Raw genomic sequence first — 115,343 nt, 5'->3', positions numbered from 1 at the left:
AACAACCGAACGATCAACCTTTCGTTTCTATCTGTTAATTTCCTCATAACACGTTTATCTTTTTAATGAATTGTGCTCTAATAAGAAAGAGTTAAAAAAGCAGGTAGTTTTACGTGCACTATGGGTTAAATGAGCATTAGTGTATGTATCAAGAGTTTGCGAAATGAGGAATACCTATGAAAAGATTTAAGAAGTTTTATATAGAGATTACAAGCATCTGTAATTTGGCGTGTCATTTTTGTCCTCCCACGGAACGAGCTAAACAGTTCATCTCCATTGATGATTTTACGAAGCGTTTAGACCAGATCAAGCCGTATACCGATTTCATCTATTTGCATGTAAAAGGTGAGCCGCTGCTTCATCCTAAAATTGATCAGTTATTGGACTTGGCCCATGAAAGAGGATTTAAAGTTAACATCACGACGAATGGGACGCTCATTAAAAAGAATTGGGACAAGCTCATTAATAAGCCTGCGCTCAGACAGATGAATTTCTCCCTTCATAGCTTTGATGGCCACGTTGGCCAGAGTATGACGGATAAAGAAGAATACGTAAGAACGATCCTTGCATTTGTACAAGAAGCAACGAAGGAATCTCCGTTATTTGTTTCGTTGAGGCTTTGGAACCTGACGCAAGACAATGCGACGAACTTGGAGAAACAGCGTAACCGTCAGCTGCTTGAAATTATTGAGAACGAATTTAATCTCGCATTTAGAATTGAAGAAAAGCTCACGCCGGGTAAAGGTATCAAACTAGCGGATCAAATTTTCATCAATCAAGATTACGAGTTTAAATGGCCGGCACTGCATGAGGAAGAGGACGACGGAAAAGGATTCTGCTACGGCCTACGCAATCAAGCAGGTATTTTGGCGAACGGTACAGTCATTCCATGCTGCCTAGATGGAGAAGGGGTCATTAACTTAGGAAATATTAATGAAACAGACTTCTCAACTATTATTGAAGGTGACCGAGCTAACAATCTTGTAGATGGTTTTTCGCGAAGAGAAGCGGTTGAGGAACTTTGCAGAAAATGTGGTTATCGTAAGCGTTTCGGTAAATAGTACAAAAACATATGCAAGACATTTAAGACGGGGAGCTACCCTGTTTTTTTTGGGCAAAAAAACGCACCTAATCTCAAGAGCTTTGAAGCAGCAAATTCTGCATCAGCATTGTGATTAAGTGCGTTCATTATTTATTATTTTAATTTAACATCAAATCGATCTGCGTCCATCACTTTTACCCATGCTGCGATAAAGTCGCGTACGAATTTTTCTTGGTTGTCATTCTGCGCATACACTTCAGCGAGTGCACGAAGTTCTGAGTTGGATCCGAACACGAGATCAAAGCGGGAAGCCGTTCGCTTTACTTCTCCTGATTTACGGTCGCGACCTTCGTACTCGTTAAAGCCTGTTGATTTCCACTCTACACCCATGTCGAGCAGGTTTACGAAAAAGTCGTTCGTTAACGTGCCAACGCGGTCTGTGAATACGCCGTGTTTCGTATTCTTATAGTTTGTTCCAAGAACACGCAGACCTCCGACGAGTACAGTCATTTCAGGAGCAGACAGACCTAGTAGCTGCGCTTTGTCTACAAACATCTCTTCAGGGCTTGTACTATATTCTTTCTTTTGATAGTTTCGGAACCCGTCTGATACCGGCTCTAAGACATCAAACGAAACATCGTCTGTTTGTTCAGGCGTTGCATCACCGCGTCCAGGTGTAAATGGTACCGTTACATCAAAGCCTGCATCTTTTGCTGCTTTTTCAACGGCTGCGCTTCCGCCAAGAACGATTAAATCAGCTAAGCTCACCTTCGTGTCGAGCTGGTTTTGTAGATCTTGATAGATTCCTAACACTTTCTCCAGCTGTTGGGGTTCGTTCGCTTCCCAACTCTTTTGAGGAGCTAGGCGGATGCGTGAACCATTCGCACCTCCGCGCATATCAGAGACACGGTACGTGCTAGCTGAAGCCCATGCCGTTTTGACGAGCTCACTCACCGATAACCCTGTATTTAGAATCTTTTCTTTTAACTGAGCGATGTCAGATGGTGATAGATCATAATCTACACTTGGAACAGGGTCTTGCCAGATGAGCTCTTCGTCTGGTACCTCTGGACCGAGATAACGAACTTTCGGCCCCATGTCACGGTGAAGAAGCTTGAACCACGCTCGTGCAAAAGCATCAGCGAATTCATCTGGATTCTCGTAATAACGGCGAGAAATTTTTTCATACTCCGGATCCATACGCAATGCCATATCAGCGGTTGTCATCATCGTTTTCACTTTGATGGATGGATCTTCTGCATCAGGAGCCATATGCTCTTCCGTCATATCGACAGGTGTCCATTGGTAAGCGCCTGCTCTACTCTTCGTTAACTCCCACTCGTAACCGAACAAAAGATCAAAGTATCCGTTATCCCATTGTGTTGGGTTCGACGTCCATGCTCCATCAATACCACTCGAAATGGTGTCGCGGCCTTTTCCGCTGCCGTGACGGCTCAGCCAACCAAGTCCTTGTGTTTCAATGTCTGCTGCTTCAGGATCGTCACCTACAAGAGAAGGGTCCCCTGCGCCATGCGCTTTTCCGAACGTATGACCACCAGCGATAAGCGCAACCGTTTCTTCGTCATTCATCGCCATACGGCTGAACGTATCACGAATATCACGAGCACTTGCAAGTGGGTCAGGCTTTCCGTTCGGCCCTTCAGGATTCACATAGATCAGACCCATCTGAACAGCAGCAAGCGGGTCTTCAAGCTCACGGTCACCCGAATAACGGTTGTCCGCTAACCATTCTTTTTCCGTTCCCCAATAAACATCTTCTTCTGCATGCCAAATATCTTCACGTCCACCAGCAAAACCAAACGTTTTTAACCCCATGGATTCAATGGCTACGTTACCCGTGAAAACAAGGAGATCTGCCCATGAGATCTTGTTGCCGTATTTTTGTTTGATCGGCCATAACAGACGGCGAGCTTTATCAAGGTTTACGTTATCTGGCCAGCTGTTTAGAGGTGCGAAGCGCTGAGAACCTGATCCACCCCCACCGCGTCCATCAGCCGTACGGTATGTACCTGCAGCATGCCAAGACATACGGATGAAAAAAGGACCATAGTGACCATAATCCGCTGGCCACCAATCTTGGCTGTCGGTCATCAACGCATGAAGATCTTTTTTCAGTGCGTCGTAATCCAACTTAGAGAACTCTTCACGATAATTAAAATCGTCTCCCAACGGGTTCGATTTTTTGTCATGTTGACGAAGAACATTCAGGTTGAGTTGATTCGGCCACCAATCCTTATTCGTCGTACCATGTGGAGCTCTAGAAGTCGTAATTGCACTATCCTTGTGGTGTGTGACAGGACATTGACCTGCTGATGTGTGTTCTTTTTGATCGGGCTTGTTGTTGTTTTCCATTACAATTTCCCCTTCCTTTTTTGGAACTTAAAATTGCAAAACACGAAAAGCCATGATGTTAAATATTTGATAATTATGATAACTCAATTATAGAGGACAGGTATGTGTATTCAAAGCGTAATGCACTTTTGATGTTCACATAAAGGATTATGTATGAAACGACCGCTTTGAAAGCAATCTTGAGCTACAAATAAGTATGGTAGAATGAATAATAACTATAAGAAATGAGGAACACCGGAATGTCTAACCTACCAAACTGCCCAAAATGCAGCTCTGCTTATGTGTATGAGGACGGAGCTTTTCTCATTTGCCCTGAATGTGCTCATGAATGGTCTCCGGAAACAGAGAGTGAATCTGACGAAAAGGTTGTAAAAGATTTCAACGGAAACATCCTTCAAGATGGTGACTCTGTATCTGTTATTAAAGACCTTAAAGTCAAAGGTACATCTTCTGTTATTAAGATCGGCACGAAAGTAAAAGGCATTCGTCTCGTTGAAGGCGATCATGATATTGATTGTAAGATCGACGGATTTGGCGCGATGAAATTGAAGTCCGAATTTGTAAAAAAGATATAGAGATTCAGAATAACCACCATTCTCCGGTGGTTATTTTTTTCGTAAAATAATCCTACTCCTCAAGATCGTAATTAGTTAATCCTTGTCCTTCCAGTATTTAACGCTTATTTTCTCTCAAAAAAAGCTGAAGAAACATAAATAAAAAAAGGTTAACAATCGAATACTTAGGGTATTTAAAGAAAGTATGTGTGCATAAAAATTTTAAATACAAACCTTTATATTCTAATATAGTAATTATTTATAGATTGATCGCAAAAGGAGAGGCAGAATGAATATACATTTTGAACAAAAAAAGCAGCAATTAGGTATTCGGGAAATTTGGGGAAGCAAACAGCAAACCATTTCTTCTGTCTGCTTTGATTCCAGAAACGTAACCAATAACTCTTCCTTTGTCTGCATAACTGGAGAACAATTTGACGGTCACACCTTTATTGAAAGTGCTATCCAGAACGGTGCAATTGTGGTGGCCGGTGAAAATAAGAAGATTTTAAAAGAGGCGAGCGAAGTTTATAGAGATCTTACATTCTTACTCGTTGAGGATGCTCGCGTATTTATGGCTCAATTATCTATCCTATTTAACGAACGTATACATGAACAATTAATAACAGTTGGTATTACTGGTACGAATGGTAAAACGACGGTTGCAGCTTATGTTAGATCGTTGATGAACCTTTGTGATGTAAAATCCGGTTCGATCGGAACTACCGGTATGATTTCCTCTACAGGAAATCTGGACATAAAACAGTCAACGCCAACAACGCCTGAAGCGCCTGATCTTCATCACATTTTCAAACAGTTTGTAGAGAATGGTGATCAGCTCGCTGCGATGGAAGTTACTTCTGTTGGAATTGAACAAAAACGAACAGCAGGTATCCATTTTGATGTTGCCATTCACACAAACTTGTCACCAGAACATTTAGAGTTTCACCATACGTTTGAAAACTACAAACAAGCGAAGCTAAAGTTGTTCAAACAAGCCAAAAAAGCGGTTGTGAACATAGATGACGAAGGTATGGGTAAAGAAATCGTAGAGTTGTTTACAGGTCCTTTGCTAACGTACAGCATGAATGAAGAGAGCGATGCGGATGTGATCGCTACGGATGTTAAGCAGGTTTCGAACGGTACTTCATTTACCTTATCTGTTCACGGAAAACGTTATTCTGTCATAACACCTTTTTACGGATCTTATAATATCGCGAATCTGCTTTCTGCAATCTGTACAGGCATGCATATTGGAATACCACTAGAAAAAATGCTTCAAGTTCTACCTGAAATGACAGGACCAGAAGGAAGATTTGAAATCATCCATAAGCAAAAGCGAAAGATCATTTTGGATTACGCGCACACACCGGTTGCGTTACAAAACCTTGTAACAGAAGTGAAAAAGCTGCCATACAGTCGACTGATTGTGTTAGTCATGGGTATCGGAATAAGAGATAAAGAGAAGATGCCAAAAATGGCAGAAACGATTGAGAACCAAGCGGATGAAATCGTCGTGTCTGTCGATCATCCAGGATACAACGATCCGAGTGAGATTGTCGGCCACGTGATGAAAGGGTTCAAAAATCCAGACGCACCTAACATTCATTCAGAACTTACGCGTCATGATGCAGTGATTAAGGCATTGTCTCTGAGTGAAGAAGATGACATTGTTCTCCTCACGAGCGGCTGCATCAATGGGGCTCAAATTGTAAAAGGTGAGAAGATCCCTCACTCTGACAAAGACATCATTGCTGACTTTTTTAGAAGTAAAAAAGTGGCGAAGAGTGGGAGAATGTTTGCTTCTTCTAAGATAAGATGGGTGCAGACACAAAAAAAGAATGTACTATAAAAGCTATAAAACGAACCCCTGCTGTAGATTAGCAGGGGTTTTCAACTGGATTTTTTCTTTTTCTCGATTAAGGTCCAGCTTTCGTACGTCGTCCAGAAAAAAAGCGCAGTAAGTAATGAAAATGGTTTTAAATCTTTTGGTAGATAGAGTAGCAGCAAAAATCCGATGATTACAAATGGAGGAAAGAGAATCAAAAATTTTCGTTTCTTCATCAAATAACCACCTCTCTAATGTAATCTTATCATAATAATATATTCGGATATGAGTAAGTAAGACTATTTATTGAATACTTATACGTGCAAAATGCAGTTTGAACGCATAACCCCTGAACAACCCGGGTATTGGTTAATACTTACAAAATGTTGAGGGAGCTGACAGCGTGAATACACTTTTCTTAGTTTCTTTTTTAGTGAGTTCTATTGTGACAGGTGCGAACTCGAGCGAAATGGCTTTAAATCGGACGAGCAATGACGTAACCCAGAACGAAGAGGAAACACAGAGCTTTTCTGAGCCTATCAATACGGAAGAACAGCAAGAGGCTGTATTAAAATTCATCAATGTGGACGTGGCAGCAGTATCTACCTACGAAGTACAAGCCTTTGATTCTTTAGCTAGCGTTTCAGGTGCAAACTATACAGACGACGAAACGATGTATTTGGAGTTAGTGGAAACGACGATTCCTGCCTATGAAAAAGCAGTTTCCCAAGCAAAAACCATCGATGTTCAAGGAGAAGAATTAGTGGGTATGAAAAGGCAAATCGTAAAAGCTACCGAAACATTTTACGAAGGCTTAATTCTTCAAAGACAAGCGTTAGAACAACAAGATGAAAATCTGATGACACAGTCTAATCTGAAATTAAAAGAATACTTTCAGTTGGTAGATACTTATCATGCAGAGATGGAGTTGTTGAGTAAAAAATACGACATCGAGTATAAAGATGCTCCAAGTCAATCAGAGCAATTGGAGCAAACAGAAGAAGGCGATTTCTTGTAAAGGCTATGCTAATCTAACTAATTCGGTTATTGCGAGCACCTGAAACGGAAATCAACTCTCACCAAAACACCTGCAAATTTTACGAAAAGAAAGTAGCTACCCAATAAAAAAGGATAGCTACTTTTTCTTAATGTGACTGTGATTCACTCGCTTCTTCATCACGCACTGCAAAAACTTTCTTCGCAACCGTTAACGCATTCAACACACGAGGAAAACCTGTATATGGAATCAAGTGCGTGATGCTCTCCACGATCTCTTCTTTTGTCAGTCCCGCCGTCAGCCCCGTATTGATATGAAGCTCCAACTGAGGCTCCGTTCCTTGTGTCACTAGAGAAGAAATCGTTACAAGCGCTCTTTGTTTGTTCGTGAGTCCTACTCGTGAATAGATCTCGCCGTACGCAAATTCAATAATGTATTTCCCTACATCTGGCGCGATATCTTGCAGGTCATCTGAGATTTTTAAGTGCGTTGAAATGTCTTTGTTATCCGTTAACGTATACTCCATTAACTTATCTAATCCATTTTGAAAACGATCTTTTTCCATGAGTAGTGCCTCCTATAATCTGTATAGGAACTACTTTATCTCACTTCAAACTATTCGTAAAATACATATAATATATCTAAATTATGCATTTTAGTTATAATTTTAGATCTTATTCGCTAAATGGTGAAAGCATATTAATAAATTCTCGAGTCGCATACGTAACGTATTTATCTTTCTTTTTAATAATACCTAGCTTATAAGGCAGTGAAGGATCAACGATCGGAATGGCTTTAATCAAATTTTGATCTACCTTTTTTGCAATTGACTCTGGAAAGATCGAAACCCCCAAGTTCTCCCCAATCATACCGCTGATAAAGTCCCACTGTGAGCTTTCATAGGATATCTTCGGATGAAAACCAGCTGCAATACACTCTTCTATCACACGATCATGTAAGGTAAATCCTTCTTTGAAGATAATAAAAGATTCATTCTCCAATTCTTTCATCATTACTTTTTCTCTACCTGCGAGCGGATGTGAGTGATGAACAAACAACATGAGCTGCTCGGTTAAGAAAGAAACAATCTCAAGTTTATCTTCATTTAAGGGCATGACGACAACCCCGAGATCTAAGAGTCCGTCATTCACTTCTCGCTGCACACGATTGGCGCCATGCTCCACGAGCTGAATCTGTATTTCCGGATAAGAAGCTTTGAATTTCTTGATGATTTTAGGGAAAAATAAAAAGCCGATAAGCGGGGGAATTCCAATTTTGATTTTCCCTTTTTTTAAGTTCATTAAGTCGTAAAGGTTTGATGATAGGTTGTCCAAAGACTCTAGAATCATCTTGCTCTGTTCAAACACGATCTCGCCGGCTTCTGTTAGTTCGATCTGCCTGGAAGAACGATCGATCAGTTCCATCTCAAGTTCGTCTTCTAAACTTTTTACCATTTTACTAAGACTAGGCTGAGATAAATGCAGTACGGTAGAAGCTTTCGTGAAGCTTTTGTGCTTGGCCACAGCATGAAAATAGGTCAATTGTCGAATATCCATAGAGAGAGCTCCATTCTATAACTTTTGTGCATACTATCTATAGTTATAATTCATTTTACTTAATAAATACACAGGAGTAAAATGTCCTTCGTGCAAAGAAAACTTTTGAAAAGTAAGTGCTAATAGATGAAAGCGCACTCTTTCTATATAAAAAAGGAGGAAAGATTTTGATTAGTATCATAATAGGTCTAGCTCTACTCATGTTTTTTGCGTACCTCGGCTGGTCGATCATCTGGGTCGCTCCAATCGTAGCGGGTATTGTTGCTCTAATGAGTGGTTTAGACTTGATGGACGCGTATACCAATACGTATATGACCGGCTTTGTAGATTTCGCAAAAGCATGGTTTCCGATCTTCTTATTAGGAGCTGTACTCGGTAAGTTGATGGAAGATACGGGAGCTGCTAAATCGGTTGCGATTCAGTTCACGAAGTTTATTGGTGAAAAACGTGCGATTCTCGGAGTTTTGGTAGCATCAGCTGTCTTAACTTACGGTGGCGTGAGTCTGTTTGTCGTTGTGTTCGCTATCTATCCGATCGCATTGGCATTGTTTAAAAAAGCAGATATCTCTAGAAGATTGATCGCACCTACGATCGTTCTTGGGGCATTCACGTTTACGATGACTGCTGTACCAGGTACACCACAGATTCAAAACTTAATTCCGATGAATACGTTTAAGACAACCCCTATGGCGGGTACCATTATCGGTATTGTAGCTACGCTGATCATGGCAGTTGGCGGCTATTTCTGGCTGAAGTTCAGAGAGAACCGTTTAACAGCAGCTGGTGAAAAGTATACAGAACCAAATAAATCAAAAGAGAATGAAGATGAAAATGAGGAGAACCTTCCAAACTGGATTCTTTCATTAGTCCCTTTAATCGTTGTTGTTATTTTACTTAATTTCTTAAAAATCGCTCCAATTCCTTCGTTATTAGCTGGAATTCTAGCCATTCTTCTTATCAATATCAAGCAATACAAAACGTTCATTCCTTCTATGAATGAAGGTGCTAAAGGTTCTGTTATGGCCATCATCAATACGAGTGCTGCCGTTGGATTCGGTGCGGTTGTAACGAGTGTACCGGACTTCGACAAAATCACTGATATGCTTTTAGGAATCTCAAGCAACCCGCTCGTATCTGAATCCTTAGTCGTACAGCTTTTAGCGATGATCACAGGTTCAGCATCAGGTGGTATGGGAATCGCGTTACAAGCTCTTGGTGGAACGTATTATGATTTGTCTCAGTCAACAGGCATGAGTCCTGAAGCGTTCCATAGAATGGCATCCATTGCCTCTGGAGCATCGATCCTGCCTCATAACGGAGCATTGTTAACCCTTCTTGCGGTAACACAGTTAACGCATAAGGAAACGTACAAAGATGTATTTGTAGTCGCTTTAATTATCCCTACCATTGCCGTAATCGTAGGAATCATTATGGCAAGCATGGGTATTATATAAAAACTTTTTAGGAGTGAGTAGTATGGTAGAAAATAAAGTAGTCGTTATTACAGGTTCTGCAAGTGGTATCGGATTTGAAATCGGAAAAACATTCGCAGAGAACGGAAGCAAAGTAGTCTTAACAGACCTTAATGAAGAAGGCGTTAAAAAGGCTGCAGAAGAATTAAAAGGTCTTGGACTTGAAGCAATCGGTCTTAAAGCTGACGTTACAAGTGAAGAAGACATCAAGAGCATGATCGAAACAGCTCACAAAGAATATGGACGTGTTGACGTTCTGATCAACAACGCTGGTCTTCAGCACGTTTCACCAATCGAAGAGTTTCCAACAGCTAAATTCGAACTTATGATTAAAATCATGCTAACTGCACCATTCATCGCAACAAAGCATGTAATGCCGATCATGAAGCAACAAGGTTTCGGACGTATCATCAACATCTCATCTATCAATGGTTTGATCGGATTCGCTGGAAAAGCTGCCTACAATAGTGCAAAGCACGGTGTAATCGGTCTTACAAAGGTTGCTGCACTTGAATCAGCAGCAGAAGGTGTTACAGTTAACGCGCTTTGCCCAGGTTACGTGGACACACCACTTGTTCGCGGTCAGATGGAAGATTTAGCGAAAACAAGAAACGTATCATTAGATAAAGTACTTGAAGAAGTTATCTATCCATTAGTTCCTCAAAAACGTCTGATGGAAGTTAGCGAGATCGCAGACTATGCGATGTTCCTATCAAGCGACAAAGCGAAAAGTGTAACTGGACAAGCAATCGTAATCGATGGCGGTTATACTGCTCAATAATCTTAGTTTTAATAAACCTCAGACATTTAATTGGCTGGGGTTTTCTTTTTGGGTGTGGTAAGAGGCGGCCTTTGTTTATCAGGGTTGAGGGTATATGGATAGGGGATAGCAGTCGAATATTGTCGACTCGTCGATATATGAGCAAAACTTGTGGAATTATAGACGAAACTAGCGGAATTAATCCAAATATTTTACGAATCAGGACCGGATTTTCCGGAATGATCTTGCCATATACCCCTTATGGTATCAATTAAAATCACCTATGAGACACGAAATGAAGCTTAAGATTTGTATACCATAGAAAAAACCGACTAAAATCATCATGTTCTAGTCGGTTTTTGTTCTTTTTATTCTATTTATCACCTTTACAGCAAAGCGAGCATCAACCTAAAGTGCTTCTCTAACCACTTTCTTATAATAAAGAACAGAGAGCACGCCAAAGATCGAATAGAGGATCGTATACATGACCATGACGATAATCATAGGTGTCCAAAGTTCAGCTCCGAACAGAAACCAACCGGATTGTACGGCGAAATAACTGTGAAGCAAGCCGACCACTAGTGGAATCCCAAAGTTAAAGAGCTGCTTATACTGAATACCTTTTAACAGGTCACTCTGCGTGTAACCTAGTTTTCGCAGAATCATATAGTTTGGCTTCTCACTTTCTCCTTCATCCATCTGTTTGAAGTAGAGGATACATCCAGAGGTGACGAGGAAAGTCAGTCCTAGGAAACCTACGATAAACATCATGAGTCCCATGTTTTTCTTTTGGTTCGTGCTGATCTCATGACGAGATTCATTGTATAGCTTTTTATACGTTTCGGTTGATTTAAACAGTTTATCTGCCTCTTCCAGTTGTTCTTTATTTTTAATGTCGACCCCAATATAGAGGCTGGATTCTTTTTGTACCTTAGGATCGATATCTTTTTTCATCTTCTTAAAAATAGCATCATCAACGATTGCGGTTGGAACACCTCCAGCTGTGAAATACCAGGATACGGGATAAATATCTTCTAAGCCTACATAACGTTGAGTGAGCGTTTCGGTCTTTCCTTTTATTTTGATGGTTCCAGAATTCTTTAATGGCATAAACTTTTGAAGCAGATCGTCATAGCCAGTAAAGACCACTTCATCCCGTGAAACTTCCATGCCAGATACTGACTTTTCACTGATTAAAGGAAGTGGCATCGCTTTTGGATCGATCACGAGTTCTTCTAAGCTTCGATCAATAAGCTGTGAAGCATTCACCGTCACCTGGACCACTTCAATCGATTTTTCCGAATACGGAATATTGTTCTTCTTTAAAGCGGATTGGAACGTATCAGCGGACTCTCTATCAATGATTGAAAAGTCATGCGGAACATTTTTTTCAGCCGTTTTCTCTGCCGAATAATACGAGATATATGCAAGGCACAGCAAAGCAATCGAGAGCGCTGAAACGGTGGTGATGATCATAAGCAGAAGTGCGTTCGACTTCATGCGGAACATAACGGATGCGAGTGACATTACTTCGTTGATCGATAGGTAGCCACCTTTTCGTTTTCTTATTAGGTTAAGCAGAAAACTGACAGAGCCTTTGTAAAAGAAATACGTACCTAAAATGACGGCTGTCAAAATAAAGATCATTGCTCCAAATAATTGAGGCATCGTTGTAAAATCGCCGCCAAACAGTTTGGAAGATACGATATAACCTGTCGTGATTAGAACGAGACCCACGATTCCCATCACCATCTCAAAGCGAGATAGTTTTTTCACTGTGATTTCTGTAGAAGAAGTGACACGGAAAAGAGATAGTATGGTCTGCCTTTTAATGAACGTGTAGTTCATGATCATGATTAACAGATAGATCGCTGTAAAAACCAGAACGGTTTGCAGGAGTGCTTGTGGTGAAAACCTTAGAGATGCGATCGAATCTACACCAGTCGTCTTGAACAAAACGAGAATCATTAATTTTGAAAACGAAAATCCTGCAAAGATTCCGATCAAAAGAGAACCAAAGTAGAGGAATAAGTTTTCAATAGAAAGAATGCGAAAGATCTTACTTTTCGTCATCCCGATCAATTGGAACAGCCCGATTTCTTTGCTGCGCCGTTTGATGAAGATGTTGTTCGCGTAAAGCAGAAAGACGGATACGATTACAACAAGCAGGATAGAAGCGGCTCGAATCGCGGCTTCACCTTTTACTGAACCTTCAACAGCATCCATCGACGGATCATATTGAAGCGTTACAAATGCAAAATAAAGAGCAGAACTGAATACTAAAGCAAAAACATACAGGTAATAGTTTCTTAAGTTTTTCTTTAAATTGCGAAAGATGAGCTGATTAATGTTCATGTTGAACACCACCTAAAACACCTTGCGTTTTCATAATATCCTTAAAGAAACTCTGTCGATCTTGCTCTCCTTTCATAAGCTGCGTGTAGATCTGTCCGTCTTTTATAAACACCACACGGCTGCAATAGCTTGCTGCTACAGGATCATGGGTCACCATTAGGATCGTCGCTTGTCTGTTCTCGTTAAGACCGCTTAATTTGTTGAGAAGGTCAGACGCAGACTTGGAATCGAGAGCTCCGGTTGGTTCATCCGCGAAGATGATACTTGGCTCATGAATGAATGCACGCGCTGCAGATGTTCGCTGCTTCTGTCCACCTGAGATCTCGTTCGGATATTTATCTTTTATCTCAGAAATACCAAGCTCGGTTGCGACTTGCTCAAATTTCTTTTCAGCTTCCTTTTTCGGTGTTTTCGTTATCGAAAGCGGCAGCAGAATATTTTCTTTAACGGTCAATGTATCTAAAAGGTTGTAATCTTGGAAGATGAAACCAAGGTGGTTCTTTCTGAACTCTGCCAGCTGTTTTTCTTTCATGGCTGTCATCTCAAATGAGTTGATATGAATCGTACCTTCGCTCACTTGATCGATAGAGGATAGGACATTCAACAATGTCGTTTTACCAGAGCCAGATGCTCCCATAATACTGATGAACTCACCTTTTTCAACAGAAAGATCGATGCCTTTAAGGACGTGCTGTTTATTATTTTTATTTCCATAGCTCTTATGAAGCTTAACGGCTTTCAATATACTCATGATTTTATTTACCCCTCTCTGATAGTTTCATTATAGAAAGCATTTCAGCTCTTTTCCTTCTGTTCAACGAACAAAACAGAAAAGCATGTGACACTTTCGTCACATGCCCATCGTTTCATCAAATTCATTTCTTTTTGGGAAAGCGAGCGTGACCGTTGTTCCTTCATTCCGTTTTGACCCTACAGAGAGTTGAATATGTAAAGAGTCTGCCGCTTTTTTGGCTAAATATAAGCCCATGCCGGTGGAAGCTTGATCCTGATGGTCTGTCGTTGACGTGAACCCTTTATCAAAGATACGAGGCATATCCTTTGTATCAATTCCTCGACCAAAGTCTTGAATCGATAAATAGTTTCTGTCGTTCATCTTATAAGAGTTGATGATAATCTCTGATGAATGGCTGTATTTCACAGCATTCGTTAAGATCTGGCGAATGATAAATGCTAGCCATTTGGCATCACTTAAGACATGGGTGACTTCAAGGTTAAAATCAAAGCCGATCCCTTTTTGGATACACCACGACTGTAGCGTTTTAAGTTCGGAAAAAAGCAGCGTCTCAAGAGCAGTCACTTCCATATAAAGATCGTTCTTAATAAAAGGAATCCTTTTTTGATGAAGCTGTTGATCGAGTAGAAGGTGGATGCGAAGCCACTCGTAGGTCAGATCTCCTTTTAATGGCGTATCGTCCATTCGCTGTATCATAAGGTGCATCGCTGTCAGCGGCGTTTTCACCTCATGAATCCAGGCTAGGAGATCGTCCTTTTCCTGTTCGATCAGTAAACGGTTCTCAGAAGCTGTTTGTTTTAAATGCTTTGTTTGTTCGGTAATGCTGTTTTTAACGATTTTTTCAAAAGGTGTAGAAGGTGATGACATATTAGAAAGATCAAAATCATTTTCTCTTTCCTCAAGCTGTTGGAAGAAGTCTGTTTCCTTCTGATACCGATAAAAAAGAAAGAGGACAAAGACAATAAGTGAAATAAAAACGATATAGCCAACAGCAGAAAGGGGAATTGCTGGATCTAGATAGGCGATCAATAGAAGGATCAGCTGTTGTAATAAAAACAAAAATATCCAGCTGCTGCGTTCGATCAAATAGCGTTTGATCATATAGAATCCTCTTCTATTGCACGATAGCCTTGTCCGACTTTCGTCTCGATGAATTGTCCGAGTTCGATTTCCTCTAGACGTTTTCTTAAACGATTCACATTTACGGTGAGGGTATTATCACTAATGAACTTTTTATCATCCCATAAGCTGTTGATGAGATTATCACGACTTACAATCTTATTCTTTTGCTCGATTAAGAGTTTCAGAATGAACACTTCGTTCTTAGTCAGTTCGACGGAACCTTTTTCGTTCGTTACGATATTCTTTTCATAATCGATTTGAGCGCCACACCACGTTTTGAGACTAACGGTGTCTGTATTGTAATTATAAACACGCCGAAGAATCGCATGAATCTTGGCGATCAATACTTCAAAATGAAACGGTTTTTGGACAAAGTCGTCTGCTCCAAGCTGCATGGATAGGACCATATCGCTCGGATGATCACGTGAAGACAGAAAGATGATCGGTACATTTGAGTGCGATCGAATATTTCGGCACCAATGAAATCCGTCAAACTTTGGTAGCTGTATATCGATTACAACAAGGTCAGGTTTAACCTCTGTAAACTCCTGCATCACTCGTCCAAAGTCAGTAATGCCATACACTTCATACGACCATTGGGACAATCGTTCTTTTATCTCGCTGAACAGCGTCGAATCATCTTCAATGAGCAAAATCTTAAACATCATTTATCACCACATCATTACTTGATATGTTTTTTAGTCTATAGCAAAACTTGGATATTTTCTAGGATGTGCAATTTTTCAATTGGTTTTCATATGCTTCGGAGCTCTTGAAAGTGGTTGGTTTCCACTTCAGATCGCTCGCTTTCCGCGGGGTGTGCGTTGAGCCTCCTAGCGCTTTGCGCTGTTAGGAGTCTCAACTGTCCCACTTATCCCGCAGGAGTCTCGCATCTTACGCTCCAACCAACTTCACAATGATGAAAGGAAAAGTGATGCAAAGTTACAGCAGAAAAAAGATGCCTTCTGTATATAGGCATCTATTCTAGAAAACTTATGATGTTACAACCTCACTCATCAAAGCATGGGTATTTCCTTCTGAATCCTTATAAAATACCATCCATGTCTCCGTATGCTCCATCTTAGCGACAATATGAGGGGAGTCTAGGAATGTTACATCCTTCTGTTTAAGGGCTTCATAAGCTTCTGTGATGTTTCCTACTTGAAAGTATATTACGGAACTTGCTCCTGCAAATTCTTCTTTTTCAGGAAGGCTTAGTAGTATTCTTAGACCGTTACAATTGAAAAAAGCCATATTTTCTGTGCTGAAAAGAAGTTGTAAACCTAATACGTCCTTATAAAAGTGAATTGAGCGTTTGATATCTTGAACGGGTACAGCAACTTGTCCAACTCTTTGAATGACATTAGTCTGAATCGTCATGTGAATCTCTCCTTTATCATTTTCTTCATCATAAATGAAGGTTAAAGTAATTTCTTATCCAAAATCACCTTTTTACGATATTGAAGGGGGGAGATGCCCATATGTTGTTTAAATAATCTGCTGAATGAAACGGGGTTATTCAATCCGATTTCATAAGTAATATCAGTCATGGAGTATTCAGAAGTCTGGAGCAACGTTATGGCTTTTGCGATCCTTAACTCAGCAATATGCTGAAAGGGTGTTCTGTTGTAGATGGTTGAATAATTTCTCAACAGGTGATTAGGAGATAAACATGAGATTTCTGCAATTTTATCTAATGTAAGCTGTTTATCAAAAAAGGCTTTTATGTATTCATGTGCGATGCTGACTCGTTTATAAATTTCCTCGCGTGTTGATTTACGGACTAAATCTAACCGATCGATTTCTTTAAAAGTTTTTATTTGTTCTCTGAATAGAGTGGTCATTATGGAATGAAATTGTTCATCTAACATGTTGGAGTCAAGTGAGTATTGATTTGTCATATGTTTTAAGAGGTTCATTTGCTGAGTCAGAACCTGGCTTTGTTCATACGTTTTTTCAAAAAATGAAGCAGATGTATGATTACTAAAAGGGTTATCTAAAAGTTGGCGAGATGTATCTGACAAATTGCGGAATACATCGTTTGCAAAATCTTCTTGGAAAAAGACACAGAACGATTCTACATCTTTGTGTTCTTCTATGGTTAAGGTGTAAGGACCTTGATTGAGTAGCAGATAACTTCCTTCTTCAACAGCAAAATATCCTCTGTTCGTTTTGTAATGAGCCCTTCCGTTCGAAAAGGTTTTAATAGAGAGAAGTCCCGTGCCATCCCAATGAAATTGCGCGCTCTTTGCATGAAGGATGTAATTGGATTTGCGTACGTTTTTTTCAGTCATATGATTACTCCTAAAAGAGTTAGTAATAGGGAAATTATACCTTATCAATCAAGATCTACGAGAGGATTTTTAATCAATGTTCCACATGAAACAATAGCTTATGGTCCCATTTATGTTAAAGTAAATATATGGAATTAATGTGAGGGTGGGATAATTTATTGAGGAATAATACAATTACAATTTCAATTCTTATACTCCTATTATTAACAGGGTGTAGTAGAGTAACGCATAATACGGATTTGGAGAATTCCATTCAGTCTATTGTAAAAGACAAAAATAAAAGTCAGATAAACATAGACTCTTTAGCAAATTTTGAATGGGACAAGGGATATTTATTTCCACCATATACAGCAGAAGAAAGTATGGAGAAACAGATGGGCGTGAATTTTAAAGACCGAAGTAATATTTATAGCAGAGATGACATCTATCTATTAGTCTTTGTTAATAACGAAAAGGTTGTACAGTATGCGGAAATAAAACGTAACCAATCGGATTTTTCGATTGATGCTACGGAATATATTACTCCATCAAAAGCTTTAATAAAAATTAATAGACATTGATTAAATTTAGGCAAAATAAACCGCAACAAGGTTCGTTGCGGTTTATTTTGCCTGTCTGTATTTAAAACCTGCTTAGCCTATCTTCGCACCCTCAAAACGAGTGGCAATTGGATTTACTTCTATTTCTATCGTTGCGCCTGATGGACTCGAGGCGACTACTTGAACTTCATCGCCTCTTCTTAACTCGACGAGTGATGAAGTAGCTACAATCGCGTTTGGCGATGTAATCATTTCTTGATTTCCTGCAACAATCTCGCCGTTTACACGGATGCCAACGAATGCAGAATAGGGTGTTCCAGTATAAATCGGCAAAAAGATACTTGCTGTGAACGTATAGATGCCATGGCTCTTTGGAACAAACGTTGATGTATCTGGATTGTATTCATTGTTGCTATCAAAGACCTCTACCGGATATATCACTTGATTTGGTGTAGATCCTAAAATAAATTGAAACAGATCTTTAACCGCTTTAAAGGCAGAAACCTTTTGACAAGGCTGAACCTTTCTATGCTTGCACTCACAATCTCTTTTCATATGTGCGTACGGATTCTGATCATAATGGTAGTACATACAAACTTTCCCTCCTATTTTCACTCTAATCTAGAAAATAAATCAGAGAATAATCTAATAGATTATTACTAGTAGATTATGCGGACAAGTTGTAAGTGGTGTGTATGAATAGAGGTAGGGGAAGGTAATTTACTAGAAAGAATGAAAGAAAGCGATTAGAAAGTCCTAACCGCTGTTTAAAGGTGGCATCGCGTATTCTAGCTAATCATATTTCACAACTGGCCATTTTTCTTTGCGGAGGGAATTCATGAGTTCAGGGCTAGCATTTAAATTACTCTGCACGATTTCTTTAGGTGTTAAAGCCATCCATTGGTTCAATGAAACATCTGCAAAACGGTCACTTTTAAAAATCTCTAAAAACCATAAACTCTTATTTCCGGTATTCTGCACATAATGACCAAATGCGAACGGAACATATCCTACATCTCCCGCTCTTACGTCAAAAGTTCGTGCCGTTCCATTTCCAGCGAAAGCGGTCATCCGCCCTTGACCGGCTAAATAATATTGCCACTCATCATTATTCGGATGCCAATGCAACTCTCTCATTCCGCCAGGTTTTATTTCTACTAAAGCGGCAGCAATTCTCTGTGAGATCGGAAAATTAGTAGAGTCAACTATTCGTACGGTACCACCGGGTGTAACGAGTGGTTTTTGAGCCATTAAACGGTGCGTGAAGCTCAACGGTACAGTTCCAAATGGATCAGGTACGGCTTGTGTTTCAATCGGACCGGGAACAGTAGACTGGTAAATATAACGTTGTTCAGTCGGAATGTTTGCGAATGCGCTCTCCGGTATACCGAAGTTTGCTGAAAGAACCTCTTTCGGTGTATGTGCAAACCAATCTGAAATAGAGAATGTGCTCAGATCGGAGAAATTCCCATCATCGAATACGAGTAAAAACTCACAGCCTTCTTCAAGTCCTTGAATCGAATGAGGAATGCCGGGAGGGAAGTACCAAAGATCACCTTCACCAACATCGGCGATGAAATTTCTGCCGTTTTGATCAACCGAGGTAATACGAGCACGGCCTAATATCATATAAGCCCATTCCGCTTCTTGATGCCAATGAAGCTCCCTTACACCGCCTGGGGTCAGACGCATGTTTACTCCAGCAAGCGTCTTTGCGACAGGAAGCTCACGAACCGTAATCTCTCTCGACCAGCCTCCAAAGTTTAATTGCATATGTGTATCTGAATAGGAAAATCGTAAGTTTGGGACAGTTCCCGCATCTGTTGCAGGTGAAACTAACATATCGGGATTTTGTATGTCACGCATAACGTCGCGAGGCCCTAAGTCGGTCGCACCAGCACCATCACTGCGAATTGGCTGAGGAATCTGCATTGGTCTTCGTTGCTTGTGCTCTTTTTTGTCGTTATCCATGTGATGAGCTCCTCTCTATAAGAAGGTTCAATCGTCATCTTTGTATTCATATGGAGAGGACATCTTAAACATGCAGATTACTTGAGGAGGATTTTAACAAAGAAAAAACACCTAAAAAGCTTGCCGCAGCTTATAGGTGTTTCGTATGTGTGAAAATATCGTCTTGGTGGCTTTTAATGCGCTTTAATTGTGCCACGATAATGATGCTGATGATCACGAGCAAGAACCAAGAGCTGATCTTACCAATATGCACAAGTGACCAAGCCGCTTCTTGATTGGGATACTGCCAGGCTCCGAGAAACGTTGTAATGTTTTCAGCGATCCAGATAAAAAATCCGATCAACAAAAAGGAAAGAAGGATCGGCATTCTATAGATGCGTTCGTTGATTGTATAATGAACAACCGTCTTATAAAAGATAGGGAATAAAAGCAGAATTAGAATCCATCTGGCATCAAATAAGTAATGATGAGTAAAAAAGTTAAAATAAATCAGTACGCATATCCCAAAAGAAAAGAGGGGATTCGGCCAGCCCTTAATCTGAAGGTCTAGCCTTCTCCAGCTTTGGCAAATATAGCTCGCAACACTCGCATACATAAAACCGCTGTAAAGAGGTACACCGTAAATCTTAGAATAAGCCTCTTCAGGATAGCTCCAAGACCCCATGTGAACTTTAAATAGCTCTAGAGCAAGTCCAATCAAGTGAAAGACACAGATGACTTTAAGTTCATCTATCGTTTCAAGTTTCGTTACGATCATGGCAACTTGTGTAAGGAGACAAAGAAGGAGTATGAAATCGTATCGAGGGATGAACGGAATGCTGACGAATTTTGAAAGAGCTAACGCACCAAAGATGATGACTGGAAAGATACAAGAAAGTGCTTGTAAATAAGTGAATGTAAGAAGCGCTCTCAAATTAAACCACCCTTTTATGAGTTGATATGGAAATATATTGTATCCATAATAACCTATGGTGATCTAAATCTCATCATATAAAAAAATGTTTAGTTTAACATGAACCTGTCAGTTGACTTCTTTTACTTAAGCGCTGCATCCGCTAACGAATAGACAATCGCATCATCTGTTGGTGGATTATGAAGACCGGCTCTCACATCTCGGAAATGCCGCTGAAGCGGATTTTGTACAGAAAGACTCCGAGCCCCAACGATTCTCATCGCTAGATCAACGACCTTGTTCGCACTATTTGTTACAGAATGTTTAACGGCAGCGAGTTCTGTACCTAGATTTTGACGTTGTTCAGGGTGGTTTACCCATTTTTCAGCAACGGCATGAAGGATCGTTCTTGCTTGGAATAGCTCAAGTTCTATCTTACCAATCTTTCTTCTCACCTCTGGTACGTCTGAGATAGGTCCCGATAAAGTGTTAGGGCTATACTCTGACGCAAATTCAATCGCGTAATTCCGCGCTGCTCTTGCGAGACCTAGGTACACAGCAGGCACCTGAAGATACCAGCCTTTAGGTATGAGGTTCTTCCCATCCTCTACGACTAAAAGATTTTCCTCACGTACATAAACGTCTTTCAAAAGGAGGTCATCACTTTTTGTTCCTCTCATCGAGATGCTGTCCCATGTTTCTTTTACAAAAACCCCTTTTTCACGGTGATTCACTAAGAAAAATCCTTTATGATTGGTTTCTGAGATGGTAGCTGTAATGACTGAGTAATCAAGAGCTTCTGCCATAGAAGTAAAAGCTTTACTTCCGTTAATCAGCCATCCATCTGCTTTCTTGACTGCCGTTGTTGTAGGAATACCGCCTCGAGACGGACTTCCCGTCGCACGCTCTGTTTGTGCCAAGTTAATGAGTGCTTTTTGTTCAACAACTTTCCGGCTAAGATCAGCGAACGCACTACCACTCCAATGCCGGTTTTCCGCCGCTTCTAAAAGAGTACCCAGATGCCAGCCAAGAGAAAGAGCAGTAGGAGCATCCCCCTCAGCTAAATGCTCTTGAATGGTTAAGAATTCAACTAGATTTAATCCTTTACCACCAAACTCCTTTGGAATGGTAAGAGAAAGAAAGCCAGCATCCTTCAAATCTTGAAAGTTTTCATAAGGAAAAACCCCTTCTTGATCTACAAAATTTGCACGTTTCTTAAAAATTTCTTTTAGTCCTAGAGCGGTACTAACCGCTTCTTCAAAATGATCTATCTCAGTGGCTTTTCTCAAAGGTAAGCTCATAGTTCCCTCCTAAATTTTTTATCAGTAAATGGTTTTTTGTAATTAATCTTCAGGGATAAGTTGATTGGAGTGTAAGGTGCGAGACTCCTGCGGGACAGGTGGGCAGGTGAGACACTTAAGAGTGAAACGAACGAATGTGGCTCACCGCCTGCCTCGCGGAAAGCGAGCACCTGAAACGGAAATCAACAGCTATCATCTACTTTACTTTTAATCAAAACAATAAAAGTCCTCTTTCAAAGACGAAAGAGGACGTAAATTCCATATGCTTACACGCTCTCTCATCTATCAGACATTCAAAAAAACATCTGCTGGAATTAGCACCTTTCTTTATAAAAAGCGGTTGCTGCAGGATCGTAGGACCAGTTCCTCCCCTGACTCTTGATAAGATACATTATTTAATTATTAGTCATCACTATAGAGGATAAAGCAAACCACTGTCAACTAAAAACTGATTGTTAAGAAAATTATTTTATTTCTCTAAATTCCATTGACACGTGATTTTTATTCCTGTATATTTCGTTACTAAATTGAATAATATCGATTCCTTATCGAGAGAGGTGGAGGGACTGGCCCTTTGAAGCCTCGGCAACAACTATTTTTAGGATTGTGCCAATTCCAGCAGGCGAAAGCTTGAAAGATAAGAGGAGATCTATATACGTATGTTTTATTTCGCGTATTTTTTCAACCTCTTCTCATCGCTGAAGAGGTTTTTTTATTTTCTCTTGGAGCGGGTACAAAAAAATCGGATGGAGGAAATTATTTTGGGTAAAGAAATTTTGTTAAACGCGTTTGAGATGACAAGTGCCATGCACAATTCTCATGGTCTTTGGAAGCATCCGGAGAACAAGAGACATAGAAGCTATAAAGATCTGAATTACTGGATCGACTATGCGAAGCTTTTAGAAAGAGGAAAGTTTGACGCTGTATTTTTTGCGGATGTGTTAGGGATTTATGACGTTTATAAACAAAGTAAAGCTCCTTCTATTCGTGATGGGCTTCAAGTTCCATTAAACGATCCGGCACTTCTCGTGTCGGCCATGGCAAGCGTAACAGAGAACCTGTCTTTTGCTGTGACGGTGAGCACAACCTATGAGCAGCCATTTGGCAACGCACGTCGTTTTTCTACGCTAGATCACCTAACGAATGGGCGAATCGCATGGAATGTAGTCACTTCTTACTTGCCGAACGCAGCGAGGAATTTTGGATTGCAGAATATGATCAAGCACGATGAACGGTATAACATCGCGGATGAATATCTGGATGTTTCGTATAAGCTTTGGGAGAGCAGCTGGGAAGATGGAGCAGTTGTAGAAGATGTTGAAAACAATAAATTAGTGGATCCCGGTAAGGTACATGAGATCAATCATGAGGGGCAATACTTCAGCGTTGAAGGACCTCACTTGAGCGAGCCTTCTTTCCAGCGGACACCTGTGATCTACCAAGCGGGAACGTCTGAGCGTGGACGAGACTTTGCGGCCAAGCATGCTGAATGTATTTTTGTAGGTGGTCCAACGCCAGAGAGAATTCGATTTTATGCTGACGATATCCGTAAGCTCGCTGCAAAACACGGCCGAAATCCAGAAAACATTAAGATCTTTTCTTTTTTAAACGTGGTGGTAGGAAGAACGACAGAGGAAGCCGAGGAAAAATTCAATGAGTATGCAAGTGTTTGGAGTGCCGATGCTGCAAAAGCTCAATATGGAGCAAGTGGATATGATATCGCGGAATATGAAGATTTAGATCCGGAACTTCCATTCTCGTACAATAAATCAACAGAAGGCGGACATTATAAGGCCGCTACCCTCACTACGGATGCTCCTAAACCGTTAACAGTAGGAGAGGTATTGAATCGCTTCGAGTCACCTGACAAAGGTAGTTTTATAGTCGGCAATCCAGAAGAGGTAGCGGATGGGATACAAAAGCAGTTTGAAGAGTCTGGGGTGGATGGTTTCAACCTTAATCACCTCGTAACACCAGGAGACTTAGAAGCTTTCGTGGAGCTTGTTGTACCTGTTCTTCAAGAAAGAGGACTCTATAAAAAAGAGTACAACAGTGGCACGCTTCGTGAGAAACTATTCTCACCCGGACAGCCGCTGCTGCCAAACGATCATCCTGCAGCTAGATTTAGACCGGTGCTAACGGAAAGTAAATAAATAGAGAGTGAGTGAGGAGAGAAAACATATGAAACGATTTAACATATTTCTTACAGCAGCTTTATTAATCGGCGTTTTAGCGGGATGTGGCGCTTCGGGTGAAAAAGAAAGTAAAGAGATCACGCTCGGCGCAACCGTGCCTTACAGCGACATGCTTGAAAAAGGTGTGAAGCCATACCTAGAGAAAAAAGGATACAGCGTTGAAGTGAAAGAGTTTAATGATTATGTACAACCGAACATCTCTTTAAAGAGCGGTTCGCTAGATGCAAACCTGTTTCAGCATAAAGTGTACATGGACGCTTTTTCAGAAGAGAATGATATGAAACTAGTTTCAGTTGTTACCGTACCCACTGCACCAATCGGTATCTATTCAAAAAAATTCAAGTCTATAGACGAGATCAAGCCTGGAAGTACGGTTTCACTAGCCAATGATCCTACGAATTTAGCAAGAGGACTTACTGTTTTGAGAGACAATGGACTAATTGAGATCGATTCTTCAGCAAACCCGTTAAGAGTCTCAGAAAAAGATGTGACAAAAAATCCAAAGAACTTGAAGTTCCAGCCTGTTGAAGCTGCTCAAACTCCAAGAACGCTAGACTCGGTAGATCTAGCTGCGGTAAACGGAAACTTTGCAATATCGTCGGGTCTAGATCTCAAGGATGCGCTTGTAAAAGATAAACTTCCAGAGAAGATCATCAATCGAATCGTTGTGCTAGAAAAAGATAAGAATTCACAGCTGGCAAAAGATCTTAAAGCGGCGGTAGAGTCAGACTCGTTCAAAAAAGTCATACAAAGTGATTTTGGAGAGTTTCATAAGCCAGATTGGATGAACAAGTAACTCCATAAAAAATCAGCTTATTATTTCGTGGAAAAGCTGTACGAAAGCCGTTACCAACTCTCTTAAATGCTCATAGAATACGTTATGTTGACTCAAGGGGGGATTAATATGAGTAACTGCCCGCACTGTGGCCTTTTCCGATACGATTTAAGTGGCTGTATCTGTTCTGATAAGGATTTTAATAGTGATTGGAATCAAAGATACATTGAAGAAATCTTCAATCCAAACAACAATCAGGTGAATGGATCTAAAAAGACGAGACGCCAGAATCTCTTAGATCTGTAAGAACAAAAAAGACTTATTTATTCTTACTATAAACGTTAAAAAGCCGACTTAATGATCTGTTTTTCTGTAGATCTTGAGTTGGCTTATTTTATTTGAAATCAAACAAAACTTCACAAATTCAATTTTTTTACAATTTTAATTAAAATTTGTGTTAAAATCCAGAGTGTGAAAAAACAGATATATTTTAACCTTTATAGGGAGGATTACCATTGAATACATTAGAGTACAGATTAGAAAATATGCAAACAATAAAAACATTTGAAGAAATATCTAGTTTAGAAATCAGTATAAGATTCTTTGTTAACTATTGGGTAAACGAAGGAAAGGTTTATGAAAATAGGGGTAACTATTTCACACAAGGGAAATATATCATTGATATGTATGAATGCAAGGATGAACAGCCATATTCTGACACTATTGAAAAAGTACCGAACACAATTGAATACCGTTTGTTTCATTCAGATAGAAAGATAATTAAAGAATCTACCGAAACAAGCCTAGAGGGAATTATGTTAGCTTTATCCTTAGACAGCGTTACAATTGATAACAATACATACAAGCGTTTATCTCTCGAATTTGATGAGGATAGAGAAGTGTATGTATACTATTTAAACGGGTAAATTAGACTGTAATTATCTGCATTGCCATTGAATGGCGATGCTATTTTTTTTGTATTGTAAAAAGCAATAATCTATACAAAAATAGCTTTTAGAAAAGAGCGTTTCTAAAATATTGTTTTTAAGGATTTCTTTCCTCCTTCCATGCAAGTTGATTGGAGAGGAAGGTTGCCGACTCCTATGGGACGAGCGGTCAGGTGGAGACTCCTAATGGCGCGTAGTGGCAGGAGGCTCACCGTTCGCCCCATGGAAAGCGAGCAACCTGGAGCGTAAATCAACTACTGTCAACGAGCATCCAAGAATACGATAACAATACAAAAAGCAGACCTTACAAAGAAGATCTGCTTAATTATTATCCATTACTTAGCGAAGCGATGGAGGAGTAGCGAGCTTTCTAACACTCGAATTAGAATAAACTCCATTTGTTTGGTTAGAAGTAGGCATTGAAAGATCCTTTTGAATGACGATACTAGAACCAAGTTGACCTTGTACCTTAAAGCCCCAATGCTGGAAGGTTTTTAGTGCATCCGTGTTCTCTTCATCAACGGTACCAAAAACAGTACGAATCCCTTGTTTCATAAGGTGACTCTCAAATACGGGAAGAAATGAGGTAGCGATCCCTTTTCCTTGATGCTTAGTATCTAACACAACATAATCCACAAAAATCGTAGGGCCGATTCTGAATCGATAACATACAAAACCAATAATCGTGTCATTGCTATCACAGACAATCATGACCTCGTTGGCCATTTTTATAATCATTTCAATCACGTTTTTACGGACTTGAAAGTTACTTACTACCATATCAACTAAAAAAGGATCATCCTTACCAGGTACCCGTTTGCGAATATACAATTATATTCCCCCTTATATTACTTTACGAAGGGAAGATATAAAGAAATAAATAGAAGATGATTCACTTCAGAAACACATAGGTTACATTAGAACATAACTATTATTTATTAAAAATCCCCCTTGCTTGTACTATATGTGCTTGTCCTTGAAAGGGGTCTGGATACCGTCCTAATTCTGGTGAAAAAGGCTCTATGTACATAGTGTTCTTAAAACATATAAAAGCCGAAGAGAGTCTCCGGCTTTTTACTTACTTATGCTGCTTGTTTCTTACCTTTTTTTCTTTTCTTAAATCCTAATAGGCTACCGATTAAGCTCACTATAGACACCCCCTTCTATAAGCGAACTGTTGAGAAAAAGAACAATCAGTCATGTTTTCTTCTCTACTCTATCTTACGCAAGCTTGTCTCAATGGTTTGGACGATTCTAAAAAATGGATGCTAAAAAAAATACATTTACAAATACATACAGAGATTCGTTTATAATTTAAGAACTAGCATGAAAAAGGAGTACAGTTTATGAATGTTGAGCGCGAGCAACGAAAACAGATATTCAGAGTTTTGGAATATATTGAAGAGCATGTAGAGGATTCTTTATCTTTAGAAAAACTGGCTGGCATCTCTACTTATTCTCCTTTTCACTTTCAACGGATTTTTAAAAGTATCGTTGGTGAAACACCAGCTGCCTATGTGAAAAGATTTCGATTGGAGAACGCGGCACATCGATTGATCTATGAATCCTATATCCCCATCACGCAGATTGCGATGTTGTGTGGATTCTCTTCCTTATCGTATTTCACGTATTCTTTCCAATCTTATTTCAAAACGAGCCCTAAGAACTGGAGAGAAGGAGCTTATCTCCAGCAATTTCCTCGGGAATATGAAGATAGCAAGAAATCTAAACAAGTTCGCAACCCATCGAAAGAAAAAGAGGAGAATGCTCCTTATAATGAGTTTAAATGGCTAGATTTATCTAAAATAAGAATTGAAACTTTTCCAAACAGCGCTACGATTAAAGGTCACCACTTTGGGATGTACACGAGTGGGGTTTCTGAAGCTTGGGAAGAAGTTCATAAATGGTGTGAATCAAGAAATTTGATTAATTCACATACGTTGTTTCTCGGCGTACCGCGAAACAATCCATACATCACGCCTCCTGACAAATGCCGTTATGATTGTCATATTACGATCAGTGAATCTATAGCTGATTCGATCGCGTCTGATGATACATCTAAGTTTGTTGGTGGAAAGCATGTAGTATATGAATTTGATGAACCTGTCGATTATTCAGAACGCAATCTGATAATTGACTGCTACTCTGAACTGTATAGCTATTGGCTGCCAAGAAGCGGGTTTAAATATTTAAGTAATCCAGTAGAAGTCATAGAGATCCAACAGGACGGAGACACGTTAAAAAGGGAAAGTAAGATTAAAGCGATTGCCCTAGCCATTGAACCAAAATAACGAGGGGGCCATTATGGAACTAAACGGAGTGTTATTAAACACGACAGCGATTATCGCTGGGGGACTTTTATATATGATCTACGGAGGCATCTACTACTCAACGATACTCGGAAAGAAAAAGGAAAATGGTGAGACAGGACCTTTTAAATACATTTTTTCCGTAATCGTTGCCTTTATCAGTTCATTACTTATGTCTTATCTTATCGGAATATTTGGAGCTGAAAGTGCAGCAGAAGGACTCATGGTTGGGTTCATCATAGGGATCTTGATTACGATGGTCTATTATAAAAACACACTTTTCGGTTTACTGACAAGGAAGTCTTTTATCATTGCAATCGGAGACCACCTAGTGATTTTCACACTACTTGGATTGTTGCATGGATGGATGAATTAAGGATGAAGAAGCTTATTTGATAAGCTTCTTTTTTATGTTTGTCCAATCTAAAATTAAGTTAAGAAGGTATATAATTTCCACTCCAGGATGCTCGCTTTCCGGGGGGCGTGCGGTGAGCCTCTTAGCGCATAGCGCTATTAAGAGTCTCACCTGTCCCGCTGATCCCCCAGGAGTCTCGCACCTTGCGTTCCAATCATCTTTCAAGGATGCCTCTGGAAGTTTCTGCTTGCAACTATCTAAAAAGAGCGTTTTAAATATAAAAAAACCACTGACATAATGGAGGACCATCAAATCAGTGGTTTTACATTTAAGATTAACGGATACCTTTCATCTTCTCTTGAATCTTAGGTGAGATGACGAATAGGATAAGTGATAACACAATCGCAGCTCCACCGATCGTACCGAAGTACATCATTTCTGTTTCTGCAGAATAGAACTTAACGATTTGTGCGTTGATCGCTTGTGCAGCTGCACTTGCTAAGAACCATAAGCTCATTGTTTGTGCAGAGAACGCTGCTGGAGCAAGCTTCGTTGTTGCAGAAAGTCCTACTGGAGACAATAGAAGCTCACCAATAACAACAATAAAGTAACTAAGCACTAACCATAATGGACTTACTAGTGAATCTTCTCCACCAAAGTAAGCAGGAAGAAGAATGACTAAGAAAGATAATCCAGCAAATAACAAGCTAAGTGCAAATTTCTTAGGTACTGACGGTTGACGTGTCCCAAGCTTTACCCACATCCATGCGAAAAGTGGAGCAAGTGTAATGATGAATAGTGGATTTAGAGATTGGAACCAAGCTGGTGAAATCTCAAGTCCTGCAAATGTTAAATCTGTACGCTTGTCCGCATAAGCTGCAAGAATCGTCGAACCTTGTTCTTGGATCGCCCAGAACATAACAGCAGCGATGAATAGCGGGATGTAAGCAATAATACGTGAACGCTCGTCTGACGTTGTTTTTGGACTGCGATACATAACCACGAAATAGATAGTAGGAATCGCGATACCAAAAATACCAACTAGTGTAATGAATACTTCAAGTGTGAAAATACCTGCTGGGATGGTTGTACCTAAAATAACAGCTAGTACAACTGCAGAAATACCAACGATAATTGATACTTTCTTCTTCTCAGCTGGAGTTAATGGGTTAGGCACATACGTACCTGCAAGCCCAAGATTCTTTTTCTTTGTTACAGCAAATACAATTAGTCCTAATAACATACCAACAGCTGCGATACCGAAACCTAAGTGGAAACTCTTTTTAGCAACTTCCCCAACGATTAACGGAGATATGAAGGCACCAAGGTTGATTCCCATGTAGAAGATAGAGAAACCTGCATCGCGACGAGTATCGCCAGGAGCATAAATATCACCAACAACACTGGATACGTTAGGTTTAAGTAAACCTGTACCTAAAACGATGAAGACCATGGAAATAAACAGCATAGTCAGATCGCCTGGTAATACAGCTAGGACGATATGACCAATCATGATCAAAATACCACCATAGAATAACGCTCTAGAAGTACCAAAAACTCTGTCTGCTAACCAACCACCGATTACACCGGACATATATACAAGTGAACCATAAATGGACATGATTGCTAGTGCAGTGGACTCTTCAATCCCTAGACCACCTTTTGAAACTTCATAGTACATGTAGTAAATTAGGATTGCACGCATTCCGTAGTAAGAAAAGCGCTCCCAAAACTCTGTGAAGAAAAGAGTGAACAAACCTTTAGGGTGTCCAAAGAATCCTTTTTGCGGGACACTATCCACAATTTTCTGTCTATTGATGTCTGACATATGACAACCTCCTCTTAGTACATTAAATATAATACTTTGAAATATTTATTATTGTCAAAAGTTTTCGGCTTATCTATTATTACAGGTTCTTATGCATACGTAAATGGAAATTACACCCTATATGGGCATAATGGCTTATATCTATGCATAAATAGGGTATAAAAAGTGTATAAAAGTAGTGCGGAAATTTACTTACGTAGTATGCTCAAAAAAATAAAAAAATTGTAAGGTGCTGGGAAAGAGGCTCAACCATTGTGTACATAGTGAAATGTTTAGTACTATAGAAGAATAAGTTTACAGGTAGTGAAAAGAGGTCTTTTTACATGAACAAAAATTCCATTTATGGATTAACGATAGAACAACTAACTGAATGGCTCGGGCAACATGGCTATAAACCATATCGCGCTTCACAAGTATGGAACTATCTATATAGAGAGCGTATAACTACTTTTTCGGAAATGATCGATATTAAAGCTGACTGTATGGAATTATTAACCGAAAATTTTACCATTCAAACGCTTCAGGAGCATGTTAAGCAGGAAGCTTCAGATGGAACGGTGAAATTTCTCTTCAAATTGAATGATGGTAATCTAATTGAAACCGTACTGATGAGACATAAATACGGTTTATCGGTATGTGTAACGACTCAAGTCGGTTGCAACATCGGCTGCAGTTTTTGCGCAAGTGGTTTGTTAACCAAAACACGAGATCTATCAAGTGGGGAAATCGTTGAGCAAATCATGAACGTGCAGCATCATTTGGACGCTGCAGGTGAAGGAGAAAAGGTAAGTCATATCGTTGTAATGGGAATCGGTGAGCCTTTTGATAACTTCGAGAACATGATTGATTTTCTTAAAATTATGATCGACCAAAAAGGTTTAGCGATTGGATCGAGACATATTACAGTGTCTACGAGCGGGATCGTAAATAAAATGTACGAGTTTGCAGATGTGAACATCCCGGTAAATCTCGCATTATCCCTTCACGCACCGAACAATGAACTGCGTACAAAAATCATGAAGATCAACCGAGCTTTTCCTGTTGAAAAGCTGATGGATGCGATCAACTATTATATCGAGAAAACAAATCGCAGGATTACAATAGAATATATTTTATTAAAAGATGTAAATGATCATGTAGAAGAAGCCGTGGAACTCGCAGCTCTTTTCCAAGATAAAAAGAAAAAAACATATATCAATCTGATTCCATATAACCCAGTTGATGAACACAGCCAGTATCAGCGAAGTGACCAAGAATCGGTTCTCGCGTTTTACGATACGCTCAAGAAGAACGGCATCAATTGTAAGATTCGTCAAGAGCACGGTACAGACATCGATGCGGCTTGCGGTCAGTTGAGAAGTAAACAGATCAAGAAGGATAAAGATCGATCGATTACGTCGTAATGGAAGACTGTTTACTCCTAAAAGTGCGTGGTGAATGGAAGTGGACAGTAAAAATGGCCAAGTAGACAGTAAATGTGTAAAAGTGGACAGTATTTCATTGAAAGTGGACAGTAAAACTCAAAAAGTGGACAGTATTTTCTAAAAAGTCGACAGTAAGCACACTTTGAGGTGTTTGCGCGCTACCCACATGTCTGTCTACGCTTTAAAACTGCCCCTGTGTAGAGGTAGTTTTGTTGATGGTGACGGTAATCTGTCTGATTCGTAGATTAATCTGTCCGATTGGCCACATAATCTGTCCAATCTGCACCATAATCTGTCCATTTCACTCAATAATCTGTCCAATTATTTTTTCAAAAGCAGCATTGAATTCGAAAACAGCCTAATGGAAAGAGACCAGTTGAAAAACTGGTCTCTTTTTATTAAGTTGACAACTGTAAAACAATTACATATGATATTGGTAATTCAATGGAAGGGATGGTGTGTTTGTGAGCGTTGTCGTTCTTAACTAAAACAATTTGGATATCGGTCTACAAAAGAAAAAATGAAACGGCTTGTCCGGTTTATTTGCTATGTCTTTTGTTTGCCACCAATAGTTAAGAACAGCGGTCAGATACAAGCCATCATACTCAAACCCTTGATGCTGCGGACTCTTCTTATGAGCCGATTTTTTTATGCGTTTTTTAAGGGTGAAGTCTATCTATGAGGCAGAAATGACATGTTCATTTCTGTCTTTTTTTATTGGCACGTTTCCTGGCCTCTGTTAAGAGGAGGGGATAACAAACAGACTTATAAAGTAACTTGTTTTATGCTATTAAAAATTTTGGAGGTAGATCCATTGAATACACAAACAATGAACATGCTTGAATATATCAAAATTAAAGAACAACTTGCGTCTTTTGCATTAAATAGAGCTACAAAAGAACATATTGAAAAGCTTCAACCATCTTCAAACCTGTCTGTGATTCAATCATGGATGCTCGATACGACAGAGGCCAAACGTATTTTAGAGAAGAGTGCCAGTGTTCCTATCGCTAATCTCAACGGTTTGGAGCAAGTTCTAGAGATACCAAAGAAAGGATTGAACCTAACCCCTGAACAGCTCACATTAATTTTTGGACTTTTAGAAAACGTGAGCCGAATGCAGCGGTTCATGAGAGACAAAACTTCCGTAGGACCCAGCGTATCTTCTTATGCGTACTCTATGTTTGACCTAAGTGATTTAAAAGAGGAAATCTATCGATGTATTCGTAACGGTAGAGTCGATGACCATGCAAGTAAAGCATTATTGAAAGTAAGAAAAAAGATTACCGTTGTCGAAGAAAGAATTAAATCCAAACTTGATAACACGATGAAGTCCTCTGTTTACCGTGATATGCTGCAAGATCAGATCGTTTCCATGAGAGATGGTCGTTATGTTATTCCTGTTAAGAGCAAATACAAGCGTAATATTGAGGGTCAAGTACTTGATAGTTCTTCAAGCGGTGCTACAGTATTTATAGAACCACATGATATTCGTAAACTTCAAACCGAAATCAGTATGCTCAGAGCAGAAGAGGAGATCGAGATCTCTATGATTCTAGGCGTGCTGACAGGTATGGTTGCGAGTTACGAAAGGGAATTGCATATTACAATCGAAGCGATGATTCATTACGATTTTATATTTGCTAAAGCGAAGTACAGCAGGACATTAGATGCTAATGGAGTTCAGTTGAACCAAGAAAACGTGATAAGTATCATAAACGGCAAACATCCGTTGATCGGTGAAAAATGTGTTCCATTACATTTTAATTTAGGAAAAAGTTATCAGTCACTGGTGATCACAGGTCCTAATACAGGAGGAAAAACGGTAGCCATTAAAACAGTAGGTTTATTAACGTTAATGGTTCAAACAGGGCTCCATGTACCTGTTGATGAAGATAGTGAATTTGCCGTATTCAGAGACGTTTTTGTTGATATTGGAGACGGGCAAAGTATCGAACAATCCTTAAGTACGTTTTCTTCCCATATGACGACAATCATCTCCATTTTAAAAGATGCAGGACCACAGGATCTAGTCATCTTAGATGAACTAGGTGCTGGAACGGATCCTTCTGAAGGAATGGGGCTTGCCGTTGCTATCCTTGAAAGATTGTACAGCAAAGGAAGTATGATCTTAGCCACCACTCATTATAGTGAAATAAAAGAATTTGCTGCCGTTACACCTGGATTTGAAAATGGATCGATGGAATTTAATCTTGAGACGCTTCAGCCTACCTATTCTCTAATTATCGGTAAAGCTGGTAAGAGTCAGGCCTTCTCGATCGCAAAGAAGTTGGGGATGGACGATGAAATTATCCACCGTGCACAACAGGTGACCCAAAATAATAGTTATCCACATGTGGACAAAGATAGAGATGTTAAGTTTTCCACAGCACAATATGGAGAGCTAGCTAGTTTGAGAGAAAAGGCAAAAGCAAATGTTAAAAAACAGCATGTAAATATACAAAAAAACACAGTGCATCCTGAGGACGTTTTTCATATCGGTGATCGTGTTTTTGTATCAAGTCTTAAAGCAGCAGGAATTGTGTACAAATTAGAGAATGATCACGGTGAGCTAGGTGTTTTAGTCGGAGAAAGTAAACATATCATTCATAAAAAGCGCCTTAAACTCCATATTGAGAGCAAAATGCTGTATCCAGACAATTATGATATGGACATCGTTTTTGAGTCAAAGGAAAATAGAAAAAAGAATAACGCTATGAAAAAGCGTCATGTTGAAGGCCTTTCTATCGAAAGGGATGATCATTAAGTGAGGGAGCTAAATGAAGAATCTTGTAACGTTTAGAGTAGTAAGCCTAATCGAACTAACCGAGGATTTCCTAAATGGATTCAACCGATATCAGGAAACAAAGCAGGTTTGGTATGTAGAGGGTAAAGCCTATAAAGTGAAGGATGATTATTTTATTGATGACTGGTCTCACGAAAGGAAGTTACAGATCATTCAGGAGTTAAGAAAATGTGTAAGCAGCGGGGGAGTAGTTGCTGCAGCATGGCTAGAGAAGCAGTTAGTGGGCTTTGCGAATGTTGAAAGTGAACGTTTTGGTTCAGATGCGCAATATGTAGAGCTTCCATACCTACATGTCTCAAAAGACATACGGGGTACGGGGATAGGGAGAAAGCTTTTTGCTTTATGCTGTCACGAAGCAAAGAGGCTAGGTGGTAAGAAACTCTATATTGCAGCGCATCCGTCTATTGAATCACAATCGTTTTATCGTGCTGTAGGGTGTTCACCGGCAGAAGAAGTGAATGAGCGTATCTTCAAAAGAGAACCATTAGACATTCAACTTGAAAAAGTCCTATAACAAAGGGAAAGAGACATCTAAGTAGTGCTAGATGTCTCTTTTTCAATTACAATCTCTTCAGTTACAGCTTCCTCGATGTCTGAAGCAATATCTATCGCTTTTACAAAATGATGGTCGCAACGAATGCTTTTTAGTGTTATATCATTGGCACGATGCGGTCCTCCGTATACTTTTACTGCAGGTCCAGAGGTTGTAAAATCTTTTACCACAACATCGTTTAAGATTACGTTACGAGCACGATATTGAATGGCGATTAGCGGGTGTCCATCATAGTTATATGTGCGATCACCGAGTACGGTTAAACCATTGATAACAACATGGTTATATCCTGATATCACAAGGCTGCGAGGTGTTGAATCTTCGTAGAGCTCTGTATATATAGGAGCGATGCTAAAGAGATTAGTAGCCGAGATATGATGAGCTGTTTTCGACGCAGGATCTATATCCTTATGATGGCCGATATGACGAAAATTGTAGGACCGGTTATCGTTCACCGATAGATGACCATAGATGTGTACATTTGTAGCAGCAGAAGCGTTATGATGTGCTTTAATCTCAACACCTCCAAAGCAACGCGCTGTTGAATTGTTCAAAAGCCAAACATTATGAGAACCGTCATCAATTTCAATGCCATTAGAGTTCGAGAATCCTTTTCTATGAGACCTGCCGCTCGGATCACTCATATGGGAATTGGAGATAAAGATATATTCGCTATGGTGTGTCGTAATCCCATCATCACCAAAACCATAACCGTTGAGATTGTCTAACCAGATGTATTTACTTCCTCCTCTTGAACGAGTCCCGTCTCCAAGGTAAGTATATAGGGAAGAGGACACATCAAACCCGTGTAGCCCTGGATTAACAGCTTCTATGTCAAACATCCAGCCATAAGTGACGTTTGCGAAGGTTAAACAGCTCGATCGATTGTTCCCTGCACTTGTTTTTTCTTCTGAATCTAACCTTTGGATGTTCCAATCTAACGTCATTCCTTTAACAGCTATGTTTCGGTTCCCTTTGAAATGGTTCTTATTTGTAATCAACCATTCTGCTTTAGGACAATCATCATGTAATTGTAGAATCGTTTTTCCTTTTCCTTCCCCTAAAAGGATGGTCCACGAAGGCAATTTGATGCCTTTTGTTACATATTTTCCTGCTGGAATACGTACAATTACTCTTCCTTTGCCGATTGCTTTTTTAATAGCCTCCGTATTATCTGTTATTCCGTCTCCAACTGCTCCATAGTCTGCTACGTTTACTTCCTCTTTTATATAACGATAAAGCATCTCGTACTGGTCATTTAACTTCGAGATCCACCTTGGATAAATACTATCTTGTTCATCTTTATCCCAATCGGTAGTTTCGACGTCTTTGTAGCGAACTTTCTTTATAACCATACTTTTTGTTGCATATTTGATCCATTCAAAAGAATTTCTATTCTGTTTTCTATGTTTTTTTAGTGAATCTTTGAACAGATTCTCTGAAGATTTTAAATCAATAGATTCTGTACGAGCGTGCTTTTTTCTCAGGTGTGCTATCAAGTTTTTGTTAGTGAGTGGATCATGTTGTTTATCAAGTGAAATCATTAAATGATCACCTCGGCCTTCAAATAATAGAATATAATTCATGATTTCCCTATCTAAAATAAAATAATCAGCATGTCAAAAGAGTAGGGGAGAGCCATTTTGACAACCTAATTTTGGATGCAAACAAAAATGTTTGCAAGTTTACAAATACGTTTACAATTGTTTGCTTATTTGTTTGCAAGTTTACAAAACTGTTTACTTGTTGGTGTATAAGGATTTTTGGAGGATTAAGTGGTTTGTTTACAACTGTGTTTACAAGTTTACAGAAAATGTTTGCGTGTTTACAAATGTATTAAAAAGAAAAATAGGCATTGTTAAATGTTATATAACCCTCTAATCTATTTATATAGAAACAAAATAATGATTTGAAAAAGAAAGGATGTACGCCCATGAGTAATTCTAGAATTGCTGCAGTTGATGTAGGTAACGATTCACTAAAAGGAATTTTCGGTACATTAGAACATGAATTAAACATCCCTAACGTAATTGCTAGAGATATTGAGGATCGTCCTGTAATCGGGATTGAGGAGTTAGACAGCAAAGATCCTTTAGAAGGCATACATATTCGAGTTCACTCCCCTGCCCTAAAAGAAAACAATGTGATTTATCGTGTTGGTCAGCTTGCTGCTAAGAGCGATAACTCTACTGAATTAGATCCAGGAAGCAGTAAATCAGAAGAAGATCAAACATTGATCATGCTTTTCGCAGCATTGGCTCTTGATGCTGTAAATGAAGATAATGGTAAAACATTTACGAAAAACAACAATGTGATTGATACAAGCTATATTTTAGGAACTGGCCTTCCTCTACGTGAAGTAAAAGAAGGTAAGGACGCGGGTTACCGTTCAAAACTACTAGGATCTGTTCACCAAGTAGAATTCTTAGTAACGCCTAAGTACCAAGGAATTAAAGTAAACTTAAAGTTTGAAGAAGTAAAAGTGTATCCAGAAGGATTCGCAGCTTTTATTAACCTTGTGATGGATAACGATTTAAACATTACTAACAAAGATCTGATCGACAAACCTATTCTTATTCAAGATATCGGCGGTCTGTCTACAGATATCGCAGTTATCAAGAATAGAAACGTTGATGATGATAAAGCTCAAGGCTTTAACCTTGGTGTTTCTGAAGCGCTAGAACAAATTAGAGAAGAAATCCGCTCTAAGCATGGCGTGGAATTAGACAGCCGACGTGATGTAGTAGATATCATTACGAAAAAGACGAACCGCAACCACATCATGGTTCGTGGTAGCCGTACGAGTGTTCATGACATTACAGATCGTATTTTAGTAGACCTAGCGAAAAAGCAATACCGTCTTCTTCGCAACGTGTGGCAAAAGAATTCGCAAACTGAAATCTGCTATTTTGTAGGTGGAGGATCTGCCGTACTTAAAGATTATATCAAGACGCTAAACAATAACCTGGATGGCTACAACATCGACTTTTTTGAAGATGAAAAAGAAAGCATCTGGATGATGGCAAACGCTTATTATAAGCTGATCTCTGATCACTTAAAAAGAACTGCGCCAAAAGAGAAAAAGAGCGAGGATAAAGACAAAAAAGCCGTTAAAGCTTAAACAAGGGTGATGAAATGGACAAAAAAGCATCCAATGAGATTACAAGAGGTAAAACGATTGCTTTTCGTATCCCCTCTGACACCCCAGATCACGTCATCAAGCAGCTTCAAAAGCTGAAAGAGACGGAGAGGCGCAATTTTTCGAGCAAGATCTCAGAGTATGTTCTTCAAGGTGTTGGTCAAGACATCCAAAGAGATCGAGAGACGATTACAATACCGTTGCCGAAAAATTTAAGTAAGATGCAGCGTGATTGGTTGAAGCATGAGCATTCAGAGGCCTTGTTAGGTAATATTTTGTATCAGCTCATTTCCAATCCTGTAAGAACAGCATCTTTACTGGCGGCTTTAAACAGCAACTCAACCGATATAGACCAGGCCTTATATCTGCAGGAAGATGTAGCGCGCGATGTGGATTCATTGGAGCAGTACGAAAATCCACTTGAAACCGAACACTCAACTGATGATTTTGACGATGATGATCTCAGTCAATTCGATTGGAACAGTGCAAAGCGAGATGAGCCTGAAGAAAAAGAAGAAACACAAAGTCCTGAGCAGGAAATGGAAGATCTGCTTGGGGATTTCCTTGCACATATGAATAAGTAACTAGAGAGCGCAGCTGAATCCTCAGCTGCGTTTTTTTTATTAAAGTAAGCTTGCATGGTATGGGGTATGTGAGAGAAATAGGTAGGCGAAATTTGTCGAGGATTGTAAACTTGCGGATAAACGACTAAAACTTTTGGATTAAGCGACTAATCTCGTGGATAAACAGCCGAAATTTATGGATTGGATCCCTAAACTTCTGGATTGAAATGAAATAATACCCATATAGGTATATGAAACGATCAGTTTCGGTCACGAAACAGTAACTATTTTGATTTTAAAGGAGTAGAACTTTTATAAAATATCAGTTTGCTTCCAACACAGGTAGGGAAAGGTCTCTTTGTGATGTGAAAATACATAAAGAGAGGATTAGTTATATGAGCGATCAGAATAAAGTGAACGGCAACAGCAAGAACGAACAGCTGGAACAGTATCGTGCAGATGACAAAGGCAAAAAATTAACGACCAATCAAGGGTTAAAAGTTGCTGAAGACGAGTTCTCGCTAAAAGCGGGAGAACGTGGTCCAACACTTATGGAAGATTTTCATTTTCGGGAAAAAATGACTCACTTTGACCATGAAAGAATTCCAGAGCGTATCGTACATGCTCGTGGGTTCGCGGCTCATGGTGAGTTTGAATTATATGAGTCTTTAGGAGAATTTACAAAAGCGGATTTCTTAAATGACACCTCTAAAAAAACACCAACGTTCGTACGTTTTTCGACCGTAGCTGGTTCACGTGGATCTTCTGAAACGGTGCGTGACGCACGCGGTTTTGCAACAAAATTTTATACAGAAGAAGGAAACTACGATCTTGTCGGAAACAATATTCCAGTATTCTTCATACAAGATGCGATCAAGTTCCCCGATCTGGTTCATGCGTTAAAACCTGAACCTCATAACGAGATGCCGCAAGCAGCAAGCGCGCATGATACGTTTTGGGATTTTGTAGCCAACAACCAAGAATCAGCTCATATGGTAATGTGGGCAATGTCAGACCGAGCGATTCCACGAAGCTTTCGTATGATGGAAGGATTCGGCGTTCATACGTTCAGACTTGTGAACGACGAAGGAAAAGCACATTTCGTGAAGTTTCACTGGAAGCCGGTCTTAGGTACACATTCTCTCGTGTGGGATGAGGCGCAAAAGATCTCCGGGAAAGATCCGGATTTTCACCGCAGAGATCTATGGGAATCCATTGAAAATGGGGATTACCCTGAGTATGAACTAGGACTTCAAATTATTGCAGAAGAAGATGAATTTAACTTTGATTTTGATATCTTAGATCCGACGAAATTGTGGCCTGAAGAAGATGTGCCAGTAAAACTTGTCGGCACGATGACGTTAAACCGTAACGTGGATAACGTGTTTGCAGAAACGGAGCAGGTCGCTTTTCATCCTGGTCATGTTGTACCGGGAATCGATTTTTCAAACGATCCTCTTCTACAAGGACGCTTATTCTCCTATACAGATACACAACTATCTCGTCTTGGGGGACCGAACTTCCACGAGCTTCCGATCAATCGACCTGTTTGTCCGTTTCATAACAATCAGCGTGATGGAATATCACGACAGACGATCAACAGAGGGCAAGTGAGCTATCATAAGAATTCACTTGCAGCGAACACACCTTCACCTACTCCAGAAGCAGAAGGCGGATATGTTCATTATCAAGAGAAAGTGGACGGAAGAAAGATCAGAGGCCGAAGCGAGAGCTTTAAAGATCACTTCTCTCAAGCCACACTTTTCTGGAACAGTATGAGCGAGCCGGAAAAACAGCATCTAAAGAATGCTTTTAGCTTTGAACTCGGTAAAGTGAAAAGTAAATCGGTTCAACAGCAAGTCGTTGATATGTTTGCAAACGTGAACTTGGAGCTTGCGACTGCTTTTGCCGAAGCAATTGATGCTGTACCTCCACAAGGAGAAGAATCTTCCGTAACGAAGTCTTCACCTGCTCTAAGCCAGCTGAATACGGTTAAAAGCCCAAAAACAAGAAAAGTAGGGGTTATTGTTGGGTCAACTGTGAGTGGTGAAGTAGCAGAAATCCTGCAATCTTTAAAGAGCAGCGGTATTCAAGGTGAATGTATCAGTGATAAGTTAGGAAAACGAACGGCGGATGATGGGTCTGAGCTAGAGGTCATGCATACGTTCTTAACGGCGACTTCCGTTATCTTTGATGCTATTTATGTGGTAGGTGGAAGTGATGGTGCTACGTTTAAGAAGAATGCCTTGCACTTCGTTAATGAAGCCTTCGCGCATTTTAAACCGATTGGTGGTACTCATGAAGGTCTTCAGTGGCTAAAAGAAGCAGAACTAGCTGGAGAACCGGGTGTTGTAAGTGGTGAAGGAAAAGATGAGTTTGTAAAAAACTTTACTGAAGCTATTTCCGTACATCGACATTGGAATCGCCAAGTATAAGGATTTAAAGAACAGTGGGCAACGTGTTCACTGTTCTTTTTTAATGTTCTAAGAATGAAAAAATGGCAACGATACAAACTACATATGAATCAAACATGAAGGAGAGTTCATATGTATAAAAAAATGCTAAGTATGATTATGGTGCTTGCAATAACGGTTCCTATTTTTACAACACCATTAATAGCAGAAGCCAAATCAAAGCAAAGAGTTCAAGGGCCGTGTTATAGCCAGAACGCGATTGATTTGTATTCTTTGCAAAGAAGGCTGTGGAAAGACCATGTTTATTGGACGAGATCCTACATTGTTAGCGCGACTGAAGGAGCTAAGGATCAAGACGCTGTATTAAAGAGACTGTTGCAGAATCAAACCGATATCGGTAACTCCATCAAGCCCTATTACGGAGATAAAGCCGGGAACGAACTCGGGAAATTATTAACAGAGCATATTGTCATCGCGGGGCAGTTAGTAGATGCGGTGAAAAAGGGCGATACGGCGAAAGCAGCTAAAATCAATAAAGATTGGTATCGAAACGCTGATGATATCGCTAAATTCATGAGTAAAGCGAATCCAAACTGGTCAGAACAACAAGTAAAAGAAATGCTATACACACATCTAAAATATGTGACAGACGAAGCTGCAGCAAGGCTTAAAAAAGATTATGCTGGCGAGATCGTGATCTTTGATAAGAACAAAAATCATATGGTGATGTTTGCCGATGAAATAACGAATGGTATCATGAAGCAGTTTCCAGACTCCTTTAGAACGTCATAAGAAAAAGCCTCTCGAGATTGAGAGGCTTTTCGCTATTTATCCTTGTTTTTGTCCTTTTTATTGATCTCTTTTTGATCAATGGTACCTTGATTGAACGTATCGTTGATCTGCTCGTGAACGGTTTCTAATTCCTTATCTGTTTTTGATTTGTTTTTCTTGTCGAGTTCAAAGTTTTTCTCTGCGATGTCCTCGGATTGTTTTTGTTTATCTGTCTTGTCGCTCATGAATGAATACCTCCTATTTTAGAAAAAGGGTCTACTTATCCTTTTCCCCCTCAGTTTTCCCTGAAACATGCTGAATTAAAATAAGCCTTATCCAATGAGGGATAAGGCTTGTTTTTGACGAGGCTGCTTAAGCGTATATTTTAGTCCTTGAAAGTGGTTGATTTCCGCTCCAGGTTGCACGCTTTCCACGGGGAGAACGGTGAGCCTCCTGTCTAGTTGCAGTGACTAGCCCCTCGAGGTCAAAAGGTAAACGGTCAAGAAGGCAAAGTGCGCCTTCCAAGCCCATTTCCCTTTTGCTTGTCGGGGCTGAACGAGTCACTTCCACTTTTCGGACTGCCGCTTTGCGCCATTAGGAGTCTCCACCTGACCGCTCGTCCCGTAGGAGTCGGCAACCTTATGCTACAATCAACTTGCAAAAGATGAGAAAGAACATTTATAAGCTACTGACTTTTAGCAGTAACCTATTAAAAGAAATCAAGGAAAGCTGCGGGCTTGTTTGTAATAATTTTTTCAAAACGTTCAACGTCTTCTTGTTTTCCTTTGATTTTGCCGCATGAAAATAAAAACTGGGGCTTTTGTGAGCCTAAAAGAGCTGCTGCTAACGTTTGTACATCCATAACTAATGCTTCTGCTCCCGTTTTTGAATCTCTTGTAACACCATCTTCATCGATAGTGAACGTACCGTTGTTCCATTCAGCTTTTTCATCCGTTATGGATAGAGTAAGTCTACCTTCCATGTTTTTAAACGGATATTGCTTTAAAAAGCTTTCAACATCTACAATTCGTGCCATGAAGTATGGATAGTGCTCTTGGTGAATCCGTGGATTGTTCAGTAAAAACGGAAGCTGATCATCGGATGGCGCTACTATCTTTACCTTGTCCACCATCGAATCATGCTGACAGATAAAATTCCATAAAGCTCGACGCGCATCATCGTTTACATAGATAAACTCTTGAACATCAAGCAATTTATCTGCTACCTTGCAGCATAAATATCCCTTTGGTACTCCGTTTTCATCCTTATACAGGATACGGTTGTAGCCTTCTGTGAACACATGATTGTTCCACCAATAGTCTGAGCGCACAAGCAGATGATTGTATGAATGGAACCATCCTTCATAAACCGTATTCAGTAAGTCATTTCCGTCTTCTTCAGATAACCTGGAAATCGTTCCAGAAACATCTTCATAACGGACGAGATCGCTCTTATTTAGTGTATATTTGTTCAATGAGGCAGTAAGCTCCCAGCCGAACCGACGATAGAATTGAATATTGAAAGGATGCAGAAAGCTGATACTTTGGCCATTTTCTTTCATCCTAATAAGCGCTTGTTGTAATAGGCGGGTGACTGACCCTTTTCTGCGATGCTCTGGCCATGTAGCTACACCTGCAATTCCGCCCATTGAAAAGCGCTGGTTTTCAATAGAGATTTCTAGAGAATGAATGTGAAGTTTAGAAATAAGCTCTTCGTTTTCAAACTCTCCCCAAATTTCTTGTCTCTTCATCATTTCATAACGTTTTGGCAGATCCTCTTTCTTTACGATGTACTGAAAAGCATATTGAGAAAGCTGTATGGATTTTTCAAATTCTGTTTCTGACAATACTCTACGTTCCATTTTGATGACCTCCCTTTCCTCCTTCATAGTACAAGTTAGATAAGAGGGTTGAAAAGAATTTCGATGAAAAAATTTTTGGTCTTTGTTTTTAACACTAAGAGCATCAATAAATCGCAGTAAATAAAAATGTTAGTATGTATATAGAAGTGAAAAATAATGGATATTTATAAAAACTATCGAAATTATATTCATTTGGAGTTATAATTATAAACTGTTGTGCATAATCACAACGTTGAAGCGAGGATCAGCATGCGCATTCATAAATATATAAGTTTAACGGGTTTTTGTTCTAGAAGAGAGACGAATCGGCTATTGAAGAGTGGCCGGATTTCTATAAATGGTGAGATTGCAAATAAAGATAGTTTTGTACATGAGATGGATACTGTCCTTATTGATGGTAAAGTAATTCCTCAAAAAGCGTCAGCAATCTACCTCGCTTTTAACAAACCAGTTGGAGTCACGACCACATCAAATCCTGATATTGATGGAAACATTCTAGAATATATCGATATGTCGGAGCGTGTTTTTGCTGTTGGTAGGTTAGATAAAGCCTCCCAAGGTTTGATTCTATTAACGAATGATGGAGAGCTGGCAAATCGGATTTCACAATCTGATTATGGTCATGAGAAAGAATATGAAGTGACAGTCGATCAACCTGTTACCGAATTGTTTCTTCAAAAAATGGCTCAAGGTGTTCTCATCTTAAATGCTGTAACCAAACCTGCGGAAACAGAGCTTGTAAGCAAGTTTGTTTTTAGAATCACGCTTACCCAAGGATTAAACAGGCAGATTCGACGTATGTGTAAAACGCTAGGATACGAAGTCGAGAAGTTAGAGCGTATACGCATTATGAATATACACCTTCATGCATTGGAAACTGGGAAGTGGCGTTACTTAAGGGATGACGAGCTTAGTGACCTAAAAAAAGGTTTAGAGATTTAGTGAAAAAGGAAAGAAACACTAGTATTTTATAAAAAAACTAGCATTTCTTACAATATTGCGAAAATTGTAGAATCAACATATACTTGGAAATGGAAAGTGTATGAAAGCGCTTTACATCGTAGGAAGAGAGGCATAAGATTATGGGTTTACCAAAACAACAGATTGATGATCAAATGAAACAAACAAGTTCTAGTCGATTAATGAAATTTATAGTACCATCACTGGTTGGAATATTTTTATTTATGATTCCTATCTCATATGATGGGGAAATTACCATTCCTGTAGCGATTTTAGCAGGGATGTTGCAGGATGGAATAGGTCCACATATTCCGAAGATCATGACGGCTATCATAGCGATTACGGTCATTGGATCTTTAGGAACATTCTTGTTTAAGCCTAAAGCAATCGTAAATAAACCGTTTTTAAATACATTGTTCAATGTGAATATCGTATGGCAATTGATTCGTTTAGTAGGATTGATTTTTGCTGTGATGACGTTGTTCAAGCTTGGGCCAGAAGCCGTATGGTCCGAAAATACAGGGCAGCTTCTGCTTTTTGATTTGATTCCTGTATTGTTTTCTGTGTTCTTATTTGCAGGACTGTTCTTACCTTTGTTATTCAACTTCGGCTTGTTAGAGCTTTGTGGAGCTATGCTCGTTAAGGTGATGCGTCCCGTTTTCAAACTGCCTGGGCGATCTTCTATCGATTGCTTAGCATCATGGCTTGGGGATGGAACGATCGGTGTTCTATTAACGAACAAACAGTATGAAGAGGGATATTATACGAAGCGTGAGGCAGCTGTAATCGGTACAACATTTTCTGTCGTATCTATTACATTCGCGATTGTTGTTCTTGCTCAAGTAGATTTGGCTCATATGATCGTTCCGTATTATTTAACGGTCGTTTTAGCAGGGTTAGTTTGTGCGATTATTATCCCACGCATCCCACCTTTGTCCAGAAAGCCTGATACGTATTATGAGGGCGCAAAAGAAAACGTGGCAGATGAAGTGATTCCTGAAGGTCAGACACCTTTTCGATTTGGTCTTAAAAAGGCGGTTGAACGCGCTGATCAAAATAAAAAAGCTGCACCGTTAGTGAAAGAAGGAATTCAAAACGTACTTGATATGTGGATGGGCGTTGTACCGATCGTAATGGCAATCGGAACATCTGCATTGATGGTCGCAGAGTTCACACCTTTCTTCACGTACCTTGGAGCACCTTTTGTACCAATCTTAGAGTTGCTGCAAGTTCCTTATGCATCAGATGCAGCACAGACGATCGTAATCGGATTTGCGGATATGTTCCTTCCTTCTATCATTGGAGCAGGTATTGAAAGTGAGTTGACTCGATTCGTAATCGCGGCAATGTCAGTTATTCAATTGATCTATATGTCTGAAGTTGGCGGTCTGCTATTAGCTTCTAAGATTCCTGTTAACTTTAAAGAACTAGTTATCATCTTTTTCTTACGTACTTTCATCTCACTTCCGATTGTTGTGGGAATGGCACATCTTATGTTTTAAAAAAAAAGCTGCTCAGAGGAATGTTCCTCTAAGCAGCTATTTTTGTGTGTTATAGAAGCTCTTGTATATGTTTTTCAATCGTTTCAGGCTTGTCCGTTGGGGCAAAGCGCTTAACAACTTGTCCGTTTCGGTCTACTAAAAATTTTGTGAAGTTCCATTTGATCGCTTTAGACCCCAAGATTCCTGGTGCTTCGGCAGCTAAGTATTTAAATAGGGGATGCGCTCCATCACCGTTTACGTCTACTTTTGCGAACATCGGAAAGTTAACGCCATAGTTCAACTCGCAGAACTCCATGATCTCATCACTTGATCCTGGTTCTTGAGCTCCGAATTGGTTACATGGAAATCCAAGCACGGATAATCCTTGTTCTTTATGGCTTTCGTAAATGGATTGAAGACCTTTGTACTGAGGGGTAAAACCGCATTTACTTGCTGTATTTACAATTAAGAGCACATCGCCTTTGTAAGTGTCTAGGTTTGTTTCCTCGCCTTTGATCGTTTCAACTGAAAAATCGTATACAGACATTTTCTCAAGCTCCTTATTTTTGTATTTTTTTTAGTGTAACGGTAAATGGTACGGCTTTCACTAAAAATGCTCGAAGTGGTAAAATAAGGAGCTGGCTTAAAAGGGGGAAGATAAAAATGGACGCAGTGTTTCATGTGGAACATCAAGTTTTTAATTATCGTGTGGCTGCCGTAATGATTAAAGAAGGTCGAGTCCTCATGCATCGAGCAAAAACGGAGACAAACTGGTCATTGCCAGGTGGACGGGTGAAGCTTGGAGAAGATGCGCAGACAAGTTTGCAGCGTGAGATGAGAGAAGAACTGGATTTGAACGTGACGGTTGATGGTTTCTTATGGACAGTTGAAAACTTTTTTACATATGCAGAAAAAGAGATACACGAGGTTGGATTATATTTTAAGATCACAGCTGAAAACCCGTTGCCACTTCATGATGGTGAAGAATTTACCGTGTTAGAAGCAGATCGGCTTGTTTTTAAATGGGTATCATTAGAGGATTTGAATGAGTATGTGCTGCATCCCCAAGTGGTGAAGCAAAAGCTGATAGAAGGTTCTTTTGAGCCGGATTATTTCTTAGTAGACCAATCATAACGAGTAATAATGCAAACTCAACAGGTACGAGAATAATGAAAAAGGTAAGTAGCGAGGTTAACGAGTGTTTAGCTGTTTTGCTGCTTACCTTTCTTTATTACGCCTGTTTAATCAGATTCTTCTTCACTGCTGTTATTGTTGTAAGCCAATCCACAAGAGCAACGACAATCACCGAATAAGAGATGATAAGCAGCAGGGAACTCTTGATTGACTACCTGTACGCCACGTGCAAACTCTTTTACATCCGTTGGTACGCGGGAGAGCGCGTCAGCTTTCTTTTGAGAATCGATATAAGCTCCAGGTGGGACAAAACGATTCTTTCGAATACGCACTCCGTTCGTCACTACGGCATTGTAGGAAATAAAGCTCCCTTTCTCCACAGTAGCGTTATAAACGATCGCCTTAAAGCCTACGAATACTTTTTCTCCGATAAAACAAGGCCCGTGAACGAGAGCGCCGTGTGCGACAGAGACTTCATTGTCGATGTAGATGGAATACTTTCTGCCATCAACTCTGACGAATTGATTCGTTAAACCATGAAGAATGACGCCATCCTGAAGGTTGGTATTAGAGCCGATATAAAATGGCGTTCCTTCATCTGCCCGAATACTCACGAGTGGTGCGACATATACGTTCTCTTGTATTCTTACATCACCGATTACGCTAGTAAATGGACTTAAAAATGAACTTTGATCAATGGTTGGTGCGATCTGAATTGGATTAAATGTCGTCTTAGGATTAGGGCTAACAAACGGTTGAAAGCCATCTCCGCAATCATTATGTTTCAAAACTACCCACCCCTTACATTTTATCTTCTCAGCGTATGCAGAGAAGAAAGAAGTGGAAACCCGTCTAATCAATTGTACTCGTCCTATGTGATGTTACCGCGCAAATAATAGTCTATGTCCACCCCACTTGTACAAAGTGGGGTGTTTGTATTTGTGTGGGGTCAGACCCCACTACGCCTTGAGGCTTATCTAAAGATACAGCTACGGCCAGTTTTGAGAAAATGCTGAGGGAGGTAAGCTAAAGATACGAAAGGAGGAAGCCAAAATGAAAAAATTAGGCTTGCTTGTAGTTGGAGGAATTGCAGCAATCGTTTTGATCGCAAATCTTGGCCCGATGGTAGGTCTTGCAATCGGTCTGGCAGTCATGTACTACGCATTTAAGAAGGCGATGGCTGCAAACAGTGGAGGAAAGAAATTTTGGTGGGGTGCTCTATCGGTCGTAGGACTTTGTGTGTCCGTTAGCAATCTGCCTGCGATATTAGGTGCTGTCGCGATCTATGTTCTCTACGTGGTTTATAAGAAATGGAATCAATCAGCATCGGTAGAAGAGAACGACAGTAATGACCCTTTCACCAATTTTGAAAGAGAATGGGCAAAACTTAAAAATAGCTAAAAACAAACGCTAAAAAGGAGCGAATTATTATGAATTTATTTGAACGCATCAAAAACTCAATCTCGGCAGATGTACATGAGCTTTTAGATCAAAAAGAGAAAAAAAATCCGTTATCTCTTCTGAACCAATATTTAAGACAATGTGAGTTAGAAGTCAATAAAGCACGTAAGTTAGTCGAGCGTCAGCAGCTGTTAAAAGACCAGTTCGTACGCGAGATGGAAGAAGCAGAGGCAAAAGCAGCGAAGCGTGCTCATCAAGCTGAAATCGCTCAACAAGCGAACGAACAAGAGCTGTATCAGTTCGCACTTCAAGAAAAAGAACAGCATGCGCTACGAGCAGCCCACTTAAAAGAATCTACGCTGCAAGCAGAAAAAGATCTTGTAGAGCTCGAGCAAAAATATGAGCAGATGAAACATAAGCTCAAAGATATGCAGATCAAACGTATGGAATTGATGGGTCGTGAAAATGTAGCACGCGCTCACCAGAAGATGGACCGTGTGATCGATCCGTCTCACTCCATAAAAAAATCGGCATTCCGTTTTGATGAGCTTGAAAGCTATATGGATCGTCTTGAGCAGAAAGTAAACGCTGATTATCATGCCAGCTCGATGGAAGCGAAGCTAGCGAAACTTGAAAAAGATTGGAAAAAGGAAGAATCATCTACTACCGTTTAAGACAGTATGTGATACGATAAAATAAGATACAAGGCGCAAATTGCTGCGCCTTTTACCTCGTTTATGACAGAAAGTGAGTGAGTGCAGATGCTGAATCGGAAAAGAAGTGATTTCATAAGTTGGGGGCTTTTACTAGCGGTTGTTTTGGTGTTATTAGAAGCTACCTTAAACGGAGGAGGGATCTTATTTTCTCTCTTGTTTAGTGCTGCACTCCTGTTTTTTGGACGAAAACGAATGCCGAGGCGCTCCGGTAAAATTATGTTCTGGCTAGGTGTTTTCATCGCTGTCATGAACGTATTAAGCATGTTCACCTTTAAGCTCTTACTAGTAGCATTCATTATTTATGTGATTTATGAATTTTATCAATCTAAACAAAATCCTGTTTTCGTTACGCCTCAGTTCGAACAGGTTCCGACTATGACACAAGATGATGTATACAAAAAAGAAACGCTATTAAAAAACATCCTTTTAGGCACGCAACAAACACCAGAGCATGTGTATGAATGGAACGATATTAACATCCAGTGTGGCCCTGGTGATACGATCATTGACTTGAATCAAACGATTTTACCTGATGGGGAATCGGTTATTCTGGTTCGCGGTACGATCGGAAATATTACAATCTATGTTCCTTATGAGATGGAGGCGGCGGTCAGCCATTCTATGATTATGGGGAATTCAAGGATTTTTGACCGAAGTGAATCTAAGCTTTTCAACCAGACGCTCTTTTATCGAACGAAAGGGTATGGAGAGGCGAATAAAAAAATAAAAATCGTGACAAGTATGTTTGCCGGAAGTCTGGAGGTGAAACGGGTATGAGTACTGTTTTACGCCATATGTTCTCCGGTATCGTAGCTGCATTTGCTGTAGCGATCGTGCTAGGGTCCATCGTTTACACGATATTTCCGATCGATAACTGGGATTTTTTATTACAGAAACACTTGCTTGATATCCCTGTTGCTTTCGTCTTGCCTTTTTTAGTGTTCATCATGGGCGCGTTCTTTGGTTTGAATTCGGGCATCACGTCTCGGAAACAATTAAACTCCATCAATCGTACACTGAAATCGATTGAAGACGGTAGGCAAGTAGACATGAAAGAAGTGAGCAGTCTTGAGTTGCGAACGATAGCGAAGCGGATGGAAGGCATTCAAAAGCAGCTAGGGGAAAAGATTCGTCAGTCCCAAAAGATGGCTACCGAAAAAGCGGTCGATCAAGAGAAGCGAATACAGGAGATTATTTCCCAAGAAAGAAACCGTTTGGCGAGGGAACTTCATGACTCTGTTTCGCAGCAACTTTTTGCTGCTAGTATGATCATGTCTGCTGTAAATGAAACGCGCAGAGAAGAAGACACTCGTGAAACCAAACAGTTAAAACTTGTTGAAGAAACGATCCATCAGACACAGCTTGAGATGAGAGCACTTCTGCTGCACCTTCGTCCTGCTGCATTAAACGGAAAATCATTGCAGAAAGGGATGGAGGAGCTTTTACAGGAGCTTCTGCAAAAAGTGCCGATCGAACTGAAATGGAAGATTGAAACGATTCCTCTTGCTAAAGGAGTCGAAGATCACCTGTTTCGTATTCTTCAAGAATCGGTGTCTAACATCTTAAGGCACGCACAGGCCAATAAAGCTCAAATCTTACTGGTCCAAAGAGACGATCTGATTATTCTTCGCATTGAGGATGATGGTGTTGGCTTTAAGATGGATCAGGAAAAAACAGGTTCTTACGGTCTGCAGAACATGCATGAACGGGCAGCAGAAATTGGAGGAACACTTAAGATTGTGAGTTTGCCAGGCGAAGGAACGCGGCTTGAAGTGAAAGTACCTATTTTAAAAGCGGGAGATGACAGCAATGATCAAAGTATTATTAGTGGATGATCATGAGATGGTGCGTATCGGGGTTTCGGCTTACCTTTCTGCGCAGCCTGATATCGAAGTAACGGCAGAAGCAGAGAACGGAAAAGTAGCGATTGAGAAGGCACTAGCGCTGAAACCGGATATCATCTTAATGGATCTTGTTATGGATGAGATGGACGGGATTGAAGCAACAAGAGAGATCACATCGGCATGGCCAGAAGCAAAAATCATTGTCGTAACAAGTTTTCTTGATGATGAAAAGGTATATCCGGCACTCGAGGCGGGGGCTTCTAGTTATATGTTAAAAACGTCAAAAGCGAGTGATATCGCTCAAGCTGTTCGCGATACGTATCATGGGAAATCCGTTCTTGAACCGGAAGTAACAGGGAAGATGATGAGCAAGATGCGGAAAAAACAGACGCGCGAGCCACATGAAGAGCTGACTGCGCGCGAGATGGAGATCCTTTTATTGATGACGAAAGGGAAGACGAACCAAGAGATTGCTGATGATCTATTCATCGCATTAAAAACAGTCAAAGTGCATGTGAGTAATATATTGAGCAAGCTGGATGTACAAGACCGTACGCAAGCTGTTATCTATGCTTTCAATCATTCGCTTGTGTAACACTTACTCTGCCTGTACAGAGATATGCTGAAAGGTTTTGAAATCAAAGAGACCTAGGTCTGTAAGCTTTATCTCTGGAATTACAGGAAGAGTTAAGAAGGATAGGGTTAGGAACGGATCAAATTCTCCGTTGAATCCAATCTCCTTTAATTTTTCTTTTAAGTGGATGATCTGTTGATTGACCTCTGTAAATGGTCTGTCTGACATCAACCCTGAGATCGGAAGCGGGACAGACGCGAGCACTGCTCCGTTTTTCACGATTACATAGCCACCTTGCATCTCGCTTATCGCCTCGATCGCGACCAACATATCCTCATCATTTGTTCCGGCAACGACTAGATTATGTGAATCATGTGCAACAGTTGAAGCAATCGCACCATTCTGGATAAGAAGTCCATTTACCACGCCTAGCCCAATGTTTTCGGTCTTGTTGTGGCGTTCGATCACAGCCATCTTCAATAAATCGTTGGTGGTAGAGGGTACGAATCTGTTGTTTTCTGCTGTTGCGGCTACCATCTTCTTTTTGGTTACGATCTGATTCGGTATGATTTCAATCACATGCATGGGCTTACCGTTTGTAATTGAAATAGCTAGCTTTTCGGAATCTATCTTCGTCATATTTACTGACTGTGTTAAAGAGGCTGGAGGCTCTGAACTTTTAAATGCTGCTCCGTTGTATTTCCCATCCTCCGCAACCTGTTTTCCTTCTACCAAAACTTTAGAAATGACAATAGAATCTAGATCATCAAGCAAAAGTAAGTCTGCTTTGTAACCTGGAGCGACAGCACCTTTTTCTTTTAAACCGTAACATTCAGCTGCGTTCAAGGTTGCGAGTTGAATGGCTTGAAGAGAATCCATACCTTCTTGAATTGCGAGCCTCACGTTATGATCTACGCTTCCTTCTGCTACCAAATCATCCAGGTGCTTATCATCTGTACAAAATAAAAAGCGACGAGCGTTATTCGGAGTTACAGCTTTTATAAGTGCTTTTAAATTTTTGGCTACAGATCCTTCGCGTATAAGCACGTGCATCCCTCGAGAGATCCGATCTAATGCTTCATCCTTCGTCGTACATTCATGGTCCGTTGTGATCAGTGCAGAACGATATACGTTGATGCCATTAGCGTCTAAACCTGCAGCGTGGCCATCGATCATTCCGTTTTGATCAGCTGTTGCAACGATTTTTTGCAGCATATCCTCATCTCCTCTAAAAACAGCAGGAAAATCCATCACTTCTGCTAAACCGAGAACACGGGGATGGGCTAAAAAAGGTTCAAGGTCATATGCTTTTAAGACAGCTCCTGCATTCTCAAAAGGAGTTGCAGGAACTGATGAAGGAAGCATCACTCGTACGTCCAGAGGAAGCCCTTCAGACTGATCCAGCATAAAAGAGATCCCATCAGCTCCAGAAACGTTGCCAATCTCATGAGGATCCGTTATGACCGTTGTAACACCATGGGCGAGCAGCACTTTGCTGAACTCTGCCGGCGTCACCATAGATGACTCGATGTGAACATGGCCGTCAATGAAGGCAGGGGATATAAATTTGCCCGTTGCATCAATGATTTCATGTCCTTCGTACTCCCCAATACCGGCAATATAGCCATCAACGATCGCAACATCGCCTTCCATAACTCGAAGATTAAACACATCAATGATTTTTCCGTTTTTTATTACAACATCTGCTGGAACTCTTTTTGTACTAACATCAATTCGTTTTTTTAGAGCATCTATGTTCATGAAGTGAACTCCTTTAAAAAAAATCTATCAACTAGTATACGGATATCCAATGTATTCCATGTACAGAAAAAACGGTCCCGAGGAGGTGACCGTTTTTGTGTTAGGCATTCAATATGTCAATAACTCGTCCAACTTGACCGTCTTCAAGGCGTACTTTAATACCGTGTGGATGTGTAGGTGAGTTCGTTAAGATATCTTTTACAATACCTTTAGTTTTCTTGCCAGAACGCTGATCTGCTTTTAAGATTACGTTCACAGGAAGACCAGGGGTGATATTTGCTCGCTTACGATGCATTAAACACCTGTTCTCCGTGCCTGGTTGTTTGCTTTTTTGGTTTGCTGGTTTTTTAGCTGGTTTGCCACTTTCACAGGCCCCTTGCTGAATGATCCGCCTGATTGCTGTGCTTTCTTTTCAGCTAAGCGCTGCTTCGCGATTTCTTGAAAGCTTAATTTCTTTTTCTCCTCAGCCATCTTAGTCACCTCTATTTTTTCTTTTTAAAATCTGCTTCTTTTAAATAACCTTCTGCTTCTGCATATGTTTCGAATGCAGCTTCTAGTGCATCATCTTCATCAAAGATGAACCACATGCCATCTTCTCCTACGAGACGAATTTCCTCGTGGCTGTGGCTGTACCAGTGTTCTTCTTTACGTTCTTCTTCTTCATCAGAACGATCTTTCTTTGGCTGCTGCCAACCATGTTTTTTCGATAGAAACTCCATAGATTCTTGGATCAGAGCGATGAGTTCTTCTGCTTCGTAGTCACGGATGTTCACATAGCCTTTGTCGTTTTTTACGCTCTGTGGCAGGTGTCCGCCATAAACGAAGCCGTTTCCGTTCGGGTGAAGGTGGTACACGACGATTTTCTTGTCTTGTACACTTTCCTCGAAGTGGAAGTTCAAGCGGCCAAGGGATACCTCGTGCATGTCGAGCTCTGGGAAGTTTTCTTCGATTAAAGCAATTTTATCTTCAAATGAAAGCATGTTTATACTCTCCGTTTCTTTGTTGTGATTGGTTGATTATATCATACTGAGAGGTGAAAACGAAAAGGTCTCTTGTGGGAAATTCTGTGTTGTGGTTGGGGGAGTTTGGGTGAGTTGATCTCCGTTTCAGGTGCTTCGCTTTCCGCGGGGCAGGCGGTGAGCCACATTCGAACGTTTCACGTTTAAGTGTCTCACCTGCCCACCTGTCCCGCAGGAGTCTTGCACCTTACACTACAATCAACTTTGCAAGGGTGTCAGAAAAATTAAAGGACATTTCCAGATCCTTTCAACCACTCATACAATATATATAAAACAAGAAAAGCCAACAAAGAGAGGTTACCTAAGTAACTTTCCTGTCAGCTTCTTCTGCTTTAGCGTGTTGTTGTTTCTTTTTGGATGGATTTTTCGAGTTCGAACCAATAGTCTGCTAGTGTTTCCATGCCTTTGTCGAAGTTTTCGAGATGGAAGTGCTCGTTTGGTGCATGGAAGTTTTCTGTTGATAGTCCGAAGCCCATTAATACGACTGGGATGTTCAGCATTTGATCGAACGTTGCTACGATTGGGATCGATCCGCCACCACGTGTGAACGCAGTTGGTACACCGTACACTTTTTCATAAGAACGTGCTGCCGCTTGGATGGCTGGGTGATCGAACGGCGTTACGTATGGAGCTCCTTTATCGAAAAGGGTAACTTTCACATCAATGCCAGCTGGCTTATGCTTTTCAATGTGTGCTTTTACTTTTTCAATGATCTCATCTGGCTCTTGGTTCGGTACGAGTCGGCAGCTGATCTTTGCGTGTGCTTTTGCAGGGATAACGGTCTTGATGCCTTCCCCTTGGAAGCCTCCCCATACGCCGTTTAACTCTAATGTTGGGCGTGCCCAAGTACGTTCGATGTGAGAGTAACCTTTTTCACCTGTTAGTTCTGTTACGCCAAGCTGATTCTTAAGCGCTTCTTCTGTTAGAGGAAGAGCACGGAACGCTTCTCTTTCTTCTTCTGTTAGTTCTTGGACATTATCATAAAAGCCATCTACTAAAATACGGCCGTTTTCATCACGGAATGATTGAAGAAGCTCGGTAATCGCGTGCAGCGGATTCTGAACAGCTCCGCCATATAGACCGGAATGTAGATCACTATTTGGTCCTGTCACATCCACTTGCATCGCACACATGCCACGAAGGCCGTAGCAGATTGCTGGCTTTCCGCGGTCTAGCATGCCCGTATCTGAAATAACGATAACGTCTGCTGCTAGTAAGTCTTTATTTTCCTCAATGAACTTTGGAAGACTTGGACTGCCGATCTCTTCTTCACCTTCGATACAGAATTTAAAGTTAAGAGGCAGCGTACCTTCTGATTTTAGTATGGCCTGTAGTACTTTTACGTGCATGAACGTTTGACCTTTGTCATCTGAAGCTCCGCGCGCGTACAGTTTGTTATCGCGGATGGTAGCTTCATAAGGAGGAGATTCCCATAGCTCGATCGGATCAACTGGTTGTACATCGTAATGGCCATAGACGAGTACGGTCGGTTTGCCTTCTGCTTTTAACCAGTCTCCATAAACAACAGGGTGTCCGTCTGTTTCATAGATTTTTACGTTATCCATTCCGGCATTCGTAAGGCTATCTGCAATCCATTCGGCCCCTTTTCGAACATCTTCTTTGTGCTCAGGCAGTGCACTTACACTTGGAACAGCAAGCCAGTCTGTTAATTCTTTTAGATGCGTATCACGGTTTTCTTTTAAATAGTTTACGATTTTTTCAGTCATATCAAAATCCTCCTTATGTACGTTATACTCTACTTCTTAGTTTAATGGAGTTCAGCTCGGAAATGAAATATTCTTTATCTTCTTTTTTCAGTATCTGTTGGCCAGCTCGCTGTGCAAGATCGTAATATTCTTGCATACTTCTTTCATCATTTTTTACTGAATAAGCACGAGAAACAGCCTCATATGCGAAAGCAAGGTCAAAATCGGTTATGTTGTGTTCTAAACAGAGTTCAAGAGATTGTTTCCCGTGGAACATTGCTGACTCGCTCATATTTAGAATGGCATACACTCTTGATAGCTGCCATTCGCCACGAGCAAAGTGGAGAGGTTCTCCGATTTGTCCCCAATGAAAGCGCGAGGCGTGGGCGGTATGTATCATTTCTAAATCATCTTCCTTCGTGCGGTCTTTCTTCTCAATCAAGTCCCACGTTTTGTTGAAAGTATCTACAGCCTGTTTCCGATGCCATTCTTTGAGAGTTAACTTCTCCATCCATTTCACACACCTTGTGTATTTGTGGTTTACTAAAGGTAAAGCTATCGGTATGAGTATTCTGTATAAATGAACATTTCCCTTTATAAAAGATAGAAAGAAGTGCATAGAGTATGGAGAAAAAAATAGGTTTTATCGGGTTTGGAAAGATGGCGCAGGCGATGGCGGGAGGTATGATCAGTTCAGGTTTGATCAGTCCTGATCAGATCATTGCGAGCATGCGAACGGAAAAGACAAGACTGTATGTCGAGAAACAATATGGTATTCACACGTTTTCTTCTAATAGTGACGTTGCAAAAGGAGCTGACGTGCTGTTTCTTGCGGTAGCGCCATATTCTTATTTTGAAGTGATTAAAGAGGTAAAGGAATTTGTAAAATCTGATGCGATCATCGTAACGATCGCAGCTGGGATTACAACGGAAGACGTGGAGCACGCTTTCGGCAAACAAGTGAAAGTGGTACGAACGATGCCGAACACGCCATCACTTGTCGGAGCGGGTATGACGGCTGTTTCTGTTAATGATGAGATAACGGATCAGGAATTGCAGACGGTAGAGAAGTTATTGGGGAGCTTCGGTAAAGTAGAGGTGATCGTAGAATCTCAGATGGATGCGATTCCTGCGATCAGCGGCTCTTCACCAGCTTACGTGTACATGATGATTGAAGCGATGGCAGACGGAGGCGTGGTACAAGGCTTGTCACGCGATCAATCCTATCGTTTAGCGGCACAAGCGGTTTTAGGAGCGGCGCAGATGGTGCTTGAAACAGGAAAGCATCCTGGCGAGTTAAAAGATCAAGTAACGTCTCCAGGGGGAGCAACGATTGCGGCGGTCGCAACACTCGAGCAAGAACGCTTTCGTGGTGCAGTATTAGCCGCGATGGAAAGCTGCACAGAAAAAGTAAAGAAATTGGGGAAAAAATAGATGGGCTTTAAGGAATTAGGTATTCATGATGAATTTATAGATATTTTGCTTCAAAACGGAATCGGTGAACCTACGCCTATTCAAAAGGAAACGATTCCTATCATCTTAGAAGGTAAAGATGTTGTGGGACAAGCTCAAACGGGGACGGGGAAGACGCTTGCTTTCGTGCTTCCTCTTCTGCAAAAAGTTGATGCTGAACGGGATGCGATACAAGGATTGATCGTCGCACCGACACGCGAGCTTGCCATTCAGATCACAGCAGAAGTACGCAAACTTACAGAAGCTCTCGGTGAGATCAACGTGCTCGCTGTTTACGGTGGGCAGGACGTGATCGCGCAGATGCATAAGCTAGAGGGCAAGGTTCATGTTGTTGTCGCGACACCTGGAAGACTGCTCGATCATATTCGCCGAGAGACAATCGATTTATCTCATGTTTCAACGTTCGTGCTAGATGAAGCGGATCAGATGCTTCATATCGGATTTTTAGATGATATTGAAGACATCATGTATGAGGTGCCTGAAGATCGCCAAACGTTACTTTTTTCAGCGACGATGCCTGATGAAGTGAAAAAGCTAGCTGAAACGTATACAAACAATCCTCAAGACATTCATGTAAAAACGAAACAGATAACGTTAAAAGAGATCCGCCAGCGAATCGTGGAAACAACAGATCGAGGGAAGCAGAACGACCTCGTTCAAACGATCAGACTGTTGCGTCCTTATCTAGCGATCATTTTTTGCCGAACGAAAAGAAGAGCAAGCAAGTTGAACGAAGCTCTGCAAAATATGGGATACAATTCTGATGAACTGCATGGTGATCTTTCTCAAGCGAAAAGAGAAGACGTGATGCGACGTTTCCGTGAAGGGGAGATTCAATACCTTGTGGCAACGGATGTGGTGGCACGTGGACTTGATGTTGATGGAGTCACGCACGTTTTTAATTATGACATCGCGCTCGATGCCGAAAGCTACATTCATCGAATTGGAAGAACGGGGCGTGCTGGTGGAAAAGGACTGGCGGTTACGTTCGTTGCGCAAAAAGACCGTCGTTTGCTGCAAATTATCGAGCGAGAGACGGATCAAAAGTTGAATGTTTTAAAACTTGAATATATGTAAGATTATATCTTTAGAAAGTGGGCTATCCTTTTGGATGGCTCCTTTTTTGTGGGTATATAATACCAACTATTATTACCAGGTAACAAAAATAGTTGCTTCATAAAACAAACCTTGTTACGATTGTATTGTACGAGAATTCGAAAGAGTCAGATTAGAGGAGTTGAGCAAATGAAAGATTTACAATCGTTTGGCTGGTATGCAGCAAAGATCGCTCCAAAGCTGCCGAAAGAAGCCTTTAAGCCAGTCCCATCCCGGTTATGGGGAGGACTAGTCTATCTATTGATCGTAATCGCCGGTATTTTAGTTATCGGGTTATTAAATAATTTACACCCTTGGTTAGGGATTGGAATCGCAGTTATTCTAGGAACGTGTTTTGCTGGTATGGGCTTTTTAGGCCATGAGATTCTGCACGGCACAGTTATCCGAAAGCCGTGGCTTCGTGACTTTTTAGGAGCAGTAGCTTTCTGGCCGTTAAGTGTTGGACCTAAGCTCTGGCGTAAGTGGCACAACACGACACACCACGTTCACACACAGCATGATGGGAAAGACCCGGATGCGTGGCCAACATTAGAGAACTTGTCTCACAAACCATTGCTACAAAAAGTGTACAAGCTACCGATGTGGATGCGTTCGATCGTAAGCTTTGCTTTCTTGTCTGTTTCGTTTACGCTGCATGGACTTTTCATGTTCAAACGGTTTATTACAGAGTTCAAACCAAGTAAACGACCTTCAGTGTGGATTCAACTGCTATTGCCGTGGGCGATGTGGCTAGGATTGTTGGCGTGGCTAGGACCCGTTAAATGGTTCTTTGCGGTCTTGCTACCGTTATTGATCGCAAACGCAATTGTAATGAGCTATATTTCAACCAATCACCGCTTGAACCCAATGACAGACGTGAACGATCCGTTAGCGAACAGCTTAACGGTTACTGTTCCAAAATGGATCGACGTGATTCATTTTAACTTCTCTTACCATACGGAGCATCATTTGTTCCCTGGTATGAGTCCAAAATATTACCCGCTCGTGAAAAAGCACATTAAAGAAATGTGGCCAGAGCGCTATCACGAGATGCCGCACTGGAAAGCACTTGTTGCACTATGGAAGACGCCGCACGTGTACTTCAATCAGACTCAGTTTGTAGATCCAGCACCTGGTAACCTGTATCCTTCACTTGGGCATGGGATGAATGAGACGGAAACTGTGGAAGAGAAGAAGCGGGAACGAAAACCAGTGAGCCGCACATCGAAAAGCATCCATTAATTTGGGTGTTTTTTGTTTGGTGTGGAAGCTTGGTACGGTGACTTTTGAGATTGGACAGATTAATTGCTGAATTGGACAGATTATATGCAAGATTGGACAGATTATTGCTCGAATTGGACAGATTATACTCAAGATCGGACAGATTCATAACTCAATCGGACAGATTTCTATTCCTGAAGGTCATTTAGGGAGCTTAAATCATACGTTCTCCCTCTTGTTACACCTGTATAAGGCAATTTCATAGATACTAAGAGCTTGGATGCTACCGAAATAGAAGAAAGCTTCAGAAAATCACGTGCTTGCTGGTTGGTTATCGTAGTTTGGATGAAGAGGGAGTAATCTTTGAGCGCTTTTATGTGAGGATTCCTGCTAGTATGTGAACAATGCGGACAATTCCAGGTTCGATAGCCTTTTTTCATCCCAAAACCCAAACACCCCTCACACTGCACCCCTTTAATAATCATTTCCTTACTAATTCTATACCGCTCCATTACATCGACATCCCGTGGGGTGTGTTCCTTGATTAACCGGCGAGTAATCTTGTTCATTACATCTCCAGCAACAATCACATGCTGTTTATACTTTCGTTGAAGTTGCCGGATTCGGTCTAGCAGTTGGACGCTATGAATCACTTTTTTCGATATGCGGCTAGACTCATCGTTCGTTTTCAAGACAGATTGAGAATGAGTCATAACGACGAGAGCCTCGATCGGAACGGAAGGGAATTTGTTCTTACTCAGCCAATGCTCAAGCTGGTATTTTTGGCGTTCAACTTGTGCGATAGGATCTTGAAAGGGTTCTTCTATACCGTTTTTTGTGCGTATTAGTTGATTGAAGGTATGATCGAAGAAAAGGTTTCCGGAGATGTTCTTCACTTCAATAATAAGCATGTACGTAGGATTAAGAATGAGCGTGTCGATTTGGAAAAAAGTAGATTCATGGGGAATTCGGAGGTCGTGCAGAACGTGGCATTCTTTCTGGTTCGGAAGCATGTTCAAAAAATAGTTGATAGAGTCTTCACCGCGAAAGCCAGCTATCATCTTACTCATTTCTAATTCAAGACTCTGTTTAACTAGATCGTCATTTAAACGGTTCATCAAGAGTTCTAGTTTATTCATATAGACTGGCTGCAACCTTACCTTTTTTATCATAGCATCACTCCTCACTTTAAAATTCTTCTTATCACACAAAATATCCTTTGAAACGCTATAGGATTTATCGAAGGATTGGTAGAATAGAAGGTGAGTGATTTGCTGCTGAAGGAGAAGAAATGATGAAAAAAGAACTAAACTGTGATAGCTGTTTGATGCCGATTAAAGAGAGGGAAGAGCTACGTACGGTATGGGCATTTTTTAAGTTGCGACCGTATCATAGATCGTGTTATGAATATTCCTTAAGAGGGGCGGGTCTTGTAGGAACTCAGCCGATCAATGGATTTTCAGGAAATTTAACAGCGCTTGTTGCGTTTGTTTTAGCGTGGTTACCGTTATTCACGAATTTATCGCCTGTTTTAACAATCGTGGGTACGTTGATTGTACTTCTCAGACTGTATTCCTTTATTCGGTTTGAAAAAAGGTTATCACATTAAAAAAGCGTGCTCTCCCTAATCGGATAGCACGCTTTTGTTTGTTAAGCTTTCACGCGATATACGCGCGCTTCATATGGTTGTAATGTTACGCTTGATACATCCTCATGAGGTGCAACTTCTTTGTTCGCTAACAATAGATCATTAGCGTTCAATTTCAATGCCGTTTCGAACTTCGCTTCAGTCTTAGAAAGGTTCGTGATCACAACGATCTTTTCCTCTCCAAGTGTGCGTGTGTACGCATAGATCTGTTCATCTTCTTCAAGGATCAGATCATACACACCGTACGTGAAGACTTCGTTCTTTTTCTTTAATGCGATCATTTTCTTATAAAAACTTAAGATCGAATGCTCGTCTTGTTCTTGTTTCTCGACGTTGATTTCTGCAAAATTCGGATTTACTTTCATCCAAGGAGTACCCGTTGTGAATCCAGCGTTTTCATCACTGTTCCATTGCATCGGAGTACGGCTGTTGTCACGAGACGATGCCCAGATCACAGACATGATATCTTCGTGTGCGACGCCTTCTTCGCGCTTGATGCGGTAACGGTTTTTGTCAGCTACATCGTCATAGTCTTCGATCGAGTCAAACTGTACATTCGTCATTCCAATCTCTTGACCTTGATAGATGAACGGCGTTCCTTGCATCAAGAAGTACATTGCACCGAAGCTCGTTGCACTTTCATACCAAAACTCATCATCATTGCCCCAAGTGGAAACAACGCGAGGTTTGTCATGATTTTCGATGAACAGTGCGTTCCAGCCTTCTTTTTCAAGACCTTTCTGCCAGCGAGTTAACACTTTTTTCAGTTCAACGATATCCACTTCTGGATTGGTTTCTGCATCCCAAAGGCCAAGGTGTTCGAATTGGAAGATCATGTCCATCTTTCCGTTTTCTTTTCCTACCCAAAGGTCTGCTTCGTCAATCTTAACGCCGTTCGCTTCACCAACCGTCATTACATCATAGTTCGCATATGTGCGGTCTTTGAACTCTTGTAAAAACGTGTGAATTCCTTTTTGGTTCATATGCATGTCAAAGGAAGACACGTACTTTTCGTTCTTCGGGTTCGGCATATCAGGGAAGCCATCGCGCTTTTTAATGTGACTGATCGCATCTATACGGAAACCATCGATTCCTTTATCTAGCCACCAGTTGACCGTGTCATAAAGAGCTTCACGAACTTCAGGGTTTTCCCAGTTCACATCTGGTTGTTTGGTTGAGAAAACATGGAGGTAGTATTGATCTGTTTTTTCATCATATTGCCAAGCTGATCCGGAGAAAATACTTTCCCAGTTGTTTGGCTCTTTCCCATCTTTACCGTCTCTCCAAATGTACCAATCACGCTTCGGATTGTCTTTTGATGAACGAGACTCGATGAACCATTGGTGTTCGTCACTCGTATGGTTAAGAACAAGGTCGATGATCAGCTTCATATCACGCTTATGAACTTCCTCCATAAGGAGATCGAAGTCTTCCATCGTTCCAAAGTCGTCCATGATATCTTGATAATCGGAAATGTCATATCCGTTATCATCATTTGGTGACTTATACATCGGGCAGATCCAGATCACGTCGATGCCAAGGTCTTTAATATAATCTAAGCGTTGAATGATCCCTTTTAGATCGCCGATTCCGTCTCCATTAGAATCTTGGAAGCTGCGAGGGTAAATTTGATAGCCAACGGCTTCTTTCCACCAAACTTTTTCCATAATGTTACCTCCATGTTTTCTCTTTAACAACACGCCAGGGGATACCGCATAAACGGCTCCCCATGGTTTGTTTAGATTTAAATATTTTCCGTACTCCTCGTTGCTGTTGAGGGAGTTGATCTCCGTTTCAGGTGCTTCGCTTTACGCGGGGCAGGCGGTGAGCCACATTCGGACGTTTCACTTATAAATGTCTCACCTGCCCGCCTGTCCCGCAGGAGTCTCGCACCTTCCACTGCAATCAACCTATTCAAGAAGTTAATTATGAAACCAATCCATAAGAAACAAATCCCTTAAAACTTAACCGTCACAGCAACACCTGCATGATCGGAGACCACCGGTGTTTCTTTACCGTTAAAACGCACGGATGATTGAAGCACGTCAACAGGCTTGCTGCTTAAGATATAATCGATCCTGCGTCCAGCTTCGTTATCGTCCCAACCGGCAATAGATCCAATGATTGTGAGGCCGTCATCTTTTTCTGAAGCCAGTTCGTACGTGTCGTAAAGACCTTTTTCTTTTACATAATCAAAGCCTTCGCCACAAACGTTCGCATCGTTGTTTAAGTCACCCATGATAAAAGAAAGACCTTCTTCAGGAATGTACTGCATCAAACGATCGAACTGACCTTTGAACGGTTCGATGTCATCTTCCCACCAGCCGAAGTGCCCGGAGAAGAATTGAATGTCTTGTCCTTCATAAGAGATCGTTGCTTTTACGATTTTACGTGTTTTCCAGTTGTTCATATCTTGTAGATCAGAAACAAAAAAGCTTTCATGAGACGTAATCGGATGGCGGCTTATGATCGCCAAACCTTCTTCGTACGTTACATAGCCATAGTGCGCCATATCCCATACAAAGTCATAATCTTCAACGCCAAGTTTTCTCACTAGCTCTAAAAGAACAAGGGCATAATTATCTTTTTTAATGTTGTCTTTTACAAGAGGAGCGTCGATCGACTGCATAACCTCTTGAAGCGCGATAACATCATAACGCTCACTCGCGATATCGCGAGCAAGCATCTCTAATTTTTCCATCTGGTTCTCTTCTTGCCAAGCATGAACGTTTAACGTTAATAGTTTCATGAATTACATCCCCAAACGATCTTGAATATCAGATTTTAATACGTCAGCTTTTGGTCCGTAAATTGCTTGAACACCTTTATCTTTAATGATCAGACCAAGTGCGCCGTTTTCTTTCCATTCTTTTTCCGTACCAACACCCGTTGTGTCTTTAACGGTTACACGAAGGCGAGTCATACAAGCGTCAACGTCTTCAATGTTGTCAGCTCCACCTAAAAGCGTGATGATTGCTGAAGCTTGAGAGTTGTCTGAGCCTGTTGCTGCTTCATTTTTAGCTGGTGCAGCATCACTTTCTGTTGTTTCGATATAGTTACCCGCACGACCTGGAGTAGGCAGGTTGAACTTTTTGATCAATACATAGAAGATCGAGAAGTTTAATCCAAAGAATACGATACATGTTAGAGCAAAGTTGATTAAATCACGTGTTAATCCTGCTTTTACAAGCAATGGTGTACGAGTTAACAATTCGATAAAACCGAATGCGTGAACACGTACGTGGATAAGATCCGCTACCGCGAACGCAAGTCCAGTCGTGATCGCGTACACAACATAAAGAAGTGGAGCAGCAAACATGAACATGAATTCGATAGGCTCCGTTACACCTGTTAAGAATACAGCTAGGGCTGCAGATAAGAACATAGACTTGTACTTTTTACGCTTGTCTTTATCAACGTTCATGTACATCGCAAGAGCGATCGCTACAAGAGATGCCGTTGAAAGAACAACTTGTCCCATTTTAAAACGAGCTGGTACTACATCATTTAAAAGTGCTTGATACGCTTTTGTATCTCCAGCAGCTAAGAAGTTGTTAAGATCGTTGATCCAAGCCAACCATAGTGGATCTTGTCCTGCTACAGAAGATCCTGCTCCTGAACCAGTCATGATTTGATACGTTCCACCGAGCTCCGTATAGTTGATCGGCACCGTTAACATGTGGTGAAGACCAAATGGTAACAATAGTCGCTCTAGCGTACCGAAAACGAATGGCGCGATAACTGGAGCCGTGTTACGAGATGTTGCGATCCATTTTCCAAAGTCATTCAGAAGTGATTGGATAAACGGCCAAATTAATGCAAGTAGTAAAGCTGTAACCACAGACCATAAAATAACAGCGAATGGAACAAAACGTTTTCCGTTAAAGAATGCTAATGCATTTGGAAGCTTGTTGTAGTTGTAGTACTTGTTAAATAGAACAGCACCTAGGAAACCGGAAATGATTCCTACGAATACTCCCATGTTTAGTGCTGGAGCGCCAAGGATTGAAGTGAAATAATCACCAACAACGAGCTCGCTGCCAAAAAGTGATTTTACTTTCGCACCTTCTTCAAGCATCATCGCGCTGTTCACGCCGAAGATTGCTCCTGTAATACGGTTGATCAAGATGAACGCGATTACGGCTGCGAATGCACCGCCAGCACGTTCCTTCGCCCAAGATCCCCCGATAGCTACCGCAAATAAGATATGCAGATTTGTAATAATCGCCCATCCGATGTCTTCCATAACACGAGCAATCGTTTGCACTAATGTCATGTCGCCACCGAACATAGCAATAACTTTACCTAGTGATATCATCAAACCGGCAGCAGGCATAACCGCTACTACTACAAGAAGCGCTTTACCTAGCTTTTGCCAGAAATCAAATGAAATGAGTTTTCCACGTTGTTTCAAAACGATTTCCTCCTTAAAGTATATATCTTTCGTTGTCTTTTTGAAATCGCATTCAATAGATTGCGAAAAAAAGTTGAATCGCTTACATATTTGTATATGCATGTTGGTGCAATCGTTTGCATTAGTGATTGTAAAATAAAACGGTTTCATTTACAAGTAATATTTCTTAAAAAGTAAGTAAAAAAGTTTTTCCAAGTGGTTTGTAAGTATTTATTCTTTATAAAAATAAGCAAAGTGGCAGGTTAATTCGAAAATTGGAAGAATGAGGTATATAGAAAAAACGAAGCAAGGAGAGAAGAATATGAGTAATTCGTTTATTGAACAAGTACATTATATAAGAATTCCTGTAAAAGATTTAGAACGATCAGCACAATGGTATAGAGATGTATTAGGGCTCCAGTTACTAAATCGTACAGAGGAACTGGCCATTATAAAAGTAAATGAAGGACCTTTCTTACTTATCTTAGTTCCTACCGAAGATGAAACATTTGCTCATTTTACAATTAATAATGAACAAGAATTTAGCATTGGCTTTACGAGTCCCGAATTATCAAAATTTCATCAACACTTAATTGATAATCAAGTTAAGGTCGAGGATATCAAAGAAGATAATGGTCATGCATTTTTTCACTTTTATGATCCAAATGGCAATAAGTTTCAAGTACACTGGTAGGATTACAATATATAAACGCCCGTTTTGCAATGTATTAAACGGGCTTGATCACAGTCATTCCATGTTAGAATGGCTGTTTTTTTATACCTCATTTAAGAAGTTGGGGAAAAAGTTATTTGCCCGTTACCTCTTCCTGTCATCCGAATTTAACATTTTTTCATTGTTAACATTTCATGAATGCCTCTTTATAAGAATAAAGAACTATGAATATTTACTCATTTATCATTCTATGTATTTTTTATAGAGGTATCAACTATGGTCTATTGAATATTAAGTCTGGTGAAATAATTCAATAATAGTTATTGAATAAAAATTCATCAGTTAGTATAATTATTTTGTTTTTGGGATTGAGGAAGGGGAGAAACAACATGTTAAAAAAACATTGGGTAGCTGGTGTCATGAGTTTAAGTTTGCTGACATCGATGCCATTTGCTGTAACAGCAGAATCACCGCAAAAAAAGTGGACGAATGTTAATAGTTTTGAAGAGGCTGATGGAAGTCCGTTTAACTCTGAGCATTATGATTTTGTGAAGTATTCAAAGATTGGTTCGATCTTAAAAAAGATTGATAGAGAAAGTAAACGAGTAACCCTTGAACAAACAGGGGTTTCATCTAAAGGATATCCGATGTATGTGGTCACAATCTCCAATACAGGTGATAAAGGAAAGTATGGACATTATAAGAAACTGCGAAAGGAAATGTTCAAAAATCCTCAAAAAGCTCAAGATTGGATCGCCGAAAATCCTGATTTTAAAGTACCAGTGATGATCAATGGATCTATCCATGGTACTGAATACATAGGCTCTGATGCTGTCCTTCAGCTGATCGATCGTTTTGCCAAAGATAATGATGAAGAAACAAAAGAGATTCTAGACAGCAACATACTCATATTTAATGTGGTTGCAAACCCTGATGGTCGTGTTGACGGAACTCGCTTTAATGGAAACGGTATAGATCTGAACCGTGACTTTATCACTCTTTCGCAAGAGGAAACGAAACAAACCGTTGATCTGATCACAGAGTGGAATCCGATGGTCTTCTTAGATCTTCACGGCTATGTGAACAGTGACGACGGAAAACCAGGGTTGATTGAGCCATGTACGCCGCCTCATAATCCGAACTATGAATATGATCTGTTTTCTAAATGGGCTTTAGATCAAGCGAAAGCGATGGAAGCAGAGATCGTTGGAAATAAAGCAAACTATGAAACAGATCTCTATAAAAATATGACGGGTACATACATTCCGCAGCGTGACGATAGTTTTGGTTGGGACGATTATCCGCCAATCTTCACACCAATGTATGCGATGTATCATGGGGCATACGGTTACACGTTGGAAGCACCGACAAACAATTGGGATGGTGTGAGATGGGCCAACGATGCTGTGATGGGAGCATTGAAGTTTGCTGTTCAAAATAAACAAGGAATGCTTACAGATCAAATTGAGATCTTTGAACGTGGCATCAATTTTGATCACCCTTATCATGAAGAAGGATTTTTCCCGAATGCCTATGTTCTACCTGTAAATGAAAAGGATCCGACGGTTACAGAAAAAGCGGTGAACCATCTTCTTGAAAATGATATTTCTGTAGAAAAAGCAGTCAAGCCTTTTTCGGCTAACGGACAAGCTTATCCAGCGGGCACGTACATCGTTGATATGAGCCAAGCCAAAGCAGGTCTTGCAAACACGATGTTATGGGATGGCGAGGATATCACGAACGATACGCCAGCGATGTATGACATATCAGCCTGGAGTCTACCAGAATTGTGGGGCTTTGAAGCAATTGAAGTAGATGAAAAAGTGAATGCGAAAACAAAGCCTGTTAGAGAGGCCGAATATGACGGATCTATTCAAGGGAAAGGGCCATACGTAATTCCCAACAGTTCTGTCCAAGCGGTGAAACTAGTGAACGACCTTATGAAAAAAGGTGAGCGTGTATATAAAGACGATGCAGGTAATTTTTATATCGAAAACCTTTCATCAAGAAACAAGAAACTTGTGAAAGAGTCAGGAATCAAACTTCAAACTGCAAAAATGCCAGCTCAAAAAGAAATGCTTTCAACACTTAAAGTAGCTGTATTAAAAGATGGTGGCATGAATAAAGCACAAAGTCATGCAGGTACAAAGCTCGCATTAGAACGACTCGGTTTCTCGGTAAAAGAAGTGACACCAAAAGAAGTTGCAGAGAAGGGGCTATCTCAATACGATGCGTTCCTATATGCCGGCACTGACGCATTGCTGCAATACGAGAATGTGAGAGAAGCGAATAAGCCGTTCGTGATCGGCAGCAAGCAGGCGTATGACAGTTTCAAAGCCAACGTACAAACATTTATCGATAATGGCGGGAAATATATCTCCGTTGGCGCTGGTGGTGCTAGAGCTTCAAGTCAGCTCGGATTAACAACGATAAAAGTAAACACGGGCGGCTCTAACAGCAATGGAATCGTAAAAGTAGACTATGAAAAAGATGAAGTAACAGCTGGTTATAAAAAGGATGATCTCGGATTTGTTTATCGACCAGTCTGGTTTACAGAGTTAGGAAACTCAAAATCGGTCGCAACGTTAGGAGAGGACGACTTCTTTGTTGCAGGCCACTGGAAGAACAATCAACTAGCGGCTGGGCAGTCCGTCATTGTAGAAGAGGCGCAAAAAGATATAACGTTGATCGGACTCGAAGCAGGATTCCGTGATCATACTGATTATCTGTTCCGTTTATTGTCCAACTCACTATATCAATAAAAGAGCCTTTCTCGTTGACAACCAGATAAGCACTGCATTACTTTTATAGGGAAAGTTTACCCTGTTTAATAGACCTGAAGAGCATTGAACTTGTTTCTTGCTCTTTGGTCTTTCTTTGTATCAGTTATTAAGTATCTAAAAGATTGTTTTTGGGTTATTTTTATACCTCATTGATAAGTTGATTGGAGTGCAAGGTGCGAGACTCCTGCGGGACAGGTAGGCAGGTGAGACACTTAAGAGTGAAACGTACAAATGTGGCTCACCGCCTGCCCCGCGGAAAGCGAGCAACCTGGAACGGAAATCAACCACCTTCAAGTACAACACGAAAAATGCCCAAATAAAGCTGAAATGTTTTAAAGCATTGAGACAGGTGTAAATTATAAAAGTAAAGCAAACTGAAAGGTGAGTGAAAAATAATGTTCAATAAACTATTTGGAAAAAAAGAAGTTAAAAAAGAAGAAACACTAATCGCTCCATTAACAGGAAAAATCGTAAACATTGAAGAGGTGCCAGATCCGACGTTCGCTCAGAAGATGATGGGCGATGGGATTGCGATAGAACCAACAGAAGGTGTTGTTGTCTCTCCGGTTGATGGAGAAATCGTTCAGTTCTTCCACACGAAGCATGCGATCGGCATCCAATCAGAAGCTGGAGCAGAAATCCTTATCCACGTTGGTCTTGAGACGGTTAGCATGAACGGTGAAGGTTTCGAAGGACATGTGAACGTAGGAGATAAAGTAAAAGCGGGAGACAAGCTTTTAAGCTTTGACCTGGATTTGATTAAGGAAAAAGCGGCTAGCACGGTAACGCCGATCGTGATCACAAATGGTGATGCGGTTGAATCTTTAGATAAGCGTGCAGCATCTGAAGCAACAAAAGGCGAAACTTCATTATTGCAGGTTAAAATGAAATAAATCAGGAAATCAGGCTAACCATGCCTGATTTTTTTCCAATAAAAAGGGGGAGGCTACGATGAAAAAAGGCGTAATTTCTTTAGGAGAAGCACTTGTTGATTTTATTCCAACGGATGAAACGAACACGACTTACCAAAAAAGTCCTGGTGGAGCACCTGCCAATGTAGCTGTTGGGGTTGCGCGATTAGGGTCAGCATCTACTTTTTTAGGAAAAGTGGGAGATGATGTGCTAGGATCGTTCATGATTGATACATTAAAGAGTTATGGCGTGAACGCGTTTCATGTGTACAAGACGGAAGAAGTGCGAACAGGAGCCGTTTTTGTGACGCTCGATCCAAACGGTGAAAGATCGTTCGACTTTTATATTAATCCGAGCGCAGACCGATTCTTAGAAGAAAAAGATGTACAACCGAGTCTCTTTAAAGAGCATAAAATTCTTCATTTTGGTTCGATTTCGTTGATTGGTGAGCCTTCCAAAAGCGCTACTGAAAAAGCGGTAAGGCTTGCAAAAGAAAACGGCATGTGGGTTTCGTACGATCCAAACTTGCGGTTGTCGCTCTGGAAAACACCAGCGCAAGCTCGTGAAACAATTCTTTCTATGCTAAAGCATGCTGACATCGTTAAGATCTCTGAAGAAGAACTCGAATTTATCACAGGATTAAAAAAGGTCGAAGAAGGCATTAAAGTTCTTCAAGAATATGATATTCCCTTACTCTTCATCACGCTAGGTGATGACGGAAGCTATGTGGTGACAAAAGAGGGCGGTGAATATATTCCGGCAAAGCGTGTCTCTTCGGTAGATACAACCGGAGCAGGTGACGCTTATGTTGCGGGTGTTCTTCATCAACTAAATGAATACGATGGCTCACTCCAAGACCTAACACTCGATGAAGCAAGTGACATGGCACTATTCGGAAGCGTATCTGGAGCACTTGCTGTTTCTGTTAAAGGAGCGATGACCGCACTGCCTACTTTAGAGCAAATTGAGAATGAACTTGCACAAAATAAACAATAACTGCATATAATAGGAAAATATTTTGACTAATGTTTTTGTTTTTTGGTAATATTATTTTATTATAAAAGATGATATGCAGCTGTGAAGGATGAATAGTAGCTAAATGTACACTCTTTTTAGCGAGCTGGGGATGGTGAGAGCCCGGTAAGAGACATTAGTGAAACGGCAATCCGGAGTTGCTTTTTGAAAAGAGGATTCGTTTTTACATACGGATCAACTAGGGTGGAACCGCGGGAGATACAACTCTCGTCCCTGGGCATAGCGCCTTGGGACGGGAGTTTTTTATTTTTTAGAAAACGGCCGACCCATAAGGCAAAACCTAAATGGGAGGAATAAAAATGACAAAAAACATGGAAACCATCACAAATCATGCGAAACACCGCGGTTTTGTATTTCCGGGATCTGAAATCTACGGGGGTCTTGCGAACACGTGGGATTATGGCCCGCTAGGTGTTGAGCTTAAAAACAACGTAAAAAAAGCATGGTGGAAAAAATTCGTTCAAGAATCACCTTACAACGTAGGTCTTGATGCAGCCATCCTCATGAACCCTCGTACGTGGGAAGCATCAGGTCACATCGGAAACTTCAACGACCCGATGATGGACTGTAAGAGCTGTAAGGCGCGCCACCGTGCAGATAAACTGATCGAAGATGCTGCTGATCAAGCTGGAAAAGAAATTATCGTAGACGGCCTTCCGTTTGAAAAGATGGAAGAGTTAGTGAAAGAATACAATATCGCTTGTCCGGAGTGTGGAAGCCATGACTTCACAAGCATCCGTCAGTTCAACCTGATGTTCAAAACACACCAAGGTGTAACGGAATCAAGTTCAAACGAAATCTACATGCGTCCGGAAACGGCACAAGGGATCTTCGTTAACTTTAAGAATGTTCAGCGCACGATGCGTAAAAAATTGCCGTTCGGTATCGCACAGATCGGTAAGAGTTTCCGTAACGAGATCACACCTGGTAACTTCACGTTCCGTACACGTGAGTTCGAACAGATGGAGCTTGAGTTCTTCTGTAAGCCAGGAAGTGAGATCGAGTGGTTCAACTATTGGAAAGACACAGCTGAAAACTGGCTAAAATCATTGGGTATGACTTCTGAAAATCTTCGTCTTCGCGACCATAACGAAGATGAGCTTTCTCACTACTCTAATGCTACAACTGACTTTGAATACAAGTTCCCGTTCGGCTGGGGCGAGCTTTGGGGTGTTGCCTCTCGTACAGACTTCGATTTGAAGCGTCACATGGAATTCTCAGGTGAAGACTTCAACTATATCGACCAAGAAACAAACGAGCGTTATGTTCCTTATTGCATCGAGCCTTCTCTAGGTGCTGACCGCGTAACGTTGGCGTTCTTGATTGATGCGTATGAAGATGAGCAGCTTGAAGATGGTACTTCAAGAACGGTTATGCACTTGCACCCTGCATTAGCTCCTTATAAAGCAGCGATCCTGCCACTATCTAAGAAGCTATCTGAGGAAGCAACAGAAGTGTTCAGCTCACTTGCAAAAGACTTCAATGTGGACTATGACGAAACAGGTTCGATCGGTAAACGTTACCGTCGTCAAGATGAAGTAGGAACTCCTTTCTGTATCACATATGACTTTGATTCTAAAGAAGACGGCATGGTAACCGTACGTGACCGTGACACGATGGAACAAACGCGTGTGAAGATTGCAGATCTTAAGAGCTTTATTGAGGAAAAAGTTCAGTTTTAATTAAAAGCTTGTGATTCAGAGATGTTTTTCTGAGTAGTTGATTTCCGTTTCAGGTGCTCCCTTTCCGGGGGGCGTGCGGTGAGCCACCTCGGCGCCTTGCGCCATTAGGTGTCTCACCTGTCCCGCTGATCCCCCAGGAGTCTCGCACCTTACACTACAATCAACTTTTCAATGAAGATTCAAGATCAGAAAGCTTAATAAAAAGCACACATTTGCTACTTGCAGTGTGTGCTTCTGTTTTTTCACGGGAGTTTATTCTACAATAGAGTATGAGAGATTAATTTATAGCCCTCGGGCTTTTATTGGAGGTATATACATGAACGAAGGACGTATTCAAAAGGTACAAAACTGGCTAAAGCAAGAAGGGCATACTTTCGCGTTCATTCACACGACAGCAAACGTGTTCTATCTATCAGGATTGTATTCGGATCCGCATGAACGTGTGTTAGGTGTGGCTGTACTTGCAGAAGGAGAGCCGTTCATGATCTGTCCAGGCATGGAGCGTTCGCAAGCGAAAGACGCAGGCTGGACGTATGAGATTGTTGGTTACAGCGATTCTGAAGATCCTTGGGCGAAGGTACAAGAAGCGTTGGCTAACCGTGGGGTGACTGCAGCGTCATCGATTGCAGTTGAAAAAGAAACTCTTCCTTACGCACGTGGCGAGAAGCTACTTGGCATGTTTGATGGTGCGAGCTTGGTCGGAGCTGAAGAGTTGATGAACGAGCTTCGTCTCATAAAAGAAGAAAGCGAGTTAAAGACGTTGCGTGAAGCGGCTAGACTTGCAGACTATGGGGTTGAGGTAGGAGTTGCAGCACTTCGTGAGGGTGTAACAGAGATGGAAGTACTCGCGAAGATTGAATACGAACTGAAGCAAAAAGGCATCAGTGCGATGTCGTTTTCTACAATGGTGTTATTCGGTGAAAAAGCTGGACAGCCTCATGGAAAGCCAGGCTTGAGAAAACTTCAGCACGGCGATTTTGTTTTATTCGACCTTGGTGTAGTCCTTGACGGTTATTGTTCTGACATCACGCGTACTGTAGCGTTCGGTGATCTAGATGAAAAGCGTCGCGAGATCTATGATACGGTGCTTCAGGCACAATTGAAGGCGTTAGAAGCTTCTAAGCCTGGAACGCGCATCGGTGATCTTGATGTGATCGCACGTAACCACATCACAGAAGCAGGTTATGGCGACAACTTCCCGCACCGTATCGGACACGGTCTTGGAATCGATGTTCACGAATTCCCATCCATGAGTGACAACAATGATGGCGTACTTCGTGAAGGAATGACGTATACGATCGAACCAGGCATCTATATTGATGATGTTGGCGGCGTACGTATTGAGGACGACGTCTATGTAACGGCAGATGGACACGAAACATTGACGAAATATCCAAAAGAGCTGCAGATTATTAAATAATATTGATTAAAGGATGGCTAAAAGTAATTTAGCCATCCTTTTTCTTTGCATGGGGCGTGAGACGAAGTGATAAGTTTATATTTTTTGGTGCAACATATAATAATCCCTGAAATTTGCTTAAGAATCCCGCGAGAAAATGATTTAATTCCGCGAGTTTAAAACAGAATCCCGCGAGTTTTCCCTTTTTTTCCGCGAGTTGCTAATTTCAGCAGATGCATCGGCTGTAAATTCTCTTTTAATTATGTAATCCTGATCTTAACTTTTTCTTGTTGCTCTCTTTTTGCATCCCACACACGTTGAATCTCAAAAGTACCTTCTTCAAAAAACAACGGAAACCTCTCTTTAAACCAGTCTTGCATGGGAAGATCTAATGCTTCGTTCATTGAGACCCAAACCAATTCGCCTTCTGGTGGATCTAACAAAGTTTCACCATCAAACGTGTCCGTCCAATAGTTGAACACCATATATCTCACATTCTTTTGAGGATTTACATACTCATCAATCCCTTTGAACACTAAGTTTGAAACACATAATCCTGTTTCTTCTTCAACTTCTCTACAAGCACCTTCTACTAAGCTTTCAGGAAAATCTATTTTACCACCAGGGGCTAAAAACCCAGGAAAGCCGCGATTGTCTGGCCGTTTGATCAACAGCACATTATCTCCGTTTTGCACCATGCACATCGTATATAGTCGGTGTTCAATATAAGCAGTCACACGCAATCCTCCAAAAAACATTTTACTTATTTTAACATATACTCTATAATAATGATTGATTAACCAATCATCTGTAAAAAAAGGAGATTTCTCAATTGCCTTTATCACATAAACAACTGAAAGCGATGGAACAAAAGCGTGAAAAGATTTTAGAGCAGGCGATTCTTTTGTTTGCAGAGCAAGGGTATGAGAGCACGACCATTGCGAAGGTAGCAAAAGCTGCAGGTGTTAGTTTTGGAAGTGTATTTACATACTTTGAAAATAAGGATCAGCTATTTTATCATGCGGTTACTGAGCCTTTAGAAAAACAATACAGAGATGCGATGTTAGATTTTAATCCGGATGCTGAAGATCTTTTAGCTGAGATTATGAGCATGATAGACAAACATATTACTATATTTATCGAGATGCGTACCTATCTGCAGCTGGTCGTGCAAGTAATCGGACAGCATACGAAATTTCCTGAACCGTTTAAAGTTCTGGACGAATTTAGTCTGGAATTTATTTTAAAACTTCAAGAGATCATACGTAATGGTCAAGAAAACGGAGTTCTAGAAAAATCTGATGAAGACTTAACCGCGACAGCTTATCTTGGCTTTTTATTAGGTATTAGATTGACGTTTACAGACTATGCCGTATCTCGAGTTAGAGAAAAGTTTAAGATTCCAGCTTTCCAACTGTTATATCCGAAACGCTAAAAGGTGTTTCGGTTACTTTTTATCTTAATGATGATTGATTAATCAATCGTAAAAGGAGAGATAAACATGAATTTCTTTACCTTTCATCGCAACATTCAGCTAAGGCTTGTGCTCCAATTTATTACAACATTTGCTTCTTCAACCGTAATCCCATTTCTAGCAATCTTTTTTTCTGATCAGGTAGGGGCGTTTTCAACGGGTTTGATGTATATCGGGGTTATTTTATCTGGAATAACAGGAGCGTTGATTGGTGGGAGGCGTTCGGATCAATTCGGTAGAAAGAGAATTATTTTACTAAGTGAGAGCATGATCGGCCTCGGTTACTTGATTGCTGGAGCTCTCAATCTGTTCTTTCCTCTTTCTCCATATGTGAACTTCGTCCTGTTCATCGTTATTCTTTTTTTTACAGGTATGGCTGGCCCTGCGTATGGTGCGATCATTATTGATTCAAGTACGAAGGAAAATAGAAAAGCGATTTATACGATCTCTTATTGGCTTGGGAATTTGGCGGTTGCTGCAGGTGGAGTAACTGGGGCTATCCTATTTAAAACCTATCCATATGAGTTATTTTTAGGAATCGCGTTGGTTACTTTTATTACGTGGGTCGTGACATGGTTATGGCTTGAAGATGTGCGGCTGCCGAGCGCTGTGACTCAGGATACCAACGTAACAAAAAGTTTTCAGGGAGGCTATAAAAACATTTTTTTGAACCGAAAATTTATCTTCTTTACGGTAGCAGGGTTGTTTCTTATCTCGTTAGAGGAGAGCTTGACCACATATATCGGTATCAAACTTGTAAGCGATATACAGGATCAAGTGCCATTACTACCTTTCACATCATTTTTTGAAGTAGATGGATTTCAATTGATTGGTTTACTAAAAGCAGAGAACACGATCTTAGTCGTCGTATTAAGTCTTGTTATAGCCGCTATATTTAAGCGTTTCAAAGACCGTTCTTTAATGCTCGGAGGAGGGTTTGCCTACGCTTTAGGGTTTGTTGTAATCAGCTATAGCACGAGTCCCATTGTTTTAATCATAGCGATGTTTATTGCATCTGTTGGTGAACTGATTCATATTCCAGCTAAGCAAGCTTATGTGGCATCAATCATACCAGATGATGCTCGTGGGTCGTACATGGCGATATACGGCTTGTCGTTTCACCTGTCTGGAATGATTGCCGCACTATTCGTCATGATTAGCGGATTTCTTTCAGCAAACACGATCACTTTGCTGTTTAGTTTGATGGGTGTTACAAGTTTAATCATTTATCACTTTTTATTCCGTTTTGAAGAGGTAGAAGAAACAAAGATTGTAAAAACTACAGCATAAAAAAAGAAGCAGAACATATCTGCTTCTTTCAAAATTTAGTTAGGCAACACATAAAACATCATAAGAAAATGCATCACACTACCGGCTAGAACAAACAAATGCCAGACGGCGTGGTGGAACGGAAAGCTGCGCCATACATAAAAGATACTGCCGAGCGTGTAGATGATTCCGCCTGCAACGAGGAGTTGGATGCCCGCTGGTGGCATGTTTGCCGAAATATCTTGAAAGGCGAATGTGATCAGCCATCCCATCGCTACATAACCTAATGTTGATAACACAACGAACTTTTTCGTAAAAAAGACTTTAAACACGACACCAAAGATTGCGAGTCCCCAAACGACTCCAAATAATGTCCAGCCCAGTGCTCCGCCTACGACGATCAGCACGATTGGGGTATACGTTCCTGCAATAAAGAGATAGATGGCAGCGTGATCCATGATCTCAAATAAATCCTTAACCCGTCCTTTAGGAAAAGCGTGTACGAGGGTTGAAGCTGAATAGAGCGTCAGCATCGTTCCTCCGAATACGGCGAAGCTAACAATATGAACCGCTGTTCCTTTCCATACGGCAAACACGAGCAGAATGGAAGTAACCGCTACACTAAGAAGGACACCGAGTCCGTGTGTGATGGCATTTGCTATCTCTTCGCGTTTTGAAAATACATGTGTACTCATTTCGTTCACCTTCCTTTACGTTATGGTCAGTATATCAGAAAATGGCTTCCTTTAACCAATTAAAGAACATAAAACAATTGTTAACTTGAGAGTGGTTGATTTCCGCTCCAGGTTGCACGCTTTCCATGGGGCGAACGGTGAGCCTCCTGCCACTACGTGCCATTAGGAGTCTCCACCAGTCCACTCGTCCCATAGGAGTCGGCAACCTTCCGCTACAATCAACTTGCATAGGATGAGACAATGAAAGATCACCAATGTTGTTTAGGCTGAAAGCAAGTACTCTGGAAATGGACATCAATTTCTTTTAAGAAGGCTTTTTTTAAAAGATTATTGCTAATGAGTATTTCTTATTTCCTTCTTCGACTATTGATTGTAGTGAAAGATGCGAGCCTCCTGCGGGACAGGTGGGCAGTCGGAAGAGTGGAAATGGCTCGTTCAGCTCCGACCAGCAAAAGTTGAATGGGCAATGAAGGCGCAATTTGCTTTCTTGAACATTTAACTTTTGACCTCGAGGGGCTAGCCATTGCAACTAGACAGGTGAGACACTTATTCGGAAACGTACGAATGTGGCTCACCGCCTGCCCCGCGGAAAGCGAGCATCTGCAACGGAAATCAACTACATTCAAAAGAGACAATGAATACGAAAACAGCCTTTAATAATAAATCTCTAAAAAGAAGGAATCTTTCTCAACGGAGAGGAAATAGATAAGATTACAGACTTGATAGATAAAGAGAGGGTCACGATTATGGAGGTCACGCGTTATTCGTCTATACCGGCTTTTTATAGTGAAGTTGAGGAATTCCTGCTATGTCAGGAAGATCGAGCAGGAATCATGCTTGGTAACTGCCTGCGTTTTCAAGACAAAGTATGGGAGGGGGAGCAGCCTTTCCTTGCTACCGTTAAACAGAATGGAAAGATCATGCTATCAGCCATGCTGATTCCGCCTTACGCTTTATTACTTTTAGAAAAAGAGGAATCAGATGGTGTTGCGGCTGTCCCGCATTTGGTTCGCTATTTGCTCCAAGAAGACTATTATGTGCAAAAAGTCATGTCACCGAAAGCTGTTGGAAAGGCGTTTGCACACGAGTGGACGACTGCTCATCATCTAGAAGAAAAATTGCTGATGGATCTGCGTCTTTACACACTTCCTTCTGTTATCCAGCCTGCAGCCCGAGCCGGCCGTTTAAGGATGGCAACAAAAGCTGACTTAGCTTTCTTGCCGCGTTGGATCGTAGAGATGACAGAAGAAACGAAGCTGATTATGACGATGGCAGAAGCAGAAGAGTATGCAAAAGCACGGGTGGAGAGCAAGTTTCTTTTTATATGGGAAGAGGATGGGAAGCCGGTTTCGATGGCTGCTAAGACAAGGCCGAATGTAAAAGGTGTCTCCATCAATTTGGTCTATACGCCAAAGAATCTTAGAGGTAAAGGGTATGCGAGCGCTTGTGTTGCTGCATTAAGCGATCACCTGTTGAGTGAAGGATTTACGTTCTGCACCCTTTATACGGATCTCTCAAATCCTACTTCTAATAAAATCTATCAAAATATCGGTTATGAACCAGTATGTGATTATATCGAACTGAAATTTAACGAAAGAAGAACAGAGCGACCGGCTTGATTACCGGTAAGCTTTGTTCTGATTCTTCATTTGTATATAGTTTGTTATGTATTTTCGTGCACCGCCTAACGTGTCTTTCGGAAGCTGATCATGTTTAAAATATTGAAAATCATGTGATTCATTGAGATCGATCGTTAGTTCGCCACTTACAGAATGAGCCGTATATACAGCGGTTACGGCATACAGTTCATCACCGTTTGCATTTTTAATATAATGATCTTGGCCAGAATAGACATGAAGCTGGGTCAAGCCTTCAACGTCGAGTCCTGTTTCTTCTTTCACTTCACGAATCGCCGTTTCTTCAAAGCTTTCACCAAGTTCCATCAGACCACCGGGCAGTCCCCAACCGCCATCGGTACGATGTTGTAATAATATTTCATCCTTTTCATTCACAATAATAACAACAGAGCCAGGTAGGATGAGTGGTGCGGTTCCTACATATTTCCTAAGATCTTCATAGTAAGCCATCAAATCGCTCCTTCCTAACCAACATTTTACATAAAATATGTTAATAATTCATCTAAAAGTGGAACACTGAATAAAAAGATCGAGGGGAGTTTTGGAATGGAAGCCTTCGCTAGACCCCGTGTGGTGGTAAGTAAATGTCTTGAATTTGATGCATGCCGATACAATGGTGATGTGATATATAACGATGTGATCAAAAAACTGATGGATTATGTAGACTTTGTTCCTGTATGCCCAGAAGTAGAAATCGGACTTGGTACGCCACGAGAAACGATTCGTATTGTGAAAAAGGGTGAAGATCATTTTCTTCTTCAGCCATCAACGCAGCGTGATATAACGAAGGAGATGCGTACTTTTTCAGATGGTTATTTGGCTGGAATTATTGATACAGATGGATTTATTCTGAAGACGCGTTCTCCTTCTTGTGGATTAAAAGAAGTGAAGGTGTATGCCTCGACTGAAAAAGGGCCTGCCATCGGGCATTCGAGCGGGTTGTTTGGAGGAAGAGTCGCTGAGCTATATTCCCATTTAGCCATCGAAGAAGAAGGACGGTTAAATAATTTTACGATTCGTGATCGTTTTTATACGAAGCTTTTTACGCTCGCTGCCTTTCGAAATATACTGCCGCAGGGACTTCAAGCGATTAAAAGCTTTCATGAGAAAAATCAGTTTCTGTTTATGGCCTATAGCAACCCAACGTTAAAAGTGATGAACCGGATCTTAAAAAAAGAGCAGGAAAATGGAGAAGAACGAACGATACAACTGTATGCTAAAGCGATGAACAAATTGTTTAATCGTACGGCAAGAAGCGATTCTAACCGGAAAGTGGCGTACGAGATCTTCAAACGGTTTCAGCCGCATCTATCTCCAAAAGAAATCGCCTTTTTTGAAGAGCTTCTTCAGAAGTATGCGAACAAAAAAGAACCGTTTTCAAGCGTAGCTACGATTTTAAAGTCGCATGCTATACGCTTTGAAGACAGTGAGATTCTCGGTCAGACGTTCTTTGCACCGTACCCTGAAATTCTGCTTGAGATCTCAGACTCAGGCAAGGGACGAGATTATTAAAACGAGCGCATACAACAGGGGGATGGTTAGACAGGAAAGAACCGTACTTAACATAACCCCCGCTGCCGCAAAAGAGGCATCCTCTCCATAACGCTCTGCATACATGGAGATGCTTGGAGCGGAGGGCATCCCGGCAGTTATAACGGCAACTGCTATTAATGGAAGAGGCAACGATAAGAAAACAAAAGGAAGTAATAGAAAAGGAAAAAGCAGCAGCTTGTAAAAACTGGCTAGCCATAAGTGTGAACTTTTTAAAAAGCTCGTTAAATGCTGTAACGGTAAAGCTCCCAAAATAACGCCGATCAACAACATCGAAAGTGGAACAGTAGGTTTTCCTAGCATTTCTAAAGTGTTGGATAAAGCACTAGGAAGGGTTCCTGGCAGGAGCATGAAGATTAAGCCAACGAGTGTGGAAATCACACCCGGATTTAAAAAGACGCTTCGCCAAGGCAGAGTCTCGGAATGACGAGCAAATAAATAGATGCCGTATGTCCAAATCCACAAGAGATAGACAAAGTTAAAGAATGTGGCAAACAGCACTCCTGTTTTTCCAAATAATATAAAACAGACCGCAATGCCTAGAAAACCTTGATTTCCAAAAATCATGATCCCTTCTAAGGCATTTTTCTGTGTGTCTACGATCTTCAATCTCCTAATCGTCCACCAAGAAAAGAGGGAGGAAATAAGTAATACGAATATAGACATTACGGACAGCCAACCGAACTGTTTTAAATTTTCGATGGAAAAGGAAACATCCATTCCGAAGATGATCAATGCAGGTAACGTTACATTTAATAAAAGTGCTGAAAGTGTGCGTTCACTGCCAGATGGCAAGATCTCTTTCTTTCGAAGGATATAACCGAGTAGAGCAATGCTGTACAATAGGGTTAATTCTTGCATAAAAGGAGCAAGTTTCATTTCTTTCAGCCTCCTTACTACAAGCATATGGAGGATGTGTAGATTAAGTGATACAAACGCAGTTAGGAGGATGATTCATGCTGATGGCAAAAGGCGAGATTCTTTTCAGGCAAGGAGAAGAAGGGCCATTGTTTCGGTTAGATAACGGTTTATTAAAAATTGTTCGTGTTCATGAGGATGGAAGCCAAGTCTTGCTTAATTTGATTGTTCCAGGCGAAGTGATTCCGCATCATTCATTAACGAGTCCAAATGAGTATAACGGAACAGCGATCGCCCTATTACCTAGTGAGATCACGCGGATCGAACCCCAGCAATGGTATCGTTCACTTGAAGAGGATCCTTACAAGTACAAAGAAGTGGCACTAATGCTAGAAACGAAACTAAGGATGATGCAGCAGCGCATCAATCAGATGTCTACTTTGACACCAGAAGGAAAGATCAGAAAGCTTCAAAACTGGTTTGCGAATTATTTTCCTGATATTCAGATTGAAAAAGTGCTGACTCAAGAAGAAATCGGACAGTTTGTTGGCTTAAGACGAGAGACGGTCAACCGGGCACTTAAGAAGATTTAATGAAATGTCAAAGATTTTACATACATATGAACGTAAGATTTTCGCTTCTTTAACAAATGATACCTGTATAAAAGTTAAAGGAGTGATTGTGTGATGAAAAAGTTTATCCCTCTTGCACTTGCGTTTTCCGTACTAACGAGTGGTGCAGTTACGGTGTCGGCTGCAAATCAAGAAAAGGTTCAAGTGGAGGCTCATAAAAGAGGTCAGCACTTTAAGCAGATGAAAAATTTTGAGAAGCAGGTTCATAAGGCAAACGCGCTTAAGATTGAACGGTTAGAGATTCAAAAAGATATCGTAAAAAAGAAAGACCAGCTTTTCGACCTGCATGTAAAAGCTGGGGAGCAGAAAGTAAAAGAAAAACGAAGCGCGAACAAAGCCGGCTGGCAGGAGATGAAACAGATTCATCAAGAGTTAAGGACTCTGCACAGTCAAGCACATGAAACAAAAAAAGCGATGCACGAAGCTTTACGAGCAAATAATGAGAAGCTTGCGCTAGAGAAGATGAATCAGTGGTTGAGCCTTAATGAGAAAATTAATAATAAGCTAAGTGAAAAATCCGCTAAGTTGGATGAGGTCTTGGCTAAGCATAAGTAAACTGCAATAACAAAAAATGTTGAGGCAACAAAATTAGTTGCCTCAACACTTTTTATAATCATTTATTTTGATTTATGCTTAGGCGTATAGTCTGGATAATCGGTAATGATGCCATCAACACCTGCATTTAATAATGGTTGTACTTCTTGCTTGTTTCGAACCGTCCAAGCCATGATTCCCATATGACGCTCATGTACTTCATCTACGATTGAAGAATTAACAAGCGTTTTGCTAGGGTTTACAAATTCCGCATATGTAGCAAACTCATCGAGCTTTGCTTCGCTTAAATCTGTGACGCGGGAAGTAAGTACACCAACAGGCACTCTAGGAAGCAACTTGTCCATCTGTTGCATAGAACCAAACTCAAATGATTGAATGATAATCTTATCATGAGCTGGTAGATGCATGTTTCGTTCCTTTATGGCTGCAGCTACTTTTTCTTCAATCTCGGGATAGTAATAGGTTGCTTTTAATTCAATCAGAATGCCAGTTTTTCCGCGAAACTCATCGAGTACTTCTTCAAAAGTAGGAACTTTCTCTCCTATAAATTCTTCCCCAAAGTAGCTTCCAGCATCAAGTTGACGAATCTCTTCTAATGTATGATCTTTTACATAGCCCGTTCCGTTTGTTGTTCGATCTAACGTAACGTCATGAATAACTACGAGCTCACCGTCTTTAGTTTCTTGTACATCAATTTCAATATAATCGGACTTCATATCTACGCCCTTATGGAACGCGGCCATCGTATTCTCTGGCGCATACCCTGATGCTCCGCGGTGTGCGACAGTTTGGACGCGATCAGACGGGTCGTAAGCGAGTGTTGAAGTACTGTAGATCGAACCAATAATCCCCATTGAAAGTAATGACGCAACTGCTGTCTTCTTCATGCTCATGTTATTCATCCCCTTATCATTGTATTGTATGGTCCGTGAACCTGCCCGCCTCATGCAACAAGCAAGATCACATTCATTATGCTAACAAAGGAAAATGGGGAAAGAATGGTCAGAACCTCCTTAGTATTTTAAAGAAAATAAGGTCTATATGAGGGGATATCTTAACAAATGGCCGTTCTGTAAAGGTGGGGTGAAGGAGATGTCGCTATTGTAAAGGGAAAGAAAAAAAACCAGGCATTTTAGACGCCTGGTTTCTGAAGGTCTTCCGGATGGTTGAAGCTTCTAGCAATATAGATAAACGGCGTAGAAGCCGCTGACACAACAAACTTGATTACATACGTCGTAAAGAAAATCTGAATCCAAACATCCCATGAGAACACACCAGCAAACGCAATCGTACAAAAGATAAGCGTGTCGATCAGCTGGCTAACCATCGTACTTCCGTTATTACGAATCCAAAGTTGATCAGGGCGTGAAAATCTTTCCTTCAACTTTGCAAAAAGTTTAACATCTAGATACTGACTGATTAAGTAAGCAGCCAGACTACCGATCACAAGTCGAGGCATAAATCCAAAGATGGCTTCAAGATGTGGCTGGAAGATGTCACTTTCGTGCGGTTGGAACACGAGCACCATCTGCATGATGACCGTCGTCATAATGAGTGTGAAGAAACCGAACCATACCGCTTTCTTTGCTTCTTTTTCCCCGTACTTCTCGTTGATTAGATCCGTTGCTAAATAGATGGTTCCATAGATTACATTACCGAGAGTCATAACAAGCCCGAACATCTCGATCGTTTTTACAACCTGAAGGTTTGCAAGAATCGTAGCGGCAGCGATCCAAGCATACAGTCCTGTTCGACCGAACCACTTATAGCATGTTAAAAACAATATAAAATTAACCAGTGCAAATGCTACACCAAAATAAAAATTAAACATAAAAAATCCTCCTAGTTTTGATAACGCGGGAGTTTTCGAACCGCGAAATACGTTTAACACAACAGTTCCCCATTATAAGTCAGTTTTTGTAATTAATCAATAAACCATATAAATATGTAGCGCATGAGTAGTTTATAATCTCTTTCTTTGTGCAATACATAGTGTAGATTGATTATTGTTTACAGAAAAAACGGAAATACTGCTTGTAATAGATAAAGCACACTAAGGAGCAGGTGTATGATAACTTTTGATAATGTTTCTAAAGAATACGGGGATGGAACGTCCGCGGTTCGCGATCTGAATTTAACGATACAGCCAGGAGAATTTTTCATTGTAATCGGTCCGAGCGGATGTGGAAAAACAACGATGCTTAAGATGATCAATAGACTGATCAGCCTGACTAAAGGCACGATTTCCATCGATAACAAGAGAATCAGTGATTACAATATTGATGAACTACGTTGGAATATCGGGTATGTGCTGCAGCAGATCGCTTTATTTCCTCACATGACAATTCTAGAGAATATTAGCATCGTTCCCGAGCTAAAAGGATGGGACAAAGAAAGAATTCGTAAAAGAGTGGATGAGCTTCTTGATATGGTCGGCTTAAATCCTGAAACGTATCGAGACCGCAAGCCTAATGAACTCTCTGGTGGGCAACAACAGCGGGTAGGTGTCGTACGAGCGTTAGCTGCAGATCCTAACATTATTTTAATGGATGAGCCTTTTAGCGCTCTAGATCCGATCAGCAGAGAAAAGCTGCAAGAAGATCTTTTTAATCTTCAAAGAAATATTAAGAAGACCATTGTTTTCGTGACTCATGACATGAAGGAAGCTTTGAAACTGGGAGACAGGATTTGTGTGATGAATGAAGGTTCTATCGTACAAGTGGGAACGCCGGACGAGCTGCTCGAAAACCCTGCCGATGATTTTGTAAGAAATTTCGTAGGAACAGAGAGTATGAGTTCTGTTGAAAATATGGATCTTCGAAAGCTTATCATTCCATTGAAAGCAGATGAAATTGGAATGGATTATCAATTACCTTCCCTTTCAGTGAAAACGAGTATTACAGAGGCGCTCGATATCTTAACCCGTGAAAATGAAGTGACGGTTGAAGATCATGGTGCAATCATAGGAACACTTAACAGACAAGCTGTTATTCAATATCTTGCAGATCGCTTGCAGGAAAGAGGTAGCAGAGATGAATAGTTTCTTGCAAGTATTTCAAGATCGAAAAGGTGAACTCGCAAGTGCACTGATCGAGCATATTCAGATTTCGTTTATTGCACTTCTCTTTGCCGTGGTTATTTCAATCCCTCTAGGTATCTATCTAACGAAAAAACCAAGAGTGGCTGAACCGATTATCGGAGTGACTGCTGTGTTGCAGACGATTCCGTCACTTGCTTTACTAGGTCTGTTGATTCCGCTGTTTGGGATCGGTAAGGTGCCGGCCATTATTGCACTTGTTGTTTACGCACTGCTCCCGATTTTAAGAAACACATATACAGGAATTAAAGAAGTTGATTCTTCATTAATTGAAGCAGCGAGAGCGATGGGGATGAACACGAGAAAGCGGTTGATGAAGGTTGAACTTCCTTTAGCGATGCCTGTTATTATGGCCGGAATCCGTACGTCCATGGTCTTAATCATAGGAACGGCAACACTTGCAGCTTTAATCGGAGCGGGTGGACTCGGTGATATCATCTTGCTCGGTATTGACCGCAATAACACGATGTTGATCGTGCTTGGTGCCGTACCAGCTGCATTGCTCGCGATTTTATTTGATTTTCTGCTCAGAAGATTAGAGCTTCTTTCTTTTAAACGAGCGCTAACAACGGTCAGCGCATTTTTGATAGCCGCTCTTTTAGTTATACTTGTTCCTTTTGCGATGAAAGGCGGGCAAGAAGATATCGTCATAGGTGGTAAGCTAGGTTCTGAGCCTGAGATTTTAATCAACATGTACAAACTTTTAATTGAAGAAGAAACCGATTTAAATGTGGAGCTGAAGCCGGGACTTGGTAAAACGTCCTTTGTGTTTAATGCGTTGAAATCTGGGAGTATTGATATCTATCCAGAATTTACAGGCACAGCGATTGCAGAGTTTTTAAAAGAGAACGCATCAAGTACAGATAGCGAAAAAGTATATGAACAAGCTCGAAGCGGGATGGAAAGTAAGTTTGATATGCAATTGTTAAGCCCGATGGCATATAACAATACGTATGCGCTTGCTGTTCCTGAACAATTGGCGAAAGAGTACAACTTAAAGACGATTTCGGATTTAAAGAGTGTAAGCCAAAGTCTGAACGCCGGATTTACGTTAGAATTTTCGGATCGCGAAGATGGCTATAAAGGCATCCAAAAGCTATACGATATTCAGTTTGCGAATGTGAGAACGATGGAGCCGAAGCTAAGATATAACGCGGTGAAAAAAGGTGAAATCGATGTGGTTGATGCCTATTCTACAGACAGCGAACTGCGTCAATATAAGCTTACCGTGTTAGAAGATGACAAAAAGCTGTTTCCTCCTTATCAAGGTGCACCTATGCTTCGTAAAGAAACGGTAGAGAAGCACCCGGAGTTAAAGAAAGCTTTAGATAAACTTGCAGGAAAAATCACAGATGATGAAATGCGTGAGATGAACTATAAAGTGAATGTTGGGGGAGAGTCACCTAAGAAAGTAGCGGAAGATTTCTTGAAGAAGGAAGGACTTCTTTAAGCTTCTACCATCATCCATTAAGATTCGACAAAAATTTCCCGGAAAATAAAACATCCATGCAGTCTTGTCTGCATGGATGTTTTTATCGTTTATAAATCAACAGTGAGAATTAGAGGATTCGAGATAGTTTTTTCCTGATCATCTACCACTTCACTAGATGTGATGGTAATTGTTTTTAGGTTTTCAACATTGGTTTTGTTTAGTATAAATCCTAAGCTACCCATCTTTTCTTCTCCGGGTTTAATCTCTCCGTTTAGTTCCTCCAGATAAAAGTCTTCTTTCCACGTGACAGTTTCCCCTTGATCGGTTTCAATTTGAGCGATTGGATTGAAATGAACACTTTTCTTCCCTTTATTTTCAATTTTTACGTTTACTCGTACATAAGGGAACTCATCTTGTTTAGTGTAGCCATGGAAGAAATCTATCAGATCTACAGATGGTGCATAGTGTAATACTTTCACTTCATCGATCGTAAGCGCAATAGAATCAGACTTCAGTTGTTTATTAACTTTTGCATATTTCTTTAACGTTATGGACCCATCTTGGTCTTCCACTTTTTTATTAATTTCCGTTAAGTTTGTATCATCTGAAGCTTGAGAGCTATCGGTATAGGTTTGTTTTTCTGTCTGATTTTTCGTTTCAGATTTATTTGATTCATTCTGTTGATGGTTTGTGTGGGTTTCCTTTTTCTTGTCCGCCTCTGACGCGCAGCCCGTTACAAGCGAAGCTGAAAGAAACAGCATGATCCAACCTTTGAAAGGCATGGAAGCACCTCCTAAAAGATAAGCACCCCGTTGAATAACGGGATGCTTTTTTGGTTAGATTGACCTAATTGTACAAAATTTATTTTCCGAAAGAGAATTTACTTTTTTCTAAGATCGAAAAAATCTCTTTAGCTGTGTCAGTATTGTCAATCTTGCCAGAGAATTTCTCCATTCCTGGTCCGTATGCATAGACGTTTACATCTTCACCGGTATGTCCGTCTGTTGTCCAACCAGTTCCTGTGCGTAAATCAAAGATTTTTTCGATGGCGTTATCGATTTCTAATACATCACCGCTTTTTTGTTGAGCGGCTTTAACGGACTCAATTTCTTCTGAAGTCAATTCAAGGTCGATGTACTTCTTTAAAGTCTCTTCTACAGGTGCTCCATTTGCGATTTGTTTTGCGATGAAGTCAGGCGTTTTCTTCGCTGCTTTAATAGCAGATGGATCCCATTTGTAATCTCCATCACGGCCCATTGTCATTCCACCTGTTGAGTGGTCAGCTGTTGTGATGACAAGAGTGTGCTTGTCCTTTTTAGCAAATTCAATGGCTGATTGGAAAGCTTGTTCAAAGTCTTCCATTTCGCTCATTCCGGCAACTACATCATTGTCGTGACCAGCCCAGTCGATCTGGCTTCCTTCTACCATTAAGAAGAAACCTTTGTCATTCTTATTCAAGCGGTCTAATGCAGAATTCGTCATTTCTTTTAAAGAAGGTTGTTCTTGTGGACGATCGATTTTTTTATCAAGCTCTTTTGGAGCAAACAATCCAAGAACCTGTTCATTTTCATCTTTCAGCATCTGATTCTTGTTCGTTACATAAGAGTAGCCGTCTTTCTTAAATTCATCTGTGATGTTGCGGTCTTTACGATCAAAATAGCTAGTACCACCACCAAGAATAACGTCTACTTTATGCTTCCCATTCACCATATCATCATAATAATCATCAGCAATTTGGTTGTAATTTTCACGTGACTCATCATGTGCACCGAAAGCTGCTGGTGTTGCATGGTTGATTTGAGAAGTTGCAACTAATCCCGTGGACTTTCCATTTTGTTTCGCTTGCTCTAGAACGGTTTTAACATCTTGTTTTTCCATATCAACAGCAATAGCACCGTTATACGTTTTGATTCCTGCAGACATTGAAGTGGCAGCAGCGGCTGAATCTGTTACGCTTTCTTTCTTATCATGTGAATATGTGGATTGCATGCCCACTAAATAGTTATCGAATTTTGTTTCTTCCATCATCGGTGTTTTTGGATTATCTTTAAAAGCACGATATGCGGTCGTGTAAGTCGGTCCCATACCATCACCGATTAAAAAGATCACGTTTCTTATCTCATTCTTCTTATGCTTTTCATCAGCAGATGCTTGATTTATAACGAAACCACTAATGGCAAGTGTTCCTGCCACTGCAACAGATAGTACTTTTTTTGAAATAGTCATAATTGCCTCCTGTTGTTTTCAGTTGTCTTACAGTGAGGAATTATACTCCGATAATATTTTGAAAAGATTATGAGAATGTTAAGATTGTGTAAACGTATGGGAAAAAGGTGCTATGTAGTCTGCAGATTGTGCGGGTAAAAAAGTAGTGGGTATGATAAGATTTGTCGAAAATCGGATAAAAAAATTTATGTACGGATATAATTCTACTTAGTACGGAATTAATGCTGTTTAGCTCGTATAAAAATGAGATTACCTCGTAAAAAAATGGAGTGTCTGCCTTGAACGGGCAGATGCCGAATATGTCCACTAGGAATATACAAAAAAGAAACTAGACTCAACATTCTGAGCCTAGCTTCTTTTCATTCGATCCATTATACAGTTTGAACTGTTTTTTCTAATGCTACTTCTGCTGAAACGTAGTCATAACCAAGGTCAGTTGCCACTGCTTCGTATGTTACGAATCCACCAGCTGTGTTAAGACCCGCTTTTAAAGATGGGTTTTGAGCGATTGCTGCTTGTGCACCTTTGTTAGCGATCTGTAGTGCATATGGAACCGTTACGTTCGTAAGTGCGATTGTAGACGTACGAGGCACAGCACCAGGCATGTTTGCAACTGCATAGTGAACAACTCCGTGCTTGTCGTATGTTGGGTTGTCATGTGTTGTGATGCGGTCAACCGTTTCAAAGATACCGCCTTGATCGATCGCTACGTCAACAACTACAGATCCTGGAGTCATGGACTTGATCATTTCTTCTGTTACTAATTTAGGTGCTTTCGCTCCTGGGATAAGTACAGCTCCGATCACTAGATCAGATTCAGCTACAGCTTGTGCAATGTTTAATGGATTAGACATTAATGTTTGGATGCTGTTTCCGAAGATGTCATCAAGTTGACGAAGACGATCTGGGCTAAGGTCGATGATCGTAACGTCAGCACCAAGTCCAATCGCAACTTTTGCTGCGTTCGTACCTACAACACCGCCACCGATGATTGTTACTTTACCGCGACGTACTCCTGGTACACCTGCAAGAAGGATACCTTTTCCGCCTTTTGGCTTCTCAAGGAACTGAGCACCGATCTGTGCAGACATACGTCCTGCTACTTCACTCATTGGCGTTAATAGTGGAAGTGTACGGTTGAACTCTACAGTTTCGTAGGCGATTGCTGTAACGCCGCTATCTGTTAATGCTTTTGCCAATGCTGGCTCAGCAGCTAAGTGTAAGTAAGTGAAAAGAATTAGGTCTGAACGGAAATATTTGTACTCAGAAGCTAAAGGTTCTTTAACCTTCATTACCATTTCAGCTGCCCATGCGTCTTGCGCTTCTGCTACGATTTCAGCTCCTGCTGCTGCATAATCTTCGTTCGTAAATCCGCTGCCAACACCTGCGTTATTTTCTACAAGTACTTTGTGGCCTGCTGCTGTAAGTGTAATAACACCTGATGGCGTAATCGCTACGCGGTTTTCATTATTTTTAATTTCTGCTGGAACTCCAATAATCATTTGTGAATCCTCCTATATAAGTAAACTCTTTGAGTGCGTTTTCAATTGTGATTTCAGTATAGTTCGAGGGATTGAGCTTTTCATTGTGTTGAAACTAGAAAATGAAAAAAAGCATTTGTGATAATTCACAAACGCTCTTGTTTAAATAACCGATTCATCTTGAAATCAAGATAGATCATAATCTTTTGATGAGGGCTCTTCATATCAATATTCGTAAGCTCGCTGATTCGTTTTAAGCGATACAGTAATGTGTTCATATGGATATGAAGCACTTCTGATGCTTTATTCAGGTTCTCATCTAACGTTAGATACGTTTCTAATGTGTGATAAAGCTCAGTCTTGTGCTGCGCATCATATTCTTGTAGAGTCCTGATCATTTCATTGTGGTAGCTCTGTCTTTGTTGTTTTTCATAAATGGCATCTAAAAATTGGTAGATGCCTAATTCGTGATAACCGTTTAAGGTTAACGTTTCTCCGCCGAGCTTTTCCTGAACAGCTAATACACTTGAAGCTTCTTTATAGCTTTTTTCCACGTTTGAAAAAGAGGATACTAGACTGCCATAAGCTGCTTTTATATCAGATACTGAAAAACGTTCTTTCATATGTGTAAAAAAGGACTCTACAAAGGACTTGGCGAGCTCTAAAGGCGGTTCTTTGCCAACAGGTGAGGCGAGAAGGAGCATTTGATTCGCGTCAGCCGCAGATAGGAGAACATTAATTTTCTGGTTGACCGCCGCGAGATACAGGATATCTTTTTCGATCGCTGGTGTGATCTCATCTTCAAGCTGCAGAATAAAAACGGCTGCAGGGAGAACCGGCAATATGTTGAGTTCGTGCAGCTTTTCTAAAATATGCTCTTCATGCGGGAGGTTGCCCGTGAGCATCTTCCAAAATAGCTCTTGTCGGTTTTCTTCTTTCTTTTTTGTACCGATTTGCATCTGAAGAAGCTGACTTTTGGCTGAAGCTGCAGCAAGCTTTAACAATTGCATATCATCTGATGTTAATTGTTTTTCCACTTCAAGGACCCAAATATATCCGAGAACTTCGTTGTTCTTTCGAATTGATACTGCTACTCGATCACCAAGCCCGACGTTTTGTATCGTGCCGACACGAACAGGGTCATCGCTCTCTTGTAATCTAGGAATCACGCCGTCTTTCCATAGACTGTTCACTACTTTTTCAGGCACACGCCGTCCGATGATGGTCGCGATACGTGCAGGATCTGTCCCGTCTTCATGTGTACTGTAAGCAAGGAGTCGATGATTCTGATCTTCTATCGTTACAGGGCACGACAAAACGTCGCTGATCTTGTCTGCTAAATTTTCAAGACTGCCGAAAGTTCCTTTAAAAGGATCAGATTGATAGTTCTTCATTACTTTTGTCTCCCGCCGTTAGTTTCTCTCTGCTTACATTCTACCGAAAAAGGGAATTGGATTACAGGAGAAAAGAGATAGATTGTAGAATTGGTAATACAGGAATGGAATGTAAATGAATGGGAGGCCTTTCTAATGAAGTTTAGTGAATTTACATATGAACGTCCTGATGTTAAAAGTCTGAAAACAGAATTTGAAGAAGCGGTAAAGGTTTTTAAAGAAGCGAGATCAGCGGATGAGCAGAACGAGGCGATGAAAAAGGTCGTAGCTCTTCGCAACAGTTTTGAATCAAAAGCTAGACTGGCCAAGATCCGCCACACGATTAATACGGAAGATGTTTTTTATAAAGAAGAGCAAGCGTTCATGGATGAAAATCTGCCAGTCTATCAAGGGATGGTTACGGCGTTTCATGAAGCGCTCGTTCAGTCTCCTTTTAAAGATGAGCTCGAGCGTAAATGGGGCAGTCAGCTGTTCCGCTTGGCTGAATTAAAAGTGAAGACGTACTCTGAAGATGTACTAGAGGACCTCAAGCAAGAAAACAAATTGAGCTCAGAATATGTGAAAGTGATGGCATCTGCAAAGATTGAGTTTGACGGAAAAGAATTGAACCTTGCTCAACTCTCTCCTTACGTTCAATCTGCAGATCGCGAAACGAGAAAAGCGGCGAGCATTGCCGCGAACGCTTTCTTGAGTTCGAACCAAGAAAAGTTTGATTCGATCTATGATGAGCTCGTAAAGCTACGAACTGGAATCGCGAAAAAGTTAGGGTACTCGACCTTCACAGAGTTGGCGTATGATCGTATGGGAAGAACGGATTACAACGCGGCAGATGTAAAAGTGTTTCGTGAGCAAGTAAAAGATATCATCGTTCCGCTTTGTACAAAGTTAAAGAAACGTCAGCAAAAGCGTATCGGACTCCATGAGTTTAAGTTTTACGATGAGCCGTTCAGCTTTACGACAGGCAATCCTAAGCCTCAAGGAGATGCAGAGTGGATTGTGAATCAATCGAAGCAGGTTTTTAGTGGTTTATCGCAAGAAACAGGAGCGTTCTTCAATTATATGGCAGAAGATGAGCTCATGGATCTTGAAAGTAAGAGCGGTAAAGCGCCAGGTGGGTACTGCACGTATCTGCAGGACTATACGGCGCCGTTCATTTTTACAAATTTTAACGGATCAGATAACGACGTTCGCGTGCTGTTGCATGAGATCGGACATGCCTTCCAAATGTACACGAGCAGAGTGTTTGAAGTTCCTGAATATCAGTTCCCAACACTTGAAGCTTGTGAGATTCATTCGATGAGTATGGAGTTCTTAACGTACCCTTGGATGGATAAGCTGTTCGGTAAGGACACAGAAAAATATTTATACTCTCACTTAACAGGTGCGGTAGAGTTCATCCCGTACGGAGTTGCAGTTGATGAGTTTCAGCACTTTGTATATGACAATCCAGATGCATCAGCATCTGAACGCCGTTCGAAGTGGAGAGACCTTGAGAAAACCTATTTACCACACCGTGACTATGATGGGCTTGAGTACTTAGAAAACGGTGGTTTTTGGCATAGACAAGGCCACATTTTCCGCTCGCCTTTCTATTATATTGATTACACGCTCGCGCAAATCTGTGCTCTTCAGTTCTGGAAACGTGCTGGCGAGAATTCTGAGCGTGCTTGGGAAGACTATTTCGCACTTTGTCAAAAGGGAGGAAGTCTGCCTTTTACAAAGTTAGTTGAAGAAGCTGGCTTGATCTCTCCTTTTGAAAAAGGATGTGTAGCGTCTGTGGTCGGTGAAGTTGAGAAGTTTATTGCTACAGTCGATGAGGAGCAGTTTGCGAGAGCTTAATTGAATTAAGGTGGTAGGATGAGGAGAACCGGCCGTGTGCCGGTTTTTTCTTTTGTGTGGGCGATGGGATGGGGGTATAACTGCCGCAGAAAATGTCGACAAATGACATCTCGTGGATAAATCGGCGAAACTTTTGGATTCAAGTACGAAACTCGTGGATTCAACGCAAAAACTTGTGGATTGAAGCGCCAAACTTCTGGATTGAACTTCATCCATATCCGGAAATACCCCAGGGTGTATTCCTGCTAAGTTTCTCATTTTTTGAAGAATTATTGACACTTGGATGGGGAATGCTGTTTTCAGCTGCCTATATGTTTGTGAATAGGGTCTTGAGTGGTAAAATAATAAGGAATCTTAGAAAATTTAAAGACTTTTAGTGGAAAAGGAGTAATACAAAATGGCTGAAACCAAACAGCGTAACTATACACCGCTAATTATCGGGCTATCTATTGCGATTAACGTACTTGTGGCCGTGTTGTTCTTCCTGCCAGAGTATGAGGGAGAAATTGCTTTTGATGTAACGTTGCTGCCGCGATTGAACGCGATCTTTAACAGCTTCACATTCGTATTTTTGCTCGCTGCTCTTTATTTTGTTAAACAAAAAAACATCACGCTGCATAAGCGATTTATCTTGGCGGCATTTACGAGTACAACATTCTTCTTGTTGTCGTATGTAACGTACCACTATCTTACAGAATCTACGTCCTATGGCGGAGAAGGTCCGCTTAAGTACGTTTATTTCTTTATTTTGATCACTCACATCTTGCTTGCGATCGTTATCGTACCTCTAGCGTTAATCACTGTTACGAGAGGCTTTAACATGCAAGTAGAGAAACACCGTAAAATCGCTCGTTGGACGATGCCACTATGGCTGTATGTTAGTTTGACAGGTGTTATTGTGTATTTGATGATCGCGCCTTATTATTCATAAAAAAAACAGAGGACTTTTGCTGAAGACGTGGAACAGCAAAAGTCTTTTCTGTAGCGAGAGGAAATGAGAGATGAGCTGGTTTTGGATCATACCTGTCGTTCTCTGCGGATTCGGAATCGCTGTTATTGTTTATGGAATCCGTTATCAAAAAGAAGAAATTGAGCATAAAAAGCAGTATGACGCGAATTACAAAGGTGGCCGAGTCTCGGAAACGTTTTTCGGTGCTATTGTAGAATTTATCTTTGTAACGGTTATTGATAAGCTGGTCGGCTTTTTTCCGAAATGGTTCATCAAATTCTTCATCTTCATTATCGGAGCGGGTTTCTTAAGTCTTGGTGTCTATTTTTTTCAAGACATGCCTCGAAGGTTTTAATAAGCGATCCCCACACGTGACTGTAAAAAGTCACTCTTTTTTAAAAGAGAGAACGCAAAATGAGCGGTGTCTCCAGTACTGATCCGAGAGCCGTCGATAGGTAGAACGTCTTTCTCCGTTCTGTACGTGCCGGTAGGTTCCCCGTCTGGCAAATAAGTAGGACAAACAATCGTCCAGTTCAATCCGCTTTCTTGCAGTTGAGTATACGCCTTATGTTGATCTTCAGCTGCTCTTGTTAATTTGCGCTTAGATTCAGATGATTGGTAACGAAGCAGATGAGGTTCTGCCCTGCTTTGTAAGATGCCTGCTGTACCAATCGTAATGATACGCGAGATGCCTTCCTTTTTCATTGCTTCAATGATATTAGGCATACCCTCGGAAAGGACGTTAGCTCCGTCTGTTGAAAGAGCGCTGAAAACGACATCACAGTTGACCATCGCTTCAGCCACGGATTCTTTACTTAGAACGTCTCCTTTTGTAAAAGAAAGCTGACTCAAAATAGAGTGCGTAAACTTTTCGGGGTTACGCAAAAGTGCGGAAACGCTGATTTCATCCTGAAGCGCCATTTTAGTAAAATATTGTCCGACTCTTCCTGTCGAACCTAGTACGCATAGTCTCATAACATACCTCCTGATCGTTCTTTTCTTATCATATCATTTAATGTTAACCATAAAAAAAACCCTTACCGAAAGCTCGGCAAGGGAATTTTTTTATTGAAGGGTGATAACATCCGTGTATCGACTGTCGAGCTTATCGTCTCTTTCAGCGAATGCGACAACACGATATTTACCAGGTGCTACAGCTTGTCCGGAGATTTTTCCGTCCCATTGAAAATCGTTATACTGTTTCGGAACATCTTCGTAGCTGCCGATCAGACCGATTTCTTTCGTCAGGTTGCTATCGTATAAGAAAAGATTAACTTTGTCGGCTTCAGCAGGAAAGTAAGCTGAAAACGTGAATGCATTATTTCCTAGTTCTGTAGCGCTGATGCTAGTGATCGAAGGGAAGTCAGGCTCTTGTACAAAGAGAATCGTCGGCACTACAACTTCGTTTCTTCCGTCTTTGATGGTAATCGTTCCTTCGTGATAGCCAGGTGCCATCTTAGCAGCATCCACTTGTACTTTAAATTTAACATCCTTCGAGCTTTTACCATTAATTTTCACTTTTTTGTTTGTTGTTACTTTTACACCTTCAAGATCTACATCAAATTTGTATTCTTTTGATTTACGGCTTAAGTTCTTGATTGTAAAACGTTCTCCTCGTACTTCCTTGCCTTTCTTTTTGGAGAAGACACCAAACGAATGGCTGCCAGGAGATACGAGTGTATCTGTTTCAATCGCTTCAACAACACGGATGCTTCCAGCTCCTTGCGTATTATGCGGGTAAAGCTTTCCTGTAGCATCGAAAAGATCTTCCGCTGTATTCATAAGAGCTGCTTTAATATCTTCAACATCCCAGTTAGGGTGTGCTTCTAATAAAAGAGCTGCAGCACCTGCAACATGTGGAGATGCCATGCTTGTCCCTTGCTTCGCACCGTAGCCATGCGGATTTGCAGGGTCATGAGTCGGTACAGTACTTACGATGTTGACGCCAGGTGCTGAAACATCTGGTTTGATCATCCACGTATCCATTACAGGACCCCGAGAAGAGAAGTCAGCCATCAATTCACCGACTTGTTTATCAAACTTGGTGCCAAGTGTTACTGTTGTGTTTGGATTTGCACTTAACAAGCTCTTAAGTTGAACACCCTCAGCGTTCGTAAGCTTGATTGTTGGAACTGCCATTCCAGGCACATCCACGATCTCACCCGCAACGTTGTTATAGATGACCATCCCGATGGCGCCAGCGTTCTTTGCATTCGTTGCTTTATCTACAAACGCATACGTGCCTCGTTCTGCTAATACGAGCTTTCCTGCTACGTCTTTCCCTGCAAAATCAGCTGTTCCTGCTAAGCCAACATCAACGATTGGCAACGTTTTTCCGTTAAGTGCTAGAACAGATTCCTCAGACGGAAAGCCCATTACTTTTGCGGAAGAAAAACTAGCATTTCCTGCTTTTAAAGTAGCAGCATACACGTTATACGGAAGCTGTGTAGCTCCGACAGAAATGGCTTCTCTTGAAGTACCGGGAGAGCCGACCGTCCAGTTGTTTGGTCCGCTGTTACCGTTAGACGTTACGGCCACAACACCGTCAGACATCGCTTGATCAAGCGCGATACTCGTTGCCCAGTCCGGGTTGTTTAACGAATTTCCAAGAGATAGATTCATAACATCAGCGCCGTCTTCTACTGCTTTTTCAATTCCGGCAATTACATTTTCAGTCGAACCGCTGCCTCCAGGGCCTAATACGCGGTACGCTAATAATGTTGCATCAGGTGCTACACCTTTAATGCCGCCATCTGCCGCAACTGTACCCGCCACGTGCGTGCCGTGCGTAGTTTCAGCTCCTCTTGGATCGCCTTTAGGCGTCTCTTGTGGATCGTTGTCATTATCAACAAAGTCATATCCTTTGTAGTTACCGAATGCTTGATCGAGATCAGGATGTGTATAATCAACGCCTGTATCAATAACAGCAACCGTCACACCATCTCCTGTGTAACCCGATTCCCATGCTTGGTTAGCACCAATAAAAGGCGCTGAATTCATCATCTGAGGCGTAACATCATCGAATGAATGGTCACCCATGTCATCCCCTGTTGTGTGGTATTCAACATCAGGATAAACCGCTTTTACACCAGGCGTTGATAAAAGGTTCGGAATTTCATTTGCTGCAATCTCTAGTGAAAATCCAGAGAAAACATGATCGTACTCTTCTTTAACTTTATATGATTTGGAGCGTGTGGAGATTTCTTTTACCACAGCTTCACGTTTTGATTTTAGATTTGCTTTCGTTTGTTTTTTGCCTTTCTTTTTTGCCTCTAGTACAGAAGGTTCTTTTAATTCAACCATTACTTTTGTAACATGAGAAGAGTTTAAATTGTACTTCCCGTAAAGCGGTGCTAGGTCTGGCTGTGAATCATTTGTAGATGGAGCAGCAGATACACCAGAAAAAGCAGAAAAAACAAACGTACATGCTAATGTGAAACTAGATGTCTTGCGTAAAATACTTTTCATTCAAGCGTACACCCCTTATTTTTAATATCACGGTAATATTCTACTGCTGTGTTTAAATCCCTTGAGCACATGGTAAAAACAGATAATAGGTCCTTATATTGGAAGTTGAGGCGTTGGTCTTTTGTCCTTAAAACGTCATGAGCAAAACGTAACGCTAATTCTATAGACCCATGATAAGATGGGAATATTGTTTTTTGAGAGAAGACTGTACTATAAACATTTGTTGCTTATGACTTACTAAAAGAACATCCATGACAAGTTGATTGTAGTGCAAGGTGGGAGACTCCTGGGGGATCAGCGGGACAGGTGAGACAACTAAGGGCGCAAAGCGTCGAGGTGGCTCACCGCACGCCCCCCGGAAAGCGAGCACCTGAAACGGAGGTCAACTACTTTCAAGAGCAACCATGTATAAGGAAACAGGATTAGAAAGAAGGTGAACGAATGGCTAAAGAGGAAGGCTATGGAACGATTCAGGAGAACCGGATCATTCCATTATGGAGTCTAACAGTATGGCTTGTTGTCATGAACACGACGATGTTTAATGTAGCGTTACCGAGTGTGATCTCGGAATTTGATCTGAGTCCTACTGCGGGATCATGGATTGTTTCAGGCTATTCGATCGTGTTTGCCTTATCGACGATCACATTCAGTAGATTGTCAGATTTTATACCGATTGGAAGATTGTTATTTACAGGTGTCATCATCTTAGGAATCGCCTCCATCATCGGATATTTTTCAAATAGTTTTGAGTTTGTATTGATTAGCCGTATGGTTCAAGCAATGGGAGCCGGTGCGGTTCCAGGGCTAGGCATGGTGCTTGCCACAAGATACATTCCGATTTCAAGAAGAGGTCGTGCTATGTCGTTGATCTCATCTGCTGCATCTCTTGGCTTCGGGTTAGGACCTGTTATCGGAGGCGGTATTACACAATTGTTAGGGTGGAATTTCCTTTTTATCGTAACAGGCCTTGTGTTACTGTTGCTGCCAGTATTTAAGATCTATCTGCCTGTTGAACAAAAACGGGAGGGATCGTTCGACTTTGTTGGCGCACTGTTAACAGGTGGTGGAGTAACCTCATTATTACTCTATCTTTCTTCGTTTTCTTGGTACTTGTGGGGCTTGAGTGTACTATTCTTTGGCACACTCGTGTTTTATTCAAAGAAAAAGGAAGATCCGTTTATTCGTGTGAGTTTGTTTAAGAACACGCTGTATGTGTCGCTCTTAATCATCGGACTGATTGCGTTCATGACCCATTTTGCGCTGTTGTTCGTGATGCCGGTCATGTTGTCGAATCTATTCGGAAAAGAACCAGCAACGATTGGGTTTGTTATTTTTCCAGGTGCCATGCTTTCCGCGTTAGCAGCTATTTACGTGGGACGGTGGATCGATCGATTTGGAAACCTGCCTGTCATGCGAACGGGGCTTGTGGCACTGTTGGTGTCCGTCGTACTGTTTTCACTTTTTGCAACAAAAGCATTCTATCTAACAGCGATCTTTTACATGTTTACGAGCATCGGATTTTCTAGCTTAACGTCAAGTTTGGCTAATGAAAACTCTAGAATATTAAGCGAGGATGAAGTAGGTTCTGGAATGGGCATGCTTCAGCTTGTGCAATTTTTCGGTGGCGCACTCGGTGTAGCCGTTGCAGGACTCTTAATTGAGGGCCAGCAAGGAATGGCGTTAGATGCTATCTATCGAAATGTGTTTATTGTGTATACGATTCTCGTCATTATCGCGATTGTTATTTATCGAGTGAAAATAAAAAGAAATGTGAGCCTGGAACTTGAATAAGTTCTAGACTCACATTTTTTTATTTCAGCATCTTAAAGTCATAGGAATAGATAGACTTGCCTTTGATTGATTTGAGGATGTCGTTTAAACCGTTGATATTCATATTCTCTATCTTCTTTCCCTCGGTTAAGGAATAGTGTTCGATGTAGTATTTTTCTTTAAGCTTTTCATCATATCTTACGACGTAAAGGAAATCGTCTTTATAGAAAAGTTCCTCGTTATGCCTCACTCCGTCGTTTCGAACGTTGTTCATAGAGAATTTTTTGCTTACTTTCTCCGTTTTTGTGTCAAATGCAAATACCTCACCAAGGCCGTTTGCGTAGTAAAAGACGTTGTTATATAAGTGAGCGGAGTTTTTTATGTTGAATGGGTAGTGCGCTGTGATATTTTTTTCATTTCTATAAGAAGAAAGGATGAACTCATCTTGTGTCTGCGTCTTTTTATTGATCCGATACAGCACAATATCTGAATCGATTGTTTCTGTGACTTCTCCTAGCGTTTTCTGTCCCACAAAATAGTAAAACAAATCATCGCTTAGGATTGGAGACATGCTGCTAAAATCAGTTTCTTTGGAATGGTTAACTTTTAGAATATCTTGAGTATTCATCTCGTCCTTTGCCAACTTCACTTTTCTGATATGAAACTCTTCCTTTTGATTATCTTGAGTTAATACAACAATTTCACCTTGATCTAATCCTGAAGCGGCAATGTAATGGGGGATGTTTTCTTTATGAAAGCCTTCCTTGTTACCATAAAGAATATTCGAATCATACCCGCCGTTAGCACCTACACCTGTATTGAAAACAGTAAAGTACAATTTTTCTTTCTCCAAGTATCCTGTTCTTTCACCCGTATACTGGGATTTATCCATACCAAACTCTTTATATGTGTCTCCCACTAGACGGATTTTATTTTTATCGACTAACAAAACTTCATTTTGATTTGCAGCTACACTGCCGAGTTCTAAGCCTTTCATCTTAAATGCATTCGCTTCACCTTTGTCATTAATAAAGACGGCAAGGCTAACTCCTTTTCCATCCATGTCTTGATCCGCTGTTGTTGAAAAATAGAGTACTGCTTTCTTATCCGTTAAAAAATTTTCTTGCTTGATCGCTTCATTCTCAATAGAAAGCGAAGCGCTGAGATTCTGACTCCAGTACGTTTTATATAAAAATCCACCGATTATAGTAATCAATAATGAAAAGAAGATTATTTTTTTCACTGTAATCACCTTCTTATAAAAACAAGGCAATAAGTTCGTAAATCTACGTCCTTATTGCCTTATTATTTTTTATATATTCCGGACGAGCTGTGTGCCAGGCGCATCCCGGACATCTCGAGGATATACTCCTAACCCGCCATCTACGTCTAAATCTAAGTTTCCATTTAACTTAAAGGCCGACCATACCAGTTTGGAACAGTTCTTATCACCAATATGTGAAGTCGAACGGTTGGTCACGAAGTTATAAGAATATGCGTCAATGCCTACACGGCTAAATGCCCAGTTTGCAGCATTATTACGGTTCGTCGAGCTTGTTGTAACAGATTTTACTTGTGCATCACCTTGATCCACTTTTCGTAAAGTGGTTGAGATCGTCCTCACACCTGTTTCAGGGACAGATTCAACAATGACGTCGCTCGAATAATACATGCCCACGTGTCCATGGTTCATGTAGGCCGTTTGAGATGCGGTGTAATAGAAGTTTCCTTTTGAACTAGGTCCAACAGAAACGGTTCCACCGCTGCTGCCCATTGTGCCAACCTTACCGCTTTGTTGCTTTTCTTCCTTGCTCTTTGTTTGATCATGTTTCAATTCTTCGTAGATCTTTTTTAGAAGTGCATCCTCTGTTTTGCCTGTGTTCTTTGCGATAGCCTGAACACTAGAAAGCAACTCAGCTGATGTTAAATCTGGCTGCATACTTAGGATTTCATCTTTATACGAAGTCTGATTTTGAGCAAAAGCACTTGGTACCGAAAAAGCTGTGAGACAGAATGCTAAAACACTAGTAACTAGATGTTTTTTCATATCCAAACCTCCTGCCGTAATACGGGACCCCTTTGTCGACATGTTCAATTTACCATTTATATACAGGTACGTAAATACGAAAACGAATAAACAGTAGGGTGGACTTATGAGGGAAATAAAGAATACACCTAAAGGACTGCGCGTGCTGCACATAAAAAGAAGAGAAACAGGTCAAAAGGTGTTGCAAAGTACTAGTAAGATTGGATGCATTTCATGTTTTTATAAATTACCGAGATGTTGAAACGAGGAATGTGGATGGCCTTAAATGGAGTATTCTCTTAAGAGCTGTGGAGTAAATGAGTGAGGGAAATAAATTGTATGGGGTCAGACCCCTCTAAACTTTCTATGAAACAGCCGATACTTACTATGAATTGCCTAAACTAGCGAAACTTTAACAATGTAACACAATTTCGAAGAAAGATGAGGGACGAATTCGTGGAAAGAAACAAAGAACTGATTGATTCATTATTGAAGCTTCAGGAGCTATTAGACACAGTACCAGATACAGTAGAGGCCATACCCCCTTTCACACAATACATCCGCTCTTTTTTACGTATTAAACCAACAGGCAGAACGTTACCGACTATCGAGATTATGACGATGATCAAAAAACGAAAGCCTAACTTGTATCAACTTTTGAAACGGCATTCTAACGATGACATGCTATCGATGTTAACAAACCTAGATATGGATTATGAACTCGCACAATTAAAGATCGAACGCATTCTTCAAGGAGAGGTCATCGCTTAATAAGCGGTGTCTTTTTTATTTTGGTTGTTCTTCGTTATAATGGGTGAAAGGAGTGAGGGAATTTGCAAAGTGTTGGATTTATCGGAACAGGTGTAATGGGAAAAAGCATGGCCGGTCACTTGATGAATGCAGGTTATCCAGTCCATGTTTATACGAGAACGAAAGCAAAAGCAGAAGATCTTCTTGAAAAAGGAGCTAAGTGGGCAGACACACCAAAAGAAATTGCCCAAACCTGTGATGTGATCATCACGATGGTCGGATATCCGAAAGATGTGGAAGAAGTTTACTTAGGTGCAGAAGGGTTAGTCGCTCACGCCAAAGAAGGATCTTATTTAATCGATATGACGACTTCTAGTCCACAGCTGGCACAAAAAATTGAACGCACGGCTGCTGAACGAAATATTGCAACGCTTGATGCACCCGTTTCTGGCGGTGATATCGGTGCGAGAGATGCTAAACTATCCATCATGGTAGGCGGTTCAGAATCTGCATTCCATGATATGGAACCGATTTTCTCTAAAATGGGTACGAACGTTGTTTATCAAGGAAAAGCTGGATCTGGTCAGCATACGAAAATGTGTAATCAGATTGCGATCGCATCAGGTATGATGGGTGTTTGCGAAGCGATTCTTTACGCCGAAAAAGCAGGATTAGACCCAGATAACGTGCTGAAAAGTATTGAATCTGGTGCTGCAGGAAGCTGGAACCTTAGCAATCTTGGACCAAGAATCTTAAAAGGAGATTTTGCTCCTGGTTTTTATGTGAAACATTTTATAAAAGATATGAACATCGCATTGAAATCAGCTGAAGAGATGGGATTATTGACACCAGGATTACAACTCGCAAAGAAGCTATATGACGAGCTTGCTGAGATGGGTGAAGAAGATAGCGGGACACATGCACTTTATAAACGTTTAGCGAACCAAGGGTAAGTCTACCTTGGTTTCTTTTTTTTCTCTTTACAAAACGTAATAATTACGATTTAATAAATGGAACTGACTAAAATTAAGGAGTTATTACTATATGAAAAAAATGATTATTGTTGGTGGGGGTATACAAGGTTGTACGCTAGCCATTCATCTATTAAAAATGAAAAAACTCGATAATCATGAACTGTTGATTATAGATAAAAATAACAAGCCACTTAATAATTGGAGAGAATGTACGGATCTAATTTCGATGCCGTTCTTACGATCACCTTGATGTGAATCCTTTTTCACTCGAAAAGTTTTCTAAGAAAGAGGGCTATCATAAGGTTAGTCATTTTTATGGTTATTATGACCGCCCATCTCTAGAGATGTTTAACGAGCATTGCGGAACATTAATTCGTGATCTAGATATAGAGAGTTGCTGGAAACAGGCTTCTGTAACTGGCATCGAAAAAAAGCAAGGCTATTGGACGGTTCAGACAGAAGAAGGTGAAGTTATGGAAGCGGAGAACCTTGTTCTAGCTATGGGATTAAGAGAACATCCTTTTTGGCCGAAATGGGCAGAACATGCGAGTTTAAGCGGTGCTCAGATTCACCATATCTTTCAAAAAGAAATGCCAGATCTTGATTCGTGCTCTGCTCCAGTTTCGATAATTGGAGGAGGAATATCTGCTGCACACCTTGCCCTTTCTTTGGCAGAAAAATATGAGGGGAAGGTTTCGTTAATTCATAGAAAAGACTTAGAAGTTCATACCTTCGATTCTGATCCTGGGTGGCAAGGGCCGATGTTCATGGATAAGTTTAATCAAATAAAAGACTATTCTATGAGAAGAAAGAGCATTGTAAAAGCAAGACATAAAGGTTCTGTCACAAAAGAACTTTATTTAGGGTTAAAATCCGCGGAGAAAAACGGTAAAATAAAGCTGTTAAAAGAAGAGGTGCAATCGTATTGTACGAGTTGCAATGAGCTAATCTTCCAATCCGGAGAAAGGTATGAAGCGAAAACCGTCCTTCTCGCTACGGGGTTTCATTCAACACCTCCAGGAATTCACTGGCTAAAAAATGTAATACAACACGAAAACTTAAAGTGTGCTAAATGTGGTTATCCAATTGTAAGCCCTGAAACGCTAGAGTGGGATCAGGGGCTGTTTGTTATGGGCCCTTTAGCAGAGCTTGAGATTGGTCCAGTATCGAGGAATATTGCAGGTGCTAGAAGAGCCACAGAAAGAATAGTAAGAGCTATATGAGTTTCTATCATAAAAAATAGCTCATTTCATAGATTAGAAAAAGAGGTGAGAATATGGGTGCGTATTCCACAAAAAAAGATGTGGTAAGAAAAGAAATGATAGGGCTCTTATTGCTAGCTATATTTATTATTTCTTTTCTATTTATGGAAGAAATTAAAAATGATTCTGTATTTGATAACTTGCCGAGTTCCATCATGCATGTGAACACGGTGTTTCTAAGTATTTTAATAGAAGCGGTTCCTTTTATCTTACTAGGCGTTTTTGTTTCTGCATTAATTCAAACTTTCGTAACAGAACAGCATATTCAACGGTTGATTCCAAAGAATCCATTTTTAGGAATCGGTGTTGTACTCTTTATGGGAGTGATTTTCCCAGTCTGCGAGTGTGCGATCATACCTGTCGTAAGACGCTTAATCAAAAAAGGACTTCCGCTGCACCTTGGAACGGTTTTTCTATTAACTGTCCCTATCGTGAACCCAGTTGTTATCCTATCCACTTTTTATGCATTTCGTAACAATATGGCAGTCGTATATGGCAGAATTGGACTGGCACTTCTTGTGGCAATCATCATCGGGTTGATCGTATATTATGCATTTCGCAATAAAGATCAGCTCAGAGTACACGTAGAGCATGGCGCTCATGATCATTCACATGGATTAACGATGAGTCGCTGGAAACAAACAGTGTATCACGCATCTGATGAGTTCTTTGATACTGGGAAGTTTCTTATTTTTGGCGCGTTTTTAGCGAGTATGTTCCAAGTATTCATCAATCGTAATGACCTTTTGGCGCTCGGAGGCAATGAGTGGTCATCAACAGGTCTGATGATGGGGCTTGCTTTCTTGCTATCCATTTGTTCAGAGGCGGATGCCTTTATCGCCGCTTCATTCGGAAGCACATTTACAGTAGGTTCGATCATCGCGTTCTTAGTTTATGGACCGATGCTTGATGTGAAGAACATGCTTATGATGTTCGCTTATTTTAAGACGCGCTTTGTATTTGTGTTAATGGGATTAATAACACTAACCGTATTTGCTGTAACCATGATTTATCAGTTTGTGGCTTAGAAAGGGAGGTAGGATACGATGAACAAAGAAAGTCGAGATTTTCATACGTACTTAAGAGGTATCATCTTAATCGGCTTTATGCTCCTGCTGATCGGTTTAATCACAACAGGAAAGCTGAATTATTATGTAGCACCGAAAATGCATATCTTTGTTTATTTTGCGATCGGTATATTAGGGATATTAGGTGTGATGCAGTTCTTTAGACGATCTGATGAACAGCATGATGATGCATGCGGATGTGGTGTAGATCATACACCAAAGGGAAGACCGCTCAAGCATTTCTTTATCTATATGATCTTTGTGATTCCTCTTCTTACAGGTTTCATGATCCCTGAAAAAGCGATGGACAGCTCAGTCGCGGAAAAGCGCGGCATTCGTTACGGAACGGGACTGTATGCTAAACCAGCTCAAAAAACGGAAGAAGGTAAAGTAACCACAACACAAAATATTGATGTGGAAGCTTATTTAGATGACCCTGAAGGTTACATTAAAGAGATGGAAAAGAACGTAAAGGAAGAAAATCCGGTCGAAACTTACGATGTTACGGCGTATTATAAAAAGTTCGGAAAAGAACAGTTGGCGAAAGAAAAAGTGAAAGTATCATCTGATCACTATCTCGATACGATGACTGTTTTGGATATCTACCTAGATAAGTTTAAAGGAAAAGAAATAGAGACTACTGGATTCGTGTATCGTGAAGACGGAATGAGTGAGAATCAAGCCGTTATTGCGCGCTTTTCGATGAACTGCTGTAGCGCGGATGCCGTGGTATATGGAACCATTATTGAAGGCGATGAAGTTTCAAAACTTAAAGAAGATGAATGGTACACCGTAACAGGAATTATTGAAGAAACAGAATTGAACAAAGTCCGTCTGCCGTTAGTGCAGGTTGAGTCCTTAGAAAAAATCAAGCCGCTCAAAGATCCTTATGTGTACCCGAGTCCAGAGAGTTTGGGAGCTTATTAACATACAAGGACAACGTTAAAAGGACCCTTCAACAGGGTCCTTTTTTACTGTGCATGATGTGTAGATTTCTTAAATGTATATGTCTTATACTGTCCATTATCAGATGAATATTTTAAAAGATTTCTATCTTGCGGGATCCCTTGAAAATAAGCTCCAATGCATCCTGTTGTACATCTGTGTCCAGAAAGGAGAATATGCATATCTGGTTGATAACTAACTTCTATTTCGCGTAAGAAGCTAAAAATGCGTTCTACATAACTATTGATATTTTCTACTCCTTTGTATCGATTAGAATCAGGAATAAATCCATCAAATATGACTTCGCTTTTCTTCAAGTGATCGGCTTCTCCTAGGTCAAAAACATCAAGTCTGCTGTCGATACTAACCTTTCTCCCAGTTGCTATCTCAGCTGTCTGAATAGCCCGTTCTTGTGGAGAAGAAAAGACATGATCAAATCTTATATCTTTAAGCTGTTCTCTTAAACGTTCTGCTTGTGTAATTCCAACTTGATTTAGAGGAAGTCCCATTCTACCTTGCAGCCTTTTTTCTTTGTTTAAATCCGTTTCTCCGTGCCGAATAACATATATCATACATTCAGCTCCCTATCTCCTTAGTAAGCTTGGCGAACCACTGCAATATAAATTGGACAGATTATTTCGTAAATTGGACAGATTATTACATGAAATAGACAGATTTACATTTAGATTGGACAGATTCTCCTGTCAATCCGCTAAATTACTAAGGGACAAGCCCTTAGTACACATACGTTCCAACAACAAAGAGTTCGAACAATACGGTAAGTCCGATAAAATAAGAGACTTGTGCAAATAATCCCCAATCCTTATCTCTAGCAACCTGCATCACCCACAGTGCTATAGCGGAAATGATCACAGGAATGATGAATGAGCTGCCGGTAAAGGTGAGGTACTTCGGCGCTAGCGTATAGAATGTGTTGTTAAACAAAGACTGGATGACATAAAGCTGTGTAATCACAAAAAGTGCGATCGCAGTCCACTTTGCCCAAGGTTTTTCGTCCTCAATGATATCAATTCGTACAAAATATAGAATACCTAAGAACAATACAGACGGTACTACCCAAATAAATGCGTTAGTCATGGCGATGAACGAAACTACAAAAGCCGTAAACGCGTCAAACGTAGCGTTGTAGACATCTTGCTTTTCTACTTTTGTACTGTCATTCTTTATCTCTGAATCTTGGCTTGCTAAATAAAGTCTATAATCACTGACAGATTCCGCTTTTAACCAAGCGATTGTCTTTTCATCGACCTGTAACGGATATACTGAGAAATCAGTCGTTGTACTGATTCGTGCTGCTTCCCAATTGTCGCCATTTAATGTTGCTTTGTAAATGTTGCCCGCTTCCTTTTTAGTAGAAATCGGTCCTTTCGCTGCAAAGAGAATGATAGGCTTGTCATTTTCTACGTTCAATTGTTGGTAGGAAGGATTCTCGATTTCATACCCAAGCTCTGAGCTATATAACTTTACATTGCTAAAATTGACTGTCGTAAGCTGATCCTTTGGTGCTGCACCGTAAAACGTTTTAAACGTCTTCGTTCCTTGTTTAGAAGAATAAAAGGTATACATAAAATGAACTTGATCAGCTGCTTCAGCAAAGCGGAAGTTATAGATTTTATCTGTCGGCGTTTTGTTGTATCGCGTAATAGATTGAGCGCTATATTTTCCGTCAGCTTCTTTTAAATAAAAAGCTTCCATTTCTACTTTTTCACCAACAGTCAGGATAAATGATTGAGATGCTGGGTGACCTGATAATTCTGATAGCTTTTCTTTAGCTGTAAAGATAGATTGACTTTTTCCATCTTCAGGATTGTATACAAAAACTTCATTACCTTTTGAATAAGCAAAGCGATCTTTAGCATCAGCCAGAAGATCTACATCTTTATCTACAACGGTTTGTTTTCCATCTTCATACAGAATAAGCTCACCACGAGAAATAAAGGCGATCTGTTTTCCGTTTGTCCAATAGTTTGCTCTTTCATCAAGTGGGAGTTTCTCTGTCTTTTCAGAGACTAGATTTAGATTTGCATCTAAAGTCGTCACTTGTAACCCATCTTTTTGATGTGTGTAAGCATAGTATTGGTCATCTTTTTTTATAACAGTTGGTTCAGCACTAATGGATTGTGCAGATGTCTCCACTGAACGGCTCCAATCAGGGTTGGGAAGCTTTCTTTCTTGACTGACATTATTCCAGATCACTGCTCCGATCAGTATCAAAACGACTGCGAAAGGAAGCAGTAATGCTCTGTAATTGGATTGATTTCTTTTCTTGTTCCTTTTGGTTTTTACATTCGAATTCATGTTGATAGATCCCCCTATTTTGTATAAAACGACAAATTAATACTATTCGTTAAATTAGACGTATATCCCTGTAAAATATTTTCAATTTTTTTATAGAAAGAATGTGTGGGATGAGTTGATCCCATATTGTCTCTTTGTAAGTTTTTGTAGAATAACAATCATTCCCCCGGAAATATTGTCGAATATCATCAACGGATTTTTAAAGTGGTAGAACAGAACTGGTGGTATAATTTGGATTATATACTATTTATAGAAGGTAGGGAGAAGGCGTGGAACAATTCGTTCATATTTATGTGACTAGTGATATTCATGGCTATGTTCTCCCGTTAACGTACGGAAATAATGAAAAAGCGGAAATAGGATTGGCTAAAACCGTGGGATTATTAAAGGAACATATGTTTAACCGCTCCAACACTTTCCTTATTGATAACGGAGACCTGATTCAGGGAACGCCACTTACTTATTATCACGCTAAAACAGATCAAGCTGATGTGAATCCGATGGTTCTTCTATTAAATGAACTGAATTACGATGCTGCGATAATAGGAAATCATGAGTTTAATTATGGTCTTCCTTATCTATATAAAACAATTGATGACTCAAAATTCCCTTGGCTTTCGGCTAATATTGTTCACCAAGGAACAGAGAAACCTGTATTTGGACAACCTTTCGTAATAAAAACTTTTGATTGTGGGTTAAAAGTAGCACTCTTAGGATTAACAACACAATATGTACCGAACTGGGAGAATCCAGAACATATTAAGGGTCTTGACTTTCTAGATGCGGTGGAGACGGCAAAGAAATGGATTCCTTATCTACGATCGAAGTCGGATGTCATGATTGTTTCCTATCATGGTGGGTTTGAGAGAGATCTCAGAACAGGGGAACCGACGGAATCGCTAACGAAAGAGAACCAAGCGTATCAGCTTTGTATGGAGGTTGAAGGGATCGATGTGCTTGTAACCGGTCATCAGCATCGCTTGCTTACAGGTGAAGTGAACGGAGTGGAGATCATTCAGCCGGGGACACAAGGAACTGGGCTAGGGTATGTAGAAGTTAAGGTCAATGGTGAAGGTGATTCATGGGAAGTGAAGGATAAACGAGCGAGACTACTTTCTGTGAACGACCACGAACCTGATCAGCAGGTGTTGAATCTGATTCAGCCGTACGAAATGAAAACTCAGAAATGGCTAGATCAGCCTTTAGGACAAGTAGACGGGGATATGACGATTACTGATCCTATGTTAACGAGGCTAGTTGATCATCCGTTTATTGAATTTATTAATAAGGTTCAGATGGATGCTGCAGGTGTTGATATTTCGAGTACAGCTCTTTTTGACGACCATTCCAAAGGGTTCTCGAAACATGTTACGATGCGCGATATCGTTTCAAACTATGTGTACCCAAACACGTTAAAAGTCATTGAGCTTACAGGGCGAGATATGAAGGATGCATTAGAACGGTCAGCTTCTTATTTTTCTGTGAATGAAGAGGGTGATCCGATAATCAACCCAGCGTTTTCGATTCCAAAGCCTCAGCATTACAACTACGACATGTGGGAAGGTATTGATTACACGATTGACCTGTCAAAGCCGCTCGGACACCGAATTGTAAACTTAATGCATAAGGGAAAACCAATTGAAAGCAACTCCTTATACGAAGTAGTTATGAACAATTATCGTGCAGGTGGAGGCGGTGATTATCCCATGCTGAAGGGGAAGCGTGTTGTGAAGGATATTCCGATCGATATGTCTGAACTAATGGCAAACTATATCTTGAATAGAGGTACGATACAAGCGACATGTGATCACAACTGGCGTGTAATGGTTTCATCTTCCTTAAAAAATAAGAGAAGCAGGTGAAGCGGGTGAAAAAGTGGGGTTGGTTTGTATTTGTAGTCATAGTAGTTTTGCTTGCTGGATGTTCGAGTGAGGAAAAAAGGACGTTAAACGATAATAACTTAACACTGCAAGATCATCCAAAAGGTGCTTATCCACGCTATTACGATCAAGTTTCTAAGAAAGAAACACTAAAAGCGGTTCCGTTCTCACTGGAGCTGCCTGATCAATTGCCGTTTAAAGTCGCTCTTTCAACTTATCAGATTTCCGATTGGGGTGAAAAACGAAATATTTTGGTAGACTCCGTTTTTTATCCGGAACAACAAGGGCAGAATGTTTATTTAGCTTATCGAGTATCTAACTTTCTCCCGAAAACCGAGAAATTAGAAACGAAAGACGAAGTTGAGCTTAGTGATGGCACGGATGCTTATTTTTCAGGAAGTAATGATCTTCCTATCCTTGCTTGGAAAAAGGATGGTTTATTTTATAAAATGGAGTACTTAATAAAGGAAGATACAGACAGAAAAACGGAGAAAAAGAAGCTGATTGAAGCGGCAAGTTCTGTTTTTGAATAATTTTATAAAATTTATGGCCGTGGGGGATTGTTCTCTTGCGGCTTATTGTTTGAAATTCAGTAGTTTACAGTAAAATATGATAATATGGTTCAAAGGAGGGGATATTCTTGCAAAAACTGGAGTTTGAATCTGCATGGGACAAGACTATAGCCCGCCAAGACAGAGAAGAGATAGAACGAGTCTTTTCTGAATTGCATTCAGAAGAACATGTGAGACAGCAGGCTGTGATTTTGAAAACAGCTTATAACCATAAAAAAGAATTTTTAGTGACTGTGCTTGTAAATAATTATTCGACAGGGCCTTTCTCTTTAATTGGGAAAAAAGTGCTGTATGAAGAAGAGGAGCATACGATTGGTGAAATGGATTCCCGTTATACGTTGGAAGTTCCACCTGAAACAAGTATGCCATGGACGTTTATTTTTCCAGAAGCAGCACTAGGAAGAAATCCATCTCGAGAGTATGGAAAATTAATCATCATGTAAAGCGAGGGAAACGTGTGAGAACGATTATTTGGTTTATTTATTTTTGGGGAATTTTATTAAAGTTGATCCCCTCATTAAACCGTGTAAAAAAGTTTTATCAAGCTGGAAAGATAGAAGAGCGGGACCGGTTGGTTGATCAGAAAGTAAAAGAGTGGTCAACTTCGCTTGTTAAGCTTAGTGGGACACGTGTCACAGTAAGCGGTGAGGAAAACATCCCGAACGATACAGCTGTGCTTTTTGTGAGCAATCATCAAGGTAACTTCGATATTCCGATTCTTTTAGGCTATATCCAGAAACCAAAAGCATTCATTTCGAAGATCGAGGTAAAGAAGATGCCTTTTATCGGGACATGGATGGAGCAGTTGAACTGTTTGTTCATGGATCGTAAGAATGTAAGACAGTCTGTTCAAGCGATCAATGAGGGAGCCAAACTGCTGAAAAACGGAACATCTCTTGTTATTTTTCCTGAAGGAACGAGAAGTAAAGGTGACGATATGTCAGAGTTTAAAGCGGGAAGCTTCAAACTAGCGACTAAATCTGGTGTTCCGATCATTCCTGTTACGATCAACGGCTCGTATAAAATAATGGAACAACAAGGATTTTGGATCAAGCCAGCGGAAGTTCACCTTACCGTTCATCCGCCGATCTATCCAGAACAACATCAAGATGCTAAAGAATTGGCTAGATTGTCAGAAGAGATTATTAAAAACGGGGTAAAAAAAGCAGTCTCTTAAATGCAATGTATCAAGTAAAGTGCGAATGTTGGCGAAAACAGCTTAACGAATAACCTGTACGAACGGCATAGATATTTGTTATTATTGGGATAGAAGGTAATAATTTCTAGGAGGAATACCATGACAGGGACAATTACAGTCATTATGATATTCTCAATTCCCATTATTGCAATCGTGCTAGGTCATTTTCAACAACAGACGAAACTTAAACATAAGATGCTACAAGATGAGATAGAACTGGAACGTTTAAAGCATGACAACTATGTGATCGAAACCCAAAAGATGAGGATTGAACTCGAACAGATGAAACTGCTCGATTCGCCGGATCAGAAGAAATCGGTATAAAAAGAGGATGCCTCAAAAGCTAATTGCTTTTGAGGCATCCTTTTTGTTAGAACCTATTTTATCTGTAATTGATAAACTGTACGTCGATCGGCAGGTTTGCTTCTTTAACAAGCGCAATAATCTGCTGAAGATCGTCACGGCTCTTTGCCGTTACACGAACTTGATCATCTTGAACTTGGCTTTTCACTTTAAGTCCAGAATTCTTAATCAGCATATTGATTTTCTTTGCGTTGTCTTTATCGATTCCAGTTACAAGCTTTGCACGTTGGCGAACAGTTCCGCCTGAAGCTTGCTCAACCTTGCTGTAATCTAAGTTTTTTGTTGGCACGCCGCGTTTGATCAGCTTTGTGATCAAAACATCTTTTAGCTGCTCTAGCTTGTACTCGTCGTCAGAAACTAAAACGAGCTCTTCACTGGATTTGTCGAGTGTGATCTCACTTTTACTACCCTTAAAATCATAACGAGTTGTGATTTCTTTTGTTGCGATATTGATCGCATTGTCTACTTCTGATAGATCTACCTGTGAAACGATATCAAATGAACTTTCTTTAGCCATTTTGTGAAACCTCCTGACGATTACTTCGTTTATATAGTTACAGTATAAATACATTGTGGTTATGTTTCCAGTTTGTACACATTCTTTTCCGTGGAAACGGGTACAAAGTATAAGTTTTTATGTTAAAATGAAGGCTGGAAAATTTACAGAATGTTTGAACCACTAGGAGGAGTACTTGTTGCTTCATTACAAAACGTACACACACGAAAAAAATCATCAATGGGTGATTTTTGTCCATGGAGCTGGGGGCAGTTCATCCATATGGTATAAACAGCTAAGAGAATTCAAACAACATTTTAATATTTTGCTTGTCGATCTAAGAGGTCACGGCAAATCACAATCCGATACATTTTTATTAAAAAAATATTCGTTCAAAGAGGTCAGCCTCGATGTGCTTGAGGTAATGGATCATCTAAAGATCCAAAAAGCACACTTTGTAGGCATCTCTTTAGGCACGATTCTTATTCAAACAATCGCAGAGCT

109 protein-coding genes, 1 pseudogene and 2 riboswitches (1 of these 112 cut by a window edge) are annotated in these 115,343 nt (G+C 40.7%); of the genes and pseudogenes, 62 read left to right on the top strand and 48 right to left on the bottom strand.

The window, feature by feature from the left end:
- The first annotated feature begins 176 nt into the window (after positions 1 to 176).
- Positions 177 to 1,061 carry a radical SAM/SPASM domain-containing protein gene (locus IHV12_RS06730; RefSeq protein WP_197190299.1) on the top strand — a complete coding sequence of 295 codons (885 nt, stop codon included), beginning with the start codon at positions 177 to 179 and terminating at the stop codon, positions 1,059 to 1,061.
- A gap of 134 nt (positions 1,062 to 1,195) precedes the next feature.
- On the opposite strand, the gene katG is transcribed toward IHV12_RS06730, so the two are convergent.
- Positions 1,196 to 3,415 (bottom strand): catalase/peroxidase HPI, encoded by a 2,220-nt coding sequence (gene katG / locus IHV12_RS06725; RefSeq protein WP_197190298.1) that lies wholly within the window; start codon positions 3,413 to 3,415, stop codon positions 1,196 to 1,198.
- Positions 3,416 to 3,654: 239 nt separating this feature from the next.
- Between katG and IHV12_RS06720 the strand changes: the two genes are divergently transcribed.
- Complete coding sequence (locus tag IHV12_RS06720; RefSeq protein ID WP_197190297.1) at positions 3,655 to 3,990, top strand: zinc ribbon domain-containing protein YjdM; 336 nt, start codon at positions 3,655 to 3,657, stop codon at positions 3,988 to 3,990.
- Positions 3,991 to 4,258: 268 nt separating this feature from the next.
- Positions 4,259 to 5,821, top strand: coding sequence for a UDP-N-acetylmuramoyl-L-alanyl-D-glutamate--2,6-diaminopimelate ligase (locus IHV12_RS06715; protein WP_197190296.1), 1,563 nt, complete (start codon positions 4,259 to 4,261; stop codon positions 5,819 to 5,821).
- A gap of 41 nt (positions 5,822 to 5,862) precedes the next feature.
- Here the strand turns inward: IHV12_RS06715 and IHV12_RS06710 are convergent, their stop codons facing one another.
- Complete coding sequence (locus IHV12_RS06710) at positions 5,863 to 6,033, bottom strand: hypothetical protein (protein WP_197190295.1); 171 nt, start codon at positions 6,031 to 6,033, stop codon at positions 5,863 to 5,865.
- Positions 6,034 to 6,200: 167 nt separating this feature from the next.
- On the opposite strand from IHV12_RS06710, the gene IHV12_RS06705 reads away from it, so the two are divergent.
- On the top strand, positions 6,201 to 6,815 hold the full coding sequence (locus tag IHV12_RS06705; protein ID WP_197190294.1) for a hypothetical protein: 615 nt from the start codon (positions 6,201 to 6,203) through the stop codon (positions 6,813 to 6,815).
- 127 nt (positions 6,816 to 6,942) lie between these two features.
- Here the strand turns inward: IHV12_RS06705 and IHV12_RS06700 are convergent, their stop codons facing one another.
- Both IHV12_RS06700 and IHV12_RS06695 read right to left on the bottom strand, forming a co-directional pair.
- Complete coding sequence (locus tag IHV12_RS06700) at positions 6,943 to 7,359, bottom strand: carboxymuconolactone decarboxylase family protein (protein ID WP_197190293.1); 417 nt, start codon at positions 7,357 to 7,359, stop codon at positions 6,943 to 6,945.
- 109 nt (positions 7,360 to 7,468) lie between these two features.
- Positions 7,469 to 8,350: a LysR family transcriptional regulator gene (locus IHV12_RS06695; protein WP_197190292.1), complete on the bottom strand. Its 882-nt coding sequence runs from the start codon at positions 8,348 to 8,350 to the stop codon at positions 7,469 to 7,471.
- A gap of 167 nt (positions 8,351 to 8,517) precedes the next feature.
- Here IHV12_RS06695 and IHV12_RS06690 point away from each other — a divergent pair, with 167 nt between their 5' ends.
- Complete coding sequence (locus IHV12_RS06690; RefSeq protein ID WP_197190291.1) at positions 8,518 to 9,804, top strand: GntP family permease; 1,287 nt, start codon at positions 8,518 to 8,520, stop codon at positions 9,802 to 9,804.
- 22 nt (positions 9,805 to 9,826) lie between these two features.
- Positions 9,827 to 10,603: a 3-hydroxybutyrate dehydrogenase gene (locus tag IHV12_RS06685; RefSeq protein ID WP_137791278.1), complete on the top strand. Its 777-nt coding sequence runs from the start codon at positions 9,827 to 9,829 to the stop codon at positions 10,601 to 10,603.
- A gap of 387 nt (positions 10,604 to 10,990) precedes the next feature.
- Here IHV12_RS06685 and IHV12_RS06680 read toward each other — a convergent pair whose 3' ends face one another.
- The 6 genes from IHV12_RS06680 to IHV12_RS06655 form a co-directional block, all read right to left on the bottom strand.
- A complete protein-coding gene (locus tag IHV12_RS06680) occupies positions 10,991 to 12,937 on the bottom strand; it encodes an ABC transporter permease (protein ID WP_197190290.1) in 1,947 nt (648 codons plus the stop codon).
- Positions 12,927 to 13,688 (bottom strand): ABC transporter ATP-binding protein, encoded by a 762-nt coding sequence (locus IHV12_RS06675; protein ID WP_197190289.1) that lies wholly within the window; start codon positions 13,686 to 13,688, stop codon positions 12,927 to 12,929. The genes IHV12_RS06680 and IHV12_RS06675 overlap by 11 nt, the downstream gene beginning before the upstream one ends.
- A 99-nt stretch (positions 13,689 to 13,787) precedes the next feature.
- The gene (locus IHV12_RS06670) at positions 13,788 to 14,792 is read right to left on the bottom strand and encodes a sensor histidine kinase (protein ID WP_197190288.1); all 1,005 of its coding nucleotides are present in this window, start codon (positions 14,790 to 14,792) and stop codon (positions 13,788 to 13,790) included.
- Positions 14,789 to 15,478, bottom strand: coding sequence for a response regulator transcription factor (locus IHV12_RS06665; protein ID WP_197190386.1), 690 nt, complete (start codon positions 15,476 to 15,478; stop codon positions 14,789 to 14,791). Before IHV12_RS06665 ends, IHV12_RS06670 begins: the two co-directional genes overlap by 4 nt.
- 328 nt (positions 15,479 to 15,806) lie before the next feature.
- On the bottom strand, positions 15,807 to 16,187 hold the full coding sequence (locus IHV12_RS06660) for a VOC family protein (RefSeq protein WP_197190385.1): 381 nt from the start codon (positions 16,185 to 16,187) through the stop codon (positions 15,807 to 15,809).
- 47 nt (positions 16,188 to 16,234) lie between these two features.
- Complete coding sequence (locus IHV12_RS06655) at positions 16,235 to 17,107, bottom strand: helix-turn-helix domain-containing protein (protein WP_197190287.1); 873 nt, start codon at positions 17,105 to 17,107, stop codon at positions 16,235 to 16,237.
- Positions 17,108 to 17,346: 239 nt separating this feature from the next.
- Here IHV12_RS06655 and IHV12_RS06650 point away from each other — a divergent pair, with 239 nt between their 5' ends.
- Positions 17,347 to 17,667, top strand: a complete 321-nt coding sequence (locus IHV12_RS06650) for a hypothetical protein (RefSeq protein ID WP_231620644.1) — start codon at positions 17,347 to 17,349, stop codon at positions 17,665 to 17,667.
- A 72-nt stretch (positions 17,668 to 17,739) separates the two neighbouring features.
- On the opposite strand, the gene IHV12_RS06645 is transcribed toward IHV12_RS06650, so the two are convergent.
- The 4 genes from IHV12_RS06645 to IHV12_RS06630 all read right to left on the bottom strand — a co-directional run bounded on the left by IHV12_RS06645 (position 17,740) and on the right by IHV12_RS06630 (position 21,810).
- Entirely contained in the window at positions 17,740 to 18,237 is a 498-nt protein-coding gene (locus tag IHV12_RS06645) for a C1q-like domain-containing protein (protein ID WP_197190286.1), read from the bottom strand.
- A 201-nt stretch (positions 18,238 to 18,438) separates the two neighbouring features.
- Positions 18,439 to 19,617, bottom strand: a complete 1,179-nt coding sequence (locus tag IHV12_RS06640) for an oxalate decarboxylase family bicupin (protein WP_305069385.1) — start codon at positions 19,615 to 19,617, stop codon at positions 18,439 to 18,441.
- A gap of 130 nt (positions 19,618 to 19,747) precedes the next feature.
- Positions 19,748 to 20,530: a DUF817 domain-containing protein gene (locus IHV12_RS06635; protein ID WP_231620643.1), complete on the bottom strand. Its 783-nt coding sequence runs from the start codon at positions 20,528 to 20,530 to the stop codon at positions 19,748 to 19,750.
- A 122-nt stretch (positions 20,531 to 20,652) separates the two neighbouring features.
- Positions 20,653 to 21,810: an acyl-CoA dehydrogenase family protein gene (locus tag IHV12_RS06630; protein ID WP_197190285.1), complete on the bottom strand. Its 1,158-nt coding sequence runs from the start codon at positions 21,808 to 21,810 to the stop codon at positions 20,653 to 20,655.
- A 275-nt stretch (positions 21,811 to 22,085) separates the two neighbouring features.
- Positions 22,086 to 22,198, bottom strand: a riboswitch (SAM riboswitch).
- Positions 22,199 to 22,352: 154 nt separating this feature from the next.
- Positions 22,353 to 22,454: riboswitch (SAM riboswitch) on the top strand.
- A gap of 117 nt (positions 22,455 to 22,571) precedes the next feature.
- Between IHV12_RS06630 and IHV12_RS06625 the strand changes: the two genes are divergently transcribed.
- The 4 genes from IHV12_RS06625 to IHV12_RS06610 all read left to right on the top strand — a co-directional run bounded on the left by IHV12_RS06625 (position 22,572) and on the right by IHV12_RS06610 (position 25,706).
- Complete coding sequence (locus IHV12_RS06625) at positions 22,572 to 23,963, top strand: LLM class flavin-dependent oxidoreductase (protein ID WP_197190284.1); 1,392 nt, start codon at positions 22,572 to 22,574, stop codon at positions 23,961 to 23,963.
- A 28-nt stretch (positions 23,964 to 23,991) separates the two neighbouring features.
- The gene (locus IHV12_RS06620) at positions 23,992 to 24,801 is read left to right on the top strand and encodes a MetQ/NlpA family ABC transporter substrate-binding protein (protein ID WP_197190283.1); all 810 of its coding nucleotides are present in this window, start codon (positions 23,992 to 23,994) and stop codon (positions 24,799 to 24,801) included.
- A 108-nt stretch (positions 24,802 to 24,909) separates the two neighbouring features.
- The gene (locus IHV12_RS06615) at positions 24,910 to 25,086 is read left to right on the top strand and encodes a hypothetical protein (RefSeq protein WP_197132846.1); all 177 of its coding nucleotides are present in this window, start codon (positions 24,910 to 24,912) and stop codon (positions 25,084 to 25,086) included.
- Positions 25,087 to 25,295: 209 nt separating this feature from the next.
- Positions 25,296 to 25,706: a hypothetical protein gene (locus tag IHV12_RS06610; protein ID WP_197190282.1), complete on the top strand. Its 411-nt coding sequence runs from the start codon at positions 25,296 to 25,298 to the stop codon at positions 25,704 to 25,706.
- Between the two features lie 360 nt (positions 25,707 to 26,066).
- Here IHV12_RS06610 and IHV12_RS06605 read toward each other — a convergent pair whose 3' ends face one another.
- Positions 26,067 to 26,558, bottom strand: coding sequence for a GNAT family N-acetyltransferase (locus tag IHV12_RS06605; RefSeq protein WP_197132848.1), 492 nt, complete (start codon positions 26,556 to 26,558; stop codon positions 26,067 to 26,069).
- A gap of 515 nt (positions 26,559 to 27,073) precedes the next feature.
- Here IHV12_RS06605 and IHV12_RS06600 point away from each other — a divergent pair.
- Both IHV12_RS06600 and IHV12_RS06595 read left to right on the top strand, forming a co-directional pair.
- On the top strand, positions 27,074 to 28,018 hold the full coding sequence (locus IHV12_RS06600) for an AraC family transcriptional regulator (protein WP_197190281.1): 945 nt from the start codon (positions 27,074 to 27,076) through the stop codon (positions 28,016 to 28,018).
- Between the two features lie 13 nt (positions 28,019 to 28,031).
- Positions 28,032 to 28,412, top strand: coding sequence for a DUF1761 domain-containing protein (locus IHV12_RS06595; protein ID WP_197190280.1), 381 nt, complete (start codon positions 28,032 to 28,034; stop codon positions 28,410 to 28,412).
- Between the two features lie 313 nt (positions 28,413 to 28,725).
- On the opposite strand, the gene IHV12_RS06590 is transcribed toward IHV12_RS06595, so the two are convergent.
- Complete coding sequence (locus IHV12_RS06590; RefSeq protein WP_197190279.1) at positions 28,726 to 30,219, bottom strand: peptide MFS transporter; 1,494 nt, start codon at positions 30,217 to 30,219, stop codon at positions 28,726 to 28,728.
- Positions 30,220 to 30,542: 323 nt separating this feature from the next.
- On the opposite strand from IHV12_RS06590, the gene rlmN reads away from it, so the two are divergent.
- From rlmN to IHV12_RS06575, 3 genes are all read left to right on the top strand, one after another.
- Positions 30,543 to 31,622 carry a 23S rRNA (adenine(2503)-C(2))-methyltransferase RlmN gene (gene rlmN, locus IHV12_RS06585; protein WP_197190278.1) on the top strand — a complete coding sequence of 360 codons (1,080 nt, stop codon included), beginning with the start codon at positions 30,543 to 30,545 and terminating at the stop codon, positions 31,620 to 31,622.
- A gap of 835 nt (positions 31,623 to 32,457) precedes the next feature.
- Positions 32,458 to 34,410, top strand: a complete 1,953-nt coding sequence (locus tag IHV12_RS06580) for an endonuclease MutS2 (protein WP_197190277.1) — start codon at positions 32,458 to 32,460, stop codon at positions 34,408 to 34,410.
- 13 nt (positions 34,411 to 34,423) lie between these two features.
- Complete coding sequence (locus IHV12_RS06575; protein ID WP_197190276.1) at positions 34,424 to 34,963, top strand: GNAT family N-acetyltransferase; 540 nt, start codon at positions 34,424 to 34,426, stop codon at positions 34,961 to 34,963.
- A gap of 17 nt (positions 34,964 to 34,980) precedes the next feature.
- On the opposite strand, the gene IHV12_RS06570 is transcribed toward IHV12_RS06575, so the two are convergent.
- Complete coding sequence (locus IHV12_RS06570) at positions 34,981 to 36,588, bottom strand: glycoside hydrolase family 55 protein (RefSeq protein ID WP_231620642.1); 1,608 nt, start codon at positions 36,586 to 36,588, stop codon at positions 34,981 to 34,983.
- A gap of 347 nt (positions 36,589 to 36,935) precedes the next feature.
- Here IHV12_RS06570 and IHV12_RS06565 point away from each other — a divergent pair, with 347 nt between their 5' ends.
- From IHV12_RS06565 to IHV12_RS06550, 4 genes are all read left to right on the top strand, one after another.
- Positions 36,936 to 38,123 (top strand): ParM/StbA family protein, encoded by a 1,188-nt coding sequence (locus tag IHV12_RS06565; RefSeq protein ID WP_197190275.1) that lies wholly within the window; start codon positions 36,936 to 36,938, stop codon positions 38,121 to 38,123.
- A gap of 14 nt (positions 38,124 to 38,137) precedes the next feature.
- The gene (locus IHV12_RS06560) at positions 38,138 to 38,725 is read left to right on the top strand and encodes a hypothetical protein (RefSeq protein ID WP_197190274.1); all 588 of its coding nucleotides are present in this window, start codon (positions 38,138 to 38,140) and stop codon (positions 38,723 to 38,725) included.
- A 374-nt stretch (positions 38,726 to 39,099) separates the two neighbouring features.
- A complete protein-coding gene (locus IHV12_RS06555; protein WP_197190273.1) occupies positions 39,100 to 41,139 on the top strand; it encodes a catalase in 2,040 nt (679 codons plus the stop codon).
- A gap of 111 nt (positions 41,140 to 41,250) precedes the next feature.
- Positions 41,251 to 41,910 (top strand): glycosyltransferase, encoded by a 660-nt coding sequence (locus IHV12_RS06550; RefSeq protein WP_197190272.1) that lies wholly within the window; start codon positions 41,251 to 41,253, stop codon positions 41,908 to 41,910.
- Between the two features lie 32 nt (positions 41,911 to 41,942).
- Here IHV12_RS06550 and IHV12_RS06545 read toward each other — a convergent pair whose 3' ends face one another.
- Both IHV12_RS06545 and IHV12_RS06540 read right to left on the bottom strand, forming a co-directional pair.
- Positions 41,943 to 42,134 carry a YozQ family protein gene (locus IHV12_RS06545; RefSeq protein WP_197190271.1) on the bottom strand — a complete coding sequence of 64 codons (192 nt, stop codon included), beginning with the start codon at positions 42,132 to 42,134 and terminating at the stop codon, positions 41,943 to 41,945.
- Positions 42,135 to 42,598: 464 nt separating this feature from the next.
- Positions 42,599 to 43,750 (bottom strand): GNAT family N-acetyltransferase, encoded by a 1,152-nt coding sequence (locus IHV12_RS06540; RefSeq protein ID WP_197190270.1) that lies wholly within the window; start codon positions 43,748 to 43,750, stop codon positions 42,599 to 42,601.
- 249 nt (positions 43,751 to 43,999) lie between these two features.
- Here IHV12_RS06540 and IHV12_RS06535 point away from each other — a divergent pair, with 249 nt between their 5' ends.
- Positions 44,000 to 44,692, top strand: coding sequence for a pseudouridine synthase (locus tag IHV12_RS06535; protein ID WP_197190269.1), 693 nt, complete (start codon positions 44,000 to 44,002; stop codon positions 44,690 to 44,692).
- 140 nt (positions 44,693 to 44,832) lie between these two features.
- Positions 44,833 to 46,212, top strand: coding sequence for a YjiH family protein (locus IHV12_RS06530; protein ID WP_231618386.1), 1,380 nt, complete (start codon positions 44,833 to 44,835; stop codon positions 46,210 to 46,212).
- 49 nt (positions 46,213 to 46,261) lie between these two features.
- On the opposite strand, the gene IHV12_RS06525 is transcribed toward IHV12_RS06530, so the two are convergent.
- Complete coding sequence (locus tag IHV12_RS06525) at positions 46,262 to 46,738, bottom strand: glutathione peroxidase (RefSeq protein ID WP_197132883.1); 477 nt, start codon at positions 46,736 to 46,738, stop codon at positions 46,262 to 46,264.
- A 116-nt stretch (positions 46,739 to 46,854) separates the two neighbouring features.
- Between IHV12_RS06525 and IHV12_RS06520 the strand changes: the two genes are divergently transcribed.
- Positions 46,855 to 47,325, top strand: a complete 471-nt coding sequence (locus tag IHV12_RS06520) for an NUDIX hydrolase (RefSeq protein ID WP_197132885.1) — start codon at positions 46,855 to 46,857, stop codon at positions 47,323 to 47,325.
- A gap of 107 nt (positions 47,326 to 47,432) precedes the next feature.
- Here the strand turns inward: IHV12_RS06520 and IHV12_RS06515 are convergent, their stop codons facing one another.
- Positions 47,433 to 48,113, bottom strand: coding sequence for a carbonate dehydratase (locus IHV12_RS06515; RefSeq protein ID WP_197132887.1), 681 nt, complete (start codon positions 48,111 to 48,113; stop codon positions 47,433 to 47,435).
- A gap of 265 nt (positions 48,114 to 48,378) precedes the next feature.
- On the opposite strand from IHV12_RS06515, the gene IHV12_RS06510 reads away from it, so the two are divergent.
- From IHV12_RS06510 to IHV12_RS06490, 5 genes are all read left to right on the top strand, one after another.
- Positions 48,379 to 48,726, top strand: a complete 348-nt coding sequence (locus IHV12_RS06510) for a flagellar basal body rod protein (protein WP_197190268.1) — start codon at positions 48,379 to 48,381, stop codon at positions 48,724 to 48,726.
- Positions 48,727 to 48,755: 29 nt separating this feature from the next.
- The gene (locus IHV12_RS06505) at positions 48,756 to 49,400 is read left to right on the top strand and encodes a PspA/IM30 family protein (RefSeq protein WP_231620641.1); all 645 of its coding nucleotides are present in this window, start codon (positions 48,756 to 48,758) and stop codon (positions 49,398 to 49,400) included.
- An 87-nt stretch (positions 49,401 to 49,487) separates the two neighbouring features.
- A complete protein-coding gene (gene liaF, locus IHV12_RS06500) occupies positions 49,488 to 50,219 on the top strand; it encodes a cell wall-active antibiotics response protein LiaF (RefSeq protein ID WP_197190267.1) in 732 nt (243 codons plus the stop codon).
- A complete protein-coding gene (locus tag IHV12_RS06495) occupies positions 50,216 to 51,277 on the top strand; it encodes a sensor histidine kinase (RefSeq protein ID WP_197190266.1) in 1,062 nt (353 codons plus the stop codon). Before liaF ends, IHV12_RS06495 begins: the two co-directional genes overlap by 4 nt.
- Complete coding sequence (locus tag IHV12_RS06490; RefSeq protein WP_197132895.1) at positions 51,252 to 51,881, top strand: response regulator transcription factor; 630 nt, start codon at positions 51,252 to 51,254, stop codon at positions 51,879 to 51,881. The genes IHV12_RS06495 and IHV12_RS06490 overlap by 26 nt, the downstream gene beginning before the upstream one ends.
- Before the next feature lie 3 nt (positions 51,882 to 51,884).
- On the opposite strand, the gene ade is transcribed toward IHV12_RS06490, so the two are convergent.
- From ade to IHV12_RS06460, 6 genes are all read right to left on the bottom strand, one after another.
- Positions 51,885 to 53,621, bottom strand: a complete 1,737-nt coding sequence (gene ade, locus IHV12_RS06485; RefSeq protein WP_197190265.1) for an adenine deaminase — start codon at positions 53,619 to 53,621, stop codon at positions 51,885 to 51,887.
- A 100-nt stretch (positions 53,622 to 53,721) separates the two neighbouring features.
- The gene (locus IHV12_RS06480; protein WP_066399319.1) at positions 53,722 to 53,916 is read right to left on the bottom strand and encodes a YwbE family protein; all 195 of its coding nucleotides are present in this window, start codon (positions 53,914 to 53,916) and stop codon (positions 53,722 to 53,724) included.
- On the bottom strand, positions 53,916 to 54,092 hold the full coding sequence (locus IHV12_RS06475; RefSeq protein WP_171005587.1) for a hypothetical protein: 177 nt from the start codon (positions 54,090 to 54,092) through the stop codon (positions 53,916 to 53,918). The genes IHV12_RS06480 and IHV12_RS06475 overlap by 1 nt, the downstream gene beginning before the upstream one ends.
- Positions 54,093 to 54,103: 11 nt before the next feature.
- On the bottom strand, positions 54,104 to 54,601 hold the full coding sequence (locus IHV12_RS06470) for a hypothetical protein (RefSeq protein WP_197190264.1): 498 nt from the start codon (positions 54,599 to 54,601) through the stop codon (positions 54,104 to 54,106).
- A 371-nt stretch (positions 54,602 to 54,972) separates the two neighbouring features.
- Positions 54,973 to 56,367, bottom strand: coding sequence for a dipeptidase (locus tag IHV12_RS06465; RefSeq protein ID WP_197190263.1), 1,395 nt, complete (start codon positions 56,365 to 56,367; stop codon positions 54,973 to 54,975).
- 22 nt (positions 56,368 to 56,389) lie between these two features.
- Positions 56,390 to 56,857, bottom strand: coding sequence for a hypothetical protein (locus tag IHV12_RS06460; protein WP_197190262.1), 468 nt, complete (start codon positions 56,855 to 56,857; stop codon positions 56,390 to 56,392).
- Between the two features lie 113 nt (positions 56,858 to 56,970).
- On the opposite strand from IHV12_RS06460, the gene proC reads away from it, so the two are divergent.
- The 3 genes and pseudogenes from proC (at position 56,971) to IHV12_RS06445 (ending at position 60,156) form a co-directional block, all read left to right on the top strand.
- Positions 56,971 to 57,780 (top strand): pyrroline-5-carboxylate reductase, encoded by an 810-nt coding sequence (gene proC, locus IHV12_RS06455; protein ID WP_197190261.1) that lies wholly within the window; start codon positions 56,971 to 56,973, stop codon positions 57,778 to 57,780.
- Positions 57,781 to 58,851: pseudogene (locus tag IHV12_RS06450) on the top strand (DEAD/DEAH box helicase); the annotation flags it as partial.
- Positions 58,852 to 59,064: 213 nt separating this feature from the next.
- Positions 59,065 to 60,156 (top strand): fatty acid desaturase family protein, encoded by a 1,092-nt coding sequence (locus IHV12_RS06445; RefSeq protein WP_197132913.1) that lies wholly within the window; start codon positions 59,065 to 59,067, stop codon positions 60,154 to 60,156.
- 167 nt (positions 60,157 to 60,323) lie between these two features.
- On the opposite strand, the gene IHV12_RS06440 is transcribed toward IHV12_RS06445, so the two are convergent.
- Positions 60,324 to 61,307 (bottom strand): nuclease-related domain-containing protein, encoded by a 984-nt coding sequence (locus tag IHV12_RS06440; protein ID WP_197190259.1) that lies wholly within the window; start codon positions 61,305 to 61,307, stop codon positions 60,324 to 60,326.
- 119 nt (positions 61,308 to 61,426) lie between these two features.
- On the opposite strand from IHV12_RS06440, the gene IHV12_RS06435 reads away from it, so the two are divergent.
- On the top strand, positions 61,427 to 61,744 hold the full coding sequence (locus IHV12_RS06435) for a hypothetical protein (protein WP_197190258.1): 318 nt from the start codon (positions 61,427 to 61,429) through the stop codon (positions 61,742 to 61,744).
- 41 nt (positions 61,745 to 61,785) lie between these two features.
- Here the strand turns inward: IHV12_RS06435 and IHV12_RS06430 are convergent, their stop codons facing one another.
- The 3 genes from IHV12_RS06430 to IHV12_RS06420 form a co-directional block, all read right to left on the bottom strand.
- Entirely contained in the window at positions 61,786 to 63,450 is a 1,665-nt protein-coding gene (locus IHV12_RS06430) for a glycoside hydrolase family 13 protein (protein ID WP_197190257.1), read from the bottom strand.
- Positions 63,451 to 63,740: 290 nt separating this feature from the next.
- A complete protein-coding gene (locus IHV12_RS06425) occupies positions 63,741 to 64,532 on the bottom strand; it encodes an endonuclease/exonuclease/phosphatase family protein (protein ID WP_197190256.1) in 792 nt (263 codons plus the stop codon).
- A gap of 3 nt (positions 64,533 to 64,535) precedes the next feature.
- Positions 64,536 to 66,197, bottom strand: coding sequence for a PTS transporter subunit IIBC (locus IHV12_RS06420; RefSeq protein WP_231619620.1), 1,662 nt, complete (start codon positions 66,195 to 66,197; stop codon positions 64,536 to 64,538).
- A 301-nt stretch (positions 66,198 to 66,498) separates the two neighbouring features.
- Between IHV12_RS06420 and IHV12_RS06415 the strand changes: the two genes are divergently transcribed.
- From IHV12_RS06415 to IHV12_RS06390, 6 genes are all read left to right on the top strand, one after another.
- Entirely contained in the window at positions 66,499 to 66,870 is a 372-nt protein-coding gene (locus tag IHV12_RS06415) for a VOC family protein (protein WP_197190255.1), read from the top strand.
- Between the two features lie 368 nt (positions 66,871 to 67,238).
- Positions 67,239 to 69,611, top strand: coding sequence for a M14 family zinc carboxypeptidase (locus tag IHV12_RS06410; protein ID WP_197190254.1), 2,373 nt, complete (start codon positions 67,239 to 67,241; stop codon positions 69,609 to 69,611).
- A 416-nt stretch (positions 69,612 to 70,027) separates the two neighbouring features.
- Positions 70,028 to 70,525 carry a PTS sugar transporter subunit IIA gene (locus IHV12_RS06405; protein ID WP_197132936.1) on the top strand — a complete coding sequence of 166 codons (498 nt, stop codon included), beginning with the start codon at positions 70,028 to 70,030 and terminating at the stop codon, positions 70,523 to 70,525.
- Between the two features lie 58 nt (positions 70,526 to 70,583).
- Positions 70,584 to 71,540: an aminoimidazole riboside kinase gene (locus tag IHV12_RS06400; protein WP_197190253.1), complete on the top strand. Its 957-nt coding sequence runs from the start codon at positions 70,584 to 70,586 to the stop codon at positions 71,538 to 71,540.
- A gap of 338 nt (positions 71,541 to 71,878) precedes the next feature.
- Positions 71,879 to 73,261 (top strand): glycine--tRNA ligase, encoded by a 1,383-nt coding sequence (locus IHV12_RS06395; protein ID WP_197190252.1) that lies wholly within the window; start codon positions 71,879 to 71,881, stop codon positions 73,259 to 73,261.
- Between the two features lie 316 nt (positions 73,262 to 73,577).
- Entirely contained in the window at positions 73,578 to 74,681 is a 1,104-nt protein-coding gene (locus IHV12_RS06390) for a M24 family metallopeptidase (protein ID WP_197190251.1), read from the top strand.
- A 239-nt stretch (positions 74,682 to 74,920) separates the two neighbouring features.
- On the opposite strand, the gene IHV12_RS06385 is transcribed toward IHV12_RS06390, so the two are convergent.
- On the bottom strand, positions 74,921 to 75,364 hold the full coding sequence (locus tag IHV12_RS06385) for an 8-oxo-dGTP diphosphatase (protein WP_370568775.1): 444 nt from the start codon (positions 75,362 to 75,364) through the stop codon (positions 74,921 to 74,923).
- 128 nt (positions 75,365 to 75,492) lie between these two features.
- On the opposite strand from IHV12_RS06385, the gene IHV12_RS06380 reads away from it, so the two are divergent.
- Complete coding sequence (locus IHV12_RS06380) at positions 75,493 to 76,095, top strand: TetR/AcrR family transcriptional regulator (protein WP_197190249.1); 603 nt, start codon at positions 75,493 to 75,495, stop codon at positions 76,093 to 76,095.
- A gap of 66 nt (positions 76,096 to 76,161) precedes the next feature.
- Complete coding sequence (locus IHV12_RS06375) at positions 76,162 to 77,424, top strand: MFS transporter (protein ID WP_197190248.1); 1,263 nt, start codon at positions 76,162 to 76,164, stop codon at positions 77,422 to 77,424.
- 35 nt (positions 77,425 to 77,459) lie between these two features.
- On the opposite strand, the gene trhA is transcribed toward IHV12_RS06375, so the two are convergent.
- Positions 77,460 to 78,098, bottom strand: coding sequence for a PAQR family membrane homeostasis protein TrhA (trhA, locus tag IHV12_RS06370; RefSeq protein ID WP_066399265.1), 639 nt, complete (start codon positions 78,096 to 78,098; stop codon positions 77,460 to 77,462).
- 719 nt (positions 78,099 to 78,817) lie between these two features.
- Between trhA and IHV12_RS06365 the strand changes: the two genes are divergently transcribed.
- Positions 78,818 to 79,717 (top strand): GNAT family N-acetyltransferase, encoded by a 900-nt coding sequence (locus IHV12_RS06365; protein ID WP_197190247.1) that lies wholly within the window; start codon positions 78,818 to 78,820, stop codon positions 79,715 to 79,717.
- On the opposite strand, the gene IHV12_RS06360 is transcribed toward IHV12_RS06365, so the two are convergent.
- Positions 79,718 to 80,185, bottom strand: coding sequence for an NUDIX hydrolase (locus tag IHV12_RS06360; RefSeq protein WP_137791224.1), 468 nt, complete (start codon positions 80,183 to 80,185; stop codon positions 79,718 to 79,720). It lies immediately after the preceding gene.
- 96 nt (positions 80,186 to 80,281) lie between these two features.
- On the opposite strand from IHV12_RS06360, the gene IHV12_RS06355 reads away from it, so the two are divergent.
- Positions 80,282 to 81,247, top strand: coding sequence for a YbgA family protein (locus IHV12_RS06355; protein WP_197190246.1), 966 nt, complete (start codon positions 80,282 to 80,284; stop codon positions 81,245 to 81,247).
- Here the strand turns inward: IHV12_RS06355 and IHV12_RS06350 are convergent.
- Positions 81,224 to 82,165, bottom strand: a complete 942-nt coding sequence (locus IHV12_RS06350; RefSeq protein WP_197190245.1) for an AEC family transporter — start codon at positions 82,163 to 82,165, stop codon at positions 81,224 to 81,226. The two genes, IHV12_RS06355 and IHV12_RS06350, sit on opposite strands and share 24 nt — an antisense overlap.
- A 77-nt stretch (positions 82,166 to 82,242) precedes the next feature.
- On the opposite strand from IHV12_RS06350, the gene IHV12_RS06345 reads away from it, so the two are divergent.
- Both IHV12_RS06345 and IHV12_RS06340 read left to right on the top strand, forming a co-directional pair.
- Complete coding sequence (locus tag IHV12_RS06345; protein WP_197190244.1) at positions 82,243 to 82,737, top strand: Crp/Fnr family transcriptional regulator; 495 nt, start codon at positions 82,243 to 82,245, stop codon at positions 82,735 to 82,737.
- 93 nt (positions 82,738 to 82,830) lie between these two features.
- Positions 82,831 to 83,331, top strand: coding sequence for a hypothetical protein (locus IHV12_RS06340; RefSeq protein WP_197190243.1), 501 nt, complete (start codon positions 82,831 to 82,833; stop codon positions 83,329 to 83,331).
- A gap of 62 nt (positions 83,332 to 83,393) precedes the next feature.
- Here the strand turns inward: IHV12_RS06340 and IHV12_RS06335 are convergent, their stop codons facing one another.
- Together IHV12_RS06335 and IHV12_RS06330 are read right to left on the bottom strand one after the other, a co-directional pair.
- On the bottom strand, positions 83,394 to 84,224 hold the full coding sequence (locus IHV12_RS06335; protein ID WP_197190242.1) for a glycerophosphodiester phosphodiesterase: 831 nt from the start codon (positions 84,222 to 84,224) through the stop codon (positions 83,394 to 83,396).
- Positions 84,225 to 84,463: 239 nt separating this feature from the next.
- Positions 84,464 to 85,162 (bottom strand): queuosine precursor transporter, encoded by a 699-nt coding sequence (locus tag IHV12_RS06330; RefSeq protein ID WP_197190241.1) that lies wholly within the window; start codon positions 85,160 to 85,162, stop codon positions 84,464 to 84,466.
- A gap of 237 nt (positions 85,163 to 85,399) precedes the next feature.
- Here IHV12_RS06330 and IHV12_RS06325 point away from each other — a divergent pair, with 237 nt between their 5' ends.
- A complete protein-coding gene (locus tag IHV12_RS06325; protein WP_197190240.1) occupies positions 85,400 to 86,371 on the top strand; it encodes an ABC transporter ATP-binding protein in 972 nt (323 codons plus the stop codon).
- The gene (gene opuFB / locus IHV12_RS06320) at positions 86,364 to 87,878 is read left to right on the top strand and encodes an osmoprotectant update ABC transporter permease/substrate-binding subunit OpuFB (RefSeq protein ID WP_197190239.1); all 1,515 of its coding nucleotides are present in this window, start codon (positions 86,364 to 86,366) and stop codon (positions 87,876 to 87,878) included. The genes IHV12_RS06325 and opuFB overlap by 8 nt, the downstream gene beginning before the upstream one ends.
- 89 nt (positions 87,879 to 87,967) lie before the next feature.
- On the opposite strand, the gene IHV12_RS06315 is transcribed toward opuFB, so the two are convergent.
- The 4 genes from IHV12_RS06315 to IHV12_RS06300 all read right to left on the bottom strand — a co-directional run bounded on the left by IHV12_RS06315 (position 87,968) and on the right by IHV12_RS06300 (position 92,961).
- Entirely contained in the window at positions 87,968 to 88,642 is a 675-nt protein-coding gene (locus tag IHV12_RS06315; RefSeq protein ID WP_197190238.1) for a DUF4352 domain-containing protein, read from the bottom strand.
- 79 nt (positions 88,643 to 88,721) lie between these two features.
- Positions 88,722 to 90,086 (bottom strand): alkaline phosphatase, encoded by a 1,365-nt coding sequence (locus IHV12_RS06310; RefSeq protein ID WP_197190237.1) that lies wholly within the window; start codon positions 90,084 to 90,086, stop codon positions 88,722 to 88,724.
- A 371-nt stretch (positions 90,087 to 90,457) separates the two neighbouring features.
- Positions 90,458 to 91,588, bottom strand: a complete 1,131-nt coding sequence (gene ald / locus IHV12_RS06305) for an alanine dehydrogenase (protein WP_197132978.1) — start codon at positions 91,586 to 91,588, stop codon at positions 90,458 to 90,460.
- A 125-nt stretch (positions 91,589 to 91,713) separates the two neighbouring features.
- A complete protein-coding gene (locus tag IHV12_RS06300; RefSeq protein ID WP_197132981.1) occupies positions 91,714 to 92,961 on the bottom strand; it encodes a PucR family transcriptional regulator in 1,248 nt (415 codons plus the stop codon).
- Between the two features lie 135 nt (positions 92,962 to 93,096).
- Between IHV12_RS06300 and IHV12_RS06295 the strand changes: the two genes are divergently transcribed.
- The 3 genes from IHV12_RS06295 (at position 93,097) to IHV12_RS06285 (ending at position 96,104) form a co-directional block, all read left to right on the top strand.
- Complete coding sequence (locus IHV12_RS06295) at positions 93,097 to 94,800, top strand: M3 family oligoendopeptidase (RefSeq protein ID WP_197190236.1); 1,704 nt, start codon at positions 93,097 to 93,099, stop codon at positions 94,798 to 94,800.
- Between the two features lie 397 nt (positions 94,801 to 95,197).
- Positions 95,198 to 95,731: a DUF420 domain-containing protein gene (locus tag IHV12_RS06290; protein WP_066399222.1), complete on the top strand. Its 534-nt coding sequence runs from the start codon at positions 95,198 to 95,200 to the stop codon at positions 95,729 to 95,731.
- A 70-nt stretch (positions 95,732 to 95,801) separates the two neighbouring features.
- Positions 95,802 to 96,104, top strand: a complete 303-nt coding sequence (locus IHV12_RS06285) for a hypothetical protein (RefSeq protein ID WP_197190235.1) — start codon at positions 95,802 to 95,804, stop codon at positions 96,102 to 96,104.
- On the opposite strand, the gene IHV12_RS06280 is transcribed toward IHV12_RS06285, so the two are convergent.
- Both IHV12_RS06280 and IHV12_RS06275 read right to left on the bottom strand, forming a co-directional pair.
- A complete protein-coding gene (locus IHV12_RS06280; RefSeq protein ID WP_197190234.1) occupies positions 96,101 to 96,724 on the bottom strand; it encodes an NAD(P)-dependent oxidoreductase in 624 nt (207 codons plus the stop codon). The genes IHV12_RS06285 and IHV12_RS06280 overlap by 4 nt on opposite strands.
- Positions 96,725 to 96,814: 90 nt before the next feature.
- Positions 96,815 to 99,217, bottom strand: coding sequence for a S8 family peptidase (locus IHV12_RS06275; RefSeq protein ID WP_197190233.1), 2,403 nt, complete (start codon positions 99,215 to 99,217; stop codon positions 96,815 to 96,817).
- A gap of 441 nt (positions 99,218 to 99,658) precedes the next feature.
- On the opposite strand from IHV12_RS06275, the gene IHV12_RS06270 reads away from it, so the two are divergent.
- On the top strand, positions 99,659 to 101,008 hold the full coding sequence (locus IHV12_RS06270; protein WP_197190232.1) for an MFS transporter: 1,350 nt from the start codon (positions 99,659 to 99,661) through the stop codon (positions 101,006 to 101,008).
- A gap of 19 nt (positions 101,009 to 101,027) precedes the next feature.
- Here the strand turns inward: IHV12_RS06270 and IHV12_RS06265 are convergent, their stop codons facing one another.
- A complete protein-coding gene (locus IHV12_RS06265) occupies positions 101,028 to 102,230 on the bottom strand; it encodes a hypothetical protein (protein ID WP_197190231.1) in 1,203 nt (400 codons plus the stop codon).
- Positions 102,231 to 102,299: 69 nt separating this feature from the next.
- The gene (locus IHV12_RS06260) at positions 102,300 to 103,034 is read right to left on the bottom strand and encodes a hypothetical protein (RefSeq protein ID WP_197190230.1); all 735 of its coding nucleotides are present in this window, start codon (positions 103,032 to 103,034) and stop codon (positions 102,300 to 102,302) included.
- 435 nt (positions 103,035 to 103,469) lie between these two features.
- On the opposite strand from IHV12_RS06260, the gene IHV12_RS06255 reads away from it, so the two are divergent.
- The 6 genes from IHV12_RS06255 to IHV12_RS06230 all read left to right on the top strand — a co-directional run bounded on the left by IHV12_RS06255 (position 103,470) and on the right by IHV12_RS06230 (position 107,993).
- Complete coding sequence (locus IHV12_RS06255) at positions 103,470 to 103,784, top strand: hypothetical protein (RefSeq protein ID WP_197190229.1); 315 nt, start codon at positions 103,470 to 103,472, stop codon at positions 103,782 to 103,784.
- A gap of 62 nt (positions 103,785 to 103,846) precedes the next feature.
- Positions 103,847 to 104,716 carry an NAD(P)-dependent oxidoreductase gene (locus IHV12_RS06250; protein WP_255552553.1) on the top strand — a complete coding sequence of 290 codons (870 nt, stop codon included), beginning with the start codon at positions 103,847 to 103,849 and terminating at the stop codon, positions 104,714 to 104,716.
- 91 nt (positions 104,717 to 104,807) lie between these two features.
- The gene (locus IHV12_RS06245) at positions 104,808 to 104,987 is read left to right on the top strand and encodes an NAD(P)-binding protein (protein WP_197190228.1); all 180 of its coding nucleotides are present in this window, start codon (positions 104,808 to 104,810) and stop codon (positions 104,985 to 104,987) included.
- Between the two features lies 1 nt (position 104,988).
- On the top strand, positions 104,989 to 105,960 hold the full coding sequence (locus IHV12_RS06240) for an FAD-dependent oxidoreductase (RefSeq protein WP_197190227.1): 972 nt from the start codon (positions 104,989 to 104,991) through the stop codon (positions 105,958 to 105,960).
- Between the two features lie 53 nt (positions 105,961 to 106,013).
- Positions 106,014 to 107,027 (top strand): permease, encoded by a 1,014-nt coding sequence (locus tag IHV12_RS06235; protein ID WP_197190226.1) that lies wholly within the window; start codon positions 106,014 to 106,016, stop codon positions 107,025 to 107,027.
- 18 nt (positions 107,028 to 107,045) lie between these two features.
- The gene (locus IHV12_RS06230) at positions 107,046 to 107,993 is read left to right on the top strand and encodes a TIGR03943 family putative permease subunit (RefSeq protein WP_197190225.1); all 948 of its coding nucleotides are present in this window, start codon (positions 107,046 to 107,048) and stop codon (positions 107,991 to 107,993) included.
- Positions 107,994 to 108,037: 44 nt separating this feature from the next.
- Here IHV12_RS06230 and IHV12_RS06225 read toward each other — a convergent pair whose 3' ends face one another.
- A complete protein-coding gene (locus IHV12_RS06225; RefSeq protein WP_197190224.1) occupies positions 108,038 to 108,583 on the bottom strand; it encodes a histidine phosphatase family protein in 546 nt (181 codons plus the stop codon).
- A gap of 163 nt (positions 108,584 to 108,746) precedes the next feature.
- Positions 108,747 to 110,330, bottom strand: coding sequence for a hypothetical protein (locus IHV12_RS06220; protein ID WP_197190223.1), 1,584 nt, complete (start codon positions 110,328 to 110,330; stop codon positions 108,747 to 108,749).
- Between the two features lie 269 nt (positions 110,331 to 110,599).
- On the opposite strand from IHV12_RS06220, the gene IHV12_RS06215 reads away from it, so the two are divergent.
- From IHV12_RS06215 to IHV12_RS06195, 5 genes are all read left to right on the top strand, one after another.
- Positions 110,600 to 112,192: a bifunctional metallophosphatase/5'-nucleotidase gene (locus tag IHV12_RS06215; RefSeq protein WP_197190222.1), complete on the top strand. Its 1,593-nt coding sequence runs from the start codon at positions 110,600 to 110,602 to the stop codon at positions 112,190 to 112,192.
- Between the two features lie 5 nt (positions 112,193 to 112,197).
- A complete protein-coding gene (locus IHV12_RS06210) occupies positions 112,198 to 112,743 on the top strand; it encodes a hypothetical protein (RefSeq protein ID WP_197190221.1) in 546 nt (181 codons plus the stop codon).
- 107 nt (positions 112,744 to 112,850) lie between these two features.
- A complete protein-coding gene (locus IHV12_RS06205) occupies positions 112,851 to 113,225 on the top strand; it encodes an SLAP domain-containing protein (RefSeq protein ID WP_197190220.1) in 375 nt (124 codons plus the stop codon).
- A 14-nt stretch (positions 113,226 to 113,239) separates the two neighbouring features.
- On the top strand, positions 113,240 to 113,959 hold the full coding sequence (locus tag IHV12_RS06200) for a lysophospholipid acyltransferase family protein (protein WP_370568771.1): 720 nt from the start codon (positions 113,240 to 113,242) through the stop codon (positions 113,957 to 113,959).
- Positions 113,960 to 114,079: 120 nt separating this feature from the next.
- Positions 114,080 to 114,304 carry a hypothetical protein gene (locus IHV12_RS06195; RefSeq protein WP_066399175.1) on the top strand — a complete coding sequence of 75 codons (225 nt, stop codon included), beginning with the start codon at positions 114,080 to 114,082 and terminating at the stop codon, positions 114,302 to 114,304.
- A gap of 58 nt (positions 114,305 to 114,362) precedes the next feature.
- On the opposite strand, the gene IHV12_RS06190 is transcribed toward IHV12_RS06195, so the two are convergent.
- Complete coding sequence (locus IHV12_RS06190; protein ID WP_197190218.1) at positions 114,363 to 114,860, bottom strand: YajQ family cyclic di-GMP-binding protein; 498 nt, start codon at positions 114,858 to 114,860, stop codon at positions 114,363 to 114,365.
- A gap of 178 nt (positions 114,861 to 115,038) precedes the next feature.
- Between IHV12_RS06190 and IHV12_RS06185 the strand changes: the two genes are divergently transcribed.
- Positions 115,039 to 115,343, top strand: the start of a protein-coding gene (locus tag IHV12_RS06185) for an alpha/beta fold hydrolase (protein WP_197133031.1). 493 nt of this gene lie beyond the right edge of the window; the window shows 305 of its 798 coding nt (coding positions 1–305); it begins with the start codon at positions 115,039 to 115,041; its stop codon lies off the right edge, out of view.

Origin of the sequence: Fictibacillus sp. 7GRE50 (assembly GCF_015903875.1) — a bacterium.
GTDB classification, from domain to species: domain Bacteria; phylum Bacillota; class Bacilli; order Bacillales; family Fictibacillaceae; genus Fictibacillus; species Fictibacillus phosphorivorans.
This window is presented reverse-complemented; position numbering and strand designations above follow the sequence as displayed.

Coding starts and splice junctions, on each gene's coding strand:
- IHV12_RS06400 (WP_197190253.1), top strand. CDS start 70,584: ATGAAAAAAGGCGTAATTTCTTTAGGAGAAGCACTTGTTGATTTTATT.
- IHV12_RS06430 (WP_197190257.1), bottom strand. CDS start 63,450: ATGGAAAAAGTTTGGTGGAAAGAAGCCGTTGGCTATCAAATTTACCCT.
- IHV12_RS06195 (WP_066399175.1), top strand. CDS start 114,080: ATGACAGGGACAATTACAGTCATTATGATATTCTCAATTCCCATTATT.
- IHV12_RS06350 (WP_197190245.1), bottom strand. CDS start 82,165: ATGAAACTTGCTCCTTTTATGCAAGAATTAACCCTATTGTACAGCATT.
- IHV12_RS06225 (WP_197190224.1), bottom strand. CDS start 108,583: ATGATATATGTTATTCGGCACGGAGAAACGGATTTAAACAAAGAAAAA.
- IHV12_RS06395 (WP_197190252.1), top strand. CDS start 71,879: ATGACAAAAAACATGGAAACCATCACAAATCATGCGAAACACCGCGGT.
- IHV12_RS06480 (WP_066399319.1), bottom strand. CDS start 53,916: ATGCATCGTAAGCGAGCAAATATCACCCCTGGTCTTCCTGTGAACGTA.
- IHV12_RS06405 (WP_197132936.1), top strand. CDS start 70,028: ATGTTCAATAAACTATTTGGAAAAAAAGAAGTTAAAAAAGAAGAAACA.
- IHV12_RS06720 (WP_197190297.1), top strand. CDS start 3,655: ATGTCTAACCTACCAAACTGCCCAAAATGCAGCTCTGCTTATGTGTAT.
- IHV12_RS06655 (WP_197190287.1), bottom strand. CDS start 17,107: ATGACTGAAAAAAACGTACGCAAATCCAATTACATCCTTCATGCAAAG.
- IHV12_RS06245 (WP_197190228.1), top strand. CDS start 104,808: ATGAAAAAAATGATTATTGTTGGTGGGGGTATACAAGGTTGTACGCTA.
- IHV12_RS06640 (WP_305069385.1), bottom strand. CDS start 19,617: ATGGATAACGACAAAAAAGAGCACAAGCAACGAAGACCAATGCAGATT.
- IHV12_RS06315 (WP_197190238.1), bottom strand. CDS start 88,642: ATGCCTTTCAAAGGTTGGATCATGCTGTTTCTTTCAGCTTCGCTTGTA.
- IHV12_RS06415 (WP_197190255.1), top strand. CDS start 66,499: ATGAGTAATTCGTTTATTGAACAAGTACATTATATAAGAATTCCTGTA.
- IHV12_RS06615 (WP_197132846.1), top strand. CDS start 24,910: ATGAGTAACTGCCCGCACTGTGGCCTTTTCCGATACGATTTAAGTGGC.
- IHV12_RS06390 (WP_197190251.1), top strand. CDS start 73,578: ATGAACGAAGGACGTATTCAAAAGGTACAAAACTGGCTAAAGCAAGAA.
- IHV12_RS06555 (WP_197190273.1), top strand. CDS start 39,100: ATGAGCGATCAGAATAAAGTGAACGGCAACAGCAAGAACGAACAGCTG.
- IHV12_RS06275 (WP_197190233.1), bottom strand. CDS start 99,217: ATGAAAAGTATTTTACGCAAGACATCTAGTTTCACATTAGCATGTACG.
- IHV12_RS06435 (WP_197190258.1), top strand. CDS start 61,427: ATGATGAAAAAAGAACTAAACTGTGATAGCTGTTTGATGCCGATTAAA.
- IHV12_RS06425 (WP_197190256.1), bottom strand. CDS start 64,532: ATGAAACTATTAACGTTAAACGTTCATGCTTGGCAAGAAGAGAACCAG.
- IHV12_RS06525 (WP_197132883.1), bottom strand. CDS start 46,738: ATGTCTGTATACGATTTTTCAGTTGAAACGATCAAAGGCGAGGAAACA.
- IHV12_RS06360 (WP_137791224.1), bottom strand. CDS start 80,185: ATGGCTTACTATGAAGATCTTAGGAAATATGTAGGAACCGCACCACTC.
- IHV12_RS06330 (WP_197190241.1), bottom strand. CDS start 85,162: ATGTTTAATTTTTATTTTGGTGTAGCATTTGCACTGGTTAATTTTATA.
- IHV12_RS06340 (WP_197190243.1), top strand. CDS start 82,831: ATGAAAAAGTTTATCCCTCTTGCACTTGCGTTTTCCGTACTAACGAGT.
- IHV12_RS06600 (WP_197190281.1), top strand. CDS start 27,074: ATGAATGTTGAGCGCGAGCAACGAAAACAGATATTCAGAGTTTTGGAA.
- IHV12_RS06280 (WP_197190234.1), bottom strand. CDS start 96,724: ATGAGACTATGCGTACTAGGTTCGACAGGAAGAGTCGGACAATATTTT.
- IHV12_RS06460 (WP_197190262.1), bottom strand. CDS start 56,857: ATGGAGAAGTTAACTCTCAAAGAATGGCATCGGAAACAGGCTGTAGAT.
- IHV12_RS06590 (WP_197190279.1), bottom strand. CDS start 30,219: ATGTCAGACATCAATAGACAGAAAATTGTGGATAGTGTCCCGCAAAAA.
- IHV12_RS06230 (WP_197190225.1), top strand. CDS start 107,046: ATGAACAAAGAAAGTCGAGATTTTCATACGTACTTAAGAGGTATCATC.
- IHV12_RS06300 (WP_197132981.1), bottom strand. CDS start 92,961: ATGAAGAACTATCAATCTGATCCTTTTAAAGGAACTTTCGGCAGTCTT.
- katG (WP_197190298.1), bottom strand. CDS start 3,415: ATGGAAAACAACAACAAGCCCGATCAAAAAGAACACACATCAGCAGGT.
- IHV12_RS06540 (WP_197190270.1), bottom strand. CDS start 43,750: ATGGAACGTAGAGTATTGTCAGAAACAGAATTTGAAAAATCCATACAG.
- IHV12_RS06495 (WP_197190266.1), top strand. CDS start 50,216: ATGAGTACTGTTTTACGCCATATGTTCTCCGGTATCGTAGCTGCATTT.
- IHV12_RS06570 (WP_231620642.1), bottom strand. CDS start 36,588: ATGAATTATATTCTATTATTTGAAGGCCGAGGTGATCATTTAATGATT.
- IHV12_RS06675 (WP_197190289.1), bottom strand. CDS start 13,688: ATGAGTATATTGAAAGCCGTTAAGCTTCATAAGAGCTATGGAAATAAA.
- IHV12_RS06530 (WP_231618386.1), top strand. CDS start 44,833: ATGGGTTTACCAAAACAACAGATTGATGATCAAATGAAACAAACAAGT.
- IHV12_RS06235 (WP_197190226.1), top strand. CDS start 106,014: ATGGGTGCGTATTCCACAAAAAAAGATGTGGTAAGAAAAGAAATGATA.
- IHV12_RS06465 (WP_197190263.1), bottom strand. CDS start 56,367: ATGACTGAAAAAATCGTAAACTATTTAAAAGAAAACCGTGATACGCAT.
- IHV12_RS06620 (WP_197190283.1), top strand. CDS start 23,992: ATGAAACGATTTAACATATTTCTTACAGCAGCTTTATTAATCGGCGTT.
- IHV12_RS06325 (WP_197190240.1), top strand. CDS start 85,400: ATGATAACTTTTGATAATGTTTCTAAAGAATACGGGGATGGAACGTCC.
- IHV12_RS06695 (WP_197190292.1), bottom strand. CDS start 8,350: ATGGATATTCGACAATTGACCTATTTTCATGCTGTGGCCAAGCACAAA.
- IHV12_RS06665 (WP_197190386.1), bottom strand. CDS start 15,478: ATGTTTAAGATTTTGCTCATTGAAGATGATTCGACGCTGTTCAGCGAG.
- IHV12_RS06445 (WP_197132913.1), top strand. CDS start 59,065: ATGAAAGATTTACAATCGTTTGGCTGGTATGCAGCAAAGATCGCTCCA.
- ald (WP_197132978.1), bottom strand. CDS start 91,588: ATGATTATTGGAGTTCCAGCAGAAATTAAAAATAATGAAAACCGCGTA.
- IHV12_RS06375 (WP_197190248.1), top strand. CDS start 76,162: ATGAATTTCTTTACCTTTCATCGCAACATTCAGCTAAGGCTTGTGCTC.
- IHV12_RS06260 (WP_197190230.1), bottom strand. CDS start 103,034: ATGAAAAAACATCTAGTTACTAGTGTTTTAGCATTCTGTCTCACAGCT.
- liaF (WP_197190267.1), top strand. CDS start 49,488: ATGCTGAATCGGAAAAGAAGTGATTTCATAAGTTGGGGGCTTTTACTA.
- IHV12_RS06290 (WP_066399222.1), top strand. CDS start 95,198: ATGGCTGAAACCAAACAGCGTAACTATACACCGCTAATTATCGGGCTA.
- IHV12_RS06520 (WP_197132885.1), top strand. CDS start 46,855: ATGGACGCAGTGTTTCATGTGGAACATCAAGTTTTTAATTATCGTGTG.
- IHV12_RS06310 (WP_197190237.1), bottom strand. CDS start 90,086: ATGACTATTTCAAAAAAAGTACTATCTGTTGCAGTGGCAGGAACACTT.
- IHV12_RS06410 (WP_197190254.1), top strand. CDS start 67,239: ATGTTAAAAAAACATTGGGTAGCTGGTGTCATGAGTTTAAGTTTGCTG.
- ade (WP_197190265.1), bottom strand. CDS start 53,621: ATGAACATAGATGCTCTAAAAAAACGAATTGATGTTAGTACAAAAAGA.
- IHV12_RS06190 (WP_197190218.1), bottom strand. CDS start 114,860: ATGGCTAAAGAAAGTTCATTTGATATCGTTTCACAGGTAGATCTATCA.
- IHV12_RS06645 (WP_197190286.1), bottom strand. CDS start 18,237: ATGTACTACCATTATGATCAGAATCCGTACGCACATATGAAAAGAGAT.
- IHV12_RS06285 (WP_197190235.1), top strand. CDS start 95,802: ATGAGCTGGTTTTGGATCATACCTGTCGTTCTCTGCGGATTCGGAATC.
- IHV12_RS06335 (WP_197190242.1), bottom strand. CDS start 84,224: ATGAGCATGAAGAAGACAGCAGTTGCGTCATTACTTTCAATGGGGATT.
- IHV12_RS06470 (WP_197190264.1), bottom strand. CDS start 54,601: ATGCTTTCATTTGAAGATAAAATTGCTTTAATCGAAGAAAACTTCCCA.
- IHV12_RS06730 (WP_197190299.1), top strand. CDS start 177: ATGAAAAGATTTAAGAAGTTTTATATAGAGATTACAAGCATCTGTAAT.
- IHV12_RS06345 (WP_197190244.1), top strand. CDS start 82,243: ATGCTGATGGCAAAAGGCGAGATTCTTTTCAGGCAAGGAGAAGAAGGG.
- IHV12_RS06355 (WP_197190246.1), top strand. CDS start 80,282: ATGGAAGCCTTCGCTAGACCCCGTGTGGTGGTAAGTAAATGTCTTGAA.
- IHV12_RS06575 (WP_197190276.1), top strand. CDS start 34,424: ATGAAGAATCTTGTAACGTTTAGAGTAGTAAGCCTAATCGAACTAACC.
- IHV12_RS06505 (WP_231620641.1), top strand. CDS start 48,756: ATGAATTTATTTGAACGCATCAAAAACTCAATCTCGGCAGATGTACAT.
- IHV12_RS06670 (WP_197190288.1), bottom strand. CDS start 14,792: ATGATCAAACGCTATTTGATCGAACGCAGCAGCTGGATATTTTTGTTT.
- IHV12_RS06510 (WP_197190268.1), top strand. CDS start 48,379: ATGAAAAAATTAGGCTTGCTTGTAGTTGGAGGAATTGCAGCAATCGTT.
- IHV12_RS06680 (WP_197190290.1), bottom strand. CDS start 12,937: ATGAACATTAATCAGCTCATCTTTCGCAATTTAAAGAAAAACTTAAGA.
- IHV12_RS06595 (WP_197190280.1), top strand. CDS start 28,032: ATGGAACTAAACGGAGTGTTATTAAACACGACAGCGATTATCGCTGGG.
- IHV12_RS06535 (WP_197190269.1), top strand. CDS start 44,000: ATGCGCATTCATAAATATATAAGTTTAACGGGTTTTTGTTCTAGAAGA.
- IHV12_RS06710 (WP_197190295.1), bottom strand. CDS start 6,033: ATGAAGAAACGAAAATTTTTGATTCTCTTTCCTCCATTTGTAATCATC.
- IHV12_RS06385 (WP_370568775.1), bottom strand. CDS start 75,364: ATGTGCATGGTGCAAAACGGAGATAATGTGCTGTTGATCAAACGGCCA.
- IHV12_RS06550 (WP_197190272.1), top strand. CDS start 41,251: ATGTATAAAAAAATGCTAAGTATGATTATGGTGCTTGCAATAACGGTT.
- IHV12_RS06270 (WP_197190232.1), top strand. CDS start 99,659: ATGGCTAAAGAGGAAGGCTATGGAACGATTCAGGAGAACCGGATCATT.
- IHV12_RS06715 (WP_197190296.1), top strand. CDS start 4,259: ATGAATATACATTTTGAACAAAAAAAGCAGCAATTAGGTATTCGGGAA.
- IHV12_RS06545 (WP_197190271.1), bottom strand. CDS start 42,134: ATGAGCGACAAGACAGATAAACAAAAACAATCCGAGGACATCGCAGAG.
- IHV12_RS06700 (WP_197190293.1), bottom strand. CDS start 7,359: ATGGAAAAAGATCGTTTTCAAAATGGATTAGATAAGTTAATGGAGTAT.
- rlmN (WP_197190278.1), top strand. CDS start 30,543: ATGAACAAAAATTCCATTTATGGATTAACGATAGAACAACTAACTGAA.
- IHV12_RS06560 (WP_197190274.1), top strand. CDS start 38,138: ATGGACAAAAAAGCATCCAATGAGATTACAAGAGGTAAAACGATTGCT.
- IHV12_RS06295 (WP_197190236.1), top strand. CDS start 93,097: ATGAAGTTTAGTGAATTTACATATGAACGTCCTGATGTTAAAAGTCTG.
- IHV12_RS06490 (WP_197132895.1), top strand. CDS start 51,252: ATGATCAAAGTATTATTAGTGGATGATCATGAGATGGTGCGTATCGGG.
- IHV12_RS06685 (WP_137791278.1), top strand. CDS start 9,827: ATGGTAGAAAATAAAGTAGTCGTTATTACAGGTTCTGCAAGTGGTATC.
- IHV12_RS06475 (WP_171005587.1), bottom strand. CDS start 54,092: ATGGCTGAGGAGAAAAAGAAATTAAGCTTTCAAGAAATCGCGAAGCAG.
- opuFB (WP_197190239.1), top strand. CDS start 86,364: ATGAATAGTTTCTTGCAAGTATTTCAAGATCGAAAAGGTGAACTCGCA.
- IHV12_RS06565 (WP_197190275.1), top strand. CDS start 36,936: ATGAGTAATTCTAGAATTGCTGCAGTTGATGTAGGTAACGATTCACTA.
- trhA (WP_066399265.1), bottom strand. CDS start 78,098: ATGAGTACACATGTATTTTCAAAACGCGAAGAGATAGCAAATGCCATC.
- IHV12_RS06220 (WP_197190223.1), bottom strand. CDS start 110,330: ATGAATTCGAATGTAAAAACCAAAAGGAACAAGAAAAGAAATCAATCC.
- IHV12_RS06440 (WP_197190259.1), bottom strand. CDS start 61,307: ATGATAAAAAAGGTAAGGTTGCAGCCAGTCTATATGAATAAACTAGAA.
- proC (WP_197190261.1), top strand. CDS start 56,971: ATGGAGAAAAAAATAGGTTTTATCGGGTTTGGAAAGATGGCGCAGGCG.
- IHV12_RS06630 (WP_197190285.1), bottom strand. CDS start 21,810: ATGAGCTTACCTTTGAGAAAAGCCACTGAGATAGATCATTTTGAAGAA.